General features: G+C 65.8%; 95 protein-coding genes (2 of these 95 only partly in view). 25 read left to right on the top strand and 70 right to left on the bottom strand.

Annotation, left to right across the window (positions count from 1 at the left end):
• The 4 genes from PVE73_RS06630 to PVE73_RS06615 form a co-directional block, all read right to left on the bottom strand.
• Positions 1-736: the 5' portion of an O-antigen ligase gene (locus PVE73_RS06630; RefSeq protein WP_277366195.1), read on the bottom strand. The gene continues 584 nt to the left of window position 1, outside the view; only the first 736 of its 1,320 coding nucleotides appear in the window; the start codon lies at positions 734-736; the stop codon falls past the left edge of the window.
• 16 nt (positions 737-752) lie between these two features.
• On the bottom strand, positions 753-2,159 hold the full coding sequence (locus PVE73_RS06625; protein WP_277366194.1) for a GumC family protein: 1,407 nt from the start codon (positions 2,157-2,159) through the stop codon (positions 753-755).
• A gap of 274 nt (positions 2,160-2,433) precedes the next feature.
• Entirely contained in the window at positions 2,434-3,597 is a 1,164-nt protein-coding gene (locus tag PVE73_RS06620; RefSeq protein WP_277367366.1) for a GNAT family N-acetyltransferase, read from the bottom strand.
• Positions 3,598-3,602: 5 nt separating this feature from the next.
• Positions 3,603-4,913: a lipopolysaccharide biosynthesis protein gene (locus PVE73_RS06615; protein ID WP_277366193.1), complete on the bottom strand. Its 1,311-nt coding sequence runs from the start codon at positions 4,911-4,913 to the stop codon at positions 3,603-3,605.
• A 223-nt stretch (positions 4,914-5,136) separates the two neighbouring features.
• Between PVE73_RS06615 and PVE73_RS06610 the strand changes: the two genes are divergently transcribed.
• Both PVE73_RS06610 and PVE73_RS06605 read left to right on the top strand, forming a co-directional pair.
• The gene (locus PVE73_RS06610; RefSeq protein ID WP_277366192.1) at positions 5,137-5,829 is read left to right on the top strand and encodes a HemK/PrmC family methyltransferase; all 693 of its coding nucleotides are present in this window, start codon (positions 5,137-5,139) and stop codon (positions 5,827-5,829) included.
• Complete coding sequence (locus tag PVE73_RS06605) at positions 5,826-6,941, top strand: hypothetical protein (RefSeq protein WP_277366191.1); 1,116 nt, start codon at positions 5,826-5,828, stop codon at positions 6,939-6,941. Before PVE73_RS06610 ends, PVE73_RS06605 begins: the two co-directional genes overlap by 4 nt.
• A gap of 749 nt (positions 6,942-7,690) precedes the next feature.
• Here PVE73_RS06605 and nadE read toward each other — a convergent pair.
• From nadE to asnB, 4 genes are read right to left on the bottom strand one after another with little or no spacing between them, the layout of a single operon-like run.
• Positions 7,691-8,683 carry an NAD(+) synthase gene (nadE, locus tag PVE73_RS06600; RefSeq protein ID WP_277366190.1) on the bottom strand — a complete coding sequence of 331 codons (993 nt, stop codon included), beginning with the start codon at positions 8,681-8,683 and terminating at the stop codon, positions 7,691-7,693.
• Complete coding sequence (locus PVE73_RS06595) at positions 8,680-10,224, bottom strand: class I adenylate-forming enzyme family protein (RefSeq protein WP_277366189.1); 1,545 nt, start codon at positions 10,222-10,224, stop codon at positions 8,680-8,682. Before PVE73_RS06595 ends, nadE begins: the two co-directional genes overlap by 4 nt.
• Before the next feature lie 20 nt (positions 10,225-10,244).
• A complete protein-coding gene (locus PVE73_RS06590; protein ID WP_277366188.1) occupies positions 10,245-10,514 on the bottom strand; it encodes an acyl carrier protein in 270 nt (89 codons plus the stop codon).
• Positions 10,515-10,526: 12 nt separating this feature from the next.
• Positions 10,527-12,467, bottom strand: coding sequence for an asparagine synthase (glutamine-hydrolyzing) (gene asnB, locus PVE73_RS06585; RefSeq protein WP_277366187.1), 1,941 nt, complete (start codon positions 12,465-12,467; stop codon positions 10,527-10,529).
• 324 nt (positions 12,468-12,791) lie between these two features.
• Between asnB and PVE73_RS06580 the strand changes: the two genes are divergently transcribed.
• The 7 genes from PVE73_RS06580 to PVE73_RS06550 all read left to right on the top strand — a co-directional run bounded on the left by PVE73_RS06580 (position 12,792) and on the right by PVE73_RS06550 (position 20,168).
• Positions 12,792-13,808, top strand: coding sequence for an ABC transporter substrate-binding protein (locus PVE73_RS06580; protein ID WP_277366186.1), 1,017 nt, complete (start codon positions 12,792-12,794; stop codon positions 13,806-13,808).
• A 107-nt stretch (positions 13,809-13,915) separates the two neighbouring features.
• Positions 13,916-14,743, top strand: coding sequence for an ABC transporter permease (locus PVE73_RS06575; RefSeq protein WP_277366185.1), 828 nt, complete (start codon positions 13,916-13,918; stop codon positions 14,741-14,743).
• Positions 14,740-15,531, top strand: coding sequence for an ABC transporter permease (locus tag PVE73_RS06570; protein WP_277367365.1), 792 nt, complete (start codon positions 14,740-14,742; stop codon positions 15,529-15,531). Before PVE73_RS06575 ends, PVE73_RS06570 begins: the two co-directional genes overlap by 4 nt.
• Positions 15,528-16,589, top strand: coding sequence for an ABC transporter ATP-binding protein (locus tag PVE73_RS06565; RefSeq protein WP_277367364.1), 1,062 nt, complete (start codon positions 15,528-15,530; stop codon positions 16,587-16,589). The genes PVE73_RS06570 and PVE73_RS06565 overlap by 4 nt, the downstream gene beginning before the upstream one ends.
• Entirely contained in the window at positions 16,586-17,905 is a 1,320-nt protein-coding gene (locus PVE73_RS06560; RefSeq protein WP_277366184.1) for an amidohydrolase, read from the top strand. The genes PVE73_RS06565 and PVE73_RS06560 overlap by 4 nt, the downstream gene beginning before the upstream one ends.
• Entirely contained in the window at positions 17,902-19,284 is a 1,383-nt protein-coding gene (locus PVE73_RS06555) for a dipeptidase (RefSeq protein ID WP_277366183.1), read from the top strand. Before PVE73_RS06560 ends, PVE73_RS06555 begins: the two co-directional genes overlap by 4 nt.
• Positions 19,281-20,168 (top strand): nucleoside hydrolase, encoded by an 888-nt coding sequence (locus PVE73_RS06550; RefSeq protein WP_277366182.1) that lies wholly within the window; start codon positions 19,281-19,283, stop codon positions 20,166-20,168. Before PVE73_RS06555 ends, PVE73_RS06550 begins: the two co-directional genes overlap by 4 nt.
• Before the next feature lie 74 nt (positions 20,169-20,242).
• On the opposite strand, the gene PVE73_RS06545 is transcribed toward PVE73_RS06550, so the two are convergent.
• The 5 genes from PVE73_RS06545 to PVE73_RS06525 all read right to left on the bottom strand — a co-directional run bounded on the left by PVE73_RS06545 (position 20,243) and on the right by PVE73_RS06525 (position 25,174).
• Positions 20,243-20,938 (bottom strand): ribulose-phosphate 3-epimerase, encoded by a 696-nt coding sequence (locus tag PVE73_RS06545; RefSeq protein ID WP_277366181.1) that lies wholly within the window; start codon positions 20,936-20,938, stop codon positions 20,243-20,245.
• A 70-nt stretch (positions 20,939-21,008) separates the two neighbouring features.
• The gene (locus PVE73_RS06540; protein ID WP_277366180.1) at positions 21,009-21,839 is read right to left on the bottom strand and encodes a sugar phosphate isomerase/epimerase; all 831 of its coding nucleotides are present in this window, start codon (positions 21,837-21,839) and stop codon (positions 21,009-21,011) included.
• Positions 21,839-22,915: a Gfo/Idh/MocA family oxidoreductase gene (locus PVE73_RS06535; protein ID WP_277366179.1), complete on the bottom strand. Its 1,077-nt coding sequence runs from the start codon at positions 22,913-22,915 to the stop codon at positions 21,839-21,841. Before PVE73_RS06535 ends, PVE73_RS06540 begins: the two co-directional genes overlap by 1 nt.
• Positions 22,916-22,934: 19 nt before the next feature.
• Positions 22,935-24,185: a class II D-tagatose-bisphosphate aldolase, non-catalytic subunit gene (locus tag PVE73_RS06530; RefSeq protein WP_277366178.1), complete on the bottom strand. Its 1,251-nt coding sequence runs from the start codon at positions 24,183-24,185 to the stop codon at positions 22,935-22,937.
• Positions 24,182-25,174: a sugar kinase gene (locus PVE73_RS06525; RefSeq protein WP_277366177.1), complete on the bottom strand. Its 993-nt coding sequence runs from the start codon at positions 25,172-25,174 to the stop codon at positions 24,182-24,184. Before PVE73_RS06525 ends, PVE73_RS06530 begins: the two co-directional genes overlap by 4 nt.
• 115 nt (positions 25,175-25,289) lie before the next feature.
• On the opposite strand from PVE73_RS06525, the gene PVE73_RS06520 reads away from it, so the two are divergent.
• On the top strand, positions 25,290-26,327 hold the full coding sequence (locus tag PVE73_RS06520) for a LacI family DNA-binding transcriptional regulator (RefSeq protein ID WP_277366176.1): 1,038 nt from the start codon (positions 25,290-25,292) through the stop codon (positions 26,325-26,327).
• A gap of 207 nt (positions 26,328-26,534) precedes the next feature.
• Here the strand turns inward: PVE73_RS06520 and PVE73_RS06515 are convergent, their stop codons facing one another.
• The 4 genes from PVE73_RS06515 to PVE73_RS06500 all read right to left on the bottom strand — a co-directional run bounded on the left by PVE73_RS06515 (position 26,535) and on the right by PVE73_RS06500 (position 30,662).
• Entirely contained in the window at positions 26,535-27,293 is a 759-nt protein-coding gene (locus PVE73_RS06515; protein ID WP_277366175.1) for an ATP-binding cassette domain-containing protein, read from the bottom strand.
• Complete coding sequence (locus PVE73_RS06510) at positions 27,286-28,371, bottom strand: ribose ABC transporter (protein ID WP_277366174.1); 1,086 nt, start codon at positions 28,369-28,371, stop codon at positions 27,286-27,288. The genes PVE73_RS06515 and PVE73_RS06510 overlap by 8 nt, the downstream gene beginning before the upstream one ends.
• Positions 28,372-28,464: 93 nt before the next feature.
• Positions 28,465-29,457, bottom strand: coding sequence for an ABC transporter substrate-binding protein (locus PVE73_RS06505; protein ID WP_277366173.1), 993 nt, complete (start codon positions 29,455-29,457; stop codon positions 28,465-28,467).
• A gap of 308 nt (positions 29,458-29,765) precedes the next feature.
• Complete coding sequence (locus PVE73_RS06500) at positions 29,766-30,662, bottom strand: sugar-binding domain-containing protein (RefSeq protein ID WP_277366172.1); 897 nt, start codon at positions 30,660-30,662, stop codon at positions 29,766-29,768.
• A 169-nt stretch (positions 30,663-30,831) separates the two neighbouring features.
• On the opposite strand from PVE73_RS06500, the gene PVE73_RS06495 reads away from it, so the two are divergent.
• Entirely contained in the window at positions 30,832-31,743 is a 912-nt protein-coding gene (locus PVE73_RS06495) for a tagatose-bisphosphate aldolase (RefSeq protein ID WP_277366171.1), read from the top strand.
• Between the two features lie 16 nt (positions 31,744-31,759).
• Positions 31,760-33,169, top strand: coding sequence for an ROK family protein (locus tag PVE73_RS06490; protein WP_277366170.1), 1,410 nt, complete (start codon positions 31,760-31,762; stop codon positions 33,167-33,169).
• Positions 33,170-33,203: 34 nt separating this feature from the next.
• Here PVE73_RS06490 and PVE73_RS06485 read toward each other — a convergent pair whose 3' ends face one another.
• The 7 genes from PVE73_RS06485 to PVE73_RS06455 form a co-directional block, all read right to left on the bottom strand.
• Positions 33,204-34,262, bottom strand: coding sequence for a Gfo/Idh/MocA family oxidoreductase (locus PVE73_RS06485; protein WP_277366169.1), 1,059 nt, complete (start codon positions 34,260-34,262; stop codon positions 33,204-33,206).
• Positions 34,263-34,273: 11 nt separating this feature from the next.
• A complete protein-coding gene (locus PVE73_RS06480; protein WP_277366168.1) occupies positions 34,274-35,125 on the bottom strand; it encodes a sugar phosphate isomerase/epimerase in 852 nt (283 codons plus the stop codon).
• 10 nt (positions 35,126-35,135) lie between these two features.
• Positions 35,136-36,533, bottom strand: coding sequence for a CehA/McbA family metallohydrolase (locus tag PVE73_RS06475; protein WP_277366167.1), 1,398 nt, complete (start codon positions 36,531-36,533; stop codon positions 35,136-35,138).
• A 1-nt stretch (position 36,534) separates the two neighbouring features.
• Entirely contained in the window at positions 36,535-37,644 is a 1,110-nt protein-coding gene (locus PVE73_RS06470; protein ID WP_277366166.1) for an ABC transporter ATP-binding protein, read from the bottom strand.
• Positions 37,645-37,650: 6 nt separating this feature from the next.
• Positions 37,651-38,481 (bottom strand): carbohydrate ABC transporter permease, encoded by an 831-nt coding sequence (locus tag PVE73_RS06465; RefSeq protein ID WP_277366165.1) that lies wholly within the window; start codon positions 38,479-38,481, stop codon positions 37,651-37,653.
• The gene (locus PVE73_RS06460; RefSeq protein WP_277366164.1) at positions 38,478-39,389 is read right to left on the bottom strand and encodes a sugar ABC transporter permease; all 912 of its coding nucleotides are present in this window, start codon (positions 39,387-39,389) and stop codon (positions 38,478-38,480) included. The genes PVE73_RS06465 and PVE73_RS06460 overlap by 4 nt, the downstream gene beginning before the upstream one ends.
• 263 nt (positions 39,390-39,652) lie before the next feature.
• Positions 39,653-41,014 carry an extracellular solute-binding protein gene (locus tag PVE73_RS06455; RefSeq protein WP_277366163.1) on the bottom strand — a complete coding sequence of 454 codons (1,362 nt, stop codon included), beginning with the start codon at positions 41,012-41,014 and terminating at the stop codon, positions 39,653-39,655.
• Positions 41,015-41,310: 296 nt separating this feature from the next.
• On the opposite strand from PVE73_RS06455, the gene PVE73_RS06450 reads away from it, so the two are divergent.
• Entirely contained in the window at positions 41,311-42,360 is a 1,050-nt protein-coding gene (locus PVE73_RS06450) for a LacI family DNA-binding transcriptional regulator (RefSeq protein WP_277366162.1), read from the top strand.
• Between the two features lie 246 nt (positions 42,361-42,606).
• A complete protein-coding gene (locus PVE73_RS06445; protein ID WP_277366161.1) occupies positions 42,607-44,544 on the top strand; it encodes a DUF5054 domain-containing protein in 1,938 nt (645 codons plus the stop codon).
• Between the two features lie 32 nt (positions 44,545-44,576).
• Here PVE73_RS06445 and ugpC read toward each other — a convergent pair whose 3' ends face one another.
• From ugpC to PVE73_RS06375, 14 genes are all read right to left on the bottom strand, one after another.
• On the bottom strand, positions 44,577-45,656 hold the full coding sequence (gene ugpC / locus PVE73_RS06440; RefSeq protein WP_277366160.1) for a sn-glycerol-3-phosphate ABC transporter ATP-binding protein UgpC: 1,080 nt from the start codon (positions 45,654-45,656) through the stop codon (positions 44,577-44,579).
• 10 nt (positions 45,657-45,666) lie between these two features.
• Positions 45,667-46,500: a carbohydrate ABC transporter permease gene (locus PVE73_RS06435; protein WP_277366159.1), complete on the bottom strand. Its 834-nt coding sequence runs from the start codon at positions 46,498-46,500 to the stop codon at positions 45,667-45,669.
• Positions 46,501-46,504: 4 nt separating this feature from the next.
• A complete protein-coding gene (locus PVE73_RS06430) occupies positions 46,505-47,440 on the bottom strand; it encodes a sugar ABC transporter permease (protein ID WP_277366158.1) in 936 nt (311 codons plus the stop codon).
• Between the two features lie 117 nt (positions 47,441-47,557).
• A complete protein-coding gene (locus PVE73_RS06425; protein WP_277366157.1) occupies positions 47,558-48,823 on the bottom strand; it encodes a sugar ABC transporter substrate-binding protein in 1,266 nt (421 codons plus the stop codon).
• 34 nt (positions 48,824-48,857) lie between these two features.
• Positions 48,858-50,030: a PLP-dependent transferase gene (locus PVE73_RS06420; RefSeq protein WP_277366156.1), complete on the bottom strand. Its 1,173-nt coding sequence runs from the start codon at positions 50,028-50,030 to the stop codon at positions 48,858-48,860.
• Positions 50,027-50,737 (bottom strand): FadR/GntR family transcriptional regulator, encoded by a 711-nt coding sequence (locus PVE73_RS06415; RefSeq protein ID WP_277366155.1) that lies wholly within the window; start codon positions 50,735-50,737, stop codon positions 50,027-50,029. The genes PVE73_RS06420 and PVE73_RS06415 overlap by 4 nt, the downstream gene beginning before the upstream one ends.
• Before the next feature lie 122 nt (positions 50,738-50,859).
• Entirely contained in the window at positions 50,860-51,609 is a 750-nt protein-coding gene (locus PVE73_RS06410) for an FAD-binding oxidoreductase (RefSeq protein ID WP_277366154.1), read from the bottom strand.
• A complete protein-coding gene (locus PVE73_RS06405) occupies positions 51,602-52,210 on the bottom strand; it encodes a sulfite oxidase-like oxidoreductase (protein ID WP_277366153.1) in 609 nt (202 codons plus the stop codon). The genes PVE73_RS06410 and PVE73_RS06405 overlap by 8 nt, the downstream gene beginning before the upstream one ends.
• Positions 52,211-52,308: 98 nt before the next feature.
• Entirely contained in the window at positions 52,309-52,539 is a 231-nt protein-coding gene (locus tag PVE73_RS06400) for a hypothetical protein (RefSeq protein WP_277366152.1), read from the bottom strand.
• 17 nt (positions 52,540-52,556) lie between these two features.
• Positions 52,557-52,754 (bottom strand): hypothetical protein, encoded by a 198-nt coding sequence (locus tag PVE73_RS06395; protein ID WP_277366151.1) that lies wholly within the window; start codon positions 52,752-52,754, stop codon positions 52,557-52,559.
• A gap of 75 nt (positions 52,755-52,829) precedes the next feature.
• Positions 52,830-53,681, bottom strand: coding sequence for a carboxylating nicotinate-nucleotide diphosphorylase (gene nadC, locus PVE73_RS06390; RefSeq protein ID WP_277367363.1), 852 nt, complete (start codon positions 53,679-53,681; stop codon positions 52,830-52,832).
• A 17-nt stretch (positions 53,682-53,698) separates the two neighbouring features.
• Positions 53,699-55,252 (bottom strand): L-aspartate oxidase, encoded by a 1,554-nt coding sequence (locus PVE73_RS06385; protein ID WP_277366150.1) that lies wholly within the window; start codon positions 55,250-55,252, stop codon positions 53,699-53,701.
• A complete protein-coding gene (nadA, locus tag PVE73_RS06380; RefSeq protein WP_277366149.1) occupies positions 55,249-56,226 on the bottom strand; it encodes a quinolinate synthase NadA in 978 nt (325 codons plus the stop codon). Before nadA ends, PVE73_RS06385 begins: the two co-directional genes overlap by 4 nt.
• 65 nt (positions 56,227-56,291) lie before the next feature.
• Positions 56,292-57,248 carry a hypothetical protein gene (locus PVE73_RS06375; RefSeq protein WP_277366148.1) on the bottom strand — a complete coding sequence of 319 codons (957 nt, stop codon included), beginning with the start codon at positions 57,246-57,248 and terminating at the stop codon, positions 56,292-56,294.
• Positions 57,249-57,417: 169 nt separating this feature from the next.
• On the opposite strand from PVE73_RS06375, the gene panB reads away from it, so the two are divergent.
• Together panB and panC are read left to right on the top strand one after the other, a co-directional pair.
• Positions 57,418-58,260 (top strand): 3-methyl-2-oxobutanoate hydroxymethyltransferase, encoded by an 843-nt coding sequence (gene panB / locus PVE73_RS06370; protein WP_277366147.1) that lies wholly within the window; start codon positions 57,418-57,420, stop codon positions 58,258-58,260.
• The gene (gene panC, locus PVE73_RS06365; protein ID WP_277366146.1) at positions 58,257-59,114 is read left to right on the top strand and encodes a pantoate--beta-alanine ligase; all 858 of its coding nucleotides are present in this window, start codon (positions 58,257-58,259) and stop codon (positions 59,112-59,114) included. The genes panB and panC overlap by 4 nt, the downstream gene beginning before the upstream one ends.
• Before the next feature lie 68 nt (positions 59,115-59,182).
• On the opposite strand, the gene PVE73_RS06360 is transcribed toward panC, so the two are convergent.
• Genes PVE73_RS06360 through PVE73_RS06350 form a run of 3 tightly spaced genes read right to left on the bottom strand, consistent with a single transcriptional unit; the run spans position 59,183 to position 77,954 of the window.
• Complete coding sequence (locus PVE73_RS06360) at positions 59,183-63,031, bottom strand: TonB-dependent receptor (protein ID WP_277366145.1); 3,849 nt, start codon at positions 63,029-63,031, stop codon at positions 59,183-59,185.
• Positions 63,028-66,396, bottom strand: coding sequence for a hypothetical protein (locus PVE73_RS06355; protein ID WP_277366144.1), 3,369 nt, complete (start codon positions 66,394-66,396; stop codon positions 63,028-63,030). Before PVE73_RS06355 ends, PVE73_RS06360 begins: the two co-directional genes overlap by 4 nt.
• Positions 66,378-77,954, bottom strand: coding sequence for a hypothetical protein (locus PVE73_RS06350; protein WP_277366143.1), 11,577 nt, complete (start codon positions 77,952-77,954; stop codon positions 66,378-66,380). Before PVE73_RS06350 ends, PVE73_RS06355 begins: the two co-directional genes overlap by 19 nt.
• Positions 77,955-78,798: 844 nt before the next feature.
• Here PVE73_RS06350 and PVE73_RS06345 point away from each other — a divergent pair.
• Complete coding sequence (locus PVE73_RS06345) at positions 78,799-79,170, top strand: sensory rhodopsin transducer (protein WP_277366142.1); 372 nt, start codon at positions 78,799-78,801, stop codon at positions 79,168-79,170.
• 64 nt (positions 79,171-79,234) lie between these two features.
• Here PVE73_RS06345 and PVE73_RS06340 read toward each other — a convergent pair whose 3' ends face one another.
• The 13 genes from PVE73_RS06340 to PVE73_RS06280 form a co-directional block, all read right to left on the bottom strand.
• Complete coding sequence (locus PVE73_RS06340) at positions 79,235-79,510, bottom strand: cytochrome C oxidase subunit IV family protein (RefSeq protein ID WP_277366141.1); 276 nt, start codon at positions 79,508-79,510, stop codon at positions 79,235-79,237.
• 4 nt (positions 79,511-79,514) lie between these two features.
• Positions 79,515-80,150 (bottom strand): cytochrome c oxidase subunit 3, encoded by a 636-nt coding sequence (locus PVE73_RS06335; RefSeq protein ID WP_277366140.1) that lies wholly within the window; start codon positions 80,148-80,150, stop codon positions 79,515-79,517.
• Complete coding sequence (locus PVE73_RS06330; protein ID WP_277366139.1) at positions 80,143-81,804, bottom strand: cbb3-type cytochrome c oxidase subunit I; 1,662 nt, start codon at positions 81,802-81,804, stop codon at positions 80,143-80,145. The genes PVE73_RS06335 and PVE73_RS06330 overlap by 8 nt, the downstream gene beginning before the upstream one ends.
• On the bottom strand, positions 81,801-82,751 hold the full coding sequence (coxB, locus tag PVE73_RS06325) for a cytochrome c oxidase subunit II (RefSeq protein ID WP_277366138.1): 951 nt from the start codon (positions 82,749-82,751) through the stop codon (positions 81,801-81,803). The genes PVE73_RS06330 and coxB overlap by 4 nt, the downstream gene beginning before the upstream one ends.
• The gene (locus PVE73_RS06320; RefSeq protein ID WP_277366137.1) at positions 82,748-83,527 is read right to left on the bottom strand and encodes an SCO family protein; all 780 of its coding nucleotides are present in this window, start codon (positions 83,525-83,527) and stop codon (positions 82,748-82,750) included. Before PVE73_RS06320 ends, coxB begins: the two co-directional genes overlap by 4 nt.
• Positions 83,524-83,853 (bottom strand): hypothetical protein, encoded by a 330-nt coding sequence (locus PVE73_RS06315; protein ID WP_277366136.1) that lies wholly within the window; start codon positions 83,851-83,853, stop codon positions 83,524-83,526. The genes PVE73_RS06320 and PVE73_RS06315 overlap by 4 nt, the downstream gene beginning before the upstream one ends.
• Positions 83,854-83,917: 64 nt before the next feature.
• A complete protein-coding gene (locus tag PVE73_RS06310) occupies positions 83,918-84,967 on the bottom strand; it encodes a hypothetical protein (RefSeq protein WP_277366135.1) in 1,050 nt (349 codons plus the stop codon).
• A complete protein-coding gene (locus tag PVE73_RS06305) occupies positions 84,964-85,494 on the bottom strand; it encodes a cytochrome c (protein WP_277366134.1) in 531 nt (176 codons plus the stop codon). Before PVE73_RS06305 ends, PVE73_RS06310 begins: the two co-directional genes overlap by 4 nt.
• Positions 85,491-86,054 (bottom strand): DUF3341 domain-containing protein, encoded by a 564-nt coding sequence (locus tag PVE73_RS06300; protein WP_277366133.1) that lies wholly within the window; start codon positions 86,052-86,054, stop codon positions 85,491-85,493. Before PVE73_RS06300 ends, PVE73_RS06305 begins: the two co-directional genes overlap by 4 nt.
• A complete protein-coding gene (gene nrfD, locus PVE73_RS06295; RefSeq protein ID WP_277366132.1) occupies positions 86,047-87,387 on the bottom strand; it encodes an NrfD/PsrC family molybdoenzyme membrane anchor subunit in 1,341 nt (446 codons plus the stop codon). Before nrfD ends, PVE73_RS06300 begins: the two co-directional genes overlap by 8 nt.
• Positions 87,384-88,697, bottom strand: coding sequence for a 4Fe-4S dicluster domain-containing protein (locus PVE73_RS06290; protein ID WP_277366131.1), 1,314 nt, complete (start codon positions 88,695-88,697; stop codon positions 87,384-87,386). The genes nrfD and PVE73_RS06290 overlap by 4 nt, the downstream gene beginning before the upstream one ends.
• A gap of 25 nt (positions 88,698-88,722) precedes the next feature.
• Positions 88,723-90,366, bottom strand: coding sequence for a TAT-variant-translocated molybdopterin oxidoreductase (locus PVE73_RS06285; RefSeq protein ID WP_277366130.1), 1,644 nt, complete (start codon positions 90,364-90,366; stop codon positions 88,723-88,725).
• A gap of 6 nt (positions 90,367-90,372) precedes the next feature.
• Positions 90,373-91,041 carry a cytochrome c3 family protein gene (locus tag PVE73_RS06280; protein ID WP_277366129.1) on the bottom strand — a complete coding sequence of 223 codons (669 nt, stop codon included), beginning with the start codon at positions 91,039-91,041 and terminating at the stop codon, positions 90,373-90,375.
• Between the two features lie 237 nt (positions 91,042-91,278).
• Between PVE73_RS06280 and PVE73_RS06275 the strand changes: the two genes are divergently transcribed.
• Positions 91,279-91,644, top strand: coding sequence for a hypothetical protein (locus PVE73_RS06275; RefSeq protein ID WP_277366128.1), 366 nt, complete (start codon positions 91,279-91,281; stop codon positions 91,642-91,644).
• 17 nt (positions 91,645-91,661) lie between these two features.
• Here PVE73_RS06275 and PVE73_RS06270 read toward each other — a convergent pair whose 3' ends face one another.
• Genes PVE73_RS06270 through PVE73_RS06260 form a run of 3 tightly spaced genes read right to left on the bottom strand, consistent with a single transcriptional unit; the run spans position 91,662 to position 93,308 of the window.
• Positions 91,662-92,411 (bottom strand): DUF4336 domain-containing protein, encoded by a 750-nt coding sequence (locus PVE73_RS06270; RefSeq protein WP_277366127.1) that lies wholly within the window; start codon positions 92,409-92,411, stop codon positions 91,662-91,664.
• Between the two features lie 58 nt (positions 92,412-92,469).
• A complete protein-coding gene (locus PVE73_RS06265; RefSeq protein WP_277367362.1) occupies positions 92,470-92,871 on the bottom strand; it encodes a YhjD/YihY/BrkB family envelope integrity protein in 402 nt (133 codons plus the stop codon).
• Positions 92,872-92,906: 35 nt separating this feature from the next.
• Positions 92,907-93,308: a YhjD/YihY/BrkB family envelope integrity protein gene (locus PVE73_RS06260; protein ID WP_277366126.1), complete on the bottom strand. Its 402-nt coding sequence runs from the start codon at positions 93,306-93,308 to the stop codon at positions 92,907-92,909.
• 161 nt (positions 93,309-93,469) lie between these two features.
• Here PVE73_RS06260 and PVE73_RS06255 point away from each other — a divergent pair, with 161 nt between their 5' ends.
• From PVE73_RS06255 to PVE73_RS06235, 5 genes are all read left to right on the top strand, one after another.
• Positions 93,470-93,937 (top strand): YbhB/YbcL family Raf kinase inhibitor-like protein, encoded by a 468-nt coding sequence (locus tag PVE73_RS06255; RefSeq protein ID WP_277366125.1) that lies wholly within the window; start codon positions 93,470-93,472, stop codon positions 93,935-93,937.
• Between the two features lie 4 nt (positions 93,938-93,941).
• Complete coding sequence (locus PVE73_RS06250) at positions 93,942-95,417, top strand: FAD-dependent oxidoreductase (RefSeq protein WP_277366124.1); 1,476 nt, start codon at positions 93,942-93,944, stop codon at positions 95,415-95,417.
• 146 nt (positions 95,418-95,563) lie between these two features.
• Positions 95,564-97,564, top strand: coding sequence for a BCCT family transporter (locus PVE73_RS06245; protein WP_277366123.1), 2,001 nt, complete (start codon positions 95,564-95,566; stop codon positions 97,562-97,564).
• 32 nt (positions 97,565-97,596) lie between these two features.
• Complete coding sequence (locus tag PVE73_RS06240; protein ID WP_277366122.1) at positions 97,597-98,223, top strand: hypothetical protein; 627 nt, start codon at positions 97,597-97,599, stop codon at positions 98,221-98,223.
• A 457-nt stretch (positions 98,224-98,680) separates the two neighbouring features.
• On the top strand, positions 98,681-99,685 hold the full coding sequence (locus PVE73_RS06235) for a 4-hydroxyproline epimerase (protein ID WP_277366121.1): 1,005 nt from the start codon (positions 98,681-98,683) through the stop codon (positions 99,683-99,685).
• A gap of 290 nt (positions 99,686-99,975) precedes the next feature.
• On the opposite strand, the gene PVE73_RS06230 is transcribed toward PVE73_RS06235, so the two are convergent.
• The 10 genes from PVE73_RS06230 to PVE73_RS06185 all read right to left on the bottom strand — a co-directional run bounded on the left by PVE73_RS06230 (position 99,976) and on the right by PVE73_RS06185 (position 109,034).
• Positions 99,976-100,329, bottom strand: coding sequence for a RidA family protein (locus PVE73_RS06230; RefSeq protein WP_277366120.1), 354 nt, complete (start codon positions 100,327-100,329; stop codon positions 99,976-99,978).
• Positions 100,330-100,464: 135 nt separating this feature from the next.
• Positions 100,465-101,379 carry a dihydrodipicolinate synthase family protein gene (locus PVE73_RS06225; protein ID WP_277366119.1) on the bottom strand — a complete coding sequence of 305 codons (915 nt, stop codon included), beginning with the start codon at positions 101,377-101,379 and terminating at the stop codon, positions 100,465-100,467.
• A gap of 196 nt (positions 101,380-101,575) precedes the next feature.
• The gene (locus tag PVE73_RS06220) at positions 101,576-102,883 is read right to left on the bottom strand and encodes an alpha/beta fold hydrolase (protein ID WP_277366118.1); all 1,308 of its coding nucleotides are present in this window, start codon (positions 102,881-102,883) and stop codon (positions 101,576-101,578) included.
• 95 nt (positions 102,884-102,978) lie between these two features.
• A complete protein-coding gene (locus tag PVE73_RS06215; protein WP_277366117.1) occupies positions 102,979-103,743 on the bottom strand; it encodes a GntR family transcriptional regulator in 765 nt (254 codons plus the stop codon).
• Positions 103,744-103,778: 35 nt separating this feature from the next.
• Positions 103,779-105,086: a TRAP transporter large permease gene (locus PVE73_RS06210; RefSeq protein WP_277366116.1), complete on the bottom strand. Its 1,308-nt coding sequence runs from the start codon at positions 105,084-105,086 to the stop codon at positions 103,779-103,781.
• The gene (locus tag PVE73_RS06205) at positions 105,083-105,622 is read right to left on the bottom strand and encodes a TRAP transporter small permease (RefSeq protein WP_277366115.1); all 540 of its coding nucleotides are present in this window, start codon (positions 105,620-105,622) and stop codon (positions 105,083-105,085) included. Before PVE73_RS06205 ends, PVE73_RS06210 begins: the two co-directional genes overlap by 4 nt.
• Before the next feature lie 58 nt (positions 105,623-105,680).
• On the bottom strand, positions 105,681-106,799 hold the full coding sequence (locus PVE73_RS06200) for a C4-dicarboxylate TRAP transporter substrate-binding protein (RefSeq protein ID WP_277366114.1): 1,119 nt from the start codon (positions 106,797-106,799) through the stop codon (positions 105,681-105,683).
• A gap of 69 nt (positions 106,800-106,868) precedes the next feature.
• Positions 106,869-107,738, bottom strand: coding sequence for an amidohydrolase family protein (locus tag PVE73_RS06195; protein WP_277366113.1), 870 nt, complete (start codon positions 107,736-107,738; stop codon positions 106,869-106,871).
• A 22-nt stretch (positions 107,739-107,760) separates the two neighbouring features.
• Entirely contained in the window at positions 107,761-108,249 is a 489-nt protein-coding gene (locus PVE73_RS06190; protein WP_277366112.1) for a MarR family transcriptional regulator, read from the bottom strand.
• On the bottom strand, positions 108,246-109,034 hold the full coding sequence (locus tag PVE73_RS06185) for a crotonase/enoyl-CoA hydratase family protein (RefSeq protein ID WP_346772401.1): 789 nt from the start codon (positions 109,032-109,034) through the stop codon (positions 108,246-108,248). Before PVE73_RS06185 ends, PVE73_RS06190 begins: the two co-directional genes overlap by 4 nt.
• A 135-nt stretch (positions 109,035-109,169) precedes the next feature.
• On the opposite strand from PVE73_RS06185, the gene PVE73_RS06180 reads away from it, so the two are divergent.
• Positions 109,170-111,029, top strand: a complete 1,860-nt coding sequence (locus PVE73_RS06180) for a feruloyl-CoA synthase (RefSeq protein WP_277366110.1) — start codon at positions 109,170-109,172, stop codon at positions 111,027-111,029.
• A gap of 208 nt (positions 111,030-111,237) precedes the next feature.
• Positions 111,238-111,999 (top strand): 3-hydroxyacyl-CoA dehydrogenase, encoded by a 762-nt coding sequence (locus PVE73_RS06175; RefSeq protein ID WP_277366109.1) that lies wholly within the window; start codon positions 111,238-111,240, stop codon positions 111,997-111,999.
• Positions 112,000-112,067: 68 nt separating this feature from the next.
• Here PVE73_RS06175 and PVE73_RS06170 read toward each other — a convergent pair whose 3' ends face one another.
• From PVE73_RS06170 to PVE73_RS06160, 3 genes are all read right to left on the bottom strand, one after another.
• Positions 112,068-113,789 (bottom strand): acyl-CoA dehydrogenase family protein, encoded by a 1,722-nt coding sequence (locus PVE73_RS06170; RefSeq protein WP_277366108.1) that lies wholly within the window; start codon positions 113,787-113,789, stop codon positions 112,068-112,070.
• Positions 113,790-113,866: 77 nt separating this feature from the next.
• Positions 113,867-115,117, bottom strand: a complete 1,251-nt coding sequence (locus tag PVE73_RS06165) for a LysR family transcriptional regulator (RefSeq protein WP_277366107.1) — start codon at positions 115,115-115,117, stop codon at positions 113,867-113,869.
• Positions 115,118-115,178: 61 nt separating this feature from the next.
• Positions 115,179-115,343, bottom strand: partial view of a 4-oxalomesaconate tautomerase gene (locus PVE73_RS06160; RefSeq protein ID WP_277366106.1) — the 3' end only. The gene runs 891 nt beyond the window's last position; the window shows 165 of its 1,056 coding nt (coding positions 892-1,056); its start codon lies off the right edge, out of view; its stop codon occupies positions 115,179-115,181.

Below are 115,343 nucleotides of genomic sequence, written 5' to 3'. Positions count from 1 at the left end.
ACGCCCATGCCACCAGGATGGTGGCGGGCAGCATGGCGCTGGATGTCTTGCCGCCGGTTTGGAGAAGGAAGAACGCCGCCAGTACCACAATGATCCCGCCGACGAAGCGCGACAACGCGCCCATGACGAAAAGGCCGAAGAAGGTGGCGACGACCATGGCCGCGGCGGCACTGTTCTTGTGCGGGAAATGTCCGCGCCACAGCCCGGCATTCATCGGTTCCCGCAGTTCCGCCGCCTGGTGGATGGCGACAGATGGTTTGAAGAGAACGCCGTAATAGGAAAGAACCAGCGCAGCCAGTGTCCCGAAGGCGAGCATCTTGGCGAAATGACGCTCGGAGACCGGGAGAAGCAGATAGATGCTGGCATTCATCGTCATGATGATCGCCAGCACCACGCCCTTGATGCCCAGCATCGGATGGTTCGACAGGATGGAAACGAACAGGAACCACGCGAAGAGCGGAATGAGCAGCAGGCGCGGCTGAAGGATCGCCTTGCGCAACGGATGGAACAGGCCGAAAAGCAGGATGCTTCCGGACAGTCCGAGGGAGACGATCTGGTTGAGCCGGTTGGAGTCGCCCGCCGACGGATCGAGAACGGCCTCGCCCGTCAAATCCACAAAGGGGTTGAGCGAAATCCAGAAGAAGAGGAACAGCGCCATGAACAGCACTGTCCTGACCGCCGTCTGAACCCCGTGTTCCGGCAGGCTGACGGCGGCCGTCGCTTGTGCCGTCGGCATGGGAAACGCTCCCCTCTCAGGCCGCGCGGGCCTGCGGCTCGCGCAGATATCTGAGCAAGCCGAGCGCCAGCGCCAGGCCCACGCCGATGAACAGCCCGGCGAAGGCACCGGCCGCGAGCAGGATCAGCGTGCGCGGCGGCCAGCTGCGCGATATCGGCGGGACGGCGCGCGATATCACCCGGATATTGCTGGTATCGATCTGCTGCCGTTCGGTGATCTCCTGGCTTCGCGAGAGAAAGGTTTCGTAGAGCGCGGCCTTCGCCCGTGCATCCCGTTCCAGCTCGCGCAGCCTCACCATCGAGCTGTTGTCCTCGAACACGGCGTTCTCTTCCGCCTGCGCCCTCTGGCGCAGTTCCTGCACCACCGATTGGGCCTGGTCGGCGTCGAGTTTCGCGGCGTTCACGATGCGCTGTGCCTCAGCGACCATCGCGCGCTCCACCGAGGCGATCTCGGTCCGGATCGCCTGCAGGCGCGGGTGCCTGTCGAGATAAGTCAGCGAAAGCGCCTGCAACTGCTGCTGAAGCTGGTTGTACTGGGCACGCAGCGAAACCAGCGCGTTCGACTGGAAGGCGGGCAGCGTGGCGGAGCTGCGCTCGTTCAGTGCCCGCTCCAGCTCGCGATAACGTGTGCCGAGCTGGATTTGCCGCTCCTGGGCCTGCAGGACCTGATCGTCGAGCTCGCTCGACCGGCGAGCGCTGACGAGTTGTTCGCCGTTCGACTGGAGGCCGTTCTGGCGCTTGAACGCCTCGACGCGAGCCTCGGCCTCGGTGACGTTAGCGCGCAGCTCGTCCAGCCGCTCGCTGATGGAGGACACCACGCGGCCTGCGCTCCCGGAGGCGGCTTCGAAAAGCTCCGTCTCGAACGCGTCCACGATGGCGTTGGAGAGCTCCACCGACTTGAACGGGTCCTCCGTCCACACACTCAGCACCACCACATAGGAGCGCTCCTCCCGGCTTGCTTCGACACGTTCGGAAAGGGCGCGCAGGACGGCGAGCTTACGGTCTCCGTCGGCACTTTTCCCGGAGAAGAGCTGCTTGATGGGATCGAGCCAGCCGGGTCTGAAGAATTCCGGATCCTCCGCCAGGTTCATCCTGTCGATCACGCGCTCCAGCACATTGCGCGACGTCAGGATCCGGAGCTTGCTTTCCACCTCCAGCAGCTGCGTGTCGCGCTGCTGGGTGTTGGCGAACACGTCGTCGTCGACCACCTGCAGATTGGACGGATCGACGACGAGGTCCGTGTAGACGGTGTAACGCGGCGTGGCGGTCTGGGCATAGATGAAGGCCGCGGCCACACAGGCCAGCACCGCCGCCGCAATCAGGTATTTGCCGCGGTTGAGCCAGGCGAGAATGTCGTCGGGCGACAGGTGGCGCAGCCGCTCCGTATAGTCATGGACGCTGCCGCGCTGGGAAACGGCAGGCACTGCCTCCGGCTCCGCAGGAACCATGTCGGGTTCGGCCGGCTCCGTGGCTCGCCCGCCTGCAAGCATGTTCAGAAGCGAACCTTGCGCATGCGGGTTTCCCGCCTGGGTTCGAGCCGGCCCCGGGAATCCGCGAGGCGGTTTTGCCATTTCATACATACCAGCCCCCGCAACTCGGATCAGCCAGAAGTCGCAGCCGCGTTACACCTGACGGCGTACTCTACGATCGTATGGTTTACTACGTCTTAAATGGTCTTTTTTAAGGTCACGCAACATTTCAGGACGAAACAACCAGATTGCTCCAGCTTTCCGATGCGAGGCCGCCGACATAAATGTCGTCGTGAAGTGCCGCGTGCACGATCTCGGGATGGCGGGTCGTCAGGCAGAAATAGCCCGAATGCTTGAAGGTGAGCTGCCGCTGCCGCATGATCGCCTTCATGAGAAAGGGTTGTGCCATGCCGCGTGCGTCGCAATATCCCTCGGCATTGAAGAAGGCGCAGATCTGCTCGATGAACTCGCGTTCCCTGCCCTTCTCGCAGATGATGTTGAGGACCCGGGCGATCCCCTTCGGCTGGCCGAAATAGAGCACGGCCCCGATCGTCTCTTCGTCCCGGTCGAGAACCTTGCGGCAGTTGAGCGTGCCGCACGAGGTGTTCTTCGCCGCGAGCCCCACGAGCCAGGAGAACTCCTCCTCCGACCAGACGGGCCGCACCGAGAACCGTTGCAGGAGCCTGTCGGCGTGCTGCCGGAACTCTTCGAGTTCCGCGGACTCGACGCGGTATCCCGGCTCCGCGGCCGGCGTGAACGAGGAGAAGAACCGCCGCGCCAACAGGTCGAAAGGGGCAGCGGCAAGGCGCAGGGGAAGCCGCCCGGCGGCGGGGATGACCCTGAAGAGCCGCTGAAGACCGCTTGCGAACGGGCGGAACACACGCCGCCATTCCATGCTCTGGATAGGCAGGATATGGCCGCCCCCCGCCTCCCAGTGGTCGGCGCTTACGGGGGAGGCGTTATCGGAGAAGCAGAAGTCCTGGCGCTTTGCCCTGAGGGTTCGTGCCAGATGTGCGGCCCCGAGCGCCCCGGACTTCCCCTTGGCCATGAACGCGCATAGAAGCCGCGCCGTGATCTTCCGGTCGCCGACCCGGAACTGCATGGGGATTGAGAGGACGGCGCTGTCGACCTCGCCCGCGGCATTCTCATGGATCATGCTGCCATATTCCGGCGCGTAGAGCGGGCTCGTGAAGAATGCCGTCTCCAGGTAGCGGTGGAGCTCGGCGTTCGCGTCCACGTCGTTCCGGCGGAAGATGCAGTTGAAGAGCTTGCCCACGGCGGGGATGTCGCTCATCTCCATCGGACGGACGCGCCCTTTCCGCTCCGTAAGGGGGGCCGGGGGCGCCGCATCGGACGCATTCGCGCTCACCTGGCCGGCGCTGCGCATTTCCATCGCATTCACGACCGGGCCTCCTTCAGAAGCGCGTCGGCGGAAGCACCCTTGCTCCTGCGCATCGCGTGGACCAGGACGAGCCAGGAGGCCACGACCATCGCAAACTCGATCACATAGAACGAGATGATCGTCCCCTCCGGCGGCGCGTACCATGTCGCCCAGGCGGTGAGGGCCGCGCCGAAGAGGCTGCCGAGCGACATGACGGTCCCCCGATGGGCGTGATTGCCGGCCGCGCCCAGCGCCTCCACGGCCACCGACCAGATGGCGAGGAAGACGACGACCCAGCAGAGCTGGCGCACGAAGGAGACGAGCGAGACGTAGTCGTGTCCGAAGAGGTAGGGGAGCAGCGGGGCGATGATGTAGACGGCGACGGCCGCGGCGATCGAAATCGCCGTCGCAGCGAAGAGGACCTTCTTCACCCGCTCCATGATGCGATGCAGGCCCTCCGCGCTCGCGCGCGCGGAGCCCGGATAGATCAACCGGTTGAGCGCCTCGACGGAAAGATAGCTGCTCTCGATCATGCGCCGCGCGACGCTGTAGCTCGAAACGATCTCGGCGGTCGAGACGAGGCTCAGCACCATGAGATCGACATTCTGGCGGGCGGCGCGCAGGATGAATGGAACGCAGAAATAGATCCCGTTCATGATCTCCTCCCGCACGATCCTGAACTCGGGCCGGCCGAGACGGAGAAGCGTGCGGAAGCAGACGAGCACGACGAGCACATGGCAGGCGAACTGCCAGACGGCCCATTCCGCAGTGGTCGAGACGCCGAACAGGATACAGGCAAGCACCGCGGTGGCCGTCCTGGCGAGCGCAAAGCCGACGACGACCTTGTTGGCGGTGCCGAATTCGCTGCGCCCGATGAATATCTGTTCGGTGAGCACGATGAGGCGGACGAGCACGATATTCGTGACGAGCATCGCCGTGATGAACAGCACGTTCAGCGCCGGCGTGGCGGAAAGCTCGAACAGGAAGGGCAGGATCACCGCACCCGCGGCGACCAGGATAACGCCGGTGATGCCCGTCAGGATGAGGTTATGGCCGAGCATGACAGGATAGACGGAAGAATCCCGCGCCACACGCCGCACGAGGCTTTCCATCGCACCAAGTCCGCACAGATGGAGCGCCACGCTGCAGATCGCGGTGATCGCGACGAAGAGGCTGAACTCATGCACGCCGAGCCATCGGGCGAGCACGGCGAAGGTCACGAGCTGGGCGGCCGAACTGACGATGAGGCTGCCGCCCGATGCCATATAGGCGACCGACGTCCTCAGGACGAACCCGAAATCGCCTATGATCCGCCTGCCACCAAACATCCGACCCCGCACCCAGGTACCTGTCCGGCCCGCTGTACACCTTGTCCGCTTAAGACGGAAGAACGGATCCGGACGACCCCACTGTATCCCGGTTCGGCCTCCAATACCCTATCGGAATGATCGTGGGGTTAACGCAAGCGCCGTTCTTCGCCCTGCCCGGCTTCAAGCTCCGTTTACCCTCTTCGCCCTATATGGCCTCAGTTCACCCTGGGGAGCGACCGGAATGGCAGAAGAAGAGACGAATTCCTCGGACCGTTCGGGGGCCGCGCGTTCCGTGCGCTTCATGGGACTGGAGCTTGAGATCGGTCCCGACGTGCTCGTGCCCCGCGAAGAGACCGAGCTTCTGGGCCGCAGCGCGATCGAGCTGCTGCGCGACATGCCCGGAGAGCCGGCGGTGATCGACATGTGCTGCGGCTCCGGCAATCTCGCGCTCGCCATTGCCCGGGCCGTTCCCGAAGCAAGGGTGTGGGCATCGGACCTTACCGACAGCACCGTGGCGTTGGCACGGCGGAATGCGGAGCGCCATGGCCTTTCCGATCGGGTGAAGGTGGCGCAGGGGGACCTGTTCTCCGGGCTGGCGGGCGAAGGTCTGGAAGGCGGCGTCGACATGATCGTCTCCAACCCGCCCTACATCTCCACCTCCCGTCTGGAAAGCGAAAGCGCCCATCTGCTCGAAAACGAGCCGCGGGAGGCTTTCGACGGCGGCCCCTACGGGCTTTCGATCCACCAGCGCCTCGTGCGCGAGGCCGCACCCTTCCTGAAGCCCGGAGGCTGGCTCGCCTTCGAGTTCGGCGAGGGACAGGACCGGCAGGTGGCGATCCTGCTGAAGCGCGCCGGCATCTACGAGGAGGCCCGCTTCGCTTCCGACGCGGCCGGCAAGCCGCGCGTTGCGATCGCCCGAAGGCGGGCGGCATGACGGCCATCCGGCCGCTGGAGGAAGCAGATATCCCGGCGGTGGCCGGCCTGTTCCAGCGCATCTTCCGCGATCCCCGCCGGCCGGCGCCCGAAGCGCTGTCCGCCTATCTGCGGCGCCTCTACCTGGACTTCCCCGGATACGACCCGGAGATCGGTCCCCTCGTGCATCTGAAGGACGACGGCAGCATCTCGGGCTTCATCGGCGTCAACGCCCTGCCCATGACCCTGGAGCAGAGGCCGCTGCGGGCGGCGGTCTGCGGCTCGCTGATGGTGGAGGATCGCGAAAGCGATCCGATGGCGGGCGCGCGGCTCATGAAAGCCTTCCTCGCCGGCCCGCAGGACCTCTCCTTCAGCGAGACGGCGAGCGAGGTCTCGGCCGCCATGTGGACCAGGCTGCGCGGCGTGCAGCTGCCGCAATACAGCCTCGACTGGGTTCGCGTGATCCGGCCCCTCTCCTTCGCCAACCAGCTTGCTTCGGCGAAGCTCGGCGCTATCAGGCTGTTCTCGCCGCTGGCCGGCCTGGCGGACGGTGCCCTGCGCGGGCGCATGGCGGCGGATGCCCTGCGCTGGTCCGGCATTCCCGAGAACTGGAAGGGCGCCGGCGCCTTCAAGGCCTCGGCGATTTCGCGGGACGAGTTCGCGGGGCTCGTGGCGCCCCTGACGGAGCAGTTCGCACTCCGCCCCGCCTGGGCCTCCGGCCAGTTGGAAGAGATCCTGCGCGACGCCGAGCGCAAGGAGGATTACGGGCCTGCCACCTTCTGCCGGGTGGATGCGAAGACCGGCAAGACAGTGGGTGCTTTCCTCTACCATGCCGCCTCCGGTGAGACGGGGCGCGTGCTGCAGGTGCTCGCGCTGCCCGGCCAGGCGGGCGCCGTGATCGACGCCATGTTCGCCCATGCCGCCGAAAGCGGGCTGTCCGGCCTGCGCGGACGCACGCAACCGGCCCTTCTGGAGGCCATGCTGGGACGACGCATCGCTTTCACCCACCTCGCCTCGACCGTGGTGCACGCGCGCGACCCGGGGATCGTGCGGGCCTGCCGGGAGGGAACCGCCTTCCTCAACGGCATCGCCGGCGAGCACTGGAGCCGCCTGATCGGCAGCCGGTTCGCGTGAGTTTCCATCCACCCCTCGCGGGAGAGTGACGCCCTCATCGTCATCCCGGAAGCGCGAAGGGCGTCGCCGTTTCCGTGATCCGAACATCAAGCCGTGCCTCACCGTCGCCACGCCCGCTTTCGCGTCTGGCCATTGATTGGTTTGGGAAGCGGGGCGCACCGTTCACGCCACAAAATTAAAAAAGGCGCTCCCTTTGGCCCTCCGCTTTCGCTCCGGGCGTTCGTCCGCTGCGCGGACCGCTCCTCACCCCCGCCGGAGTCTGTCCCGACCTCGGCCGATCACTCGGACCCTTCTCCTTCCCGGCTGCACCCAATGAAGGGGGTGGTCTCTGCCGGGCCGGAGGAGAGCCCTGGCGGCTTCTCCGCGGTTTCCGCGATGCCGTCTCTCACCCAGCATCCGTTTTTCCGGAAACGGCGTCTCACACCCACCGCCCCGGCACCGCCGGCCTGTCGCGGGCCCTCGGATCCCCGGGTTCCGATCCTGGGGAGGGAGGTTTCCGCCGCCCTCCCGAACACCCGGTGCGCATCCGGTTCCCGCGAGAGCGATGGAGCAAGAATAAACCGGCTGGAGGAAGTGGGGAGAAAAACAGTGCAACGAGCGAGTGGCGAAACAGAGAATAGCGAGTGGGAACAGAGGGTTGGCGGGCGAGAAAAATTCCGGAGGGGCGGATTCCATCCCCGTTTTGAGCGGGATGCAGGCTGAGTGCCGGTGCTCCTCATCCTCAATGCCTGCGATGCGGGAGAGGTTCTCTAACCCCCGACCTCCTCCACCTTCTCGACGAGGAGCGGGGGGAGGTGGAGGTAGCGTGTCGCCTTGCGCTTGGCGGCGATGTCGGCCCACACGCTCTGCAACTGCTCCTCGGTAAGTGAGGCGGCGGCGGCAACAGCGCCGGCCGGAAGGCCGTGGTTCAGCCCGTAGAGGCAGAGGTCCATCCGGTCGTAGGGCAGCGAGAAGTAGAACTCCTCCTGCGTCTGCGCCAGCGAATAGGTGTCGGTCGTCGGCGGGCGGCGGCGGATCTCCTCGGGCACGCCGAGATGTTCGGCGAGCTGGTAGACCTGTGACTTGTAGAGATGCGCGATGGGTTTCACGTCGGCCGCGCCGTCGCCGTTCTTGACGAAGAAGCCCTGGTCGTATTCCAGCCGGTTCGGCGTGCCGATCACAGCGAAGTTCAGCCGGTCGGCGTGGTAGTACTCGATCTGCTTGCGGGTGCGCTGCTTCATGTTGGTTGCGGCGACGATGCCGAGATAGACCTCCGGCCTCATACGGTGCCTGCTCTGGTTCCCTTCCGGGTCCTGCACCACGAGCCAGGAGATGTTGTAGGCCGCACCTTCGAGCGCGTTGGAGATGACGATCTTGGACGCCCAGCCGGGACCGTAATCCGGCACGAGCTTGCGGATGAAGCCGTCGCGCCGCTCGTAGCAGCCCATGGCCTTCAGGCTCGGGCCGATATCCTCCACGATGCCTTCGATGCCGAAAGTCTCGGTGACGAGCCGGCCGAGCTCGAGGCTCTCGGGGTCGGAATCACTCTCGGGCATGAAGAGACAGCAGACATTCTTCGCGCCCACCGCCCGCACCGCGAGCGCGGTGGAGACGCTGGAGTCGATGCCGCCGGAAACGCCCAGCACCAGCCCGCGCTTGCGCAGCGAGCGGAGCTGCTCGCGCAGGGCGGCCACGATCCGTTCCGCCTCGGCGGCGGGATCGATGGTGAGGGTGGCGGCGGAGAAGGACGCGGTGGAGTTCATTCGGCTGGCTCTATCGTTTCGGCGGCGAGCCTGCGGCTCACCTTGCCCGTGTCGGTCTTCGGCAGTTCGGCGACGAATTTCACGATCTTGGGCACCATGAAATCCTCCAGCTGCTGCGAGCAGTGGCGGATGACCTCGCGCTCGGTGAGCGCGGAATCCCTGGAGACGACCATGGCGGCGATGGCCTGGCCGAGCACCGGATCGGTGACGCCCGCCACCACGGCCTCGGCAATCGACGGATGGGTGTGGAGCACCGCCTCCACCTCCTTGGGCGCGACCTTCTCGCCGCGCGTCTTGATGATGTCGTCCTTGCGGCCGACGAAATAGAGGAAGCCTTCCGCATCCATGCGGAAGAGATCGCCCGTGTAGAGCACCTTCTCCCACGGATTGAGGCCGGGGCGCAGCATCCTGGCCGTCGCCTCGTCGTTGCGCCAGTAGCCCTGCATGACATGCGGGCCGCGGATGACGAGTTCGCCCACTTCGCCGGGCGGGACCGGCCGGCCGTCATCGTCCACCACGAAAGCTTCCGTGTTGGGGATGGCGATGCCGACCGAATCCGGCCGGCGGTCGAGCTCTTCCGGCGGCAGGTAGGTGCAGCGCTTGCACTCGGTGAGCCCGTACATGGAATAGAGCTCGATGCCGGGGCAGAGCGCGCGCAGCCGCGCGATATGCGAGGGCGGAAGTGCTGCGGCGGTGTTGCTGATGTAGCGCAGGCTGGGCAGGAAGCCCGGCTCCAGATCGCGCATCTGCAGGATCATCGCCGCCATGGTGGGTACCATGGGGAAGCCGGTCACCTTCTCCTTGCGGATGAGCTCGAAGATGGCGTGCGGGAAGGCGAAGGATTTTTCCAGCACCAGCGTGGCGCCCATCTTGACCGACATCAGGAGCTGATAGAGCCCGTAGTCGAAGGCGAGCGGCAGCACGTTGAGGATGATGTCGTCAGGCGTGTTGCGCAGATAGGTGGTGATGGAGGTGGCGGCCGCTTCGATGTTGCGATGCGTCATCATCACGCCCTTGGGCCGGCCGGTGGAGCCGGAGGTGTAGATGAGCATGGCGAGATCGAGATCGATGCCGCGATGGGTAACCGGCGCGGGGTCGGCCTTCAGGCACTGCGTGAAAGGTACCGTACCATCCGGTACGGTACCGCCCCGGCCTTCTGTGGAGATCAGCAGAAGAGGCTTGCCGTGGAGTGCGCGCGCCTCGGCCGCGACCGGCATCAGCTTGGCCTGCGTGAGGATCGCGGCGGCTTCGCAATTGCTGATGATGTAGGCAAGTTTCTCGGCCTTGGTGGAGGCGTTGATGGGGCTGAATGTGGCACCGGCCTTGAGAACGGCGAAGATGGAGACAGCCGCCTCCCACGAATTGTCCATGAAGACGAGAACGCGGTCGTTGCGGCGCACGCCGTTCGCCGCGAGAGCGGCCGCAAGGCGGTCTGTCAGCGCATCGAATTCGGCATAGGTGAGCCGCGTGGACCCGCTTACGAGGGCGGTCTTTTCCCCGTTGCGCGAGGCGCTGCCCCGCAGAAATTCCTCGACGCGCATGCCGGCCTCCAGCCTTCCGCTCAGGCGTTGAGCGATTCCTTGCCCGTCTTCGCGCTGACGAAGGCGGTGATGCGGTCAAGCGAATCGAGGTTCGCCGGGACGATCTCGGCGTCCGCCATCGTCACGCCGAAGCGCTCCTCGATGAAGGCGACGAGCTCCAGCACGCCCGTGGAATCGATGACGTCGTTCTCGATCAGCGAGGCGTCGTCGTCGATCTGGGCGGAGGTGTCGCCGAAGAGAAAATTCTCGACGATGAAGGCGCGGACCTGATCCTTGATGTTGTCTGCCATTCCAATCTCCAATTATGCGGCCTTAACGGCGCGAATGCGTGAACCGGTGAAGGTCTCCAGCCAGAGCTGCGACGAGAGGATGCCGACGAAGGCGGCGTTGTCGCGGAAGCCGGAAAGCGGCTGCTGACGGCTTTTGGCGAAGAGTTTCGACACGGATGCCGGGTTGAAGAGCCCGCCGGCGGCGAGCCTCTCCGCGCTCATCGCCTCGCGGACATAGTCTCTCTCGCCCGCTCCGCGGAAGGATGCGCTGTCTGGCGCGCGGTAGGGCTGCTTCGTGCGGCGCAGGATCGATTCCGGCAGGAGACCCTTGGTCGCCTCGCGCAGGATATGCTTCTCGACAAGGCTCTTCAGCTTCATCCCGGGCGGGAGCGTCGTGGCAAACTCCACCAGCCGGTGGTCGAGGAAGGGGAAGCGCCCCTCGATGCCGTGCGCCATGGCCATGCGGTCACCCTGGCTCGACAGGATGTAGCCGGGGAGCAGGAAACGCGATTCCAGATATTGCGCCTGGTGCAGCGGGTGCCAGCGGGAGAAGGCTTCCGGCAGGCGCGAGGCGAGCTCCTCCGCCGCATCGTAACCGGCCAATGTCTCGCGCAACTCGGCGGAGAAGAAGAGCTTGGCCGCACCCGTCGCCCGCATGCGCGGCCTGTGCGAGAAGAGCGGGTCGTCGGGCGAATCCGTGCCGGCGCCGAAGAAGGCGGCGAGATACTCGGCCGACTGCTGCTTGAGGCCGGGAAGATAGGGGTAGAGCTTGCGGAAGAGATGCGGGCGGATGCGGGAGCCCGGCTGGCGCGCGCAGAAGCGGCGCACCCGCGCCTCCTTGAAGATGTCGTAGCCGGCGAAGACCTCGTCGGCCCCCTCTCCCGTGAGCACGACCTTGAGCCCCTTTTCGCGCACCAGCGCGGAGAGCTTGAAGAGCGGCGCGGGCGCGGTGCGCAGGATAGGGCGCTCGGTGAAGCGGACGACGTCCGGGAAGACGGCGGCGATATCGCCCTCTCCGCAATTGACGGTGGCGTGCATGGTGCCAAGTGCTGCCGCCATTTCGTTCTGGAACGCGCTCTCGTCATGCTCGGCGCTGTCGAAGGCGACGGAGAAGGTGCGCAGCACCTCCGGCGTCATGCCGGCGGCGAGCGCCGAGATGACCGAGGAGTCGAGTCCGCCCGAGAGATAGGAGCCGACCGGCACGTCGGCGCGCATGCGCAGCCGCGTAGCATCGGTGAGCAGCGCGCACAGCTCTTCGGCCGCGGCGCGCTCGTCCGTATGGCGGTTCGGCGCGCCGTGTTCCGGGAAGGAGAGCGACCAGTAGGGCCGGATCGTCCGCCGCCCGTCCTCCGCCAGCATCATGTGTCCGGGCTCGAGTTCCTCGATGTTCTTGAAGGCGGTGCGCGGTGCGATCGGGGCCCAGAGCGTGAAGATCTCGTCGAGGGCGAAGGGGTCCATCTCCGCCGTCACGCCCGGCACCTGCAGGAGCGTCTTCACCTCCGAGGCGAAGAAGAGCCGGTCGCCCACGGTCGTATGGAAGAGCGGGCGCACGCCCATTCGGTCGCGCGCGAGGAACATGCGCCGGCGCGGCGCATCCCAGATGGCGAAGGCGAAATCGCCGTTCATATCGGCGAGGCAGTCCGGCCCCTTTTCGTCATAAAGATGGAGGATGACTTCCGTGTCGCTCGCGGTGCGGAAGGTGCGGCCGCGGGCGATCAGCGCCTCGCGCAATTCCACATAGTTGAAGATCTCGCCGTTGAAGGCGATCGTGAGGCGCCCGCCGTCGAGGGCCATGGGCTGCTGGCCGTCGGCGAGGCCGACGATGGAAAGGCGCGTGTGGCAGAGGCCTGCGCCGTCGAGCACGGCGGTTCCGCGCTCGTCCGGCCCGCGATGGGCGATGGCCGAGGCCATCCGCCGCAAAAGCGGCTCCGCCTCAGCGACGCCTGCGCCGATATATCCGCCGAACCCGCACACTTGGAAACGCCCCTTCTTCTCCGGCGCTATCGCATAACGCCGCGCATCTTAACAATTGGATATATCAGCGCGCTGCAAGTCCGACAGCAGGCATTTGCCGGCAACAGCGTAAAAATTCCCGTGGGAGATCGGCTAAAATGCCGCGCACCGGCAGCGGTTGCCCACAAAAAGTGCAAATGCCGGCCTTGCCTAGTTTGCGCGCAGAGACAATAGTTTGCGACCCGAGGCTGCTGTTGGAAGCCGGATTCCACCGCTTGCTTGTGCACGGATTTTGGCGGAGATACGGTCTTGGAAGACTCGCGGCTCCAACCATACGGATGGCACATGAAAAAGTCTCTCGTTCTCGGCGCCTTCGCGCTCGTTCTTTCCGCCGGCACCGCATCCGCTCAGACCTTCACCATCTCCTGGTGGGGCTATAACGGCGAGAAGCTGGATGCCAACATCATCCAGCCCTTCAAACAGATCTGCGGCTGCGAGATCGTCTTCGAGACCGGCAACAACGCCGACCGGCTGAACAAGCTCAAGGCACGCGGCGGCAGGGGCGTGGACGTCATCTTCCTGACCGACAGCTATTCGCAGATCGGCATCGAGGACGGCGTGTTCCAGAAAGTGGACCGCTCGAAGATCCCGAACATCGAGAAGCTCTACGACCTCGCCCAGGCGCCGCAGGGCGACTACGGCCCGGCCTACACGATCGGCCGCGTCGGTATCGTCTATGACAGCGCCAAGGTGGAGCCGCTCACCTCCTGGGACGATCTGTGGCGCGAGGACCTGGAGAGCCAGATCACGCTGCCCGGCATCACGACCACCGCCGGCCCGATGGTTGTCGTCCAGGCCGGCAAGCATGCCGGCGTGGATGCCTACGAGGATCCCGACGCCGCCTTCGCCGCGATCGAGGAACTGAAGCCGAACACGGTGAAGAACTACAACACCGGCTCGGAGATGGTGAACCTGGTCTCGACGGGCGAGGTGACCGTCGCCGTCGCGCAGGACTTCACGCTGGCCTCCCTCACGGAAGCCGTGCCCACCATGAACTGGGCCGCGCTCGAGGACGGCGACATCGCCACGCTCAACACGGTCAACATCCCGACCGGGGCCGAGAACGTCGACCTCGCGCACCAGTTCATCAACTTCCTGCTGTCCACGGAGGTGCAACAGGTGGAGGCGGAACAGGGCGTGGATGCCCCGGTGAACACCGAGGTGGAACTCACGCCCGAGCAGGCCGCGCTGTGGACCTATGGCGAGGAGGTGATTTCCTCGTTGAACCGCATGGACTACGAGAAGATGAACGCGGCCAAGACCGAATGGATCGACCGCTGGAACGAGATCTTCGGGATGTGATTGCCCTTCGTCCCTCACCCCCCTCTGGCCTGCCGGCCAGAGGGGGGTGAGGGACGAGTCATCTTCGCTCGGCGACTTCCAAGAACGGCATTAGGCAAAAAAACCGCATGACCCCACGAATGCTCGCCTGGGTCCTGGCCATCCCCGCGACGCTCTTCGTCGCGCTTTGCCTGGGCTTGCCGGTGCTGTCGACCTTCGCCACGACCTTCGGCGAGGCGGCCGGCCCGCTCGCACCCTACATCGAGTTCTTCACCTCTCGCTTCCGCCGCACGGTGCTCTGGCGCACGATGGAGGTGGCGCTGATCACGACGGCGATCTCGGTCGCCGTCGGCTTCGCCACCGCCTGGGTGGTGGCGCGCGCGCCGGGACGCATCAAGAGCATCCTCATTATCGCCGCGGTCTTCCCGCTGCTCACCTCGGTGGTGGTGCGCAGCTTCGCCTGGCTGGTGATCCTCGGCAAGAACGGCATCCTCAACAAGGCCCTGCTCGGCCTCGGACTGATCGGCGAGCCGCTGTCGATGCTCTATACCGAGGGCGCGGTGATCGTCGCCATGGTCTATCTCTTCGTGCCGCTGATGATCCTGACGCTTGTCGGCGTGCTGGAAGGCATCCCGCGTGATCTGACGGACGCCGCCACCTCGCTCGGCGCCACGCCGGCAGCGACCTTCCGGCAGGTGATCGTGCCCATGGCGGTGCCGGGCCTGATCGTCGGGTCGGTGCTCGTCTTCACCGGCTCCTTCACCTCCTACGCCACGCCGCAGCTCCTGGGCGGGGAGCGGCAGATGATGATGGGCACCTTCCTCTACCAGCGCGCCATGGTGACCTTCGACTGGGTCGGCGCCTCCACCATCGCTGCCGTGATGACGGCGGTGACGCTTGCAACGGTGCTCCTCATGTCCCGCCTCGCGCGCAGGCTGAACCCGGTGGCCGGCTGATGAACCAGCGCGTCAATCCTCTCCTGATCGCCTTCGCGGCGCTGACCTTCCTCTTCCTGATCGGTCCGCTGGTCATCATCATCGGCACGGCGCTGTCGGACACCAGCTTCCTCACCTTCCCGCCGCAGGGCCTGTCGCTGCGCTGGTTCGAGAACATCTTCGAGATCTCCGCCTTCCGCCGCACCATGGTGACGAGCTTCGTGCTGGCGGTCGGCGGCACGGCGCTTTCGCTGCTGATCGGCGTGCCGGCTGCCTATGCCATGGCGCGCTACCGGGTGGAGCTTCCCAAATTCCTGCCCAATGTCTTCGTGCTGCCGATCCTCGTGCCGGAAATCGTGCTCGGCTTCTCGCTCATGAAGTCCGTGGCGACGGGCCTCGGCCTGTCGATATCGCTCAGCCTGCTCATCGGCCACGCGCTGCTCGTCCTGCCTTACTGCGTGCGTGTCGTCGGCGCCTCGCTGAACAGCTTCGATTTCTCCATCGAGGAGGCGGCGGTGTCGCTCGGCTGCCCCCGCTGGAAAGCATTCTTTACGGTGGTCCTGCCCAATGTGCGGGCGGGCGTGATCGCCGCCTTCATCCTCGCCTTCATCACCTCCATCAACGATGTCTCGACCTCGATCTTCCTGACGGGGCCGGGCATCTCAACCCTGCCGATCCAGCTTCTCGCCCATATGGAGCAGTTCTTCGACCCGACGATCGCCGCCGTGTCGGTTCTGCTGATGGGCGTCACCGTCGCCGTCATGGCGGTGGTGGAATGGACGCTCGGCCTGACCTTCCTGACCAAATGACCGTATCGCTGACCCTCCAGAACGTTTCCGCCCATTACGGCCCGACCAAGGTGCTCGACGACCTTTCGCTCCATGTGGCCGAGGGAGAACTCGTCTCCCTGCTCGGCGCGTCGGGCTGCGGCAAGACCACGACACTGCGCCTTGTGGCGGGTTTCCTGCAGCCGTCCTCTGGCACGATTGGCCTCGGCGACCGCGACCTGACGCGTCTGCCCGCACACAGCCGCAATATCGGCCTGGTGTTCCAGACCTATGCGCTCTTCCCCCACCTCACAGTGCTCGACAATGTGGCCTTCGGCCTGAAGCAGCGCGGCATGGGAACCGCCGAGCGCCGCGCCAAGGCAGGCGAGATGATCGAGCGCGTCGGGCTTTCGGGCTTCGCCGACCGCTACCCCGCCAACCTCTCCGGCGGCCAGCGGCAGCGCGTGGCGCTCGCCCGTGCGCTGGTGATCGAGCCGCCCCTTTTGATGTTCGACGAGCCGCTCTCCAATCTCGACGCCAAGCTGCGCGTCGACATGCGCGTGGAGATCCGGCGGCTGCAGCGGGCCAACGGCACCACCGCGCTCTACGTGACGCACGACCAGGAGGAGGCCTTCTCCATCTCCGACCGCGTGGCGATCATGAATGCCGGCCGCATCGAGCAGCTCGATTCACCGGAGGTGCTCTATTCCCGCCCGGCCAACGCCTTTGTGGCCGATTTCGTGGGTTTCGAGAACATGATCCGCATGAAGGCGATTGCTGAAGCCGGCGACGGCGTGCGGGCGGAGATGGCCGGCGGCGCCACGCTCGACCTTTACAAGGCGGATTTCACCGTACCGGCGCGCGACTTCGTCTTCGCCGCAAGGGCCGAGGGGCTGACAGTGGCGCGCGAGGGCGCAGGCATCCCGGCGCGGATCGGCCTCAGGACGTATCTCGGCCGCGCCTATCAGTATCGCTGCGAGACGCCGGCAGGCGAGGTGGTGGCGAACGGGCCGCTCTCCGATCCTTTTGCGCCGGGTGACGCCGTCACGCTTCTCCCCAATCCCGACCAATGCTGCCTGTTGAACGCGGAAACCGCATGAGCCTGACCCTCGCCAGTTCCCGCATCCTGACCATGGATCAGGGCCTGACCGAATACGAAAAGGGCTGGGTGCGGATCGAGGGCGAGACGATCACCGCCCTCGGGCAGGGCACGCCGCCGGAAGGCGGCGACGTGGTCGACATGGGCGGCGACCTCCTCATGCCCGGCATGGTCAACAGCCACTGCCACATGACCATGACGCTCTTCCGCGGCTTGGGCGAGGACGTGGACGACCGCCTGTTCCGCTACGTGCTGCCGCTGGAGCGCGAATGCGTGACGCCGCGCACCGTAGCGATCGGCTCGCGGCTCGCCGCATTGGAGATGATCCGCGCCGGCGTGACCACAGTGGCGGACATGTACTATTTCGAGACCGAGGTGGGCCGCGTGATCGACGAGAGTGGCATGCGCGGCGTGGTCGGCCAGACGCTGGCCGATTTCAGCGCGCCCGACCACAAGAGCTTCGACGAAGGTTTTGCACTTACCGAGGAGCTGGCGGAGATGTTCGCCGGCCATCCGCGAGTGACCGCCTCGATCGCCCCGCACGCGCCCTACTCCACCGACATTCCGGTGATGCGGCGCGTGGCCGAATGGTCCGATGCCCATCCGGATGTGCCCGTGCAGCTGCACATGGCCGAGATGGTGAGCGAGAACGAGTGGGCGCAGAAGAACCATGGGATGCGCCCCGTCCAGGTGGTGGACAAGGCGGGGCTCCTGAAGCCCGGCCTCGTTGCCGCGCACTGCCTCTTCGTCACCGACGAGGACATGGATCGCATGGCCGAGCAGGATGTGCGCGTGGCCCACAACGCGCGCTCCAACGCCAAGGCCGGGCGCAGCATCGCCCCGGTGGAGGCGATGCGCAAGCGCGGCATTCCCGTCGGCATCGCCACGGACGGGCCGATGAGCGGCAACACGCTCGACCTCTTCTCGCAATTCGGCCCCGTCTCCATGTTCCAGAAGCTCTTGGGCCAGAGCCGCAAGCCCATGCCGGCGGTGGACGTGATCCGCATGGCGACGCTGGAGGCCGCGCGCGTGCTGGGCATGGACGGGAAGATCGGCTCGCTGGAGCCCGGCAAGCAGGCGGACCTGATCCGCATCAGGCTCGATGACCCGCGTGTGCTGCCAGTCTATGATGTCTACGCCACGCTGGTGTTCGCCGCCATGCCTTCGGATGTGCGGGACGTGATGGTGGCCGGGCGCTGGCTGATGCGCGACCGCGAGGTGCTTTCGCTGGAGGCACCGAAGGTGATCGCCGACGCGCTGCAGGTGGCCGGCGAGTTCAACGCCCGCATCGAAGAGATCGACAGGAGAAAAGCATGAGCACCGAAGACATCCTCGCCCATGTGGACGCGACGATCGAGACGCGCCTTCAGCGCCTGTTCCAGCTGATCCGCATCCCATCGATCTCCACCGATCCGGCGCACGCGGAGGACTGCCGCCGCGCGGCGGAGTGGCTCGCGGACGATCTGCAATCGCTCGGTGCCGATGCGAGCCCGCGTGCGACTGAGGGCCACCCGATGGTGGTGGGACATCTGCCCGCGCCGGAGGGCAAGCCGCGCGTGCTCTTCTACGGCCACTACGACGTGCAGCCCGCCGACCCGCTGGAGCTGTGGGAGACCGATCCCTTCGAGCCCACCCTGCGCCCGGCCCCCGATGGCGACACGCATATCGTGGCGCGCGGCGCATCCGACGACAAGGGCGCGCTGATGACCTTCGTGGAGGCTTGCCGGGCCTGGGTGGAGGTGCGCGGCGCGCTGCCCGTCGGCGTGAGCTTCCTGTTCGAGGGCGAGGAGGAGAGCGGCTCGCGCTCGCTCCTCCCCTTCCTGGACGAAACGGCGAAGGAACTCACCTGTGACGCGGTGCTCGTATGCGACACGGATATGTGGGACGCCAAGACCCCCGCCATCACCACCATGCTGCGCGGGCTCGTCGGCCAGGAGATGACCATCACCTGCGCCGACCGCGACCTGCATTCGGGCATGTTCGGCAACGCCGCGCGCAACGCGCTCACCCTGATGACGGAAATCCTCGCCAGCCTTCGGACTCCGGACGGCGGCGTCGCCATCGAGGGCTTCTATGACGGCGTCGAGGAACTGCCGGAGGAGGTGCGCAGGATGTGGTCGCGCCTGCCCTTCGACGAGGAGAAGTTCCTGGCCGATGTGGGCCTGTCGATCCCCGCTGGGGAAAAGGGCCGCTCCGTGCGGGAGCAGGTCTGGTCGCGGCCTTCCTGCGAGATCAACGGGCTGTGGGGCGGCTACACCGAGCCGGGCTTCAAGACCGTGATCCCCGCCAAGGCGCATGCGAAGGTCTCCTTCCGCCTCGTGGCGGGGCAGGACCCGCAGAAGATCCGCGATGCCTTCCGCGCCCATGTCGAGGCGCGCATGCCGGCGGACTGCACTGTGGAATTCAAAGACCACGGGCTGTCGCCGGCCGTCAGCATGCCGGCGGACGGGCCGTATCTCAAGGCCTCGCTCGCCGCACTGGCCGAGGAATGGGGCGATGCCGCGATCGGCGGCACGGGCGGCTCGATCCCGATCGTCGGCGCGCTGAAGAAATATCTGGGTGCGGACGCGCTGCTCGTCGGCTTCGCGCGCTTCGACAACCGCATCCATTCGCCCAACGAGAAATACGACCTGTCGAGCTACCACAAGGGCATCCGTAGCTGGGTGCGCATCCTCGAAAGGCTGGCGCAGGCATGAAGGTCCTGATCGATACCGATCCGGGCATCGACGACGCCATCGCCCTCCTCTTCGCGCTCGCCCATCCGAAGCTGGAGGTGGCGGGGATCACGACCGTGGCCGGCAATATCGGCATCGAAACGACGACCCGCAACGCGCTGCGCATCCTGGCGCTGGCCGGAGCGGACGTGCCGGTACACGCGGGAACGGAGAGACCGCTGGCCCGCGGCGGCGTTGATGAAATCCGGGTTCACGGGCAGGACGGGCTCGGAGGGGTGCGGTTCCCCGATCCTGCCGCCTCGCCCGCCGGGTCGGACGCTGTCGGTTTCCTGAGGGATACGCTCATGGCCGTACCGGACGGTACGGTCGATATTCTGGCGCTGGGCCCGCTGACGAACATCGCGCGGCTCGTCACGGATGCGCCGGAGGCGGCGCGCCGTGTGCGACAGCTGATCGCCATGGGCGGCGCGGTGCACGAGCGCGGCAATGTGGGCGCGCGCTCGGAGTTCAACATCGCGCATGATCCGGAAGCGGCCGAGATCGTCTTTTCCGCCGGCCTGCCGTTCACGTTGATCCCGCTCGACGTGACGCGCAAGGTGCGCGCCGACCGGGCCTATCTCGACCGGCTGGCCGCCCTCGGCACGCCGGCAGCATTTGCCGTGCGCGATCTCATCGCCGCCTATTTCGACGCGACGACAGGCGGCGAGAGCAGGCCGCTGCACGATCCCTGCGTGCCGATCCTGGCGCTCCATCCGGAGCTCTTCACGACCGGGCGCATGGCGCTTTCGGTCGATTGCAGCGCAGGCGAGTTCGCCGGCGCGCTCGGACCCGGCCGACACATGCTCGACGTGGCGATGAAGGTGGAGGCGGAGAAAGCGCTCGATCTTCTTGCGAGCGTACTTTAACGGGAGTCGAAACCGGAAGGCGCCGCAAAGACTTGCGCCGCCCTCCTGAATCATCTCGTCAATCCCGTGGCCGGCTACAACGCGTGCAGCCAGCGCATGCGCGCGGAAAGGTCCTCGGCACCGAAGGCGAGCGAGCCCATGACGACGGTCTCCGCGCCGGCGGCGCGAAGCTGCGGCACGGTGTGCTCGCGGATGCCGCCATCGGCGGCGAGAACGATGCGCCGGTCCTCCGCCGCGATGAGCCCGCCGGTCGCCTCCAACCGTGCGCAGGCCTGATGATCGAGCCCCTGACCCTTCACCCCGATCGCCGTGCCGAGCAAGGTGAGGAAATCGAGCCGCTTCAGCCAGGGCGCGGCCGCCTCGACCGGGGTTTCCACCCGCAGCACCATGCCCTTTGCGAGCCCGAGCGCCTCTAGCCGGTCGAGGGCCTCGGAGGCAACAGCGGCACTCTCCGCATGGATGCTGACGAGATCCGCGCCGGCTTCGGCGAACTGGTCGATCTGGGCGAGCAGGATCTCGTCGCGCACCATGAGGTGGATATGGATCGGCAGCGCCGTCAGCGCACGCATGCGGGCGACGAGATCGGGGAAGAAGAGCAGCGCCGGCGCGAAATGCCCGTCGGCGACGTCGACGTGAAGCATATCGGCGAAAGGCTCGATGCGCGCCGTTTCGTCCGCGAGACGCACGAGGTCGGCAGACCACATGGAGACTTCGGCGATCAGGCGGTCGGCAGGAAGGCGCGCGAGCCAGTCTGCGGGCGGTTGGGGCATGTCGGTGAGCCTCGATGAACGTGACGATATGGCGGTGGAACCCGGCCGCGCTGGAAAAGGAGCGGCAACGTCATGGCAGCTCCGCGAGCAGGCCGGAGAGGAAGGCGGCGACGGCGGGCGCTTCGGAGGCCGCAAGGCCGTGGGTGACGAGATCGCCGGAAAAGCCGGCCGCTTTCAGGCGGGCGAGATAGTGCTTGTAATCGAGCACGCCGCGCCCCGCCGTCACGAAGCGGCCGGCCGCGTCGCGGTCCTTTGCATGCGCCATGACGATGCGGCCGGCGAGCAGGCCGATCGCCTCGGAGACGATCTCCCGCTGCCGCGGCAGCAGCGCTTCCTCGAAAAGATTGGCCGGATCGAGCACGACGACGAGGCGCGGGCTTCCGATCTCGTCGATGAGCCGCCGGGCCTTCTCGGCGGAATCGACCACGTTGGCAAGCTCCGGCTCGACGCCGAGGCGAACATCGTGTCGCTCGGCGAGCAGCACCGCCTTTTCCATCTCGACGAGCAGGTCCCGCCAGGCTTCCGGCGTCCGGTTGTCGGGATGCGCGCGCCACTGGTCGGCCGGATCGCGCGTGCCGGTGCAGAGCGTGATCAGGTCGGTGCCGAGCGCTGAAGAGGCTTCGGCGAGGACGGCCAGCCGCCTGAGGCCGTCCGCGCGGACGGCTGGATCCGGATGGATCATGTTGTAGGTGCCCGAGACGGCGGCAATCGCGATGCCATTGGCGCGCGCGGCGCGGGCGACGGCCGCCGCCACCTCCGGCGCGACAGCCTCGGGCATCGAGGGCAGGCCCGAGCAGGCCATGTTGTACTGCACGGCCGCATAGCCGGCGCGGCGCGCGGCGGACATCACCGTGCCCGGATCATTCCCCGGAAAGGTCTTGGCGAAGATGCCGAGCCGCATCAGACCGGGCCCGTGACATCGGCCAGCCGCACCGGCCTGCCGCTTTCGGCCGAGCGGGCGATGGCGGCCATGGCGCGCACGGAGGCGATGCCGTCCTCGACATCGGCGCCGCGCATCGGCTTGCCGTGGAGGATCGTGTCCGCGAATCCCTCGAGCTGCCGGCGGTAGAAATGCCCGTCCGCGCCCAGAACGCGATGGGTCGCGCCGTCGCGTTCCTTAAAGATGTCGACTTCGCTCGTCTTGTAGTACCAGGGGTTGAAGGTCTTCGCGATGATGGAACCGTTCTCGCCGTAGACTTGGAAGCCCTCGTGCCAGTCCATGCGCACCGCGACGGTGAGATCCAGATGGCCGAGCACGCCGTTCGCGAACTCCACATTCACGAACCAGCAGCGCATGCCGGCCCGCCGCGAGAGCCGCGCCTCCACCGCCGCGATCTCCCCCACCAGATGGCGGGCAGTGTCGACCAGATGGCTGCCATGGGCGAGCATGTAATAGCGGTCGAGATCCGCCTTCGGATTCCCGGCGGGCTTGCGCGCCCGGGCGCTGGTGACTATGAGCGGCTGCACCGCATCCGTCATGGGATAGCGGTGCGTGCTGTCGCAGTACCAGCCCTTGAAGGCCGACATCTCTCCCATGCCGTCCTCGATGAACCCCTTTGCCGCCTCGATGCCCGCATCGAAGCGCTTCATGTGACCCACCTGCAGCACCCTGGCAGAGCGCGCCACGGCCTCGCGCAGGCTTTCGGCCTCCTCCACGCTCGCGGCGAGCGGCTTTTCCACGAGCACATGCTTGCCGGCTTCCAGCGCGCGCAGCGCCGCCGGCACGTGGAAGGCATCGGAGGTCGCGATGACGACGGCCTCCAGCGCCTGGTCGGCCAGCATGGCGTCATAATCGGAAAAGCTCTTCTCCGGCGCGTGGGTCGCCGCCATGCGCTCGCGCAGGTCGTCAGCCACGTCGCAGATCGCGTAGAGATCGGCGTTGCGCGCCTTGTTGCAGCTCTCGAAATGCGCCGCCTGGGCGATCGGCCCGCAGCCGAGCACACCCACTTTCAGGCGCCGGTCTTCCTTGGCAGGCATGGACTGAATCTCCCTTCCCCTACAGGCCCGAGGCCCGCCGGTACTTCGCCACGACGTCACCGACCATGAGCCGCATCGTCGCTTCCATGAGATCCGTGCCGGGCGCGAGCGTGCCCACCGGACGGCCAATGGCCTGCGCGACCAGTCCCGGCTCGGGCGGATGCGCGGCGAGATTGGCCCTCAGCCGGGCGAGCGCCTTCCGGATCGCCGGTCGCGGCCAGTAATAGCGGACGCGGTCGGAGAGGCCATAGAGCATCATCCGTGTTTCGCGCGGGCCGCGCGCCACATAGGACCGCCAATGTGTCGGCTCGGCCTCCATCTCCGCACGAACGGCTTCGATGAGCCGGGACGGCTCGGAGACATCCAGTTCCCTCTCGATGCCTGCAAGCGCGAAGACTGCCTGCCGATAGGCGAAAGTGAGCTCCGGCCCCACCTTGAGGATGGCGAAATGCGCGGCGGTGAGCGCGGACAGGGCTTCCTCGCTCTGGTAATCGGTCGAATGCGCCTCGAAGGCGATGCCGGGGAGAGTCGACGCCGATGCCGCAAGCGCCTCCGCCTCGGCGGGCTCGAAGGCGAAGACCTGCCCGTTGCCGAAATCGACCCCCGGCTGCACGACGAGGCCGACCACGCGCTCGAACGCACCGGCAAGGCCGCGCGCGGAAAAGGCCCGGCGGTGGAGTTCCACCGTGTGGCCTGCCGCCTCGGGCGCGGTCACCGCAAGACCGTCCAGCGCCTCGGTCTCGCCACCGGGGATGGGAACCTCCGTGCCGATGACATAAGAGAGCGGCTCGCCTTCCACCGCCGTTTCCGCGACCACGCAGAGTTCGGCCGCGCGGGCGGCCATCGTCTCTTCGTCGAGATCGGTGTCGTCGGCGCAGGCCATGGAAGCGTCGAGGTGGATCTTGGTGAAGCCCGCGCGCACATAGGCCTCCACCATGGCGCGGGCCTTCTCCATGGCGGTTTCGGCGGGTTCGTTCTTCCACGGATTGGGGCCGAGATGATCGCCGCCGAGAAGGACGCGGCCGGGATCGATGCCTTCACGGCAGGCGAGATCCTCGACGAACCCACGGAAATCAGCCGGCGTCATGCCCGTATAGCCGCCGACCTGATTGACCTGGTTGCAGGTCGCTTCGACCAGGATGGGCAGATCACCTTCACGGTAACACGCGAAGACGGCGCTCAGCGTCTCCGGATGGGCCGTGCACCAGGCCGGCAGGGCCACCCGCTCTCCAGCCCGGTTCGCCGCGACCACATCGGCTAGGATGCTCACGTGCTAGCCTCCAGCAGCGCCTGGATTTCGCCAAGGCTCGAATTGCCCTCCATGGGCCCGATTTTGCCGACGGCGAGCGCGCCTGCGGCGTTTGCATAGGCGAGCGCATCGCTGAGGCTCCGCCCGCCGGCAAAGTGTGTGACAAAGGTGGCGCAGAAGCAGTCGCCCGCTCCCGTCGGGTCGACCATCCGGACCCTGTGCGCGGGGATGGAGACCATCTCCCCGCCTCGCGCCACACCTATGCAGCCCTCCTCCCCGCGCTTCAGCACAACCGCATGCTTGCCGGCGGAAAGGAGCCGGTCCGCATAAGCGGCAAACGTCTCGCCGGGAAAGAGCACCTCCGCATCCGCGTCACTCGGCAGGACATAAGCCGCAAGCTCCATCAGCTCCCACAGCGCATCGAGATAGCCGCTTTCGCCGAGCAGTTCCTTGCGGATATTCGGGTCTAGCGAGATCGCAGCGCCGCGTTCCGCAAGCGCGCGGCAGACGGCAAGGGCCGTCGTCCGCATGGCGGGATCGGCAAGAGCCGAGCCGGAGATGTGGAAGACGTCGACGCCGAACGCTTCGAGCACGGCGACGCATTCCTCCGCCTCCGGCAGGCGGGCTGCCGCCGAATGGGCGATGTTGAAGACGAAATCGCGGCTGCCGTCGCTGTTGTAGGCGACGAAGGCCGACCCCGTGGGGATGCCTTCGGCGGTCCGGATGAGGCGATCGTCCACGCCTGCCGACGAGAGGCGCTCGCGGATAACGGCGCCGAAGGCGTCCGCGCCCACGGCGCCCGCGAATATGGCCTCTGCCCCGGCCCTGGCGGCCTGGTCTATGAAGATGCCCGGCGCGCCCGATGGGAACGGCCCCCGGTAATCCGCCGGGCGGAGATGCCGCGTGTCCTTCTGCGCGGCGACGAACTCGACCAGGAGTTCTCCGATCGCGCCCACGCGCACCGGGCGGCGACTATCCTTTCCGCTGTCAAAGGAAATTTCTTTTGGCACGTAAAATCACTTCTTTCATCGCGTTAAAATTGTTTTGACTTCACTGTCCTGCGATGGCATCGCCTTGGTAGCCGGACGGGCAGGAGCGCCTGCCTTTCCAAGGGGACGGGCAGAAATGCGCAAGCGCATCAGAACCATGGAGGAGTTCGCCGAAGCGATCGGCCTTTCGCGCCCGACCGTCTCCAAATATTTCCAGGATCCGGGTTCCGTCCGGGCGAAGGTGCGCGAGAAGATCGAGGCGGGCCTGAGCGAGACGGGCTTCCGCCCGAACCTCTTCGCCGTGAACCTGAACCGCCGTCGCGCCAAGATCATCGGCCTCGTCTTTCCGAGCTCGCTCGACCCCTTCTACATGGATCTGCGCCGCCGCATCGAGATGGAGGCCTCGCGCGCGGGCTATCTGAGCTTCGCCTTTTCCTCCGAGGGGCGCACGGAACTGGAGGCGGAGGCGATCGAGATGCTGACCTCGCTCAACGTCGCGGGCATCATCATGGCGCCGGTGGGCACCCGCGACCATCCGGGCAAGCTGAAGGCTCTGGCGCGCAATGTTCCGATCATCTTCATCGATGCGCCCTTCGATGGGGAGGAGCCCTTCGTGGGCACCAACAATGCCCAGTCCGTCGCCCTCATCACCGATTATCTGACGCGACTCGGCGACAGCCCCTGCTATTTCGACATGCCGGCGGTGAACGCGAACGCAGCCGCGCGCCGCAACGCCTATATCGCCACCATGGAGCGGCGCGGGCTCGAGCCCGTCATCGTTCCCACAGAGCCGTCGACCACCTGGGACTTCGAGCGCTTCGCCCATGAGCAGGCCGGCCGCGTGCTGCGCGAAGGCGGCTTTCCCACCCGCAGCGTTCTGTGCGGCAACGACCGGGTGGCCTTCGGCGTGTTGGCGGCGGTGCACCAGGCGGGGCTGAAGGTGGGGATTGAGCCCGGCTGCGACCTCAGGGTCGCCGGCCACGACAACCACTCCCTGAGCGAATATATCTGGCCGCCGCTCACCACCGTGTCGCAGAACACGGCGGAGATGGGGCGCATCGCCATCCGCCTTCTGCTTTCCAAGCTCGACCCGGCCAAGCCCGCCGACGCGCCGCGGACGGATGGCGACCAGGTTCTCGTCAACGCCGAACTCGTGTTGCGGGCCTCGGCGTAGGTCTGTCCGAACAGACAGGTGCATACCCCCTCTCTTGCGATTTCCAACACTTGGCCTCCGTTTCACTCCGGCCAAGATGCTGAAACTGCTTTCTCCCCCGCCAGGGGGGAGATATGAGCTTGCGCCGGCGATCCTGTCATTCGCCAAGGTCGACGATTGGCAGCGAGATAGATGCCGGGAAGAGAGGGGGCATGGAGCCATGGCGCATCACCCGCCACCGACCATGAGCTTCACCACCTCGTCATGGCTCGTCTCGGAGATGCGCCGTTCGCCCGCCATCACGCCGCGGCGGAGGACGACGATGCGGTCCGATACGGCGAAGATGTCCTGCAGATTGTGGGAGATGAAGATCACGCCGCGTCCCTGCGCCTTGAGCTGGTGGATGAGCGCGATCACCTTGCGCTGTTCCGGCACGCCGAGGGCGGCGGTCGGTTCGTCCATGATGAGGATCTGCGCGTCCCAGTAGACCGCGCGCCCGATCGCCACCGCCTGCCGCTGGCCGCCCGAGAAATTGGAGACGGGCGCATCCATGCGGTTCACGTGGAAATCGAGCAGGGCCATGGTGGAGCGTGCGGCCTCGGCCATCGCCCTGCGGTCGAGCACCGGCAACAGGCCGAAGAGTCGCGTCATGGGCTCGCGCCCCAGGAAGATGTTGGCGCCGATCGACAGGTTGTCCGCGAGCGCCAGGTCCTGGTAGATCGTCTCGATGCCCTTGTCGCGCGCCTCCTGAGGGGTGGCGAAGGTGACCGGCTGACCGTTGAGACGGATTTCGCCGGAGGTCGGCCGGAAGACGCCGGAGATCGTCTTGATGAGCGTCGTCTTGCCCGCGCCGTTGTCTCCGGCGAGCGCCACCACCTCGCCGCGATGCACCGACATGGAAAGGTCGTTCAAGGCCTGGATCGCGCCGAAATGCTTCGACAGGTTGCGCACCTCCAGGACGGGCGCGGCCTTCTCGAGGCTACTCATCGACCCGCCCTCCGCTGAAGCGCCGCTGCGCCTGGTCGATCAGCACCGAGATGATGATGACGACGCCGACGCTGATGAACTGCCAGAAGGGCTCCACATTGATGAACACGAGGCCGTACTGGATGACGGCGATGACGAGCGCGCCCGCCACCGTGCCGAAGATGGTGCCCGACCCGCCGAACAGGCTCGCCCCGCCGATCACCACCGCAGCGACGCTGTCGAGCAGAAGCGGCTCGCCCGCCTGGGCCGCGCCGGCATTGAAGCGGGCCGCGTAGAGCGCGCCCGCCAATCCTGCGCAGAGGCCGGAAAGCACATAGAGGCGCGTGAGATGCGACTTGATGTTGATGCCGGCGCGGCGCGCCGCCTGCACATTGGCGCCGATGGCGTAATTGTGCTGGCCGAACCGGGTCTGGCTCAGAAGGTAATGCATGACGAGCACGAAGACCGCGGTGACGATGACGATATAGGGAATGCCGTGGAAGCGGCCGTTGCCGAGCATGGAGAAGAAGGAATTGCCCTGCACCGGCACCACGGTGCCGCCGGCGAAGAGGAAGGCCACGCCGCGGGCCACGCCGAACATGCCGAGCGTGCCGATGAAAGGCGGGACCCGCAGCCTCGCCACGAGCAGCCCGTTGATGAGGCCGGGCACGCCGGCGATGGCGACACCGGCAAGCACGCCCGTGAGCACGGCGAAGGGCATGCCGAGCGAAGGCGTGGCCCAATTCACCACATGGGCGGTGACCACGGCCGCCAGCCCCATGATGAAGCCCAGCGAAAGGTCGATGCCGCCGGAGATGATGACGAAGGTCTGCCCGCTTGCCAGAAGCAGCGGCGCCACCGCGAAGATGGCGATCGACTGGAGGTTGTAGGGATTGAGAATGAACGTGCCGTCGAAATCGTAGCGCGCCCATGCCTCGAAGGCCAGGATCAGGGCTGCGAGGAACAGCCATGCCCTGAGGTCCGCGATGCGCTGCACCACGCTCGTCGCGCGCTCGGCGTGATCGGCCTGCGGCGCCACGGGATCGTGCGAAGCGGCGGCCTCATGACCGGTCTTCTGTAGTTCTTGCGTCGAGCTCATGCCCTTGTCCGGTTTTGCGCGGGGGATCCGCACGGGGACCAAGTCGAGTGGCAGAGCCCCCGGCGTCCGGCCGGGGGCCGCCTGTTCCAGCGATCAGTCGGAATAGACGTATTTGGCCACTTCCGGATCGGAGATGTTGGACTTGTCGATCACCGTGAAGCCGGTGCCGATCAGCGTCGGGATCGACTGGCCGGTGAGGTGGGCATAGGCCGAAACCACGCCGAAATAGCCGATCTCGGCGGGATGCTGCGCGATGGCGACGTCCACCAGGCCGGAATTGATGTTGTCGACGATGGAGGTGGGCGCGTCGAAGGCGACCACCTTGATGTTGCCGGTCTGCCCGGCCTGCTGCACGCCGTTGGCGGCACCCAGTGCCGAGAAGAGGTTGGCGCCGAACACGCCCTTGAGGTCCGAATTGCGGGCGAACATCGCCTGGAGCTGCGAGGCGGCGTTGTTGGCGTCGTTCTCGTTGAACTGGGTCTCCAGCACCTCGATGTTCGGGAAATTCTCCTCCATCTCCAGCTTGAAGCCTTCCTCGCGCTGGTCGGTGGTGGAGATGCCGGGCTTCACGTTCGAGACGTAGACCTTGCCCTCCCCGCCGATCGCCTCGCCCAGCGCGCGAGCCGCCATGCGGCCGCCGAGAATGTTGTCGGAGGCGATATAGGAGAGCGGGAAATCCGCCTCGCCGGAGCCCGTCTGGTACTGGCCGTTCCCGATGAAGGTGTCGACGGTGATGACCGGGATGCCCGCGTCATGCGCCTTGCGCAAGGGCTCGATGAGCTGCGTGGTGTCCGTCGGCGCGATCAGGATCGCGTCCGGCCCGCGCGCGATCACCGCATCGAGCACCGGTACCTGCAGCGTCGGGTTGAACTCGGGCGCGCCCTGGAACATCAGGTCGACGCCCAGCGCATCGGCAGCCGCCTGCGCGCCCTTGTGCATGGTGATGTAGAAGGCGTCCGTGGTGAGGCCCGGAATGAGCGCTATCGTGAACTTCTTGTCCTGCGCGCCCGCAGGAAGCGCCGAGAGACCGGCACCGAGCGCAACCGCCGCGACGGCGGCGGCTTTGAGAATGGAACGACGTTGCATGGAATTCTCCTCCCTCCATGACCCTGGTCCAAGCCTAAACTGCCCGGACCTCCCGCCCGGTCAGCTTCATCCATGATCGCTTTGGCGTGCGATGCACGTCAAGCAATTTTATTCAGAAAGATATTTCAGATCTTCGGCCCAGGTTCTGCAGGGCCTTCCGCACCTCCTCCTCCCCGGCGGCGGCATCGATCATGATCACCGCGCCCAGGATGAATTTAGTCGTCAGGGAAGGCAGGTCTGTCAACGACTTTATGCGCGAAAAGTCTATTTTTACGCGCAGAAAGTTTTGAAGGTGAGGTCCGGCAACGTCACAGCCGGTCGAGGATCGCTTCGGCGGCGCGCGTGTCGGTGACGAGCGCGCTGATAAGCCCGGCACGCGCGGCGCCCGTGATCGCAGCCGCCTTCTCCGCCCCCGCGGCGACACCGATCACCAGCCGCGCACGCCGCAACTGCTCTGGCGACACTGCGATCATGCGCCGCTCCCCGTCCCAGTCGATCAGCCGCCCATCGGCATCGAAATAATGGCGGACCACATCGCCCGCCGCATCGACGAGCGCCTGCTCGCCGGGCGTGGCAGCACTTGCCTCCGGCGAATTCATCGCATGCGGCAGGCCAACGCCCACCACCGCCACGTCGATCCGGTCCCAGAGGGCCACGCTGTCGCGGATGGCGGGGTCGGAGAGAAAGGCCTGCCGGGCCTCGTGTGCGGGCAGATAGGGCGCGTGGATGAAATGAGGGACACCGCCCAGTCTGTCGGCAGCGCTGCGCACGAACTCGTTCACCTGGAAATGCGCCTGATGCTGCTGCATGCCTCCCGTGGCCGGCACCACATGGACACCGGGGATGCGCGGCAAACCGACCTCGACCACGCTGCGGACCGCCCTGCCCCAGCCAATGGCGACGACCGAACCGGCACGAAGGCCTGAGTCAAGCAGCATTTGCGCGAGTGGATCGGTAAGCGCCGGCAGTGGGTCGTTGATCGGCGTCTCCACCACAGCCGTACGCGCGAGACCGAGCTTTTCGGCCAGCCGATCCGCAAGCGCACCGGGCGCGACGGGGTCGCGCACCTCGATGCGCACGATGCCTTCGGCGCGCGCCCGCTGCAGAAGACGCGAGATCGTCGCCGTGGAGACGTTGAGACGCCTGGCGATGTCCACCTGACTCATGTCGCTCTCGTAGTGGAGCTTCGCCACGGTGTAGAGCATCGCGCGCGTGGCTTCGGGACCGTTTTGGCCGGACAGCTTGAAAATCCTTTCAGCAATATGTTACAGACAAACCCATCAGGATTCATGACCCAACTCACCGGGCGATGCAATCGCCGGCTTATGCGAAAGGGCGGCCGGCGAGATCGCCGCCTTCAAGGAGGAGCATGCAATGAGCGCGATGACAACCGCCGAGCGCCGCGGTTATCAGCAGATCTGCGGCGCCGATGGGGCGATGATGGTCATCGCCTGCGACCAGCGCGGCGGCATGCGCAAGCTCCTCGCTGCCGACCCGCAGGCGCAGGCCGCGATCGGCAACGATGTCCTCGGCAGGACAAAGGCGGACATCACCCGTTTCCTGGCACTCCAGGCGGGCTGCGTGCTGGTCGACCCGGTCTGCGCGCTGCCCGGTCTGGTCGATGAAGGCATGCTCGATCGCGGCACAGGCCTGCTGATCGGGCTCGACGATTCGGGCTGGGACACTTCACCGGAGGGCTATCGGCTATCGAAGCTCGTGTCCGGCATCGGCGCGCGGCGCGTGCGCGCGCTGGGCGGCACGGGCGGCAAGATCATGATCTATCTGCGCTCCGACACGCCGGAGGCGAACACGGCCAATCTCCGCATCCTCGACAGCGTCATCGCCGACTTCGCGGCAGAGGACCTCCTTCTGGTCGTCGAGTTCCTCACCTATGCGCTTCCGGGCGAAACGCCGGAAGATTATGCCAGTCGTTTCCCGGATCTGATCCTGGGCGGTGTCAGGCTCTGCCTCGACGCGGGGGCGAAGGTGCTGAAGATCCCCTACCCCGGCTCGCCTGAAATCTGCCTGGAGGTGACGCGCCTTTGCCGGGATGTGCCATGGGCCGTCTTGTCGGCCGGGGTGGACCATGCAACCTTCCTCACCCAGGTGGAGGCGGCAATGGCCAACGGCGCTTCGGGCGTGATCGCCGGGCGCGCGCTGTGGAAAGACTGCATCTCGCTCGACCGCAGCGTGACGGAGAAGCGGCTGGTCACCGTCGCCGTGCCGCGCCTGAGGGAGATCCAGGCGATCATCGCCCGCCATCGTACGGCGGCCAGGGTCGCCTGAGCGGACGGGTATCCGGATGGGCGCGATCGGGATCGATATCGGCGGGACCAATATCAGGGCGGCGCTGGTGGATGTGGAAGGGCGCATCCTTGCGCACTGTTCCGCGCCCAGCAGTTCCGACCCCGCAACCGTGCTGGAGCGGACGGCAGAACTGGCCGAAGCGGTTGGAATGGCCGAGGCCGAAGCCGTCGGCATCGGCGTGCCCTGCCGTGTCGACGTCAAGGGGCGCAGGGTGTTCTCGGGCGGCTATATCGATTTTTCCGGGCACGATCCGTTCCAGGAACTGGAGGCGCGCCTGAACCGCCCCGTCACGATCGAGAACGACTGCAGCATGGCGCTTCTGGGCGAAGCCCATTGCGGCGCGGCGAAGGGCATGCGCGACGTGGTGATGCTCACCATCGGCACCGGCATCGGCGGCGCGGTCCTCGCAGGCGGCGAGCTGCTGCGCGGGCGCTTTGCGGCGGGCCAGCTCGGCCATCTTGTCGTGAAGCCCTCCGGCGCGCGATGCCTGTGCGGACGGCGCGGCTGCGTGGAAACGGTCAGTTCCGGCACGGCGCTCGGAAAGCTGATTGCCGGGGCGGGGCTTTCCGGCACGCGCGTCGGCGAGCTCCTCTCAAGGGCAAAGGGCGGCGAGACGGCCGCCGCCGCGCTGCTTGCGCGCTGGGCCACGCCGCTGTCGGCGGCGATCGGGTCGCTGCTCGCCACCCTGGACCCGGAACGGGTGGTGCTCGGCGGAGGCCTCGGCGCGGCGGCGGTCGAGGCGCTGGCGCTGCTGCCGGAAGAGACATCATGGTTCGGCGCGCCCGTCGTACCGGCCACTCTTGGCGACAATGCGGGCGTGATCGGCGCGGCGATGGCCGCGCTCCGCTCCAGGACCACGCGCGGCAAACGCGCCGTGCTCGTCAACGGCGTGCCGGCGAGTGGGAAGAGCCATGTGGCCAACCTGCTTTCGCGGGCCACCGGCTGGCCCGTTCTGCGGCTCGACAGCATCAAGAACCCGTTCCTTGCGGAGCTCGGCGGCGCGGACCGCGCCTTAAACCGCACGCTGGGCAGGGCGAGCTATGCGGCGATCTTCGAGACTCTTCGGGATGCCCCCGATGGCACGGTCGCGATCATCGACGCCTGGTTCGGCTTCCAGCCGGTGGACGTGCTCGAGTCCCATCTCAAGCACGCGGGCGTCACCACGTACACGGAAATCTGGTGCCATGCGCCCGCCCAGACCATCGCCGACCGTTACCGGGCGCGGCTCGGCGAGCGGCCGAAAGGTCATCCCGGTGCCGAATACGTGCCGGAACTCATCGCGCTTGCCGGAACGGCGGACGCCCTGCGGCTTTCCCCGGTTTTCGCGATCGATACGGCGCAAGCGGTCGACATCGAGCCGGTGCGGGACTGGCTCGATGCGCTCTGGAAAGGCCTGCCGCAGTAGAACGACCGCCTCCGGCGCGGCTCGCGGGAACGGCTCAGAAGTGCCGGCCCACCTCCGCGAAAAGCTCGAGATCGGCAAGCGAATCCTCGAGATCCGTTTTCGGGCGCACGCCCCCGGTCATGCAATCGTGGAAGGCGCCGAGTTCCACGCGGAAAGCATCCTCATAGAACGGGCCGACGATTTCCGTACCGGTCGCCGTGTCGGTCGAGCGCGTGATTTCCAGCCGCGTCGGCAAGTTGCGGACATAAGGCGTGTCGTAATTGATCCTGAAGTGCTGGTTCTGCGTGAGCACCTCGATGCCGGAATCGAAGCGCGCGACGTCGTGGATCACGGCCTCGTAGACGCAGGTGAAGTGGCCATAGTCGAAAAGGACGACGACCGACTCCCCGCCCGTCTGCCGTGCAGCCGTCACCCCTTTGGGTCGGCCAAGCAATTCGCGCATGGCCGAAAAGCTGTGCGAGGAGAGTCCGGTCAGCACCTGATACGCCCGCATGGCGTCGGCCGGCCGATCCCGCCCCATCACCTCGCGCAGCAGCGCCTGCGTGCGCATCCTGCCCTCCGCAACCACGGCGTCGGGAACATCCGTAGCGCGTAGGACGTGCCGCGTCTGATCCACGAAAAAGCGCGACTCGCGGATCAGGTCGCGGATGCGCACGTGGCGGATTTCCGTCATCGCCGGCATGCGCTCCTTGAGTGCCAGGAACGGCCGCGCGTAGCGGCGCATATAGCCGACGAAGACGGTCTTTGGATTGGACCGGTGGCGCTCGATCAGCGGCAGAAGCTCGCGCCGCGTGAGGCAGACCGGCTTTTCGATGAAGACATGCTTTCCAGCCTCGATCGCTTGGGCGAGAAGCTCCGAATGGAGATGGTCCGGCGCAAGGATGAAGACCGCATCGATGTCCTGCGCCGCAAAAATCTCTCCCGCGCGCGTGGTGCGGAGGCGAGCGCCGTAACGGTCTCCCATCGCCTCCACGAGCATGGGCGAGACGTCGCAGACGCCTGCGATCCTGAACTTCGGGTCGTCCGCCAGGAGAGGAAGATGCATGAGCTGGGCGACCTCGCCCAAGCCGATCAGGCCGACGGAAATGGGCATCGGCAGGGCTCCTAGAGAAGAGGTTTCAAGAACGCGGCGTTGCGCTTCGCGAGTGCTGCCGGGCTCTCGCCGGAGGCCTCGAAATAATCCTGCTCCACGACCACGGGCCCGGCAAAGCCGCGCTCCTTCAGCATCCGCATCACCGCCGCGATATCCACCACGCCGTCGGGCAGCGGGCACATGATGCCGGCCTCGAATGCCTCCCGCACGCCAAGCTGGCCGTCGAGCATGCGCTGGCGCACCGTCGCATCCACGTTTTTCAGATGCATGTAGCCGATGCGATCCCAGACCTTGTCCATGTAGGCGAGCGGGTCCTGGTTCCAGAAGGCATGGTGGCCCGTGTCGAAGCAGAGACCGATATCCGTGTCCTGCAGCAGCCGGTCGATTTGCGCCTCGAACTCCACCGCCGTCGCCACATGCGGGTGGAAAGCGAGCGAGACGCCGAATTTCTCCGCGAGCAGCTTTTGCGCATCGCGCAGCATGTCGGCCATCGCCCGCCACTGTGCATCGTCAAGCCGGCCCACCGCGTCTGGCGGATAGACGTTCCCCTCGTCCATCAGCACCAGTTGATCCGCCCCCAGCGCCCGGAGCAACCGGCCGGTCTCGTCCACGTCCGCAAGCAGCCGGGGACCGCTGCGGGGATCGGAAAAGACGTGCACATGCACTGCGCCGATAAGGCTCAGCCTTCGCCGGTCCAGCGCATCCTGCAAGGCGGAGGGATCCGTCGGCAGGAAGCCATAGGGGCCGAGCTCCGTGCCGCGGTAGCCGGCCGCCGCCACCTCGTCCAGATATCGCTCCGCGCTCACGCGCGGGGTGTCGGGATAGAACACGCCCCAGGAACAAGGGGCATTGGAGAGAACCATGTCGTGCCTCCTATGGCGCGATATAGACAGGGTTGGAGACCGCCCGTCGGAGCGGCTCGGCCACGAGCTCCGCTTCCGTAAGCCCCCAGGGGAAGGGCTCCTCCCCGACAGCCGCGCGAAACTCCTCGATGAGCATTGCATGGGAGGCGTCGGCCAGGATCTCGCAGCGAAGAAAGCCCCGCGGGCTCGCTTCGAGAGCAAGCACCTGGTCGTGCTGGTCGATGGGCATGCGCGCGATTTCGCCGGCGGCGTCGTACCAGGCGAGAAGGTCGCCGGCAGCCCCCTTTACATGCGCTTCCGCGTGGCCTGCGGCTACGGTCGAGCCCATCGGCGCGCCATCCAGAGTGAGCGCCAGATGCGGGCCGGCGGGGCTTTCGGTGACGTAGCCGCGACCGGCTTTCATGGCGTCGAGCACGGCATCCTCTGAAAGCTCCTCCAGCCATAGCACCGTGGTGGGACGGGCGAGCACGAACGGCCCCTCGGAGAGGAGACGGTCCGGCTGGTGGAAATCGCTGCCGCCGATGGCCGAGATCTTCAGCCCCGATGCAAGCCGTTCCTGATAGCGGCGAAGCGAAATCCAGTTGCGGGCGAGCCAGGCCTGCTGCCACACCTCCATGCAGTCGATCTGCGGCAGCTGGTAGTTCCAAGGGATGGTCGGCTTGTCATGATTGACCGAGAGAAGCCCGCTCCTCTCGTGCACAATACGCGCGAGCGTGTGCGCATCCTCCGGCCGGTTCATGCGGAAGTCGATCCAGTCGTCGATGCCGAACACGTTGGCGTGCCCCTCGTCGGTGGTCACCTCCATGGCGCGCACGAAGACGAGCTCCGGCGAAGAATGCGCGTGGAAGTAGCGGCGCTGCGTCGTGGTGTTGTGGTCGGCCACCGCAAGGAAATCGAGCCCGGCCTGTCTCGCCGCGGCATGCAGGAGTTCTGGGCTGCCCTTCGCGTCCGAGTGGAAGGTGTGGCAGTGCAGGTCGCCCCTGTACCAGCCGGCGCCTTTCCGCACGGGCCGGGTGCGCTCGGGCTGGGGCGCGAGCATGCGGGGCGTGTTGTCGAAGGCAAAGGTCAGTTCTATGTCGGCCCCGCGTGCTGGCACCTTGTGAAGCCCCAGGATCACCCGCCAGGTACCAGGAAGAATCTCGCCGTGAACATAGCCCGGCGTGGCATCGTCCGTGGCGATGAAGAAGCGGTCGCGTGCGCCGCCGCTCCAGCCGCGAAAGCCCGCTTCGCTCGGGAAATCGCCCAGGCGAGGATCGGCGCAGCCGAGATCGATGATGCGATCATCCGCTTTCTCGTAGCGCATCGTCGCGTCGATGCGGGTCGTGCCTTCCGGCACATCGAAGGGCACGTAGAAATAAGGCGAGCGCGCCTTGTCTGCGGGCGTGACGTGCAGGTTGAGCACGGTCATGTCAGGCCTGCTCGCCGTCCGTCGGGAGCCTCGCCCCGCCGGGATCGAAAAGATGGATGTGGTCGGAAGAAAAACCAAGCGTCACCATGCCTTCAAGCGTGATACTGTCGTCCGTGAAGATGCGCGCGGTGAACCGGGCGGCATCGTCGCGCTCGAGCGTCACCAGCGTCTCCGGCCCCATATTCTCATTGGCGAACAACTGACCTGAAATCTTGTTCTCCTCCCCGCCCTTGGCGATGGACAAGTGCTCCGGCCGGACGCCGAGCGTGAGCTTGCCGTTCCCCTCCAGCGCCTTTGCAGCCGCACGGGAGACGGGAAGTGGTGGCGCCATAAGCCCTTCGGCTTTCAGACGGATCTTTCCGTCCGCGATCATGGCTTCGACCGGCAGCAGGTTCATGGGCGGATTGCCGACGAAATTGGCGACGAAGGTGGTGGCCGGTCGGCGATAGACGTCCAGCGGCGGCGCATATTGCACCACTTTCCCCGCATCCATGACGGCAACGCGCGTGGCGAGCGCCATGGCCTCGGCCTGGTCGTGGGTCACGTAAACCGCTGTCATGCCCATGTCGCGCTGGAGATGATTGAGGAAACCCCGCGCCTCCAGCCGGAGCTTCGCGTCGAGATTGGAGAGCGGTTCGTCGAAGAGATAGACGTCCGAAGGATAGACGAGCGCGCGGGCGAGCGAGGTGCGCTGCTGCTGCCCGCCGGAGATCTGCGAGGGCATGCGGCCCATAAGGTGGCCGATCTTCAGGACATCCGCCACCTCGCGGGCGCGCGCATGGCGTTTGGCCTCCGCCTCGCCGCGCACCTTCAAGGGATAGGCGATGTTGTCGGCCAGGTTCATGTGCGGGTAGAGGGCGTAGTCCTGGAAGACCATGGAGATCTTCCGGTCCTTCGGATGCATGAAGGTGACGTCCCGCTCGCCGATCATGACGCTGCCTGCAGTGGGCGTTTCCAGCCCGGCAATCATGCGCAGCGTCGTGGTCTTGCCGCAGCCGGAGGGGCCGAGCAGGCAGATGAATTCGCCGTCGCCCATCTCGATGTCGAGATCGGAAACGGCGGTGAAATCGCCGAATTTCTTGGTGACGCCGTCGAAACGAACCGAAGCCATGGACCCTCAAGCCTTGATGCCGCCGAAGAACCGGAAGCCGAACTTCCAGCTCACGAAGAGGTAGAGAACGATCACGGGAAGCGAGTAGATGAGCGAATAGGCCGCAAGCAGCGTGACGATGGGCGTGCCCGCTTCCGAGTAGAAGGAATAGATGGCGACGGAGGCCGGCATCTTCTCGCTGGAGCGCAGCAGGATGAACGGGATGAGGAAGCTTCCCCAGATGTTCACGAAGGCCCACACCACCACCACGACGATGCCCGGCCGGATGACCGGCAGCGCCACGTCGAAGAAGGCCTGCACGGGCGTCGCGCCAGCCACCATGGCGCTCTCCTCATAGCTTCTCGGGATGCTGTCGATGAAGTCGCGCAGGATGAACATGGCGGTCGGCAAGAGCCCGCCGGCAAAGACCAGGATCACCGCGATCTGCGTGTCGATCAGCCCCATGCCGTTGACGATGAGGAAGATCGGCACCATCGCCGCCGAGCCCGACACGACCGAAGAGAAGAGAAGCAGGATATAGGTGATGATGTTCTTGCCCGGGATCGGCGAGCGCGACAGCGCGTAGGAGGCGAGCGTGGCGCCCGCGCCCACGAGGATCACCCCGCCCACGCTCTGGATGAGCGAGTTCCAGAGGCCGCGCAGTGCGAAACTGTTCTGGAACACCGTCTCGAAATTGGAGAAGGAGAAGGGTTCGGGAATGGCGAGGCCCAGCTCCGCCCGCGGATTGAAGGGGGCGAAGATGAACCAGACCAGTGGCAAGGCGAAGAGAACGCCGACGAGCGCGGTGGCCGCCGAGAAGCCGATGCGGCTGAAGTAGAGGCTCAGATAGCGCTTCATGCAGCCACTCCCCTGGCGCGCTTGCGCGTGACCCAGAGATAGAAGAGCGCGAAGGCGAGATTGATCAGCATGATCACAACGCCCACGGCCGCCCCCTTGCCGAACTCGAAATCGCGGAAGGCGACGCGGTAGGTGTAGATGGAAAGAATCTCCGTGCGATAGGACGGGCCGCCCTTGGTGAGCAGGAACGGCGTGAAGACGTTGAAGGTCCACATGGTGATGAGGATCAGGTCCGTCACCACATGGCCGCGGATGAGCGGCAGGCCGATGTCGCGGAACTTCTGCCAGCTCGACGCCCCCGCCACGTCCGCCGCCTGGAAATAGCTCGGCGGGATGGAGGAGAAGGCCGAGTTGAACAGCATCATGGAAAAGGCGGTGCCGCGCCAGGTGTTGAAGACGACGATCACCCAGAAGGGGAAGGAGAGCAGCCAATCGCCCCTCGGCAGGCCCAGCGCATCCATGATCATGTTGAGCGTGCCGTTGTCGTAGTCGAGGAAGGCGAACCAGGCGAAGGCGATCACCACTTCGGGCAGGATCCAGGCGGCGATCACCACCATCTCGGTGAGGCGCTTGAGCGTCTTCGGCACGGACTGCAGCATCCAGGCAAGCAGCATGCCGAGCGCCGCCTGCCCGGCGAGCGCCGAAAGCAGCACGAATTGGATCGTCAGGATGAGCGAGGTCCCGAACTCGCCGCGCGTGAGGAAGGAGCCCGCCTCGAAAAGCGAGATATAATTGGCAAAGCCGACGAACTCCGGATCGAGCGCCGTGCGGCCGAGCAGCGTGCGGTTCGTGAAGGAAACGTAGATGACCCAGAAGAACGGCGCGATGACGAAGGCGCCGATCAGAAGTCCCGCCGGCGTGAGAAAGGCGGCACCGGCTCTGCGCGACAGAAGGGAAAAGGATTTCATGGAACCCGCCATTTCCGTTAGACGCTCTCCCTCCGGCACCGTTCAGGCATGGATCCTCGGGTCAAGCCCCGGGGATGACGAGGAGGAGAGGTTTTCCGCCGATCGCCGACGCTGGCGATTGCCGCCCACATCCCTGCAGTCGTCATCCTCGGGCTTGACCCGAGGATCCATGCCCGACCATCGACGCGCTGCCAGCGATCGATCGTTGGTCGTTGGCTTGCAAGGGATGCGCGGCGGTCACACGCATCCCTCGCGCGAGCCCGTCAAAGCAGGCTCACCGTGTTCTCCTCGCCAACGATCTTGGTCACCGCCTCGCCATAACGCTTCATCGCATCCTCCGGGGAAAGCTCGCCCGAGACCACCGCCTCCGTCATGCGCTGGATCTCGGCCGAGACCGCGTTGTAGTTGGCGTCGTTCGGCCGTGCCGTGGTGAGCGGCAGGAGCACCTCGGACGTTTCCTTGAGGAACGGTGCCTCGGGAATGTCGACGTCGTCGCGGATGCGGATGCGCGGCTGGAACTTCTGGAACTCCGTGAGCTGCTCCTGGCCGTTCATGAAGGCAAGCAGCTCCCAGGCAAGCTCCGGCTCATCCGTGTTGGGATTGAGCACGAAACCCGTGCCGCCGGAGACGGTGACGAAATCCTGGCCGCGGATGCCCTTGCCGGGCTCCTTGGCCGGCATCTTGGCCCAGCTCATCACCTCGTCCCGGTTCTCGACGGCAAACTCGGAGCCGGGTGCCGTGACCGAGCGCCAGAACCAGTCGCCCTCGACAAGCATCGCCGTCGTGCCGTCGCGGAAATTGGCGAAGGTGCGGTTGCGCCCGTCGCCCAGGAGCTGGGCGCGCTGGTCGCCCAGCTTCTCGTCCACATAGATGGTCTTGTAGAGATTGAGTGTGTCGAGGATGCCCTGGCTCGCCACGATATAGCGGCCCTGGTCATCGGTCACCTCCTCGCCCATGCCGAGCAGCGCCATCCAGTAGCCCTGCATAGTGGTGGCCTCGCCCATCGGCACGCCGGCATTGAGCTGCAACGGGAAGGTGTCCGGGTTCTTCTCCTTCAGCGTCCGCGCGGTGTCGAGCAGCTCTTCCCAGGAGGCGGGTTGCCATGTCTCGGGATCGATGCCGGCGTCGCGCAGGAGGTCCGCGCGCACGAAGATCATGCGCACATCCGTACCGAGCGCGATGCCATAGGGCTTGCCCTGATAGGACATCAGCGCCTTCGCGCCATCGGAAATATGGCTCCAGCCGTCCCAGCCCGTGACCGCATCGCCTGCCAGATCCTCGAGCGGCTTCAAGAGCCCGCCTTCCACGAAGCTCGGGATCAGGAAGCCGTCGAAGCCTGCGATATCGGGCCCCGCGCCGGTGGAGAAGTCGAGCGCGAGCTGCTGCGTGAGCTGCTCATCGGAGCCGGCGAATTCGGTGAAGGTGACGTTCACCTCCTCACCCGCGTCCGCCTTCATCTTGGTGAAGGCAGGGATGACGCTCTCCTTGATCCATTTCGCCTGCTCGGAGTTCACACCATCCACCACGCAGCGGCAGGTGATGGTGAGATCGGCCGCCATGGCCGGCGTGGCGAGCGCGGTGGCCGCGGCAAGGCTCATCCATAATGCATGAGAACGAATGCGCATCGCGATTTTCCTCCCTTCGCGACAGAATCCGGCTGCTCGGGCGGCTTCGGCCGCTCCGATCCCGGTGTTTGGCGGAAGCCATCAACCAGTCGTTAAAAGTGAACACGTTTTCAATTTCTCGTCAATGCCGATCTGGAAACCATGACGACTGCATCTCCGCAGAGGTGCCGGAATGTGGAAAATGTCACGATACTGTCGCATTTCCCGGCCGATTTCCCGTATGGCGGCTTGACCGTCGAATGCCGTTGCGAAAGAATAAAAGTGAACACGCTTTCATTAATGCAGGACATGACCGGGTGACGAGCAGGCCCAACGGGAGTTCCCAGCGCGCCACGGCGGAGATGGTGGCCAAGGCGGCACAGGTGTCGCGCGCGGCCGTCTCCCGCGCCTTCAACCCGCAAGCGCCGCTGAAGCCCGAGAAGCGGGCCCGCATCCTGAAGATCGCCGAGGAGCTGAGCTACACGCCCGACCGCGCGGCGCGCGCGCTCGTCACCCGCCGCACGCACCTCGTCGGCATGATCGTGCCGGACGTCTGCAGCCCCTGGGAGGCTCAGGAGATCGATGCGCTCACCACCGCGCTGCAGGCCGAAGGCTTCGCCACCCTGCTTTTCAAGACGCGCACCGACCGCAGCATGGACGAGACGCTGCTTACCTATATGCGCGGCTTCAATCCGGATTCCGTCATCGCGTTTATCGAGAATGTGCGGCCGCACATCCTCTCCCGCTTTCTCGACCGCGCCGTGCCGATCTACGTGAACTATTTCATCGAGGACGGAGCCGACGGGCTGCAACCGGGGGAACCCCGGACCCTGTTCGACCGGCTCGATGTCGACCAATGGGAGGGGATGGAACAGGCGGTGGCGTTGCTCGCGGGCTATGGCTGCCGGCGCATCGCCTATCTCGCGGGCAAGCCGGACTCCTTCGCCGAGCAGGCACGGCGCCGGACGCTGGAGGCCCTGATGGCAAAGCGCGGCCTCGGCCACCCGATCGTCATTCCCGGCGACTTCAGCTATGACGCGGGCCATGCCGGCACGATCGACCTTTTCCGGGTGGGCGAAGGGGCCGATGCCATCTTCGCCGCCAATGACGAGAGCGCCTTCGGCGCGCTCGACGCGCTGCGCCACGAGCTAAGGCTGAGGGTGCCGGAGGATGTGAAGGTGATCGGCTTCGACGACATCGCCCAGTCCCACTGGAAGAGCTACAATCTCACCACGGTGAAGGTGGACCTGGAAGCCCGCGTGCGTGCGCTCGTGCGCCTCATCCTGCGCCGGCTGAAGGACCCGGAAGCCCCCGCCCTTTCCGAAACGGTGCGCACGCGCCTCGTGGTGCGCGGGACGGTGGGTTGAAGGCGAGAGGCGGTTTCCGGAGATGATGGCGCACCTTCGCACCCCCCTCTGGCCTGCCGGCCATCTCCCCCTCAAGGGGGGAGATCAGCTGTCGCGGTGCTTTTCCTCAATCGCCAACGGTGCAGAAGAGGCGCTGGAGCATGCAGCCGGCGCCATCTCCCCCCTTGAGAGGAAGATGGCCCGCAGGCCAGAGGGGGGCGCGGCGGGGCACATACCCGCGCGATTGTTCCCGCTATCGAGCAACCCATGACCACCTCCCGCATCCACCTCGTCTTCAAGACCCATCTGGACATCGGCTTCACCGATCACGCGGAAAAGGTGCGGCGGCTCTATCACGAACGCTTCATCCCGCAGGCGATCGCGACCGGCGAGCATTTCCATGCCGAGGACCCGGCGAACCCGAAATTCGTCTGGACGACCGGCGCCTGGCTGATCTGGGACCATCTGGAAACGCGCTCGCGCGAGGAGGCCGCGCGGCTGGAACGCGCAATCGAGAAGGGCGTGATCCGTTGGCACGGCCTGCCCTTCACCACCCATTCGGAGCTGATGAGCCCGGCGCTCTTCCGGGCGGGCCTGTCCTATGCGGCCGAGCTCGACCAGCGTTTCGGCAAGCGGACCATCGCCGCCAAGATGACCGACGTGCCCGGCCACACGCGGAGCATCGTGCCGCTGATGGCCGAAGCGGGGTTGAAGTTCCTGCATATCGGCGTGAACACGGCCTGCCCCCCGCCGGACGTGCCGGAAATCTTCCGCTGGCGCGCACCCGGCGGCGAGGAAATCGTCGTCATGTACCAGCGCTCCTACGGCGCCACGCACCTGCCGGAAGGTCTGGTCGATGGGCTGAGCTTCGCCCACACCAACGACAATATGGGCCCGCAGCAGATTCACCAGGTGGTGGAGATCCTGCGCGAGATGGGCCACCGCTACCCCGATGCCGAAATCCGCGCGGCGACGCTGGAGGATTATGGCGCGATCCTGTGGGAGAACCGCGCCCGCTTTCCGGTCGTGGAACTGGAGCTGGGTGACAGCTGGATTCATGGCAGCGCCAGCGACCCGGTGAAGATCGCCCGCTTCCGCACGCTTCAGCGGCTCTATGACGGCTTCGAGGCAGCGGAGCTCACAAGCCCCCGCATCGCCTTCGGGCGCCGGCTGGCTCTGGTGGCCGAGCACACCTGCGGCGTGGACGTCAAATCCTTCCTGCGCGACGAGACGGCATGGGACCGGCCCGATTTCGAGGCGATGCGCCAAGGGGATTTCCGCTTCCGCTACACCGAAGCCTCCTGGACCGAGCAGCGCTCCTATCTCGACGAGGCTGTGGCGGCGCTTGCGATCGAGGACCGCGGCCAAGCGGACGAGGCATTGAGGGCGACCGAGGTTCCCGAAGCGATGGAGCCGACCGAGGCGCCCGCGGGCAAGGCGGCGTTTGCGGGAGCGGATGTGGAGCTTGATCGCGAGACCGGCGACATCCTGGCGCTCCAGCTGGGCAGCATGCGGATCGAGGGTGACGGCCCGCTCTTCGGCTACCGCTACGAGAGCTACGACGCCGGCGACATGGCCGTGCATCTCGACAGCTATCTCACCGACCGGCCGGAGTGGGCGATCCTCGACCATGACAAGCCGGGGCTCGGCAAGGCGAAGACGGCCCGCTCGGCGGTGTTCCGTCCGCGCTTCAAGGGAATCGCACAGGAGGCTGGCCGGCTCGTGATCGTCACGGAATTTTCGGGTGAACCACATGAGGCTTTGGGTGCGCCGCGCCGAGTGGACTACCTTCTAGAGCCGCGCGACGAAGGTTTTCAAATCACGGTCGTCCTGCGTGGAAAACCGGCCAACCGCATGCCCGAGGCAGGTTTCGTGGAATTCGCCCCGACGGGTGCCGGCGGTTGGGAACTCCTGAAAACCGGACTGTGGCAGAAGGCGGGGCATGTCGCGCGGCTGGGCGGCGGCGCGCTTCAGGCGATCTTTTCCGCGCGCGCACCAATCGAAGGCGGCAGGATCGAGATCACGCCGTTCGACACGCCGCTCGTGGGACCGCGGGACCACCCGTTCATGGTTTTCCCGCAGGAACCGCCGGCCTATGACGCGGGGCTGCGCTTCAACCTCCACAACAACAAATGGGGAACCAATTTCCCCATGTGGTGGGAAGGCGACTTCGTCTCACGGTTCCTGATTTCCTTCCAGAGCTGAGCCAGCTCATCATCATGCCAAACGCGGCGCGACTACCGTGCGACCGCGCGCTTGCCGTCCCGGTCGAAGACGTGGAGATAACGGCTGGGGAAAGCGATCGACACCGCGCCGCCCGCATCGAGTGCCGCGCGATCGAGCGTGAAGATCTTGAGCGGCAGGCCGTGCAACGTCAGATGCAGGATGATGCCGAAGCCGGTCGGCTCGATGAGATCGACGGAAGCGGGGATACCGTCCGCGTCCTGCATCCCCATCACCACGTGCTCGGGGCGGATCCCAAGCGTCACCGCCGAACCCGGCTCCAGCACGAACGGATGCGGCAGCGGCACCGATACCCCGTCGGCGAGTTTCGCAGCCGGCCCGCTCTCACCTTCCTGATAGCGCGCTGAGAGAAAGTTCATCGCCGGCGAGCCGATGAAGCCCGCGACGAAGAGATTGGCCGGACGGTCGTAGAGTTCGAGCGGGCTCCCCACCTGCTGCACCACCCCGCCATGCATGGCGACGATGCGGTCGGCCAGCGTCATGGCCTCGATCTGGTCATGGGTGACGTAGATGGAGGTGGCACCGAGCTGCTGGTGGAGCTTCTTGATCTCCGCCCGCATCTGCTCGCGCAGGCGCGCGTCGAGGTTGGAGAGCGGCTCGTCGAAGAGGAATACCTTCGGGTGCCGCACGATCGCCCGCCCCATGGCCACGCGCTGGCGCTGACCGCCCGAGAGCGCCTTGGGCCGGCGTTCGAGCAGCGGCTCGAGCCCCAGCTTGCCCGCCGCGTCGGTGACGGCGGACGCGATCTTCTCGCGCGCCGCCCGCCGCAGCCGCAGACTGTAGCTCATATTGCCGGCCACGGTCATGTGCGGATAGAGCGCGTAGGACTGGAAGACCATGGCGATGTCGCGGTCCTTGGGCGCAAGCTCGTTCACGCGCGCGCCGCCGATGCGGATCTCGCCTTCGATCACCTCTTCGAGACCCGCGATCATCCTGAGAAGCGTGCTCTTGCCGCAGCCGGAGGGGCCGACCAGCACGACGAACTCCCCGTCGCCGATCGTAAGCTCCACGCCGTGGAGGACGGGCACCTTGCCATAGGCCTTGTGGAGATTGTCGATGTCGATGGTCGCCATGGAGATCCCCTCAGCCCTTTACGGCGCCGGCCGTCAGGCCCTGCACGAGATAGCGTTGGATGAACAGGAAGAAGAGGCAGGCCGGGATGAGCGCCAGCACGCCCGCCGCCATCATCTGCCCGAAATCGACGGAGAATTTGGAGACGAATGTGAGCAGCCCCACCGGGAAGGTGGCCGCGTCGTTGCCGGAGATCAGCATCAACGCGAAGAGGAGCTCGCTCCAGGCTGCCGTGAAGACGAAGCCGAGTGTGGCCGCGATGCCCGGCAGCGTGAGCGGCAGGATGATCTGGCGGAAGGCCATGAAGCGGCTGGCGCCGTCTATCATCGCCGCCTCCTCCAGGTCCTTCGGGATGCCGTCGAAGAAGGACTGCATGAGGAAGGTGGCGAAAGGCACGTTGAAGGCCGCGTAGACGATGATCAGCCCCGTCAGGCTGTTGGTGAGGCCGAGCGGCGAGAGCATCTTGAAGATCGGCGCCACCAGCATGACCAGCGGGAACATCTGCGTCACCAGCATCAGGGCGACGATCCAGTATTTCGCGCGGAAGGAGAAGCGCGAAAGCGCATAGCCCGAAAGCGCCGCCAGGATGGTGACCACCACCGCGGTGGAGCCGGCGACAATCACGCTGTTGCGGAAGAAAATCGGGAAGGCGCTGTGGGCCAGCACGAAACGGAAATGCTCCAGGCTCGCCCGCGACGGCCAGAGCCGCACGCCCTCCGAATAGAGGAGGTCGTTGGGCGTGACGGAGACCTTGAGCAGCCAGAACAGGGGAAAGAGCGCAAAGGCGACATAGACGAGGATCGCTGTCCGGTGGAGAATCGTGGGCAGAAGGGATTTCGAGCGCATCGTCTCAATCCCTCTCGAGCAGCGTCTGGCGCAGGAGCACGATCAGCAGCGAATAGGCGAGCAGCAGTCCGAGCAGCACGAGCGCGATGGCCGAGGCATAGCCGAAATCGAGTTTCCTGAAGGCCTGGGTGAAGATGTAGCTTGCCACGATCTGCGTGCGGTCGGCCGGCCCGCCCCCCGTCATGACGATGATCAGGTCCGCGAAATTGGAGATCCACACCGTACGCAGGAGTACGGTGATGGCGATGGTGGGCGCGAGGAAGGGCAGCGTGATGGAAAGGAAGCGCCGCGCCGGCCCCGCGCCGTCGATCGCCGCCGCCTCGTAGAGGTCACGCGGGATCGCCTGGAGCGCGGCCAGGAGCGTAATGGCAAAGAAGGGAATGCCCCACCAGACATTGGCGACGATCGGCCCCCACATGGCAAGCTGCGGGTCCGACAGGATGTTGGCGGGCTCGCTCATGATCCCCAGCGCATAGAGCCAGTGCGGCAGAGGTCCAATCACCGGATTGAAGAGCCAGGCCCAGTTGAGGCCTGCAAGGAAGCTCGGCACCGCCCAGGGCAGGAACACCAGCGCCTGGACGACCATGCGGCCGGGAAAGGGCCGGTCGAGCAGCAGCGCGAGGATCAGGCCGAAGGCGAATTGCAGGGCGACGGACGCCCCGGTCCACCAGAGCGTGTTCCTCAGCGCCCGGTAGAAGGCCTGGTCCTGTGAAAGCGCGCGGAAGTGTTCGAGCCCGATGAAGCCGCCCGAGAAAGGGTTCAGGATCTGGACGTCGCGGAAGGCATAGGAAATGCCGAGCACCAGCGGCACGAGCATGACGGTGGCGATGAGGATCAACGCCGGAGCGCTGTAGAGATAGGGCTCGGACGCATGCGCGATCCGCTTGCGAAGCGGGCGCCGGTCAGCCTGCCTTACGGGGCGCGGGGCGGTGATGTCCATTGGGCCGGAGTTGCTTCCTTACCGGTACGTTCGGAATGTGCCGACGGACGGGAGCACGACCGGACCATCTCCAAATTCGAAGATGGCCCGTGCCGTTTCCGTTACTGTCTCAGCGGACTACTGTTTCTGCTCCGCCAGATATTTCTGCTGCGCCTTCGTGAGATAGTCGGCCCATTGATTGGCGAGCTCTTCCGGCGTGATCTCGCCGAGCAGCGCCTGCTGCGAGGTGGTGATCACCAGCGCATCCTTGAAATAGGCGAACTCCTCCAGATAGGTGGGCATCACCGTGGGCACGACATCCATATCGGCCAGCTCCTCGAACCAGCCCTTGAACTGGTCCCCCGCATAGAACGGATCCTCCTCGGCCGACTTGTGCACCGGCAGCGCGCCGGTGCGCTTGTTCCACGCGATATTGCCTTCCGGCCCTTCGAGCGTGGCGATCAGCTTCCAGGCGAGGTCCTTGTTCTCGCTGGAGGCGAACATCGACCAGCCGGCGTAGCCGATGGTCGGGAAGGCCTTGCCGTCCGGCCCCTTGGGCATGGGGGCGACGCCGAAATCCTCGGGCTTCATGCGCTGCGCGATGGCGATCAGCGCATCGGGGTCCTGGTCGAGGAAAGCGCAGGTGCCGGTATAGAATCCGGCCACGATCTCGTTGAAGCCCCAGTTGACGCTGTCCTTCGGCGCAAGCCCGTTCTTGTAGAGGTCGATCACCCATGTGAGGCCCTTCACCCAGCCCTCCTCGTTGAGCTTGGAGGTACCGTCGGGGTTGAAGAACTCGTTCGAGCCCGCCATCGTGGCGCCGAACATCATCCAGCCGTTGAGGCCGCCCGGCCCGCCGCGCAGGCAATAGCCGTATTTGCCCGGAAGCTGGGAAACGGCCTCCGACGCCTTGACGAATTCATCCATCGTCTTCGGAGGCTCGGAGACGCCGGCCTCCTCGAGCAGTTTCTTGTTGTAGAACATGGCGCGGAGATAGAAGCCGTAGGGCAGCATATAGGCCGTGTTGTCGACATCCCGGCCGAGTTCCAGCGCACGGTCGGTGAGTCCATCCGTGTGCTCCCACTCCGCGAGGTAGGGCTCCAGGCTCTCCAGCATGCCGTTGTTGGCGTAGAGCGCCAGCCAGGTATCCGGCATCTCCATCACATCGGGCACATCGCCGGCCGAGACCATGGTGGCGAATTTCTGGAAGGCCTCGCCCCAGGGAAGCGAGACGATCTCGACCTTGGTGCCGGGATTGGCTTCCTCGAACTGGCCCACGATGGATTTGAGCGTCTCGGTCCGCTCGGGGCTCGTGATCACCTCGACGAGCTTCAAGGTGGTGTCGGCCATGGCCGTCCCCGTCATCAGGGAGGCGAAGGCCGTTGCGATCAGCAGTTTCCTCATTTTCGTTTCCCCTTTCTTCTTGTCGGTTTCTCACTCATGCGCTGGACGCCGCGGCGATGGCGGCCTCCAGGTCGCGCCAAAGTGCCTCGGCTCCCTCGAGCCCCACATGCAGGCGGACGGACCGCGGGCTGATGCCGAAGGCGACCGCGGAATTGGGCTCCGCCTTCTGCTGCAGCACGACCTCGCCGGGAACGACGAGGCTTTCGTGCCCGCCCCAGCTCACGCCGAGCTTGAAGAGGCGAAGGCGATCGACGAAGGCGCGGACATCCACGCCGTCGTGGAAGATGAAGGAGAAGAGCCCGGATGTGCCGGCAAGCCCCGCCGGCAGGCGGTTTCCGAGGCCGGGATGGCAGACCTCCTCCACCATGGGATGCGCCTGGAGACGGGTCGCGATCGCCATGCCCGCCTCCTGATGCGCACGCATGCGCACGGGCAGCGTGCGCATGCCGCGGATGAGCAGCCAGGCATCGAAGGGCGAAAGCTTGCCGCCGAGATAAGGATAGGTTTCCGCGCGGATACGGCCGATCAGCTCTTTTGAGCCGGCGACCACGCCCGCCACCACGTCGCTGTGGCCACCCAGATATTTCGAGGCGGAATGAACGACGAGGTCGACGCCGAGGAAAAGCGGGCGCTGGAAAACCGGACTGGCCCAGCTGTTGTCGATGATGCTCAGCACGCCCGCCCTCCTCGCAAGGGCAGCAAGCGCGCCGACGTCATGGGTTTCCATCACCCAACTCGTCGGACTTTCCATGTAGAACAGCTTCGCGCCGGGAAGCGCCCTGGTCACCGCCTCCTCGTCGCGGCCGTCCACATAGACGACCTCGACGCGCATGCGCTTCAGCACCGTGCCGAAGAGGCGGAAGGCGTCCGGATAGACGTGCCGCACGGCGACGATGCGGTCGCCCGGTTCCACGAAGCTAAGCACCGCCGAAGAGATGGCCGCCATGCCGCTCGCAAAGCCCAGCGCGTCTTCCGCGCCCTCCAGCTTCGCCAGCATCTCCTCGAACATGCGCACGGTGGGGTTCAGCCCGCGCGTATAGGTCGGCCGCACCTTCTCGCCGCGATAGGTGGCGAGCATCTCGTCATAGTCCGAGAACGTGAACAGCGAGGTCTGCACGATCGGCGGCACGACCGCCTCGAACGCATTGGCCGCGTCGTGGGCGACGGTGAGCGAGGCTTCGTCGAAACTGTCCTGCCCGTCGCTCATCGCGACATTTCCTCGATGTCCTCCTCGACGATGTCGAGGATCTTCAGTGTCTTCTCCCGCGCTCGCTCGGTGTCCTGCACCACGATGGCGTCGAAGAGCTCGCGGTGGAACGGGAAGGAGCGGCCGGCGAAATCCTGCCGCTCGAAGGGATGTTCCCAGAAGCGCTGGAAGGCACCACGCATCTGCTCCAGGATCTGCCGAAAAAGCGGGTTGTGCGCGGCATCGTAGATCGCGAGATGGAAAGCGAGATCCTCCGGGCCGGACGTGCCCTTGGCCAGATGCACGCGCTCCATCTCGTTGAGTTTCTCCTCCATGAGGGCGATGTCCTTGACCGTGCGGCGCCTCGCGGCGAGCACGCTCGCCTCCGCCTCGATGCAGCGGCGCACCTCCAGCGTCTGCAGGAGCGCGTCGCGCAAATGCACGGCATTGAGCGACAGCGGCATGTGGATCGTGCTCGCCGAGACCGGCTTGACAAGATAGGTGCCGCTGCCCCGCCGCGTCTGCAGAACGCCCAGCGCCTCGAAGCGGCGGATGACCTCGCGGATGGTCGAGCGCCCGACCTTCAGCGCCGCCATCAGTTCCCGCTCGGCCGGCAGCCGGTCGCCGCTCTTCAGCTTCGCCCTCTCGATATAGGCCGCAAGAGCATCCGTCACCTGCTGAATCCGGTCCTGAACCGGCAGCGATCCAATATCCAGCCGTTCACGCATGGAGACGTCTTCCCCTCGAGCCAGCCTTTAAATTGGTCTGACATCCGAGCGATTTTAAGTCGGAAAAAGCGGACGGGTCAACACACCGCCCCGCAGCCCTGTGCATATCACGGATTGGCGGCTCAGGCGCCGTAGCGTTCTGTACGGATGACCTCCGCGGGAATGCCTGCCGCGAGCGCTCCGTCTGCTGCCGAATTCACGAAGGCGTTGGAGCCGCAGACGAAGACGTGTTTCGGCGCGACGGGCATTCGTGCGACGACTTCCGACATCAATGCGGCATCGATCCGGCGCGGATAGTCGCCGTCGCGCCGCGGCGTGTCGCGCGTGAGCGACAGCACGAGCGTGAAGCCGTTGTCGAGGCGCGCCAGTTCCAGAAGTTCACCCCGATAGAGAACGTCGTCCCAGGTCCGTGCCGAAAGCAGGAGCAGGACAGGCACAACCGACCCCGTCGAATGCCGATGGCGGATCATCGCCATCAGCGGCACCAGGCCGGAGCCTCCTCCCACCAGGAGCAGCGGCCCGCCATCCTCCACGGACCAGACGAAATGGCCGCCGAGCGGGCCGCGCAATTCGATCTCGTCGCCCATCTCGGCCACATCATGGAAGAAGGGCGACACCTCGCCGTCGTCCAGCCGGTCGATGGCGAGTTCGATCTCGCCCGGATTGTCAGGCGCCGAGGCGATCGAATAGCTGCGGACGGCGCTGTAGCCGTCCGGCGCGGTCAGCCGCAGGTCGACATATTGCCCCGGACGGTGGGTGAAGGGCCTGGGCAAGGCGAAGAAGAAGCTCTTGATGCGCGCGGTGCGCGGGATGATCGCAGTGATCGTTGCGGCCTGCCACTGCGCCGCCGCCGGCGGAACGGCGTCAGTCATGCGTGTAACGCTGCTCGCGCCAGGGATCGCCGTAGATATGATAGCCGCGCAGCTCCCAGAAGCCCGGCTCATCCCGCTCGGTGAACTGCAGTCCGTTGATCCATTTCGCAGATTTCCAGAAATAGAGATGCGGTACGAGCAGCCTTGCCGGCCCGCCATGATCTGCCTCGATCGGCCGCCCTTCGTAACGAAACGCGATCATGGCCTTTCCGCCCGTCAGGTCCTTGAGCGGCACATTGGTCGAATAGCCGTCGAAGGAATGGGCGAGCATGAAGGGCGTCGGCGGCTCGCCGATGCCGGCCTCCGCCAGCACGTCGTCGATCAAGACGCCTTCCCACGCGGTGTCGAGCTTGGACCACGCGGTGACGCAGTGGATGTCGCGCGTCATCCTTGTCATCGGCAAACCGTTGAACTCGGCCCAGTTCCATGTCCTGACCGGCCTCGGACCGATCTTCAGCGTGAAGGACCATTTCTCCGGCGTGATCCTGGGTGTCGGCCCGGCCGAAAGCACCGGGAAATCCTGCACCAGATGTTGGCCGGGAGGAATGCGGTCTGCCTCGCCTTCTGCCCGGCCTCGGCCGGTGAACCCTCGCGTCACCATCGTCGTCTCCTCGCTATCGGGCGGACATGTCATTGATGGCACGAGGTTCGCTCCACCGCCAGCGCCCATGCGCGGCCGGGCGGGACAAAAGAGCAGCTTCAGCGCAGCCGCGCCGAGCGGACCGATATGACGAAGATCGGGCCGTCATCATCAGCCACTTCCATTTTCCAATCCGTCCCGATCGGTAATGTGCCGTCCAGATCCTTTATCATCTCGCCGCAGGTGGTGATTGCCTCACTCCACGCCGCGTTCGGGTCGGGAAGTTCGATATCGCTGTTTGCTGCAGTCCGCGCGCATTCGCCGGCGACGTGGAAGAAGTAGCGTGGCATGGTTTTCGCCCCACAAACTATGATTTTCTGGTTTTCGCGCGAGCAGGCATGGCAACCTTGCTCTCTTCCTCGAGCACCGTGCGAACCTCTTCGTGGGATGCGCCCGCTTCGGGATGGGCTTTCAGAAGCTCTTCCGCCTTGGCTTCGGTATCCAACGGAGCGTCGGCCTGCAAAACGGCGTCGGCAATATCGACGGCCAGCGGTAAGGTCGGCATCATCGTCTCCTCGCACCCCGCCGCGAGCCCGATCATCCCGGCCCAAACACCCAAGCCCGAAGGGTGTTCCCGCCGTCAGGGGCTGTAATCGAACCCTATGTCCAGTACGGGGGCACTGTGCGTGATCCAACCGACGGAGATGAGGTCCACCCCCGAAGCGGCGATCGCCGGCGCGGTCTCCCGCGTCACACGGCCCGAGGCCTCGGTGATCGCTCGCCCGGCAGTGATCTCCACTGCGCGGGCAAGTTGTGCAGGCGCCATATTGTCGAGCAGCACGGCATCCGCGCCGAGCGCAAGCACCTCCTCGAGCTGATCGAGCGTATCCACCTCCACCTCGACCTTGACCATGTGGCCCGCATGCGCCCGCGCCCGCTCGATCGCGGAGCGGACGCCGCCGGCGATCGCGATGTGGTTGTCCTTGATGAGAATGGCGTCGTCGAGACCGAAGCGATGGTTCGACCCGCCGCCGGCACGCACCGCGTATTTCTCGAGCGCGCGCAGGCCGGGCGTGGTCTTGCGCGTGCAGACGATCTGCGCCTTGTGCCCCTTCACCGCTTCCACGATGGAGGCAGTCGCCGTGGCAATGCCGCTCAGATGGCAAAGGAAATTGAGCGCCGTGCGCTCGGCGGTGAGAAGGCCGCGTGCGGGGCCGCTGACGCTGGCGATGACGTCGCCCGCGCCGACCACGCTGCCGTCCGGCCGCTCGACCTGCATCGATATCGCAGGATCGACGAGGCGGAAGGCGAGTGCGGCAACATCGAGTCCGGCGACCACGCCCTGCTGCCGGGCGGTAAGCGTCAGTTCGGCAGGGAAGCCGACCGGCACGACGGCATCCGTGGTGAGATCGCCCGCGCGGCCGAGATCCTCGACGAGGGCCGCCCGGACCAGGGGCTCGAACATGACCGTGGGAAGCGGCGGAAGCTCCATCTCAAGCATACTCCATCTCATGCACTCCGAGCCAACGACGCGGCCGGTTCCAAAGCAAGGTTGCGCGCCGCCGCCAACGCCTGTTCCAGCGTGAGGCGGGTATGCACCGCGCGACTGTTCCGATCGGGGAAATCGGAGCGGAAATGCGCGCCACGGCTCTCCTCCCGCGCGAGAGCCGAGACGGCCATCATCAACGCGATCGCCGCGGGATCGGAAGCAGGGCCGGGGCACTCGATGAAAGGCAGGAGCGCAGCGACCGCGTCGCGTAAGGTCTCGCCGTCGCGCGAAACGCCCAAGGCGCGGGAGACGATCGGGCGCACGGCCGAAGCATCGACCCGGGCGGCCGTGGGAAGGGAGACCGGCCGCGGCCGCAGGCGATCGGCCGTGCCGGCGATGCTTTCCGCCACACAGCGGCCAAACACGGCGGCCTCGATGAGCGAATTGCTGGCGAGCCGGTTGGCGCCGTGCAGACCGGTGGAGGCCGCCTCGCCGCAGGCCCAGAGGCCGGAAACGGAACTGCGCCCCTCGCCGTCCACGGCGATGCCGCCCATGTGGTAGTGCACGGCAGGGCGGATCGGGATCGGCTGCCGCGACGGGTCGATGCCCGCAGCCTTGCAGGAGGCGTCGATGCCGGGAAAACGCCGGGCGAAGCGGCCCCCGAGCGCCCCTCGTGCATCGAGGTAGACGCGATGACCCTGGGCGAGATGAGCAGCCACCGCGCGGGCCACGACATCGCGCGGCGCAAGCTCCGCTCCGGGCACACCTGCGAGGAATCGGCGGTCCGTCTCGTCGATGAGAATGGCCCCTTCCCCACGCACGGCCTCGCTGACGAGACGCATCGGCCGGTTCGCCCCGTCGAGCGCAGTGGGATGGAACTGCACGAATTCGAGATCGCGAAGCGCCGCGCCCGCGCGGGCGGCGAGCGCCAGGCCCTGGCCGATCGAGCCCAAGGGGGTCGTGGCATCGTCGTATAGCCCGCCGATGCTGCCGGTGGCGACCACCACGCGACCGGCGGCAAGCAGCACAGGCCCTGACGGGCCGGAGGCGACGACCCCGGAGACGGCGCCGTCATCCGTGACGAGCCGCCGCGCCTCGAAGCCTTCCAGCACGGTGATGGAGGGGGTCCGGCGCACGGCGGCAACGAGCGCGCGCATGATCTCGCGGCCCGTGGCATCGCCTTCCGCATGGACGATGCGGCGGCGGCTGTGCGCCGCCTCCAGCCCGAGGAGCAGCGCACCGTCGGGACCCCGGTCGAAGCGGACGCCGAAACGTGCCAAGTCTTCGACGGCGCGAGGTGCCGCGCTGACCACCTTGCCCACGATCTCCGGGTCGCAGAGCCCGTCGCCTGCCGCGAGCGTGTCGGCCCGATGCAGCTCGGGATCGTCGTCCGCCCCCATGGCCGCCGCGAGACCGCCCTGCGCCCAGCCGCTCGACGCTTCCTGCCCGAGAGGCGCTTTCGACAGAACGACCACGGGCGCGGGCGAAAGATGAAGTGCGGTGGCGAGCCCGGCGAGACCAGCGCCGACGATCACCGGCCGGCCACCGAGGTCACGAAGATCGATGCCGTTCATCTGACCGCGAGCATCCGCTCGACGGCGTGCCGCGCGCGCTCGGCTATCTCCGCACCGACCGTCACCTCGTGCCGGTTTTCCTCCAGCGCCCGGCGAATATTGCCCAGCGTGATGCGCTTCATGTGCGGGCAGAGATTGCAGGGGCGCACGAACTCGACGTCCGGATGGGCCACGGCGACATTGTCGCTCATGGAGCACTCCGTCATCAGCACCACGCGCCGCGGCTTCTCCTTCCCCACATAGGCCGACATGGCGGCCGTGGAGCCGGAGAAATCCGCCTCCGCCACCACCTCCGGCGGGCACTCGGGATGGGCGAGCACGACGACGCCGGGGTTCCCCTCCCGCAATTCGCGGATATCGGCGGCCGTGAAGCGCTCGTGCACCTCGCAATGGCCCTTCCAGGCGATGATCTCGACCTCCGTTTCGGCCGCGATGTTCCGTGCGAGATACTCGTCGGGGATCATGATCACGCGGGGAACGCCGAGCGACTCCACCACTGCACGGGCGTTTCCGGACGTGCAGCAGATATCGGATTCGGCCTTTACCGCCGCCGATGTGTTGACATAGGTGACGACGGGAACGCCCGGATAATGACGGCGCATCAGCCGCACATCTTCCGCGGTGATGGAGTCGGCCAGCGAGCATCCTGCCCCCATGTCCGGGATGAGCACGGTCTTTTCCGGATTGAGCAGCTTCGCCGTCTCGGCCATGAAGTGGACGCCGGCGAGCACGATGACATCGGCGTCGGTGTCCACCGCCTCACGCGCAAGCGCCAGGCTGTCCCCCACGATATCAGCCACGCAGTGGAAGATCTCCGGCGTCTGGTAATTGTGCGCCAGGATCACGGCGTTGCGCCGCCGTTTAAGGTCGAGGATGGCCTCGATATCGCCAACGAAAGCCGGCCATTCGACCGGCGGGATCACGCGCCTCACCTTCTCATAAAGCGCGTCGGTTCGCCTGGGGGTGTCGAGCACGGGCGGCCTCCATTATGCTCAATCAGAGTATATCTTAGATATGCTTACTTTGAGCATAAGCAATGTCAAGCCCTCATGACGGGTAATTTTGTCCCTGCGACCGTTCGCTCCATCAGAACGCCGGGACGGAAACGGAAGAGCTTCGCCGGGCGCCCGCCCGTCTCGGAGGTGGTCTCTCCGGTCTCCTCCACCAGTTCCTGCTGCTCGATGAGCCGCCGGAAATTCTGCTTGTGGACGAGGCGGCCCGCGAGCGCCTCCACCGCTCGCTGCAACTGCAGAAGCGTGAAGACGGGCGGCATCAGCTCGAACACCACGGGGCGGTATTTGATCTTGGTGCGCAGCCGCGCGATTCCCGTGGCGAGGATGCGCCGGTGGTCGGCGATCATCGCGCGGCCGGAAGCGGGCGGCGCATCGCCTCCCTCCCTGCCCCGAAGCGCCTCCTCGACAAGGCCGGCTTCGTAAAGAAGCTCATAGCGCTGCAGCACGAGTTCTTCGTTCCACGGCCGGTCATCGAGACCGAAGGCAATCGCGGCGCGGTGCCGCCGCTCCTCGAGTGATTGTCCGCGCTCTTCCGTCCAGGCCTCGAGCCGCGGCAGGATGACCTCGGGGAGGATGGCCGGCGGGCCTTCGCGGTGGTCCTCCCACGGGAAATAGTCGTACCAGCTCCGCCAGTCGCGCGGCCGGTCGTTTTCCGTCCGCTCGTCGCGCGTAAGGCCCAGATAACTGATCGAGATCGCCCGCTGCGTCAGCTCGTCCGCGATGCGGTCGCGGTCAGCGAAGGTGTAGAGCTGCTCGATATAGCCGAGCGGATGCCCGGTCTGCTGCTCCACCCAGTCGCGAAGGCCCGCCTGCAATGAGCGATGGCCGAGCTCGAACGGCCCGGAGGGCAGAGCGCTTCCCTGCCGGATCGCCAGCACACGGGGATTGCCGTCGATGACCGCCGCCACGACGGCGATCAGATCGACCTTGACCTCGCGGCGCTGATGGGGATCTTCCGTCACGTCTGTCTTGCCCTGGCTCATCCTGCTCCGTTCTATGAGGGTCGGATGAAGAGCATGTATCAGCAGCGGCGGCCCGGCGAAACACCGCGTGGAGCGGAGGGCCGTTGCCATAGGAAGCGAATTTCCTCTTCGCAACTGCACAATTCTATGCGAAACGCACGCACCAGCAGTTGCCTCTGGAGGACCTGTCATGAGCGCAACAGGAGGAGCGAAAGCGATCGTTCCGCCGGATATAGCAGCGGCCAAGGGCGGGCAGCCGCTCGTCTGCCTGACGGCCTATACCACGCCCGTCGCCAGGCTCGTCGATCCCCATTGCGATATCGTGCTGGTGGGCGACAGCGTCGGCATGGTGCTGCACGGCCTGCCTTCGACGCTGGGCGTGACGCTGGACATGATGATCATGCATGGCAAGGCCGTGCGGCGCGGCATGGAGCAGGCGCTAATGGTGGTCGACCTGCCTTTCGGCTCCTATGAGGAAAGCCCGGAGCAGGCCTTCCGCAGCGCCGCCCGCGTGATGGCCGAGACCGGTTGTGCGGCCGTCAAGCTCGAGGGCGGCGAAAGCATGGCCGCGACCATCCGCTTCCTCGTGGCGCGCGGCGTGCCGGTGATGGCCCATGTGGGCCTGACGCCGCAGGCGGTGAACGCCTTCGGCGGCTACCGCGTCCAGGGCAAGGGCGCCGACGGCGACCGCGTGCTGCGTGACGCGCTCGCGACAGCCGAGGCCGGCGCCTTTTCCGTCGTGCTGGAGAAAGTGCCAGAACAGCTCGCCCGCCGGATCACGGAGGAGGTCTCCATTCCGACCATAGGCATCGGCGCCTCGCCGGCCTGTGACGGACAGATCCTGGTGGTGGACGACATGCTGGGCATGTTCACCTCCTTCCGGCCGAAATTCGTCAAGCGCTATGCGGAACTGGCGGAGAACGCCGAGGCCGCGGTCGCCGCCTATGCCGAGGACGTGCGCACGCGCCGGTTTCCCGCGCCCGAGCACGTCTTCGGCGATGTGCCGGGGCCGAAGGGAGAAGACAAAGGATGAGTGTTCCGATCGTCCGCACCGTCAGGGAGCTGCGTGCTGCGGTGGCGGAGTGGCGACGGGAGGGTTCCCGCGTCGCCGTCGTCCCCACCATGGGCGCGCTGCACGAGGGGCATCTGAGCCTCGTGCGCGCGGCGCTTGGCCGGACGGAGCGGGTGATCGTCACGCTCTTCGTGAACCCGAAGCAGTTCAACAACGCCGCCGACCTCGCCGCCTATCCACGCACCGAACATGAGGACGCCGCCAAGCTTGCTCCGCTCGGCGTCCAGATGCTCTACGCGCCGGACGCGTCGGAAATCTATCCGGAGGGCTTCTCGACCACGGTCTCGGTGAGCGGCGTGAGCGAGGGCCTGTGCGGCGCATTCCGTCCCGGCCATTTCGACGGCGTGGCGACAGTGGTCACGAAGCTCTTCCTGCAGACCGGCGCCGACTTTGCCTTCTTCGGCGAGAAGGATTTCCAGCAGCTCCATGTGGTGCGCCGCCTCGCGCGCGATCTCGACATCCCGATCGTGATCGTCGCCTGCCCCACGGTGCGCGAGGAGGACGGGCTCGCCCTGTCTTCCCGCAATGTCCGCCTTTCGCCCGAAGAGCGCCGGGCAGCGCCTGAACTGGCAAGGATCCTCTTTGCGACCGCCGGGCGGCTGACCGGGGGCACCCCCATCGGGGAGACCCTCGCGCAGGCGCGGCGCGCGATACTCGCGGCGGGCTTTACCGAAGTGGAGTATCTCGAATTGCGGGCGGAAAAGGACCTTGCGTCAATGGAGGCGCTCGACCGCCCGGCGCGCCTGCTTGCCGCCGCCTGGCTGGGCGCGACACGCCTCATCGACAATGTGGCCGTTGCGCCACCCCGCGACTGAGAAGCAGCGCATCATCTTTTCCGAAAAAAGCGCCCCCGCCTGTTGGTCTGGCGGGAGCGAGGCTGCGGTCAGAATTTGCCGACGACGTTGAGGAAGACGCCCTGGTCGTCGAGGGTGAGGTCGCGGAGATCGTCGGAGAAGCGCCCGAAATTGTATCCGACACCGACCTTGAAGTTGTTTCCGACATGGCGGTAGAGGGCGGCGAGCGCGCCCCAATCCGTGGTGTCGGCCTCGGGCATGTGGAGCGCGCGGCCCTCGATGAGCACGTCCCAGCTCTTGATCAAATGCAGGTCGGCGCGCAGCACGCCGAGATGGGCGGACGAGGCCTGCCACTCCTCCTCGAAGGTGGAGCCGCCGCCGGTGCGGTATTTGACCTCGCTGTAGCGGAAGCCGTATTTGCCGCCGACCGACAACCACGGGGTGAGATCGTAGATGAGGTCGGCCGAGACGATGTGGCTGCGCTGGGCGGGAGCGAAACTGTCACCCGTGGCGCCGCTGATGAGCTGGTTGTTGCCCGGCAGGTCGTAAAGCCAGGTGTATTTGAACAGCGCGTTGAGCTTCTCGTTGTCGACCGGCCGGTAGGCATAGCCGACGGAAGCCTCCACATAGTCGGTGTTGGCGAAGGAGGTCGAGGAGGACTGGGTGTCGGAGACGACCGCGTCGATATGGGCGAGGAGCCGCCAGTCGGGACTGGTCTTCCAGCTCAGGCCCGCGGCGAGGAGATAGGTGTTCTGGTCCCGCGTGCCGTCGTCGGAGCGCTCGATGCGCACCTCGCCGCGCACACGGGCCTTGATGCCTGCCTCCTCGTCCTTGTAGCCGATGGCGAGCGAAGGGGCGTAGCGGTCGAAGTCCTCCTGCTGGACGCCTTCGCTCACGGTATTGTCGCGCACGCGGCCGATCTCGAGGCCGGCATCGACCGTCCACATGGCGTCGGGCGTGTAGATCACGCCGTAGGTCTGGGTCAGCGAATGGCGCTCGCCGAACATGTCGTAGGTCGATTCCGAATAGGCGGACGTCGTCTCGCCCATGGTGCGCTTCATGCCGGCGACGATCGCGCCCTTGTCGTAGCCGAAGGGCTCGTAGTCGCGGTCGAGGTCGAAGGCGCGGTCGGGATCGAGCTTGTAGCCGACATAGTAGTGGTCGTTGGCCGTCGGATCGTAGGTGATGCCGGCGAGCGCGCCGAGCCCGTGCGTGCCGTAGGAGACCTCGCCGGAAAGCGCGATCTTGTCGGTGAGCCTGAACTCGGTGCCGATGCCGGCACGGTCGTTGCGGTCGATGTCGTCGGCGCGGTCCAGCGTGCCCTGCGCGAAGGCATAGACCAGCCGGTCCTCGTCGATACGGTAGTCGACGCGCACGCCCGCGTCGACGCGCGAGCCGTCATAGCCCGACTTGCCGGCATCGATCGCCCTGGGCGACATCAGCTCCGTGTAGGAGACGCCGAAGGAGACCTTCCAGTGCCGGTCGAACTCCCAGGAGACCGTGCCTTCGCCGTTGCGCTGCGACTGGCCGTCGTCGTCACTCAAGTCGTCATAGGAGAAGCCGAGAGTGAGGTTCTCCGTCACGTCGACTTTGCCATCCACGCCCCAGATGCGCCGGTTGACGGCCGCATAGTCGTAAAGGGTTGAGAAGCCCCTCTCCTTCTCCTCGTAATAGGCCCCGATGCGGCCTTTCACGGGCGCGCCGAGCTCTTGGAGATCCGCTTCGCCTTCAACGCGCCAAGCCGTGCCCTCGTCGTCTTCCGGGTCGTAGGCCTCCCCGTCATTGCCCCAGGTGAGTCCGCCGTCGGAGGATTGCGACAGGTCGAAGCCGCGGCCCTTGGAATGGGCGATCTCGGCCTTGAGCCACGTCTTTTCGGACCGGCGCAGCGTGATATCGGCCCCATAGGCCTTCTGGTCGGCCATGTCGGTCGAATCGTCCATGCCGGTGACGCCGACGCGCACATGATCGTTGAACCAGTGCTGCGCCCGCCCGCCATAGACATAGCCGTCGACGTCCGATGCCACCGGCTCGTACTCGTAATTGACGGTCAGGTAGAGCTTGCCGCCCCCGAGTGCCGTCTCGCGCACGGGGCTTGCCGTTCCGGTCATGGAGGTGAGCGGGCGGCGCAGGATGATCACGCCCTGCATGTAATCAAAGGAGTAGTCGTCGCCATAGACGAGCACCTGGCGCGAGAGCACCCGGCCGGTGACCGGATCGCGCGTCTCCACCGCCACGGTCTCGGAGCCTTCGACGATGTCCTGGCGCTGCAGGAAATAGGCCGAGCCGCCGGTACCCAGGAATTCCTCGCGCGAGGGCAGCGTGTCGGGCTGGGCGGCATAGGCTTCCACTTCCGTGCGCCGCTCGCCGAAGGAGGTGGTCTCTTCGGACCTGTAGACGGCGGAAGCGCCGTAGAGCGCCCGGTCGGAGCGCAGGAACTCCGTGCCGGAAACCTCGGTCTTGTAATTGCCCCACCTGACATGGCTGTCGCCGCGCTCCAGCCGCACGTAGAACTTGCCCTTGGTGGGCGCATCCTCGACGAAGGTCGAATCGTCGCCATAGACGGGATAGTAGTCGTCCGGATCGAGTCGGCGCAGGATCTGGCGCGGGTCCTGGCTGTCCAGGTTGCGGAAGAGCTCGTCGAGTTCGTCCTCGCCCGTGTCGGCCGCGGCCGTAAGCAGGTATTTGCCCTTGATCTTACCCTTCAGGTAGAAGGCGAGCCGTCCCTTGGAATAGACCTCGTCATATTCGCCCGGCCGCACGTCCTCGACATGGTCGTCGCCCGTGCGCTTGCCGATGGTGAGATCGGCCAGCGCCACATAGAACCAGTCGTTGTCGGGGATGTTGATGTCGCGGGTAAATTTCAGCCCGCCCGATTTCGAAGGGCCGCTGACGCCCACCTTCACCGCATGATCGCCGGGCGGCAGGATACGCTGCACGACGAAGGACTGGTTCGGGTCGAGGGGAATCTCCTCGCCCAGCACGGAAACGGCAAAGCCGGGCGGCACATGGCGGCCGTAGACCGTCACCGCCCCGCCATGGATGGGAATGTTGCGCCGCGCCGTGCGGTCCTCGCCCATGCCCGGCGCGGTCGCCTCCGCCTTTTCGTGCCGCGGCAGGTCCTTGGCCGAGCGGGCGACGGTGAGCGGCTCGGTCTCGTCGAATCGGCCCTTGGCATCGTAGACGCGCAGCACGTAGAGGAAGTCGCCCTCCTCTTCCCGGGCCGCATCCGGCATCACCCAATCCGCTGTGGCGTTGACCGCCACAGGAATGATGGCCACCGGCCCGTCCTTCTCCCGGCCCTCCCGCAGGATGCGGATCTCCGCCTTCTCGATGAAGGCGGGATAGTTCGCGGTGGCGAGGAACGTCACCGTCTCGCCGGCCTTGTAGGTGCGCTCCACCGGCATGGTGGAGACGTTGAGCATGGGCTCGGCCTCCAACCCGTCGAACTTCACCTGGATGTCGACGGCGGCAAGCGAGACGTCCGTCCGGCGCTGCCGGTCCACCGGCCGTGCGGGCGGTCCCGAACTTGCCGAGGGAGTCTCGCCGGGCGCCAGGCGCCCGGTCTTCACGGCCGGTCCCCCGGCCCCTGCCGCAGGTGTTCCTTCGGCCTCGCCCTCAGTGGGATCGGCGCTCTTGTCGATCGTCTCCCCGTCAACACTGATCATGAAGGGGATGGCAGGCTTGTCGGCAGGGCTTTCGGCTTCCGTGTTCTCGCCCACCGGCAGCGGTCGCACTGCGCTGTTGGCCACCACCTTGCCGTCTTTTCCCGGCTCCTCAGCCGCCGCCAACGACGGAGCCGCGATCAGCCCGGCCAAAGCCGTGCCGGCAAGCAGGAGCAATCTCAGGTCGGGTCCTCCCCTCGCGTGGGCATGCCTCGCCCCCACCCCAGGCTTCTCGAAGTGGCCGAAGCGGACCATGCTCGTGACAAGGATCTTCATTGCCCCGCCTCCACGCGCGTCTCGATATCCAGCGGATAGGCCCGCCCGCGCCGTCGCCATCTGTCCGCGATCAGCTCCTTCATTCGTTTCACCCGCGCTTCGGCCAGGGTCTCGTCGCCGGCCGCATCGACATAGGAGAGCCTCAGGACAGACTGTTCCGCCGAAAGCACCTCGATCAGCTGGTCGATGCCCGCGGCCCATTCGGCAGAAAGCTCCGCCTCGCCAGGCACGAAGGCCTCCGCCGCGAGATCGAGCCGCACCACCCGGCCGATGGAGGCGCCGAAGTTCAGCTCCGTCATCTTGCCCGCCGTCAGACGCACCACGCGCGGATTCTCCGTCGTCAGCCGGTAGCCCGTGGGCAGCGTCCGCGGGTCGAGCTTCATGATGAAGTTCGAGCCGATGCGCGCTTCAGGAAGATCGGCGCAGGCCACATGGAAGCGGCCATGCTCGTCCGTGGTGATGAGCCAGCCCTTCACCGTGGCGACGCGGACCCCCGGCAGACCCGGCTCGCCCGGGTCCTGGTAGCCGTTGCGGTTGATGTCATCGAACACCTTGCCGATGATGTCGCCGCAATCGAACACCGGCTCGACGATGATCTCCACCACCGCACGCGCCGTCGCCGTGAGCTTGTTGCCGGAAGAATCCTGTGCATGGGCGAGGTTCACATGCTCGCCCGGACCGGCCGTCGAAAGCGCCAGGAGCCGCAGGCGGATTTCGATCTCCCCGTTGCCGGGCACCGCGACATCGGCGAAGCGGATTTGCCGTCCGGCGATCTCCGGCGTCACCTCGGCGCCACCCACCGTGGCCGAGCCTTCCACATAGCGGAAGCCCGCCGGCATGGTGTCGATCACCGTGATGCCGGTCGCCTGCGACGGGCCGCTGTTCGTCACGCGGATGGTGAACGGCGCCTGCTCGCCGCGGCGGATGAAGCGCAGATTGGCGATCTTCGTCACCGTCAGGTCGCTCACTGCGGCTGGCAGCGCCAGAACGGCCACGTCCTCATTCGATTCCACAGGCATGCCGCCGGTGACCGCCGTGCCGAAGGCGTAGCCGAGCGCCGTCGCCGTGTTCTCCACGCCGTTCTCGATGCCCGCGCCATTGTCGATATCGACCTGGGTCAGCGTGTAGCTTGCCGTGAACTCCCGCGTCGAACCGTCCTCGCCCTGCGGCGCCAGCGTCACGGGCGAGGGACCGGAGACCGGCTTGATCTCGGAGAAGGCGCCCATTGCCCTTGCCTTGTTGAAGGTCGGGCCGGCATCCCTCGGCATCACGTCGTCGAGCGGCACATTGCCCTCGTTCGCCACCGTGAAGGTGTAGACGATCGTCTCGCCCGCGTCCGCCACGCCGTTCTGGTTCTCGTCGGCGAACCGGCCCGTCTTCTCAAGCGTGACCGCCGGCGCCGGCGCCGGCACCTTCACACAGGCCTCCGGCATCGGATCGGCGTCGCAGTCGGGTTCGGGATCGCCCTCGCGATAGGCCAGGTTGACGATCTCCGTCACCGTCGGATCGAGCGGATCGTCGACCGTCACCTGGTACTCGACCGCCAGGGTCCCGCCGGCCGGCACCACCAGGTCCGCCCACACGAGCGGATCGCTGCCGGTGGGCTCCACCGCCGCGCCGTCCACCGTCGCCGTGCCGGCCACATAGGCGGTGTTGTCGTCGATATTGTCGGCCAAGTCGTAGAGCGCTGCCGCCGTGCCGGCATTCGTCAGCGTCACGGTATAGGTCAGCACCTCGCCCGGCTCGGCAATTCCATCCGTCTGGCCGTCCTCCTCCGTCAGGCTCTTGGACGGAACCGCAGTTCCCGGAGTGGGCACCACCACGCAGCCCGCCGGCAGAGGGTCCACGGTGCAGTCAGGCTCGGGGTCCCCGTCGCGATAGGCCACATTGCCGATCTCGGTCACGTCGGCCGGGATCGTATCGACGACCTTGACCGAATAGACCACGTCCACCGTGTCGTTCGCCGGCACCACGATGTCGGCCCAGGTGAGTGGATCGCTGCCGACCGGTTCGCGCACTGCGCCGCCCACCCTCGCCGTACCGGCCACATAGGTGGTGTTGTCGTCGATATTGTCCTTGAGGTCGTAGAGCGCCGCCGCGGACCCCGCATTCGTCAGCGTCACCGTGTAGGTGAGCGTCTCGCCGGGCTCGGCCGTATCGGCCACGAGCCCGTCCTCGGCCGTCAGGTCCTTCTCCGGCGTGGCCGTGCCGGGCGTCGGCACCGTCACGCAGCCGTCCGGCATCGGTGTTGTCGAACAGTCGGGCTCGGGATCGCCGTCCTTGTAGGCCACGTTACTGATCTCCGTCACGCCTGACGGGATCTCGTCCGCCACCGTCACCGAATAGACCACCGTCACGTTGCCGTTCGCCGGCACCACGATGTCCGCCCACAGCAGCGTGTCGCCATCGCTCGCATCCGGCTCGCCGGCATTCGCCGTGCCCGAAGTGGAACCAGCCAGATAGCTCGTCAGGGCGTCGATATTGTCCCTGAGGTCATAGAGTGCAGCGACCGGACCGGCATTCGTCAGCGTCACCGTATAGGTGAGCGTCTCGCCGGGCTCGGCAACGCCCGACACCAGTCCGTCCTCATCCGTCAGGTTCTTCTCCGGCGTGGCCGTGCCCGGTGTCGGGACCGTCTCGCAGCCGTCCGGCGGCGGATTGACGGAACAGTCGGGCTCCGGATCGCCGTCCTTGTAGGCCACATTGCTGATCTCCGTCACACCGGACGGGATCTCGTCCGCCACCGTCACCGAATAGATCACGGTCACGCTGCCGTTCGCCGGCACCACGATGTCGGCCCACAGCAGCGTGTCGCCATCGCTCGCATCCGGCTCGCCGGCATTCGCCGTGCCCGAGGTCGAACCAGCCAGATAGCTCGTCAGCGCATCGATATTGTCCCTGAGATCGTAGAGCGCCGCCGAGGAATCGTTATTCGTGAGCGTCACCGTATAGGTGAGCGTCTCGCCGGGCTCCGCCACGTCGGGCACGAGCCCGTCTTCGTCCGTCAGGTCCTTCGACGGGACCGCGGTTCCGGGTGTCGGCACCGTCACGCAGCCGTCCGGCTTTGGCGTTACCGTGCAGTCGGGCTCGGGATCGCCGTCCTTGTAGGCCACGTTGGCGATCTCCGTCACACCGTCCGGGATCGTGTCCGCCACCCTCACAGAATAGACCACGTCCACCGTGCTGCCCCGCGGCACCAGGATGTCCGCCCAGGTGAGCGGATCGGCGCCCGCCGGCTCCCGCGCCGCGCCGTCCACCATCGCCGTGCCAGGCACATAGGTGGTGAGGTCGTCGATGTTGTCCGCAAGGTCGTAATGCGCCGCCGCTGCGCCCGAATTCGTCAGCGTCACCGTGTAGGTGAGCACCTCGCCCGGCTCGGCGACGCCAGGTATCCCCCCCCGTCCTCGCCCGTCAGCAGCTTGGCCGGCGTGACCTTGCCCGGCACATTCGTGTTCGTGCAGGAGGCGTCCGGATTGGTGTCGCAATTGGGGTCCGTGCCGTCCTCATAGGCGATGTTGCCGATCGTCTCCGTGTCCTCGGGGATCGTGTCGGCCACACGCACCCGGTAGATCACCGTCACATTGCCGTTTCCGGCAACCTCGATGTCGGGCCAGGAGAGCGGATCGGTGCCCGTCGGCTCGACCGCCACACCATCGATCGTCGCCGAGTTCGGCACATAGCTGGTGAGTGCGTCGATGTCGTCGTTGAGGTCGTAGAACGTGGCACCCGCGCCGGCATTGGACAGCACCACCGTATAGGTGAGCACCTCGCCCGGCTCGGCGACGTCCGCAATCGAACCGCCGTCCTCGCCTGTCAGCTGCTTGTCCGGCGTGACCTTGCCCGGCACATTCGTGTTCGTGCAGGAGGCATCCGGATTGGTGTCGCAATTGGGGTCCGTGCCGTCCTCATAGGCGATGTTGCCGATCGTCTCCGTGTCCTCGGGGATCGTGTCGGCCACACGCACCCGGTAGATCACCGTCACATTGCCGCCGCCTGCAACCTCGATGTCGGGCCAGGAGAGCGGATCGGTGCCCGTCGGCTCCACCGCCACTCCGTCGATCGTCGCCGAGTTCGGCACGTAGCTGGTGAGCGCGTCGATGTCGTCGTTCAGGTCGTAACGCGTGGCGCCCGCGCCGGCGTTCGTCAGCACCACCGTATAGGTGAGCACCTCGCCCGGTTCGGCGACGTCCGGTACCGAACCGCCGTCCTCACCCGTCAGTTGCTTGTCCGGCGTGACCTTGCCCGGCACATTCGTGTTCGTGCAGGAGGCGTCCGGATTGGTGTCGCAATTGGGGTCCGTACCGTCCTCATAGGCGATGTTGCCGATCGTCTCCGTGTCCTCGGGGATCGTGTCAGCCACACGCAGCCGGTAGATCACCGTCGCCGTGCCGTTCCCCGGAACCGGGACATCGGCCCAGGAGAGCGGATCAGTGCCCGTCGGCTCGACCGCCACGCCATCGATCGTCGCAGAGTTCGGCACGTAGCTGGTGAGCGCGTCGATGTCGTCGTTGAGGTCGTAGAGCGCGGCACCCGCGCCGGCATTGGTCAGCACCACAGTATAGGTGAGCACCTCGCCCGGCTCGGCGACGTCCGGTACCGAACCGCCGTCCTCACCCGTCAGTTGCTTGTCCGGCGTGACCTTGCCCGGCACATTCGTGTTCGTGCAGGAGGCATCCGGATTGGTGTCGCAATTGGGGTCCGTGCCGTCCTCATAGGCGATGTTGCCGATCGTCTCCGTGTCCTCGGGGATCGTGTCGGCCACACGCAGCCGGTAGATCACCGTCACATTGCCATTTCCGGCAACCTCGATGTCGGGCCAGGAGAGCGGATCGGTGCCCGTCGGCTCGACCGCCACACCATCGATCGTCGCCGAGTTCGGCACATAGCTGGTGAGTGCGTCGATGTCGTCGTTGAGGTCGTAGAACGTGGCACCCGCGCCGGCATTGGACAGCACCACCGTATAGGTGAGCACCTCGCCCGGCTCGGCGACGTCCGCAATCGAACCGCCGTCCTCGCCTGTCAGCTGCTTGTCAGGCGTGACCTTGCCTGGGGTCGGCGTCACCGTGCACGCCTGCGGCGCGGCCGCACAGTCTTCCGTCGCCGCGTTGCGGATCTCCGTCACCCCGTCGGGAATCGGTGTATCCACAAGCACCTGGTAAACGACGGAGACGGACGTGTTCGCCGGGATGGCGATGTCGCTCCAGACGAGCGGATCGGGCCCGGCGGGTTCTATCGCCACCCCGTCCACTCTCGCAGAGTTGGCCACATACTCGGTGCTGTCGTCGATATTGTCCGTGAGGTCGTATTCTATGTCGAAGGGCTCGGTGTTGTTGAGCGTCACCGTATAGGTGAGCGTCTCGCCCGCCTCCGCGACATTGGGGATCTCGCCGCTTTCGGCGGTGAGATTCTTCACGGTCTCGACCAGCGGATAGACGTCGCGGTCTCTCGCCGTATTGTCGTCGGGGTTGGTGTCGGGCGAGCCCGAAGGCGTCGTGACGGTGACCGTGTTGATGATCTCTCCGGTCTTGTCCGACGGCACAGACATGGTGAGCGTGAAGGTGACGGAGTCCCCGACCGGCAGGTTCACCGGCACATCCACGATGCTCCCGCTGCCGCTCGCAACACCGCAGGACGCGGCGCCCGTGGGAGATCCGCAGGTCCAGGTCGCTGTGGTGACGAAGCTCGGAAGAGCATCGTTCACCAGCGCGTTCTGCACGCCGAAGGGCCCGTTGTTGGTGACCACCATCGTGTAGACGATGTCGCCACCCGGCGCGTAGGTCTGGCTGCCGTCATCCTTGGTGACCGCGATGTCTACGGGGAAGTCCAGCGGAGTGGTGGCGCACTTTGCGCCGTCATTGTTGCTCGTCGTGGCCGGTGAACTGGAGATCAGCGTCGCCTGCCCGGTGGCAAGGTCAAACTTGTAGAAGCCGCCGGAATTCAGAGCTCCGAAAACACCGTTGCTGGCACCGATCATAGCCCCGAAACCACCGGCGGTAACGCCCGACTGCCCGATCGGGTTCACCGCCCCGGAGGGACTTATCGAATAAACCATTCCCGTATTCGGGTCGTGGGCATAGAGCAGGCCATTGGACCAGGCCATATCTGCCGTTGCGACCGGTTGGGACAACGTGATGAGCGTCGCAGTCCGAGTGGACAGGTCGATTCGCCACATCTGGCTGGTGCTGCTGTTGTGCTTGACGTAGTAAGAGCCGTCGGCCGCGATATCGCCTGCCGCTATCCCCGCGCCGCTTATCAGACCGCCGCCTACATTGATCCCGCCACCGGAAACCACCCCGAGATCAATCGCAAGACCGTCGCTGCCGACACGCAGCAGGCGATAGTTGTCCGCACTTTGATCCAGTCTGAGCGCATAGATATAGTTGTCGACAGGATTGTACCCGGCGGCGTTATACGGGACCGATGCGGTACCTACGGCTGGATAGCTGAAGGGGTTGGAGGAGGTGCTGACTGAGTAAAGCGTGGTCGGGTCACCCTGAGCCAAATACATGGTGGAGGTGCACATGCCGAAGTCCGGCTGCGCGGTGTCCGTATCCGTCGCCGTGTTGTTGCTGGTGTCGGTGTCCGGAGAGTCGGACGGACTCGTCACTGTCGCCGTGTTGACGAGGTCGCCGGTGAAGCTCATCGGCACCGTCATGGTCAGCTCGAAGGTGACGGAGGCGCCGACCGGCAGGTTCACGCGCGCATCGGTGATTGCGCCCGTGCCGCTCGGCACCCCGCAGCTTCCGCCGTTCACAGGAGTGCCGCAGGTCCATTCGGCATCGGTGATGCCCACGGGCAGCGCGTCGTTGACGAGCGCGTTCTGCACGCCGAAGGGGCCGTTGTTCGACACCGTGATGGTGTAGGTCGTCTCCCCGGGCGCGTAGATGTCACGGCCATTGTCCTTGGCGATCTCCAGATCGACCGGGAAATCCAGCGGCGTATTCACGCATTTCGCGCCGTCATTGTTGCTGGAACCCTGCAGATTCGAGATCAGCGTCGCCTGACCCGTCGCCAGGTCGAACCGGTAGAAGCCGCCATCGTTGTTGCTGCCAAAGACGCCGTTGGGGGCGCCGAACAGGCCGCCGAAGGTGCCGGACACGCCGGTGGTACCGGTCGAGGTCGAAACCTGGCCGTTCGACGGATTGATCATGTAAAGCGGGCCATTATTCGGCGCGGCTATGTAAAGCAGCCCGTTGTGCCATGCGAGGTCATGGCCGTTGACGGCTTGACTCAACGGGACGGAATCCGCCGACATGGTGGGGATATCGATGCTGTAGAGCCTGCCGCCGGCCACCACGTAATAGGTGCCATCCGGGCCGATCTCGCCGGCAATGGCATTGACGCCCAGGCCGTCAACCGGCCCAAGCACGGCCAGGCTGCCGTCGCTGCCGATGCGCCCCAATGTTCCGGCCGTCCCGGCCGTGGAGACGAGCGCATAGATGTAGTTGTCGACCGGGTTCATCGCGACGGCGTTGTAGTTGTGCGACGATGGCGTGCCCACGGGTGCAACGACGAAGGGATTTGAGGAGGTGTCGAACCGGAAAAGCTGTGTCGGCTGGTTCTGCCCCAGATACATGGTCGCGTCGCAGGTGCCGAAGTCGGGCTGCGGCTCGTCCGTGTCGGTCGCCGTGTTGTTGCTCTCGTCGATGTCCGCGGCCCCGTTGGGAAGGGTCACCGTGGCGGTATTCGTGATATCGCCGATGATCCCCGAGGGTACTGTCATCGTCAGGCTATAGGTCACGGAACTGCCGGCCGGCAGGTCGGCAGTGGTGTCGATCGCGCCCGTGCCGCTCCCCGCGCCGCAGATGGCGCCGCCGGTCACGTTGCCGCAGGTCCATGTCGCCTGGGTGATGCCCACAGGCAGCGGATCGCTGATCTCGGCCGCCGCGACGCCATTTGGGCCGTTGTTCGTGACGACGATCGTATAGGTGGACTCGCCCGGGAAATGCATATCCCGGCCGTTGTCCTTGGTGATCGAGAGATCCGTTTCCTGAAGCGCGGGGACTTCCACGCAGGCGTCGGGATTCGCCGTGCAATCGTCGGTGGCTGCATTGCGGATGGTGGTTACCCCGGCGGGGATCGGGGTGACCACCGTCACCTGGTAGATCACCTCGGCGGTGCCGTTCGCCGGCACGACGATGTCCGCCCAGGTCAGCGGATCGGTGCCCGAAGGCTCCCGTGCCACGCCGTCGACGGTGGCGGACGTCGCCACATAGGTCGTGTTGTCGTCGATGTTGTCGACGAGGTCGTGGAGGGCGCCGACCGTGCCGCCGTTCGTCAGCGTCACCGTATAGGTCAGCGTCTCGCCGGGTTCGGCAACGTCGGTTACCGAACCGCTCTCGCCCGTCAGTTGCTTCGAGGGCACCGCCGTCCCGGGCGTCGGTGTGGTGACGCAGGCGTCCGGATTGGCCGTGCAGTCATCCGTCGCCGCGTTGCGGATCTCCGTCACCCCGTCGGGGATCGGGTTAGCAACCGTCACCTGGTAGATCACCTCGACCGTCCCGTTCGCCGGCACGACGATATCGGCCCAGGTCAGCGGACCGCTGCCCGAGGGCTCCTGTGCCACACCGCCGACGGTGGCGGAGGCCGCCACATAGCCGGTGTTGCCGTCGATATGGTCGACCAGGTCATGGACCGCAGGCTGGGCAGTGCTGTTCGTCAGCGTCACCGTGTAGGTGAGCGTCTCGCCGGGCTCGGCCACATCGGGGATGGAGCCGCTCTCGCCGGTCAGGTTCTTCGACGGGGTGGCCGCGCCCGATGCGGGCACCTTGACGCAGTTGGGTGGCGTCGGCGTGACGTCGCAATCAGGCTGCGGATCGCCGGTCCTGTAGGCCACGTTGCCGATCTCCGTCACCCCGGCGGGGATCGTGTCGGCCACCGTGACCTGGTACTCCACCGTCACCGAACTGTTGGCCGGGATGGTGATGCCGGCCCAGGTGAGCGGGTCGGTGCCCGTCGGCTCCGCGGCCCCGGCGGTTCCCGCCGTCGAGCCGCCCACATAGGTGGTCAGGTCGTCGATATTGTCGGTGAGATCGTAGAACGCGTCGCTGTCGCCGTCGTTGGTGAGCGTCACCGTATAGGTGAGCGTCTCGCCGGGCTCGGCCACGTCGGGGATCGAGCCGCTTTCGTCCGTCAGCGCCTTCACCGGCACGAAGTCGTCATTGGTGATCGTGCAGATGGCGTTCTGGCCGTTGGCGAGCGTCAGCTGGTTGTCGGCCACGGGCGCGGTCGCACCGCCGTCGACGGCGCAGGAGTAAAGACTCGGCGCGTAGCCGGGCAAGCTGTCCTCGGCCAGCGTGTAGGTGCCCGCCGGGATCGAGACATTGGTGACGGCCGCATCACCCGTCGGGCCTTCGATCACATCGGCGGGCGTGGCGTTGTTGGTGGCGCGCAGCGTGAAGTCGGTGGCGGCATTCGTCCCGCCGTCGTCGTTCGTCACCACCTTGCGCAGCGTGACCTTCGGCTGGCAGATCGCCTCCGAATTGATCTGCGCCATGAAGGCCTGGGCACCCGGGCCCGATTTCACGTGGACGATGATCTCGTTGAAGCCCGTCTGCCAGGCACCGTTCATGGAGCCGATAGCGACACCGCCGGCGCCGAATCCGCCGTAGAAGTAGGGGTCTGCCCCGCCGAAGCCCGACTGGATGTTCTGCGCCACCCCGTTCACCCAGACCTGGTAGACCGAGTTGTCGGCATAGAAGCTCATGTCCAGGTCGAGGCTTGCCGGATCGACCGCCGGATCGAGATTGAACTGATAACGGTAGAAGATGTCGTAGTTGACGGTGGGGTTGGGGTGCATTGCTGTCGAACTGTTGGAGATCCAGTTCGCATTGCCGAAGGGCGACGTGATATAGACAGCCGGCGGGTTGCTGACGACCGTCGCGGCGCCCCAGGTGAGCCCTGCCGGAGGTGCGCCGGTTACTGGCGTCGGCGTCAGCGCCACCTGCCAGTAATTGTCGAAGCCGCTCGTCTTCATGCCGCCGGCGCCGTCATAGGCCGTGTTGAAATAGGCACCGGAGGTCGAACAGGACATCGTGTCCGGCGGGTTCGGCGTATAGGGCGGCGTGGGCGTCGTCACCGAGCACTGCGTGCAGTCTTCCGGCACGTCGCCGCCGCTGATGCGATTGGTGATATCCGTGGTGCCGAGCGGAATGGGCGCAGCCACCGTCAGGTCGATCTCGACCACGGCCTCGCCGCCCACCGGCACTTCGGCCACGGTGAGAAGGATGGTGGACGACCCCGTAACCGGGTCCGTGAAGCCGCTCGCGCCGTCGACGCGGGTCATGGTCGCGCCGTTCGGGATGTTCTCGATGAACTCGAAATCCCCGAAGGCCGAGCCGCCCTCATGGGTGATCGTCACCTGATAGGTGAGCACCTCGCCGGGCTCGGCGAGATCGTTCGTCGTGATGCTTTCGCCGATGAGTTCCTTGCGCACGCTCACGACCGGATCGGCCGGGGTGTCGGTATCGGTGGCGGCGTTGTTCTCGGGAGTGGCGTCGATCACGCCGGCGGGCGCCGTGACGGTCGCCGTGTTCACGAGATCGCCCGTGAAATCGGTCGGCACGCTCATGGTGAGCGTGTAGGTGACGGACGCGCCTGAAGGCAGGTCGGCCGTGGTCGCGATCGCACCGGTGCCGTTCGCCGCATCGCACACGGCGCCGTTGGTCTCGCCGCCGCAGGTCCAATTCGCCGTCGTGATGCCGGCCGGCAGCGGATCGTCGATCGCCGCATCGGTCACGTCGTCCGGGCCGTTGTTCGTGGCCACGATCGTGTAGACGACATCCGTTCCCGGCGCATAGGTGGTGGCGCCGTCATCCTTGGTGATCGCAAGGTCCGCCGTGCGCTGCTCGTTGGTGAAGACGCACTGGATGTCCGCCTCCGGCCTCACATTGGCGGCCGGGATGGTCATCGCCGGCGCGGCGAAACTGCCGATCGTCGTCGGATTGCCGGTATTGGCGGAATTCTGGTCGGTGCAGACGGCGGTCTGGAGCGCCCAATCGGCCGGCACGACCTCGCTGAGCGTGATATCCGTCCGCGTGTCCCGCCCGAAATACATGGGCGAGGAGACGGCGGTGCCCGCTTCGGCCGTCGTCAGCGTCGTCGCGGGAACGGCGGTGCCGTTCGCCTGAACGATATTCGTCATGTCGATCTGGAAGCTGCCCGTGCCGCCTTCGCTCACCTTCGAGACCGTCAGGCAGGGCGGGCGGACGAAAAGCGAGTTGGCAATGTTGTCGCCACTGCTGACGTTGCTGGATGTAATGCTGATAGAGGTGATCGTGTCGGCGCTGGTTCCGTGCACGAAGCCCGACTGCCGGTAAGGCCCGCCCGGACTGAAGCGAACGGCACCGCCCGAATAGGTCAGATCCCCTCGAGCGAGCGAGAAATCGGCTGTCGTAGCCGTGCTCCCTGCACCCAGCCCGACGGTGAAGACCGGCGGGACCGCATCGTAATCGGCTGTGCCGGTTTCGTTGACATCGATGACTGCGAACTGGATCCAGTTCGCCGGAATCGGCTGCGAGAAGGTCCACCGGATCGTGTAGTCATCGCCGCCTTGCGTCGCCCAGGGTTGATCGGTCTGCCACGCGCCAGCGGTTTTCTGGACGGTGCCGGTGATCGGGAAAGGCGACAGCGTGAAGGTATTGCCCGCGGTCACAAGGCGCGGCGAGCAGGCGCCCGAACTGGGCGGGATCTCCATCGTGTCCGTATCGCTGGCCGTGTTGTTGCTCGTGTCGGCTTCCGTCATCCCGTCCGGCACGCTCACCGTTGCGGTGTTGGTGAGACTGCCGCTGAAGCTTGCGGGCACGCTCATGCTGAGCGTGTAGGTGACGGAAGCGCCGGCGGGCAGATCCGCGGTCGTGTCGATCGCGCCCGTACCGCTCGGTACGGCGCAGACGGCGCCGCCGGTCTCGCCGCCGCAGGTCCAGGTCGCATCGGTGATGCCCGCCGGCAGCGGGTCGCTCACCTGCGCGCCCGCGACGCCGTCCGGGCCGTTGTTGGTGACGACGATCGCATAGGTGGCGTCGAAGCCGGGCCTGTAGGTGGCCGAGCCGTCATCCTTGGTGATGGCGAGATCGACCTGGCTCTGCTCGTTTGTGAACAGGCACTGGATATCGGACTGCGGCCGCACATTGGCTGCCGGAATGGTGAGCGTGGGCGACGTGAAGCTGCCGATCACGGTCGGGTTGCCGGTGGAGCCCGCGTTCTGGTCGGTACAGACAGCCGAGGCGAGGTTCCAGCCCGCCGGCACGACCTCGCTGAGCGTCAGGTCCGTGCCCGGAACAGAGTTGTAGGCGGGCGAGGAGACGGCGGTGCCCGCCTCCGTGGTGGTCAGCGTGGTCGAGGGTACGGCGGTGCCGTTCGCCTGCACCACATTCGTCTGGTCGATCTGGAAGCTGCCCGTGCCGTCCTGGCTCACCTTCGCGACGGTCAGGCAGGCCGGAGCGACAAAGAGCCGGTGGGCGATATGGTCACCGATCTCGATATTGTTGGCGGTGATGGTGATGGAGGTGACGGTATCCGCCGAATTTCCCCGCAGCGTGGCGATCGCCTTCCTGCCATCGCTCGAAGTGACGTAACCCAGCGCGCCCGTGGAGGCGTTGTAGGTCATGTCGTTCATGATGGGCTGGGAGTCCGGAACGATGGAAAAGTCCGCCGGGGTTGCCGTGCCGCCCGCCAGCGAGACACTGATCGAGGGCGGCGTGGTCGGATAGGCCGTCCCGCCGCCGACATCGTAAACGGCAAACTGGATCCAGTTTGCCGGTACCGGCTGGTTGAAGGTCCACCGGAAGACATAATTCCCGCCAAAGGTCGACCACGGATTGTCGGGATTCCACCCGTTGGGGGCGCCCGACCTCTGCACCGTGCCGGAGACACTGAATGGCGCGAGCGTGTAGGACAAGGCTGGGGTCAGCAGACGCGGCGAGCACGCGCCGGAGACAGGCGGCGGCGCCATCGTGTCGGTGTCGCTGTCGGTGTTGTTGGCTGTGTTGGTATCGGTTACGCCATCCGGCGTGGTCACCGTCGCCGTGTTGGTGAAGCTGCCGGTCTGGCCCGACGGAACGCCCATCGAGAGCGTGTAGGTGACGGAGGACCCCGCCGGCAGGTTGGCCGTTGTGTCGATCGCGCCCGTGCCGTTCGCCGCGCCGCAAACGGCGCCGCCGGTGGCATTGCCGCAGGTCCAGTTGGCAATGGTGACGCCGGCGGGAAGCGGATCGCTGATCTGGGCATTCTGCACGCCGAAGGGGCCGTTATTGGTGACGGTGATGGTGTAGCTTGCGTCCAGCCCCGGCGTGTAGGTCGTCACGCCGTTGTCCTTGGTGATCGCGAGGTCGGCAGGCAGCTCAACCGGCGAGTTGACGCACTTGGCACCGTCGTTGTTGGACGAACCCGGCAGGTCCGAGATCAGCGTCGCGGCACCCGTCGTCAGGTCGAACTGGTAGAAGCCGCCATTGTTGTTGCCGCCATAGACGCCGTTGGTGGCACCGTACAAGGCGCCGAAAGCCCCAGCCACACCCGTGGGGCCAATCTCGCTGACGAACCCGCTCGTCGGGTTGATGGAATAGAGCGAGCCGCCGGCTTCGCTCGCGTACAGCAGCCCGTCATGCCAAGCCAGATCGTGCACGCTGATCGACTGCGACATGGTGATGGGAGTGGCCGTCCGCGTTGCGATATCCACGCGATAGAGCACACCGTTGTTTCCCGCCGCCTTGGTGTAATAGCTCCCGTCGGGTGCGATCTCGCCGATGCCGTAGCCACCGCCGTCCGGCAGACCTGCAATGGGTCCCATTTCCGCCACGATGCCGTCACTGCCGATCCTGAGCAGGACGTTCGTCGGGGAAGGCGGCGTATAGCGTATCGCGTAAATGTAATTGTCAGCCGGATTGTAGGCCGTGCCATTATACAGCACATCCGAAATAGGGCCGACCGGATTGACGGGGAAGGGATTCGACGAGGTGTCGAAGCTGTAGAGCCCCGTTGGGTCGCCCTGAGACAGATACATGGTCCCGTCGCACGAACCGAATGTCGGCTGCGCGTTGACCGTCAGCGTTGTGCTGCCGGTCGGAACGAGGTTGCCGACGCTGGACGACATATTGCTGGTGTCGTTCGTGTAGCTGCCCGCCGCCGTTGCCGTCACATCGACGGTGACCGTACAGGTGGCGCCGGGAGCGACACTGATGTTGGTTGCCCGCACGGAGGTCGCGCCCACGGCAAGAGCCCCTCCGGACGCGTCAGTGACCGAAGGCGTGCCGCAGCTTCCGTTGTTCGTCGCCGTGGCCGAAGCGAGCGTCACGCCCGCCGGCAGGTTGTCGGTGAAGTCCAGCGGCGTGAGCGTGACCGAGGCCGACTGGTTGGGATTGGCGATCGAGAAGGTGAGTTGGCTCGTCTCTCCCGCCATGATCGTGGCGGGGCTGAACTGCTTCGTCAGCGGGGCGGTGGGGAAGGAGAGCGTCCATGCGTTGCCGTCATTGAAACCGACGGGGTTACTCACGGGAGGCGTCGCATTGTGATTTAAGGTCAGAGATTGGATGAGGCCGGAGGACGCAGTCACACGGAAGGAGCCGCAGGCACCGTTGATGGTATCGGCGGTGGTGTTGTTGTTGCAGCCGTTTGTGGTCGCCGGCTGAACGGTGTTGTTCAGCGTCGTGCCGCTGACATCCATCAGGTTGTTCCTGACGATCGCCTGCAGGCCTATCGCGGCACCCGTGGTGCTCGTGCCGGTGATTGCGAGGCGCGATGCATCCAGATTGTAGAGATGGAAGATCGGGGCGATCAGCGGCTTGCTGAGGACGAAGCTGGAGACGTAGCCGTTGCTCCCCTCGATACAGCTGTTCGCCACCAGCCCGTAATTGGTAAAGTCCGGCTCGATGAAGGTAGCGACGTTCGAAAAGCTGTTCAGGCTTGAGGCCGTTCCGGATCCTCCCATGAAGAGGCAGCCGGCGGCAGATGGCGCGGCCACCCGCGATGTGATGGTTTGGGTCGCGGTAACGTTTGGGCTGCCATAAGGGAGGGGCCTTCCCCACGTGAAGGTTCGCGTGGCGCCAACAGTGGCACCAGTTCCCGAGATCGCGGACGGCCACGCCTGCGAGGGCGCCTCCACCGCTTGGCTGTTACCGCTCCAAAGCACCGCGGTGGCAGCAACGGAAATAGCCAAACCAGCCATCCCGGAGCGCACGCGACAAGGCAACGTCACCCTTGTGATGGATTCGGAAATCACCGCCGTCGGAAGCGGGTCGATGAGTGGAGGCCTCGCTGCGCGAGCAAAGTAGTCGACCAGACGGCGCGCGACAGCGCGCAGCGAAAATGCATTCCGCATGCAATTGCCCCCTCGAAACGAGTCGTCCGAAAGAGGGCTTCTTCAGCTGTTGCTTGCCGCCACCTGTCTCGGCCCGCGCCTGTTGCCTGACGCGAATCACCCAGCCTCGACAAAAACCCCCGTACGGACAACTCCGCACGGGGAGGAAGGCATACTCGGCGGAAGATGTATTTCAGAATACTTCGCCGGTTTCACAAAAGTCATGTGAAGGTCGGAAAAAATCGTCCGAGCGGGCAGCGCATGCTTAACAGCGGCTTAGCGGCTACACCCTGGCGCCGCTTATCCGGCGCCTTCTTCCCGGCAAAATTGTGGCGCGTGCCGCTTCTGCTGCGTTTCCCCTGATTCGCAACGCCTTGTCTCCGGCGCTGCCGGAAAAGCCCGGAAAGGAAGCCGGAACAAGGTGGCGCGGAGGAACGTTCCGGGTGCGACCGAGATGCTTTCGAAGAGGGACGTCATGGCTATCGGACGCACGCAGTGGGCGATCGCGGAAGGCTACATTCCCGGCACGAGCCATGGGCCGGCGCCGGCCATGACCAGCCATGAGGCCGCCTGCCTGCTGAACGCGGGCGAGCGCGACGCCCATGTGGAGATCATGGTGTATTTCACCGACCGCGACCCCGTGGGCCCCTATCGCGCCCTCGTGCCGGCGCGGCGCACGGTGCACCTGCGCTTCAACGAGTTGAAGGACCCGGAGGAGATCCCGCGCGACACGCCCTATGCCAGCATCATCACCTCGGACGAGCCCATCGTGGTGCAGCATACGCGGCTCGACAGCCGGCAGGCGGAAAACGCGCTCCTGTCCACCATCGCCTATTCGGAAGCCTGACGGCCGCTTGTCGCGCTCAAATGGACCGGGCGCATGGAAGCGGCTCCGCCCTGGGCGGACCGCATCAGCCGGAAAGATGGCGGGTGGCGTAATCGGCCGAGGTCAGCAGCGCCAGGATCACCAGCCACGCGGCGGCGGCGATGGCGAAGAGCCGCACGAGGCCCGTCTCCTCGCGAAGATGCATGAAGAACCAGAGGATCAGCGCCGCTTTGGCGAGCGCGATGGCCATGCCGGCCAGAAGGCTCGGCGGGCCGCTGAGCAGGAAGCTTGCCGAGACCGTGAGGGCTAGGAGCGCAAGGAGGCCCGCCCAGGTGAGGACATATGGCCGGATGCCGCCCATGCCCTCACCGTGCGAGATAGAGCGCGGGGTAGAGGAACACCCAGACGATATCGACCAGGTGCCAGTAGAGGCCGGAGGTCTCGACCGTCACGGCCCGGTTCGGCAGGGGGAGAGAGCCCCGCCGGATCCGCCAGGCGAGGAAGAGGAGGAGGCATATCCCGACGGTGAGATGGAAGGCATGGAGCCCCGTCGCGATGAGGTAGAGGTTCATGAAGAGCTCCTCCACCGGCCCGGAGAACCGGGTGGGCCAGCTCAGAGCGGGAAGAAGTCCGTCGCGGTATTCGAGCCAGTATTCCAGCCCCTTGAAGCCGAGGAAGAGGATGCCGAGGCCAGCAGCAGCCGAAAGCAGGCCGGCGGTCCAGCGCACCCTGCCCGCGCGGGAGGCCGCGACGGCCAACGCCACGCAAAGGCTCGAAGTCAGGAGCACGAGCGTATTCCCCGCGCCGATCCACAGATGCATCTTCTTCGACGCGGCGACGAACGCTTCCGGGTGCAGGCCGCGGATCACGAAGATGGCCGCGAAGACGCCGCCGAAGAGCATGATCTCCGTGGCGAGGAAGACATACATGCCGAGCATGTCAGCCTCGTGCTGCTGCCCCGGCCGGCGATAGGGCTCGTGCACCTCCACGCGCTCAGGCATCCTTGTACTCCATCTCGTAATCGTAGGGCGGACCCGTGATCACTGGCTGCTCCTCGAAATTGTGCTTGGGCGGCGGAGAGGGGACCGTCCATTCGAGGCCCGCCGCGTTCCACGGATTGGCCGGCGCCGGCGGCCCGTAGCGCAGCGAATAGAAAAGGTAGGTGAAGGGCAGGAGATAGGCGATGCCGAGCACGCCCGCGCCGGCCGAGGACAGCACGTGCAGCACCTGAAAGTCGTCGGGATAGACGTGGTAGCGCCGGGGCATGCCCAGGTAGCCGAGGATGAACTGCGGGAAGAAGGTGAGATTGAAGCCGAGGAAGATGAAGATGGCCGAAAGCCGCCCCCAGACATGGGAGTAGTTGCGGCCGAACATCTTCGGCCACCAGTAGTGCAGCGCGCCGAAATAGGCCGACACCGTGCCGCCCACCATGATGTAGTGGAAATGGGCGATGACGAAATAGGTGTCGTGCACATGCACGTCGATCGCCAGCATGGCGACGATCAGCCCGGTCAGGCCGCCGACGACAAAGAGCCCGATGAAGGCCGCCGCATAGAGGAAGGGCGTGTCGAGCGATATGTGGCCTTTGTAGAGGGTGGCAGTCCAGTTGTAGACCTTGATGCCGGACGGCACGGCGACGGCGAGGCTCAGGAAGGAGAAGACGGCGCTCGCATACATGGACTGGCCGGCCACGAACATGTGGTGCCCCCAGACGAGGAAGCCGATAACGGCGATGGCGATGGACGAGCCGGCCACGAACCAGTAGCCGAAGACCGGCTTGTGCGCGGCCGCCGAGACGAGCTCGCTGACGACGCCCATGGCCGGCAGCACCATGATGTAGACGGCGGGGTGGCTGTAGAACCAGAAGAGATGCTGGAAGAGCAGCGGATCGCCGCCCAGCGCCGGATCGAAGACGCCGAGGCCGAAGAGCCGCTCGGCGGCGATCAGCGCCAGCGTGATCGAGAGCACCGGCGTGGCGAGCACCAGGATGACCGAGGTCGCGTAATGCGACCAGACGAAGAGCCGGAGCCTGCCCCAGGTGAGGCCCGGCGCGCGCAGCTTGTGCACGGTGACGATGAAGTTGAGCCCGGTCAGGATGGAGGAGAAGCCGACGACGAAGACCGCCGCCGCCACCAGCACCACATGGCCGTTGGCGAACATGGAGGAGAAGGGTGCGTAGAACGTCCAGCCCGTATCCACGCCGCCTGCGATCAGCGCATAGAGCGTGAAGAGCCCGCCCAGCATGTAGATGTACCAGGACAGGAGGTTGAGGCGGGGGAAGGCGAGGTCGCGCGCGCCGATCATCAGCGGGATCAGGAAGTTGCCGAAGGTATTCGGGATCGACGGGATCAGGAAGAACCAGACCATGATCACGCCATGGATGGTGAAGGCGCGGTTGTAGCCCTCGTTGGTGAGCAGGTCCCCCTGCGGCGTGAGCAGGTCCGCCCGCACCAGCCCGGCCGCCATCCCTCCGACGAAGAAGAAGAAGGTGATAGAGAAGAGATAGAGAATGGCGATGCGCTTGTGGTCGGTGGTGAGCAGCCAGGATTTGAGCGTGTGCCCCGCGCGCAGGTAGCTCTCGCGCTCGGCCTCGGTCTCGTAAAGCCCGCGGCGCTCGAAATCCTTGTCGTGCCTGACGTCGCTCGTGTGGCTCATGGCTGCCCCTCCCCTCGTGCCGAGGCGAGCGACTTGATGTAGGCGACGAGCTTGAGCACCTCGTCCTCCGAAAGGACGTTCTGGAATGTCGGCATGATCCGCGGATAGCCGGCGGCGATCTGCGACTGCGGAAGCAGGATGCTGTCGCGGATATATTGCTCGTCCGCGGTGACGATCTCGCCGCCTTCGAGCGGCACGGGGCCGCCGTAGAGCCCTTCGAGCGGGGGCGCGTGGACGGTGGCGGCGGGCCCGTGACAGCCGCTGCAGCCGCGGCTGCGGAAGATGGCCGCACCGGCTTCTGCGAGCGGCTGGTCGACATCGGATTCCTCGAGCCAGCGTTCGTAGTCGCGCGCGTCCATGACCACGAAGCGGCCGCCCATGACGGAATGGTCCGTGCCGCAATATTCCGCGCAGGTGAGCCGGTAGATTCCGGGCTTGTCGGCGGTGAACCACATATGCGTGTAGCGGCCGGGCACGACGTCCTGCTTCAGGCGCAGCGCCGGGATATAGAGGCTGTGGATCACGTCCTGCGAGGCCATGGTGAGCCGCACCGGCTGGCCGACGGGCACGTGCAGCTCGTTGATCTCGCGCTGGCCGCCGGGATGCTGGAACTTCCACATCCACTGCTTGGCCACGACGTCGATTTCCAGTGCGCCGGCGGGCGGACGCTGGAGGTCGAAGAAGGACCAGGTCGACCAGGTGTAGAAGACGAGAAGAAGCACGAACGGGATGGCCGCCCAGGAGGTCTCGAGCCACACGTTCCGGTCGACCGGATGGCGCCGGTCCGCATCCTTGCCTCGTCGGTATTTGACCGCGAAGACGACGAGCAGGACGAAGACGGGCGCGGAAAGAAGCAGGCTCAGCGCCGATATGCCCATGACGAGCAGGTCGACATTGCCGCTGTGGGCGGAAGCTTCGGCGGGCCATAACCGGAGGAAACCGTTCATCGCCGGCCTCCCGCCTGCCGCTCGCGCAGGATGGAAGAACCGATGAAGGAGAGCCCCGCCGCCACGGTGAGCCCGCCGCCGACCCGCAGCAGCATCCAGACGAGCGAGCCGTAACGGCCCGTCTCCGGGTCGTAGTGATAGCACAGCAGGAGAAGCTGGTCGCGCCAGTTGCCCACCTGCCCCTCCCCCGCTTCGGTGAGTGCCAGGCGCAGGTCCGTGGGCTCCGGCGCAAGGCCATAGAGCCAGCGCGCAAGTTTCCCGTCGGGCGTGAGCACCGCCGTGGCCGCCACATGGGCGTACTGCCCGATCCGGTCGTCCCAGGCATAGCGATAGCCCAGCGCGTCCGTGACGGCCCGGATCGCCTCCGCGCGGCCCGTCACCGCGTGGGCCTTCCCCCCGAATTCGGGAAAGGCTTGGCTGAGCTCTGCAAGCGAGGCCTGCGCTTCCGCCGGCCCCTCCTTCGGGTCGATGCCGAAGGTCACGATGATGAAATCCTCGCCCGGCTCGAAGGGTTGCGCCCGCGCCGCCTGCGCAAGCCCGGAAAGCGTGACTCCGCAGATGTTCGGGCAGTTGTGCAGCACCGGGACCAGCAGCATGGGCTTGCCGCCAGCGAGTTCGGCAAGCGTTACGGACTTGCCTGCCTCATCCACGAAGGCCCCGTCGAGCGGCACTTGCGCGCCGGGGCGCTGGTCGATCCCCGCCTCGTTGAACGGATCGAAGGCGAATGCCGAACTGCAGGCGAATACCAGGGCGACGAGGATGAGAAAACGCTTCATCGGCGGCCTCCCTCCCCGTCCGGCCAGTCCTCCTTGGCCACAAGTTCCATCGCCCGCTCGATCGGAATGCGCGCCGTGCCGGCGCTGCGATCGGCCCAGGCATAGCCTTCGAGCCTGCTCTTCGCCTCCCGCTCGATCGCGATCCGGTCTCCCTCCGGTGCGGTTTCGAGGCGCGGCGCAGGCGGCACCTGCTCGACCGTCTCGAGTGGCATGACATCTGCCGGCTGTCGGAGATGGAAGAAAAGCGCCAGCAGGCCGGCAACCGCCAGGCCGGAAAGGATGATGACGGCGAAGAGCCCTCCGCCGAGCCAGGCGACGAGCCGCACCGGGACATCCCGGGGCTCATAGCCGTCTTCGACAACGTCTTCGGTGGAGCGTCGTGCCGCGTGCTCATGGCGTGAATTCCCGTTCCGCGGCAGAGACCATCGCGTGATTGCGCCAACGCCTGGCCCGGGGGACGGCCGCCGCCGTGAGCGCGCCCAATCCCCCGAGCGAGAGCAGCGCGACGGCGACGGAGGGGAAGCCGGCGTAGATGTTCGGCAGGACGAGCCATGAGACCTCCAGCGCCTTTCCCACCAGGATGGCGGCGGCAAACCCCATCAACCATGCCCTGCCGCGCCGGAAGGGGCTGAAGAGCAGCAGGAAGGCGGGCAGGAAATGCAGCGCGGCGACAACCCACATGATCCCCGTCCACGCCCCGCCGCTGCGGTGCTGATACCAGAGCACCCCATGCGGCAGGTTCGTCGACCAGATGATGAAGAACTGCATGAAGGCAAAATAGGCCCAGAGCAGAAGCGCACTGAGCAGAACGGCACCCGGGATACCCGATAGCCCAGCCCGGGGGCCGGCAGACAGATAGGCCAGGATGAGCAGGCAAACCGCGATCACCACCTGAATGGACAGGATGTAGAGGCCGAAACCCGACGAATGGAATTTGGGATCGAGCGACATCAGCCAGTCGAATGCGATCGCCGTGTCGAAGGGCACGAAGAGGATGAGGCCCGCCACGGAGACGGGCATGGACCAGCGGGGACGTCCCATGAGCAGAACTGCCAGGGCCACAGATAGGGCGAAGAAGAGAACGGTGCGCAGCACGAAAGACCACGGCATCAGATAAGCGCCCCGAAAGCCACCCTCGCCCGACGTATCGGCCCAGGGATAAAGTGCGCCGAGCCCGGCAAACACCGGCAGGACGGCCAGAAGTGCCAGGGGCGACAGCAGGATCGCGACTTCCGCTGCGCCACCGAGTTCCCTGCGCCATTTTCCGGGGATGATGCGGATCATCATGAGGAGGACGAGCGCGCCGAGCGGCAGGCTGCTCCAGAAGACGAACGCCATGAGCCAGCCTCCGAGCGCCTTCGGCACGACAAGGCACACGGCAAGCGCCGCCACGGCGCAGCCGACGCCGACGAGCCAGAGCTGGACGGAGCGATCGCTCATGGCTGCGCCTCCAGTCTCCTGCGCTCCTGCGCATCGAGCATCGCCACGGGTGCGTTCTGGCTCAGTTGCAATGCGCGGATATAGGCGGCGATCGCCCAGCGGTCGGCCGGTAAGACCCGATTGGCGTAGGAATACATCACGCCGTGGCCATGGGTGATGACGTCCACGAAATAGCGCGAACCTGCCTCGCGCAGGCGCGGATCGTGGAAGCTCGGCGGCTGCGGAAAGCCGCGATTGGGCACCGTGCCGTGCCCGTAGCCCGCATAGCCGTGGCAGGGCGTGCAGTAGATGCCGAAGCGTTCCCGGCCGCGCGTCAGGAGGGCGAGGCTCATGGGCGGACGCTCTTCCAGCGCCGCCTGCCAGGCGGGATCGTCGCGCGCCACCGTTCCTGCCGGCGGAGCCTGCAGCGCCTTGCCGTCGGCGAAGAGGCTGCTCTCCTCGTAGGAATCGTAGCGCGGCTGATGGCTCATCTCGTCACAGGCAGACAGCAGCAGAGCAATCGCCGGAAAGATGGCAAGACGCCTCATACCGGCTCCTCCGTGTGCTCGATCAGCTCGATACGAACCGGCTTGAGCGAAGCGAGGAACGCGCGCGTACGGTCCCGCTCGAACCGCTCGTCGTTGGAAAGGATGAGGAGGAAGAACTTGTCGTTGCTGGCAAGATGGAATTCTTCGAGGTCGAAAAGCGGATGGTGCAGCCGCGGCAGACGGTTGAGCGCCAGCATGCCGCCAATAGAGAAGAGGACGGCGAAAAGCACCATCAGTTCGAAGGTGATGAGCATGAAGGCCGGCGCCGCGATCAGCGGCCGGCCGCCGACGATGATCGGATAGTCGAGATTGGTGTAGGCCTGCATGCCGTAGCCCAGTGCCGCACCGAAGATGCCGCCGAAAAGAGTCAGCCACGGCACGCGCATATCCCGGTGACCCAACGCCTCGGCCAAACCCTCGATGGGAAAAGGCGAAAAGGCGTCCATCCGGCGGAAACCTTCGTCATGCGCCTTGCGCACGCCGCTCATAAGGTCATCGGCGCCATCGAACTCGGCGAGCAGCCCGAAAACGGGCTCCGTCCGCGGCAAAGGTTCATGCATGGTGCTCCTCCGTGAACAGCGCTTCCTTGACCTCGAAGGCGGAGATCACCGGCAGGAAGCGGACGAAGAGCAGGAAAGGCACCAGGAAGACGCCGAGCATGCCGGTATAGAGCGCCCATTCCCAGAAGCTCGCATGGTACTCGCCCCAGGAGGAGACGAGGTAGTCGCGATAGAGCGCCGTCACCAGCAGCATGTAGCGCTCGAACCACATGCCGATCGAAACGGAAAGGCCGATCAGGAACAAGAGCACCGGATTTCGGCGGACACGCCGCCACCAGAGAAGCTGAAGCGGAACGAAATTGGCAAACGCGGCGCCCCAGTAGCTCCAGGCATACTGCCCCGAAAGCCGGTCGAGAAGCGTTCCCTTCTCGTAGATCCCGCCGGCATAGAGCGCGGTGAAGACCTCCGCGAAATAGCCGTAGCCGGTCATCAGCCCGGTCGCGAGCAGGAATTTCCCCAGGAGGTCGAGATGGCGCGGGGTGACGAGATCGCCGAGCCCCAGTGCATGGCGCAGGACGACCGCGATCATGGCGACGACGGCAAAGCCGGAAAAGGCCGCTCCCAGCACGAAATAGGGTGGGAAGACCGTGGAATCCCAGCCGGGAATGGGCCCGGCGGCGAACAGCAGCGAGATCTCCGAATGCACGGAGACGACCAGCGGCACGGCGATCGCCGCCGTCAGCCGGTAGGATTGCCGCCAGCGCGCCCAGTGCCGCGCCGAGCCGCGCCAGCCGAGGGCGGCAAGCCCGTAGAAGATCTGCGCGCCGCGCCGCTTCGCCCGGTCGCGAACGGCCGCGAGGTCCGGCACGATGCCGATATACCAGAAGAGCACGGAAACGGTGAGATAGGTCAGCACCGCGAAGAAGTCCCAGGTGAGCGGGCTCTTGAACTGCGGCCAGACCGTCATGGTGTTCGGATAGGGCGCCATCCAGTAGAAGAGCCACGGCCGGCCGAGATGCAGGATCGGATAGAGCCCGGCGCAGACGACGGCAAACAGCGTCATTGCCTCGGCGAAACGGTTGAGCGAGTTGCGCCAATGGGCGCCGACGAGAAGCAGCATCGCCGAGATCAGCGTGCCGGCATGGCCGATGCCGAGGAACCAGATGTAGTTGGCGATGGCCAATCCCCAATTAACGGGGATGTTGTTGCCCCACACGCCGACGCCGTACCGGAAGAGCACCGTCACCGAGACGAAGAACAGGAGAAGCAGCAGGAGCGCGAAGCCGAAGCAGATCCACCAGCCGAGCCGCGCGGGATAATGCAGCGGGATTCGCGTGATCTCTTCGGTGATCCCGGCATAGCGGTCGCGTTCGCTGGTGGAGAGATGGCTCATCCGCTCTCTCCCTCCCCGCCGGTCTTCTTCTCGATACGGGCGAGATAGGTCGTGCGCGGCCAGGTGTTGACCTCTTCCAGCAGGCTGTAGTCGCGCGGGCCGGCCTTGAGCCTGCTCACCTCCGTATAGGGATCCTTCACGTCGCCGAAGACGATCGCCTGCGTCGGGCAGGCCTGCTGGCAGGCCGTCTTCACCTCGCCGTCGCGGATCGCGCGGCCCTCCTTCTTGGCCGTGATCCGCGCGTCGCTGATGCGCTGCAGGCAATAGGTGCATTTCTCCATCACGCCGCGATCACGCACCGTCACGTCCGGATTGCGCATGGCGCGGATCTCTTCCGCGTCATCGCCGGTGTAGTCGAACCAGTTGAAGCGGCGCACCTTGTAGGGGCAGAAGGAGGAGCAAGTGCGGGTGCCGATGCAGCGGTTGTAGACTTGGAGATTGAGCCCGTCCTGGCTGTGCACGGCGGCATTGACCGGGCAGCCCATCTCGCAGGGTGCCTGTTCGCAATGCATGCAGGGCACCGGCTGGAAATAGCTCTTCGGGTCCTCCTTCGGGCCCTCGTGATAATGGTCGACGCGCAGCCAATGCATCTCGCGACCCTCGGCCACCAGCTCCTTGCCGACGACGGGTACGTTGTTTTCCGCCACGCAGGCCACCACGCAGGCATTGCAGCCGATGCAGGTGTCTAGGTCGATCGACATGCCCCAGGACGGGCTTGTCCACTCGTGCACCGGATAGAAGGTTGGCGCGCGCGCACCCGCTTCTTCGGCAGCCTCCGGGCCGGGCGGCGGGTTGGGCTTCTCCGCATTCAGGTCGGCCGGATCGACCGTGCGCACGAAATCATAGCCGTCCATCGCCTGGTGGAACTGCGTTGAGGCGATGGTCAGCGTCTCGCCGGTCCTGGCGACCGCCACGCCGCCGATATGCCATGGCCCTCCTGCGGGTAGGAGACGGTAGGCGTCATAGCCCAGCCCTTCCGCCGGGCCGCCCGCGCGCTCGCGCCCGTATCCGAGCGTGACGGCGATGGTGTTCGCCTCCTGCCCGGGCATGATCCAGGCCGGGCCCGTAACGGCACGTCCGTCGACGCTCAGGCGCAGTTCGTCGCCATTTCCGATTTCGCGTTCGGCGGCGAGTTGCGGGCTGACCAGGATGACATTGCCCCAGGTCACCTTGGTGAAGGGCTTCGGCGTCTCCTGCAGCCAGGCATTGGTAGCGAAGCGCCCATCCCAGATCGTCGGGTCGGGCCCTACGACAAGGTTCAGATCTTTCGTTTGCCGCGCCGCAGGTAGAGGAACATCCCGCGATATCACGTTGGGAGCGACGAAAGGGGGCGCACTATCCGCAACGAAGCCCTGGAAAAGCGCCTCGCGCCAGCGCTCGTCGAACCGGTCCCCCCCATTCCGCGCGCCAGGTCTCCCGCACCGCGTCCGAACCAGCCCCCGGTCGCCCCGCGAGGTTTTCGAGGATCGCGTGCTGCGAGCGCACGGAATGGAACGGGCGCACCAGCGGCTGCAGGACGCTGACGGTGCCGTCCACCGCGCGCGCGTCGCTCCAGGTCTCAAGTTCGTGCTCCACCGGCACATGCCAGTGGCTGCGCGCCGCCGTCTCGTCATAGTGGAGCCCTGCATGGATGCGGAGTTCCACCTTCTCCAGCGCCTCGCGGAAGCCGAGCCCGGAGGGCGTGGCATAGGCGGGATTGACGCCGAGCATGGCGAGCGTGGAGATATCTCCCGCATTCATTGCCTCCACGAGGGCCTCCATCGAGCGCATCCCGTCCGGCGGCTCTACCGTGATCGGATCGGTGAAGCGCAGCGTCGCACCGAGAGCGCCGATGCGCTCATTGATCAGGAATCCGAGCGCCTGCACCTCCGGCGCATGCCGCGCGCCGACGCTGATGAGTGCACGCCCGGGATGCGCCCGCAGCGTCGCCGTGGCGGCATCGACCCACTGCCGCTCCCGTTCGGTAAGCGCGGGCTCCGTACCGCCCGGTACGCCGAAGCCTCGCGCCAGGGCTTGCGCCAGCACCACCGTCCGCGCCGGCGCAATGATCAGCCGGTCCTCCGCCATCGCCCCGGTGATCGTGGGAACGGGTTCGGCAACGAGAAGCCGGCTCTCACCCTCCCCGCGTTGGAAGGCGTGGCGACGCAGCGACCATCGATGTGCGCGTACCGCCTGGTACGGGCCTGGCCCCAGGAGGTCGTCGTCGAGGCTCACCACCGCCTCGGCCCTGTCGAGCATCGGATGCGGCTGCAACGCACGCCCGAAGACGCGCCGGACAGCCTCCCGGCGCAGGCCGTCGTCCACCGGCTCCAGCACATGCCAGCGCGCTTGCGGCCAGCGCTGCATCATCGCCGCGATCTGCCGCGCCAGCGTTGGCGAGGTCACGGCTCCGGTCAGGAGCCGAAACCCCGCGCCCCGCCGTGCATCCAGTTCCCGCGCCCGCGCCACCATCGCGCCATCGAAGGCCTCCCAGCTTGCAGGCCGCCCGGCCCGCCGCGGCGACTGCGACCGGTCGGGGTCGTAAAGCCCGAGAAGCGCAGCTTGCAGGAAGGGATCGGTTGCACCTTTGGTGCCGGGATGGCCGGGATTGCCCTCCAGCTTTACCGGCCGGCCGACATGGGTCTTGCCGGTCACCGGCTGGGCGTAACCCGCCATGGTGACGGCGGTCGCGTAATATTTCGGATTGCCCGGCACGACGAATTCCGGCGACTGGACATAAGGGAGCGCCCGATCGTCGGCCTGGCCCGAACAGCCGCTGAGGCCTGCCAGCGCCAACGAGGCGCCCATCACCTTCAAGAGCCCGCGCCGATCGACTTCCGCCGCCGTTGGGGCAAGCGACGGAAACTCGGCTTCCAGAAACGCCTGAAAGTCGACCGTGCGCGAAAGCTCGTCCAGACTGCGCCAGAAGGCACGGCCCGTCTTGCCGCGCAACCGCGATCGGATCATCGCAGCGCTATCGGCAGGTGCGGTGCGTCCCATTCCTTCTCACCTGTGGCACATGCTGCAGTCGTCCAGAGTAGACGGTTCGATGCCGTAGGCCTTCATCATCAACGCGCCGTAGAGCCGGTGCGCCTCCGGGTCCTTCTCCCACTCCGTCCAGTCCATCCGCGTGATCTGCTCCGGAGGCTTCAGATGCGGCGCCGGATTGCGGTGGCAGTCGAGGCACCAGCCCATCTGAAAAGGCTCGGCACGTTTCATGAGCGGCATCTGGTCGACGCGCCCGTGACATTCCACACAGGGCACGCCGCGCGCGATGTGGATCGAGTGATCGAAATAGACATAGTCGGGCAGCCGCGCGACGCGCTGCCAACGGATCGGCTCGCCCGTCGCAAGGCTCCGCCTGATCGGCGCCAGCATGGGCGCGCCGGTCCAGAGCTGCGAATGGCAGGTCATGCAGACTTCCGTCGCCGGAAGGCCGGCATGCTCGCTCACCTCCACCGTCGAATGGCAATAGCGGCAGTCGATGCCGAGCCCACCGACATGATGCTGATGGCTGAAGGGAACAGGCTGGTCCTGCACCCATCCCACCAGCGTGGCATAGCTCGATTGCATGTATCCCCCCGCAAACAGGACGGCCGCAACAAGCAACAGGGCAAGCAGCAGCAGCACGGCGCGCAGCCGCGTGTCCGCCGTTGCCGTGAAGATTTGCGGCATACGGATGAACTCCCTCTCGTGCACTGGCGGCTGTCATTTTGAACGGTTGCGATGCGAGGATGTTCCACTCTGCAATGAATCGGGAGGAACGTCGCTGAGGGGCGGCTGGACGGTGCGCGCGGAGGTTCCGATTTTTCCGGAAGGCCCCCGCGAACACGGAACCGTGTGCATGCTCACCCGTTGACGAAAGACCGCTTGCAGCGCAGCCAAGGGCCGACGGCAGAGAGGAGGAAGGAAATGAGCAGTCCGCTTATGGATATCCGGGAAGGCATGCGTGTGACCGACGTCTCCGGCAAGGAGATCGGCACCGTGGAGTGGGTGCACTTTTCCGACGAGGATCCCGAAACCCCGCAGGCCGAGACGGTCACCCCCGGCACCGTCGACAGGACGGGAAAGACCCTTCTCGAGCAATTCGCCGACGTGTTCAGGATCGACAACGTCCCCGAGGTGCTGCACGAGCGGATGATGCGGGAGGGCTTCGTGCGCCTCGATGCGGACGGCCTCTTCGCCGCGGACCGCTACATCCTGCCGGACCAGATCCGCTCCGTCTCCGGCGACGGTGTCGTGCTCAACGTCGCGAGGGACGAGCTGATCAAGAGCTGACCGGCGACACGCCCTCCCTATTTCATCAGCCAGGCGAATGCGCGCTGCAGCTCCGCGGCGCCGTTGCGCATGTACCATCGTCCATGCGCCAGGATGATCCGCTCGGGATTCCAGGCGATCATTTTTTCCACCGCGGCCTTCAGCCCTTCCCGGTTCCGGGAGAAGGTCATCCTCATGTCGCGCGGCATCCCGCCATGGGGGTCCTGCACCCCTCCTAGCCATGTGAGCCAGCGCATGATGAAGCCGTCGAGCCGGGCGGGCTCGAAATTCTCGATCAGATCCGTCAGCACCAGCGTCCGGCTGGCATGGTGGAAGAACTCCACCTCGGTCATGTAGCGGCCCGAAACGGGAAGCGTGGCAAGCGCGCCGTCCCAGGGATAGCCGTCCTCCGCCGAAAGTTCGTGCGCGGGGAAATCGATGCGCCCCTTGGCCTGCTCGCGGATTCCGGGCGCGAGATGGATTTCCGCCTCGGGGTAAGCATTCCGCCATTCGGGTATCCACCAGTAGTGGATGCGATTGGGACCGATGATCCAGCGCGGAGCGCCCAAATCCTCGAGTTGCCCTTTAAGCTCCGGCACCAGCGGCGTGGGGGAATGGATGAAGAGCCCGCCACCGGAGAGCCGGATTACCGTCATGCGGGTCGGGAACGGCATTTTCGGCCAGGGCATGCCGAAGCGTATGAGCGGGCCGTCGACGATCCAGACATCCTTCGCAACGGGCTTGAGCGTATTGAGCGGCGGATAGGCACCGTGCGGCTTCTGGGGCATGAAGGACGAGGCTCCCGGTGTTCGATTCGGGGTGGAGATGCGGAAGGAAAGCATCGTCTCATCTGTTCCGCCAGCGCTGATATGCCCGGCCGAACTCCGCTCCGAACAGCAGGATTTGCGAGGAGTAGTAAACCCACAGCATGATGGTCATGATGCTGGCGGAGGCGCCGTAAGCCGAGGTCGCACCGCTTCTGGCGATCGCGATCCCGATCACGAACTTCCCGACGGTGAAGAGAATGCCGCTGACCAGCGCATCGATGATGACCTCCGCCCGGGTCGGCTCCGCATTCGGCAGTATCGCGAAGATCAGCCCGAACAGGAGGACTGCGAAAAACAAGCCAAGGGCGAAGTTTATCGCAATCCAGAGCAGGCGCGCGCCGGGGAAGGCGCCGAGCAGATAGTCCGAGGCAGCCGCCAGCCCCGCGTCCACGATCAGCGAAACGAGGAGAAGGAAGCCGATGCTTGCGATGAGAGCAAGGCTCAGGAGCCGGCTTCTCAGGAAGCCCCAGATCCGCCAAGCGTCTCGGGTTGCCGCGCCTTCCAGATGATGTTCAGCGCGTTCTGGATCTCGACCAGCGCGCCGGTGGCGATCGCCAGGAAAGTCACGAGGCCGATGAAGGTCCCCACGATTCCGGATCCGAAGTCGCCTGCACCGGAGATCATGGCTTCGAGCTGGCGCGCGCCCTCTCTTCCGAACAGCCCTGCCAGTTCGTCCACGATCGCGCCCTGCGCCGCCTCGCGCCCGAATACCAGCCCGGCGACGGCTATCACCATCAGGAGCATCGGCGCCAGTGAAAACGCCGCGTAGAAGGCAATCGCGGCGCCGAGGCTCAAAGCCCGGTCCGTCCACCAGCCGGCGACGGCATCCCTGGTGATTTCGCGGACCTGCTCCAGCATCTGGAAACCCTTTGAGCGCCACCGCGCGTCCGGGCAAACCATACCGGCCGCCGCATGGTTCCAGCCCCACCGCCCCTGGCGCCGGTCCGGCACGGCTTCGGAACCGTTGAGGCAGTCCCGGGTTCGGGCGGCAGGACGCGATCAGAATCAAGGAGGAACCGATGGCATTCACGCTCGAAAGCCCAGCCTTCCGCGACGGAGAGCGGATTCCGGACAGATTCGTCCGCGACGGAGAGAACGTCTCGCCGCCGCTGGTCTGGCGGGATGCGCCGGCCGGAGCCAAGAGCTTCATGCTGGTGGTGGAGGATCCCGACGCACCCTCCGGCACATTCCGCCACTGGGGCGTCTACGACATAGACGCAAACCGCGACCGGCTTCCCGAGAGCACGACTGCGGGCGCCAAGACGGAAAGCCTCGGCCATGGGGTCAACGATTTCGGCAACCCGCATTATGACGGTCCCCAGCCGCCCAAGGGTCACGGCGTTCACCACTACCATTTCCGTCTCGCCGCGCTCGACGTGGAGACGCTCCACTGTGACGGCAAGGCGAGGATCGAGGACATGCTCGATCAGGCAAAGCCGCATGTGATCGCCGAAGCCGAGTTCGTCGGCACCTACGAGAAGGTGTGAGCCGATGAGCGCGCTCTCGGGAAAACCAGGCTGCTGCTGGACGGAAAACGCGCAAGCGGCCGAATACCCATCCCTGGACGGCTCCATTCATGCCGAGACGGTGGTGGTGGGGGCGGGCATTGTCGGCCTGACCACAGCCTTGCGGCTCCTCGAAGCGGGCCGCTCCGTCATCGTTGTCGAGGGACTGCGGGTCGGCCGCCAGGTCACGGGCCGCTCGACGGCCAAGATCACGACGCAGCACCGGCTCATCTATCGGGACCTGATCGACGCGATCGGGCTGGACCGCGCCCGCGACTACGCCGAGGCGAACAGCGCCGGCGCCGGGCAGATCAGAAGCTGGGTCGCCGAGCATGGCATTTCCTGCGGCCTGGAGGAAAGATCCGCCTATGCCTACACGCGGGATCCTGCGATCCGCCCCAGGATCGAGGCGGAGGCAGAGGCCGCGCGCAGCCTTGGGCTCGAAGCGGAGGTTCTCGACCGCGCTCCCCTTCCCTTCGAGACGGCCGGCGCCCTTCGCTTTCCTGATCAGGCGCAGTTCAACCCGGCGCGATATCTGATCGGCCTCGCCGCCATGGTGAAGACCCGTGGCGGACAGATCTTCGAGAACAGCCGTGCACGCCTGATCGAGGACGCGAGCCGCTGGCGCGTGGTCACCGACGGCGGCACCGTACACGCGGAAAACGTGGTGGTGGCGACCAATATGACCGTGAAGAGCCCGGTCGGCATGTCGCACCGCACACAGCCGAGGAGCCATGTCGCCATAGCCTTCCGCATCGATGACCCTGCGATCATCGACGGCATGTTCATCACCGTGGAAGAGCCTTCGCGCTCGCTGCGCACCGGCCGTGATGCCGCGGGCCCTGTGCTGGTCGCGCTCGGTCCGCATTTCCGGACCGGCCAGGACGGCAATGTGGCGGCCCGTTTCGTGGAGCTCGAACAATGGGCGCGCGCACACCTGCCGGTTGGCGAAGCGCTGTGGCGCTGGTGCAACGAGGACTATGATACAGCCGACCGCGTGCCCTATGCCGGGGAGCCGGATCCGGAAGAGGCCGCGGGATTCCATATCGCCACGGGCTTCAACGCCTGGGGCATCAGCAACGGCACGGCAGTGGGCATGATGATCGCCGATCGGATCGCCGGACGCCCGAATCCGTGGCTAGCGCTGTACGATCCGACGCGGCCCTATCCGGAGGATTTCCACAAGAGCGGCGACAGCCAGTCCATTGTGCGCAGCCTCGATGAGATCGAGCCCGGCCAGGGAGGCGTGCTCGTGCGCGGCGAGGAGAAGATCGCCGCCTGGCGGGACGAGAACGGCGGCCTCCACACGCTTTCCGCAAGCTGCACCCACAAAGGCTGCACCGTCACCTGGAACAATGCGGACCGGACCTGGGACTGCCCCTGTCACGGCTCGATCTTCACCGCGGACGGATCGGTTATCCACGGGCCGGCCCGAAAACCGCTGCCGGTGGTTGAGCGATAGATGTTTGTTGTTAGAATGCGGGCCGAGATCACCAAACGCATTTGGCCGCCCAATTATCGAGAAACATCAGTTTTGTTCGACCTCTTCTTGCTCATTGGGTATCGAATCTGTTTTCCCGGTTGCGTTCTAATCTTCGAGGTGCGCCCATGTTCGGCTTTGTTATCAATCCGCCGGTGTTTTTCGGCTCCGTCGCCATTACGGCTATATTCCTGGCCATCGGCGTCTTCTTTCCGGGCCAGTCAGAGGCGATCTTCGCCGCGGCACAAAGCTGGATTCTCGGCACCTTCGGCTGGCTCTATCTGCTGTCGGTGGGGATCTTCATCGGTTCTGTCATCCTCTTTGCCGCGAGCCGTTTCGGCGACCTGAAGCTCGGTCCGGACGATTCGACGCCTGACTTCCGCTATGTGTCCTGGGTGGCCATGCTCTTCGCGGCCGGCATGGGGATCGGGCTCATGTATTTCGCGGTGGGCGAACCGATGACCCATTTCTCGGCGCCGCCGGAAGCCGAGCCCGGAACCATCGCGGCGCAGCGCGAGGCCATGAGCGTCACTTTTTTCCACTGGGGTTTCCATGCCTGGGCGATCTACGCCGTGGTGGGCCTGTCGCTGGCTTATTTCGGCTACCGCTACAATCTTCCGCTCACCGTCCGCTCCGGCCTCTACCCGCTTCTCAAGCATCGGATCGACGGTCCGATCGGGCACGCGGTCGATATCTTCGCCATCTGCGGAACGCTGTTCGGCATAGCCACCTCGCTGGGCTTCGGTGTCCTGCAGATCAATGCCGGCCTTAGTTATCTTCTCGGCCTGCCGATCGGCGCGCCGGTCCAGCTCGTCCTCATCGCCGCCATCACGACGGTCGCCACGGTCTCGGTGATCACCGGCGTCGACAAGGGCATCCGCCGCTTGAGCGAGTTCAACCTGGTCCTTGCCCTGCTCCTCATGCTCTTCGTCCTGTCGGTCGGCCCGACGGCCCAGCTCCTGCGGGACTTCGTTCAGAACATCGGTTTCTATCTCGACACGATCGTGCTGCGCACCTTCAACATCTATGCCTACGAGCCGCGCCCGTGGATCGACGCCTGGACGCTCTTCTACTGGGCATGGTGGATCTCCTGGTCGCCCTTCGTCGGCATGTTCATCGCCCGGATTTCCCGCGGCCGGACGGTCCGTGAATTCGTGATCGCGGTTCTCTTCATCCCCGCGGGTTTCACCTTCCTCTGGATGACCGTCTTCGGCAACACCGCCCTGTTTATCGACACCACCGTCGCCGGCGGGGCCCTGGCCTCCGCGGTATCCGAGGATTTGTCCGTGGCCTTGTTCCAGTTCTTCCAGTACCTGCCGCTTCCAGCGGTGACCTCCTCGCTGGCTGTCCTGCTGGTGGCGGTGTTCTTCATCACCTCCTCCGACTCAGGTTCCCTCGTGGTGGACACGATCGCGGCAGGCGGCGAGACGCACACGACCACGCGCCAGCGCGTCTTCTGGTGCGTACTCGAAGGCATGATCGCGGCTGTCCTCCTGCTGGCCGGCGGCCTTGCGGCTCTCCAGTCGGCCACCATCGCCACCGCGCTTCCTTTCTCCCTGATCATGCTCGCCCTGGTCTGGGCGCTGTTCAAGGGCATGAAGTCGGACGTCGCGCAGACACAGGTTGGCTCCACCGTGAGCGTGCCCCAGGCTCATCCTGCCGCAGGGCTCACCTGGCAACGCCGCCTTGGCCTGATCCTCAATGCGCCCACCGAGGCGGAGGTGACCAGTCATATCGCCAAGGTTGTCGCGCCCGCCCTGGAAAACGTGGCACAGGAGATCGAGAAGCGCGGTCGCCCGGCCAACGTTACGCGCGAGAACGGCGAATATTCCGTCTCGCTCACCGTTCCCGCAAGCGGCATGCGCGATTTCGTCTATGGCGTCCAGCCGACCGCCTATCGTCTACCGGCCTTCTCCGCGCTCGAAGCGGCCCAAGGGAATCTGCGCTACGAAGCACGGACCTACTTCAGCGACGGCAGCCGCGGCTACGATCTCATGGGCATGGCGCAGCAGCAGATCATCGACGACGTGCTCGTACAGTTCGATCGTTACCTGCAGCTCGTCCAGTCGCCGGAAGCCTCCTTGGTTGTCGGCGCCCCCGAACATGCGCCGGATGTTCCCCAGTCCTGAATTGACGCCGGCGGCCCAACCAGGGGATTCGATTGCAGTGGATCGAACAGAACCATGACCTGATCACCGCACTGACGGGGGCCGGAACGCTGCTGGTTTGGGTGATCTATCTGCAGGTCTTCGTCAGCAGTTACCGCCGGCAGCTGCGCGCGACGCTTCTCATAACGCGCGGTGCCGGCGAAGACCTGGAAGGACGCTGTTTTGTCAGCAATATGAGTTCCGGGCCGGTCTACGTGCAAAGCGTCATCGTGACGCTGGACACCCCCGATGCGACGCTGATCTGCCCCGTGACCGACGTGCTGGAGCTGGAGGGTGACGGCGTTCCAAACGATCCGCGGCTGCGCACCCGGCAGGGTCCTTTATCGACCGGCGAGATCAGGGATATCGGAACCTTCGGCAGCCTTGTGCGCCATGTTCTGAAAACCCAGACCGGGGGCTCCGTCGCCTCCCGCGCGGAGCAGGCGGCGGTGACCGCCGTCACGATCGAGGTCCTGGGAATATATGGCCAGGAAGATCTCCCCATCGGCGCCCGAAGACGATTCGTCCTGCACGACGAGGAAGGCCGGATCCACATCGAAGGCGAAGACATCGCAACCAAGCAGATCAGAGGAAGGCGAGAGAGAAGAAGACTGGTTTCCGATCTCCAAAGAGACACCTGAAGCGACATAGCCCGGCATCGCGCCGGTACCACGGCTGAACGCCCCCGGCCTGGGATGAAAATCCTGCTGGAGTTCGGCACGATTTCTGTGTTGTCGACAATTTGGATACGATATGGAATGCGAGGAGCAGAGGACAACGAAGCTCCTGGGGAACGGAAACCGTCATGAAACCACGTAGCGCCATACTCCTAGCCATTCTTACCAGCAGCATGCTGGAAAACGATGCCGATAACGGGCAATGGCGGGAGCGACTACGGAGTGATGCTTGATGGCCGCGGCCGGGAGGATGACGGACGCAGCGCCGGCAAGGGGTGGGCGGGCGACAGGGCATGCGCACCGTCCATGATACGCTGCCCCGGTCCATCCTCGTTTCTCGCCGGCGCCCGCCGGCGTGCTCGACGAGGCGACGCTGTCCAACTTGCTTCCTACAGCATCAACAGCCTTCAATAGGTTCACCATGGCCAGGAAAAGCTTCTTCTGCATCGACGCCCACACCTGCGGCAACCCCGTGCGCGTGATCGCAGGCGGCGGCCCCGATCTCAAAGGCGACACGATGAACGCGAGGCGCGAGCATTTCGTCGCCGAATATGACTGGATCCGCACCGGCCTGATGTTCGAGCCGCGCGGGCACGACGTGATGAGCGGCTCGATCCTCTATCCCGCCCTCCGCGACGACGTGGACGGCTCGATCCTCTTCATCGAGACTTCGGGCTGCCTGCCCATGTGCGGCCATGGCACGATCGGCACCGTGACCGTGATGATCGAGGAAGGACTCGTGACGCCCAGCGTGCCCGGCAGGCTCAGGCTCGAAGTGCCGGCCGGCATCATCGAGGCCGAATACGAGATGGACGATGCCGGGCACGTGACCAGGGTGAAGATCACCAACGTGCCCTCCTTCCTTTACGCGAGAAATCTGGAGATCGATCTTCCCGGCGTCGGCCCGTTGAAATTCGACGTCGCCTATGGCGGCAATTTCTACGCGATCTTCGAGCCGCAGCCCGGCTTCGAGGATATGAGCCAGTTCTCGGCCTTCGACATTCAGCAGCTATCGCCGGTGGCCCGCCATCTGATCAACGAGAAGTACACCTTCCAGCACCCGGAATTTCAGACCATCAAGGGCCTCCGCCACGTGATGTGGACCGGTACGCCGAAGCATCCGGAGGCCGACGCCCGCAACGCGGTCTTCTATGGCGAGAAGGCCATCGACCGCTCGCCCTGCGGCACCGGCACCTCCGCCCGCATGGCACAGAAGGCGGGCAAGGGCGAGCTCACGGTGGGCGACAGCTTCGTCCACGAGAGCATCATCGGCAGCCTGTTCTGGGGCAAGGTGGAGGCGGCAGCCAAGGTCGGCGAATACGACGCCATCGTGCCCTCCGTCGCCGGCCAAGCCTGGATCACAGGCTACAACACCATCTTCCTCGACGACCGCGACCCCTTTGTGAAGGGGTTCACGGTGGAGTGAAGGGGCGGGGCAAAGGAAGGGCAGTTACGGAACCGCAACTGCCCCGATCAACAGCCCTTGTTTTGGTCGTGGGCGATACGGCAGCGTTCAGGCATGGATCCTCGGGTCAAGCCCGAGGATGACGACTGCAAGAACGCAAGCGGCAAACCACCGGCGTCGATGGTTGCCCCAGCATCGGTGATTGGCTGAAGCCTCTCCTCCTCGTCATCCTCGGGCTTGACCCGACGATCCATGCCTGAACATCAATGGCTCGCCAGCGATCGAGGAAGAGAACCGCCCTTATGGCGGACTCAGCCCTTGACCGCCGTCACCTGGATTTCCACCAGGACGTCCGGGGCGGCCATGCGGGATTCCACGCAGGCACGGGCGGGAGCGTTGCCGGGCGAGACCCACTTGTCCCAGACGGTGTTCATCTCGTCGAAGCTTGCGATGTCGCGCAGCCAGATCGTCGCCTTGAGGATCTTGGTCTTGTCCGTGCCCGCTTTCGCCAGCAGTTCGTCGATGCGCCGGAGCACCTGCGTGGTCTGATCCGCCACGGATGTACCGGCACGCTTGTCGGCAACGACGCCGGCGAGATAGACGGTGTCGCCGTGCACGACGACCTGGCTCATGCGGGGACCAACTTCGATTCGCTCAATGGACATTTCCGCTCCGTACTCCTGATCCTTGTTCATGAAGAAGGCGGGCGACCTCTCCGGTCCCCCGCCGCCTAGTGCCTGCGATCGCGTTCCTGCGCAAGTGGCAAGGCCGGATGCAGCAAGCTCGTGCTCAGGCGCCGCTTAAAATCCGTACTTGCTGAGATCGGGACGATTCTTGAGCCCCGTTTCCACGACGGCGCGAACCTCCGCCTCTTCTTGGCCGACGAGTTGCAGGCGCGGCTGGCGCACGGCGGGCGAGGTGCCGCGCACGATGTGTTCGCAGAGCTTGATCTTCTGGACGAATTTCGGTCCGATATCGAGGTGGAGCAGCGGCAGGAACCAGCGATAGATCTCCAGCGCCTCCTTGATGCGGCCTTGCGCGGCCAGCCTGTAGATCGCCACCGTCTCCTTCGGGAAAGCCACGACGAGGCCGGCGATCCAGCCGGAGCAGCCCAGGATCAGACTTTCGAGCGCCAGATCGTCCACGCCGGTCAGGAGCTGATAGCGGTCGCCGAGCGCGTCGATGGTCTCGTTGATGCGGCGGGTGTCGCCCGTCGATTCCTTGATGGCCACGAATTTGGGCTCGTCGGCCATCTCCTTCAGCATCTCGGTGGTGATGTTGATGCCGTAGGCGAGCGGGTTGTTGTAGATGATGATGGGGAGCTTCGAAGCCGCCGCGACGGCACGGTAATGGACCACCACTTCGCGGTCATCGGCCAGATACCGCATGGCTGGCAGCACCATCAGGCCATCGACGCCGATCTTTTCGGCTTCCGCGGCAAGCGAGGCGCCGGCGGCGGTGGAATCCTCGGCGATCGTGAGTACGATCGGCAGACGTCCCTTCGCCTCTTCCTTCGCGGCCTTGGCTATGGCGATCTTCTCATCCCGCGTCAGGCTGGAAGCCTCGCCCAGCGAGCCGCAGAGCACGATCGCATCCACCCCGCCCTCGATCTGGAAGGCAATGTCTGCCCGGACGCCAGCGAGATCGACTTCCTGGTCAGCCGTCATCTTCGTGGTGATTGCGGGCAACACGCCGCGGAAGTCGCTCTTCTGCATTCCATTCCTCTGCGAAGGTGAACTGTAGATCGCTTGAACTTTAAAGTGTTGTATTTAGTTTGTCGACAGAAAGTTGCGGGAATCGTGATCGGGCAGGTGCCCGGATTCCGTCGTCAAGTCGAGCAGTGCGATAGCGAAGAGCGAGTGGAATTCTGTTTTGCGGGAACCTCTTCTAGGTGCGGAAATGGGGCGGAATTTACCCCCGCGCCTCCCCCTTCAGGGGGCCACCGTTCTCCTTCACAAGCTTCGTCAGCCGCTTGAAGACCTCGCCCGACTGACGTACGCCGTCATGCTCGTACTCGTTGGTGATCCAGTACTGAAGATTGCCGACATGGGCGGCCGTCTCGAGTGACAAGCCGGCATCCACATACATGTCGTCGTGATAGATCACGGCCGCGACCGGCACCTCGTTCGAAGCAAGCCGCTCAGCATCGTAGAGGCGGCTGTAGCCCGGCCGTTTCGCCAACGCTTCCGCGCCCGCCCGGAAAGGCCTGAGCGAGCGGATTTCCTCGAACATCCAGGGAAAGAACATCTCGCCAGTGAAGAGGAGCGGCCGCCGCTCGGGCACGAACTCCGGAAAATCACCACGCACGCGTTCCGCCGCCCAGTCCGTCGCGCCCTCCCCTTCGCCATAGATGCTTTCCTGGAGAACGGCGAAAAGCGGGTTGGAATCGTAGGAGGTCAACGACATCACCGCCCAAAGGAAGTGATCGGAAAGGCGTTCCGGGCCGGAGAATGCCTCGTCGACGAGCCAATGGATGTTTTCGAAACCCGGAGCCATGCCGAAATCGTTGCCGACGGTCTGCAGGCGCCGCACCGTCAAGCGGTCGCCATCGGGCAGGCGCACGTCATGGGCGTCGATGAAGTCGGCCAACGCGCCCACGCGCTCCACATCGCCGGGGTAGCGCTTGTAATAGCGCGCGGTCTTCGCGGCCACGCGCGGATAGGTGCGCCGGTAGACCTCCTCCGCCGAAGGACGGATGCTCGCAAGCCCGCCCGTGACATAGCAGGCGGAAAGGCCCTCCGGCGCCTGCGAAAGGTAGGTGAGCGTGAGGAACCCGCCATAGCTCTGTCCCAGCGTCTCCCATCTGCCGCCGCCGAACACCTGCTTCCGCAGGTGCTCGCAATCGGCGACGATGGAATCCGCGCGGAAGCAGGCCAGATAGTCCGCGGCCGCATCGGCCGTGGAAAAGCGCTCCATCACCCGGCGTTCGATGGGCGAGCTGCGTCCCGTGCCGCGCTGGTCCACGAGGATGACGCGGTGCGTCTCGAGCGCCTCCGCAAGCCAGGGCGGACTGCCGGGAACCGGGCGGGGCGACTTGCCGCCGGGTCCGCCCTGCAGAAAGGCAAGCTTCGGCAGATCCTCGTCCCTGCGCGTCGGATCCACCACCTCGCGCGCGAAGACCTCGATCGACGCGCCGTCGGGCTTCGACCAGTCGAGCGGCACCGGCACCACATGATCGCGCACATGCATGCCGGGGATCGTGTATTCGCCTACAAGCATCGTTCCTCGCCTCTCTGACATGCGGATTGGTCGCATATAAAGCAGGTCGCGGCAATTCGGTCGACAAACTGCCTACATAAATGAACCGGTTGTTCTCAGGATCCGGCGTCCAGGCTTACCTGAGCGGCCGTGTCACGCACGAGATAGCTCTGGATCTGCCTTACGATCTGCGCGGCATGGTCCGTGGCGAGCCGTTCGCAGAGCTCCGCGTCACCCGACTCGACGGCCGCAATGATCCGCTCGTGCTCCTCGACATATTGCCTGGGCAGGCGGTCGTCGAAGGAGGAATAATAGAGCCTGAGAATGCGCCGCCCTTCATCGAGCAGCCGCGTGAAGAGACCGGTGAAATAATGGTTTCCCGCCGTCTCGGCGATCGCCACATGGAAATCGCGGTTGGCCTCGATCATGGCAAGCGCGTCGCGCTGGCGCACGGATTCGGCGAACAGCGCCTGATAGCTGCGGATCTTGGCGAGGTGCTCCGGCTTGCGGTGGACGGCGGCCGACCGCGTGGTGACGCGGTACATGAGCGTCAGCGCCTCGAAATAGACGGGCAGCCGCACGAAATCGATCGGCGCGACGATGGTGTTGCGGTTGGGCAGCGTGTTGACGAGCCCCTCGGCGGCGAGCCGCACCAGCGCCTCGCGGATGGGCGTGCGCGACATCCGGAACTGCTCCGAGAGCCGCACCTCGTCGAGGCCGCTGCCGGGGGCGAGCTCGAGCTCCAGGATGGCCTTGCGCAACGCATGATAGACCGTCTGCGAACCCGCGCCACGCACCCGCTCGCCGTTCGGCTTGGCAGCCGAAGCGGAAGCCTCCTTCTTCCTCTTCTCGCCGGTGTTGCGCAAGTTGGGCCTCTGCATTGTCACCTGCATTCAAGCACGCCGGGACGGCAAGCTCAATGCGCGCGCAGATCGGCAATGGCAAGGACGAGGCCGGGAAAGGCGATGAGAAGCGCGATGATTACGATGTCGGTGACGATGAAGAGAGACACGCCGCGGAAGACATCGTTGAGGCTGGCATATTGGCCGGCGACATTGCGGATGACGAAGACGTTCATGCCGAGCGGCGGCGTGATCATGCCCACTTCGAGAAGCTTGACGAGCAGCACGCCGAACCAGACGAGGCTGATGGAGGCGGTATTGAGCAGCGGCAGGAGCACCGGAAGCGTGACCAGCATGGCCCCGAAAGGCTCCATGAACATTCCGAGGATCAGATAGAGCACCACGATCAGGATCATGAGCTCGACATAGTTCAGGTCCCAGGCGGTGACCGCGGAGCTTATGAAGCCCGCAGTACCGCTCAACCCCAGGAATCGCGTGAACATGACCGCGCCCACGCCGATGATGAAAAGAGAAACCGAGGTGCCGACGGTTTCCAGCAGTGCCATCCGGAAGCGCTTCCAGTTGAGCTCCCGGGTGACGAGTGCGATGACGATCGCGCCGGCCGCACCGATCGCCCCCGCCTCGGTGGCGGTGAAGAGGCCGCTGAAGAGGCCGCCGAAGACGAGGGCGATGAGCGCCAGAAGCGGCCAGATGGCCCGCCAGACCCCGACCTCCTGGATTGCCGCGCCATCCTTTTCCGGCAGCGGGACGACATCGGGACGCAGCTTGGCGACGACATAGATCAGCAGGCAGTACGAGGCGGCGGTGAGCACGCCCACCGAGATGCCGCCGAGGAACACCTTGGTCACCGAGGTCTCGGCGAAGACGCCATAAATGATCATGAGGATGGATGGCGGGATCAGCGCGCCGATCGTGCCGCCGGCGGCGAGCGTGCCCGTGGCGAAGCTCGGCCGGTAGCCGGCCCTGATCATCTCGGGGATGGCGATTCGCCCCATCGCGGCCGCGCAGGCGAGGCTCGATCCGCAGACGGAGGCAAAGCCCGTGCAGGCAAGCACGGCCGCCATGCCGAGACCGCCCGGCATGCGGCGGAGCGCCCGGTTGGCGGCGCCGAAGAGGCTCGTGGTCAGCCCCGCGTGATAGGCGACGAAACCCATGAGCAGGAACATGGGCACGGCCGACAGTGTCCAGCTCGCCACGAAATCGTAAGGCGTCGTCGTCAGGATGCCGACGGCCGGCGTGAAGCCCAGCATCAGCCAGATCCCGCCAAAGGAGACGAGGATGAGCGCCACCGCGACCGGCACGCGCAACGCCAGAAGGACAAGAAGGACGGCGATTCCGGCAAGCCCGGTGGTGACGCTCACGGTTGGGTTCCCCTTTCGCCCGTTTCCGTGAATGCCTCTGCATCTTCCTGTCCCGTCAGGCAGAGATAGAGCCTGAGCGCGGTGACGACGCTTGCGAGCGCAAAGGCGACCGGCAGGATGAAGAAGCCCGGCCAGACCGGCACCGCCACGCTGAGCGAGAGCACGAAGCTCTTGGCCCCGAATTCGCGCATGGCCGCGAACCAGGTGGTGTAAGCCAGCAACAGGAAGGCCGCGAGGCTGAGGAGATGGACGAAGGCCATGTTGATCCGGTCGAGGGGCCCTCGGAAGAGGCCGGAGAAGAGATCGACGCTGATCATCTCTCCGCGCCGCTCGGTCCAGCCGAGCGGCAGGAAGGCGATGAGCAGCATGTAGTAGCGAGACACGATCTCCACCGTGGCCGGGATGGAGCGGGTAAGAACCTGCCGCGCGACGACATCCGCAGTGACATGGAGGAGCATCGCCAGCACGCCGACAGCCCCGACGAGGGCGAGCAGGCTCGTGAGTTGCCGGACCAAGGCAAGGATGCGGGAGCGCATCGCTATCCCTTTCGAAGGAGGGAGGCGGCGCGGCGGAACGGCTGCGCCGCCGGTGACGTCACATGCCGTATGTCTCGTAGTCGACCTTGTCCCAGACCTCCGCCTGGATCGCCTCGGCGATCTTCTGCGGGTCGTGCCCGGCTTCCTCGACGAGACCGGTCCATTTGGTGACCAGTTCCCGGAAGCGGGCGACCTTGGCCGCAGCGTCGGAAATCCCGTACTGGCTCTCCGCGATGCCGGCCGCCTTCTGCAGGTCCTCTTCGGTGAAGGCGGCGGTGGCGTCCACCAGTTCCTGCTCCGGCTCGATGAATTCGAGCCCGGCGTCGGCCGCGGCCTTGCGCGCGATGTCCGGCCGCTCGAAACCCCAGTTCTCCGTGAAGGCGACATTGCCCTTGTTGGCAGCGCGGACGAAACCGCGGCGCTCCTCCGCGCTGAGCGACTTCCAGGCGTCGGAATTCACCGTGAAATTGGAGGTCGCGTGATAGGTGCCCAGCGGCAGCTCGATCACGTAGCGGGCGAGGTCCACCAGCCGGTAGGACATGAGGTCGGAGATGGAGCCCATCGTGCCGTCGATCACACCCTGCGACATGCTCTCGAACGTGTCGGAGACCGGCACATTGACGGGCGACGCGCCGACATATTCGGCCCAGCGGGCGAAGGGCGCTCCGCCGCTCCTGAGGCGCAGGGCCTGCAGATCGGCCTTCGTGCGCACGGGCTTGGTGGTGAGAAGAACGTAGACATCAGACGAGCCGGCGCCCAGGAAGACGGCGCCGAGCTTGGCGAACTCGGCCTGGCAGTCCTCGCAGGTGACGACATATTCGGTCATCGCCGCACCCATGACATGCGGATCGCGGCCGAGGAAGGCGAGGTCGCCGATGAGCGCCGAGTTCGGCAGGTCTCCGGGGAAGTAGAGCGGCAAGAGATTGCCCACCTCGGCGATGCCGGACTGCAGGGCGCCCTTCATGCCGCCGATATTCACCACCTCGGTGCCGAGCACCGTGCCGGTGAGCGCGCCATCGGTCTCCTTCGGCAGTTCCTCCACCAGCGTGGAGTAGAGCGGATCATAGGCGGGATGCGCCGGCGGCGCGCCGGGCGCGAGCCGAAGGTCGCGGGCCTCGGCCGCGACCATGGACGAGCAGAGGCCCAAGGCCAATGCAGCGGTGACTAAGGCTTTCATGTCTTCCTCCTCCTCATCGCGCGGTTCCAGGCCGCGCTTTCAAATCAGGGCCGTTCTCCTCAAGCCCTTTCAGATTCCCAGCAGCCGCCTGGCATTCTCCTTCAGGATCAGGGGCCGCACATCCGGCTTGATGTCGAGCTTCTCGAAATCGGCGAGCCACCGGTCGGGCAGGATCGCCGGCCAGTCGGAGCCGAAGAGAACCCGGTCCTTGAGCAGCGAATTCGCGTATTTCACCAGGATCGGCGGGAAATATTTCGGCGACCAGCCGGACAGGTCGATCCACACATTCGGCTTGTGGGTGGCGACCGCCAGCGCCTCCTCCTGCCAGGGGAAGGAGGGGTGGGCCATGATGATCTGCATGTCCGGGAAGTCGGCCGCGACATCGTCGAGATAGATCGGGTTCGAGTATTTGAGGCGCATATTGTTGCCGCCCCGCATGCCCGCGCCGACGCCCGTCTGCCCCGTGTGGAAGAGCGCCGGCACGCCCGCTTCCGCGATCGCCTCGTAGAGCACATAGGCGCTGCGGTCGTTCGGATAGAAGCCCTGGAAGGTCGGATGGAACTTGAAGCCGCGGATGCCGAAATGCTCGACCAGCCGCCGCGCCTCGCGCGCACCCATCTTGCCCTTGGCCGGATCGATCGAGGCGAAGGGGATGAGCACATCGCTGTGTTCGGCCGCCAGCGCCGCCATCTCCTCGTTGTTGTAGCGGCGATAGCCGGACTCCCGCTCCGCGTCGACCGGGAAGATCACCGCGCCGATCCGGCGCTCGCGATAGTAGGCGGCAGTCTCCGGAATGGTGGGCGGATGGGGAAAGGGTGATTTGAAATAGGCCGCCATGCCGGCCTGGAAATCGTCATAGCCGTCGTCGTGATGCGTTCCGCAGGGCTCCTCGGCGTGGGTGTGGAAATCGATGGCGACGAGTGCGTCCGGATCGAACATCAGACCCTCCCTCCAGGCAGTTTCACAGTGGCGGCCATCCCGATACCTTCCTGAGCAGCGTCAGGAGCTGGGCGCGCTCCGCCTCCGACAGCATGGAAAGCGACCGACGGTCCGCCTCCTGCATGAGCGGCGCGCCGGCTTCGACGAGGCCGCGGCCGGCCCTCGTCAGGCGAAGTTCCACGGAGCGTCGGTCATGCGGCGGCACGAAGCGCTCCACCAGCCCGCGCTCCTCGAGGGAGCGGACGAGCTTGGTCATGTTCGACCACTTGATCTTGAGCACGTCCGCGATCACCCCCTGGCGCACGCCGGGATTTTCGTGAATGGCGAGCAGGATGGTGAATTCCCCGAACCTGACATCGCGGCGCTGGAGCTCCGCGAAAGTCCGCTCGAAGATGGTGAGCTGCGCGATGCGCAGCAGGAAGCCGATGGAATGCTCGATCGGTCCGAAGGAAAGCCTCGCCTTCGGATCCCGCTGATCGGGATCGGCGCGAATGGGCTCCACCGCGCTCATCCGCCTGCCTCCTCTCCGTTGGGAATCGCAAGGCGCGCGGCCTTCTTGTCGAGAAAGGCGCGCAACCTCTCATGCGCTTCCGGCGTACCCTGGGTGAGCGACGCGATCATCGATTCGAAGAACAGCCCCTCGTCATGGCCGCTGTCATGGATCCGCTGCAGGGCATTGATGATGAGATAGTTGGAAAGCGGTGCGTTGCCCGCGGCTCTACGCGCAAGCTCCATGGCCTTGGCGAAGGCCCCGCCCGGCTCGGCGAGGTAACTCACGGCACCGTAGCGCTCCGCCTCCTCCACCGAGAGGACGCGGCCCGTGAGCATCATGTCCATCATGCGGGAAACGCCGATCAGGCGCGCGACATTGACCGAACCGCCGCCACCGACGAAGATGCCTCTTTGCCCTTCCGGGAGAGCAAAATAGGTGTTGGGCTCCGCGACGCGAACATGCCCGACGGCCGCCAGCTCCAGGCCGCCGCCGACAACCGCCCCGTGCAGCGCCACGAAATACGGGATGGTGCCGCGCTGTATGCGGTTGAAGACGGCATGCCAGCCGCGCGAGCCGGCGATGCCCTCCATCAGCGACTTGTCCACATGCTCCGCGAGGTCGAGCCCGGCGCAGAAGTGCTGCCCCTCGCCCCGCAGCACCCCGGCTTTCGCCTCGCGCGCCGCCCGGTCGACAGCATCACCGAGGTCGCCCAGCATCGCATCGCTCATCGCATTGCGCTTTTCCGGGCGGGAGAGCGTGAGCACCGCGACATCGTCGGCAAGTTCGTATGTGACCAGCGGCATCATTTCCCCGTTCGGAGCGCCAATCATCGAAATTGACACTGTCCACTATTGAACTATTAATTATTGAACGAACTCGTTCGCAGGTGTCAAGGCGCTTCCGCGGGAGGAACATGCGGAAGCCCAAGGGAGGAGCCGATGAACCAAGCCGTGCTGGGAGCCGCCACCCCGAAGGCGCGGGCGCCATACAGGCCCGTGCGATGCTGGACACCAAGGATCAACATCCGCCGGGGCGAAGGCGGCACCATCTACCTGGAACAGGTGGAACCACTGCCTGCCTATCCCGAGCGCATCGCGGACATGCTGGTGCATTGGGCGGAGCGGGTGCCCGAACGGACGCTTTACGCCGACCGCGGCCCCGACGGCGAATGGCGTCGGTTGAGCTATGCAGACGCGCTTGCGAAGGCCCGCCGGCTCGGACAATTCCTGATCGATCGCGGACTTTCAGCGTCCTCGCCGCTCGCCATCCTTTCCGGCAACGATCTCGAACACGCGCTGCTCAGCCTCGCGGCCGCCTATGCCGGCATTCCCTATGCGGCGATCTCGCCCGCCTACTCGCTGGTCTCGACGGATTATGCGCGGCTGCGCGAGACCTTCGAGGCGATCCGCCCCGGCCTTATCTTCGCCAATGACGCGGAACGCTTCGGGCCGGCGATCGAGGCTGTGGCTCCGAAGACGAAGCGGCTCCACACCAGAGGCGCGCGCGGGCCGGAGGAGGATTTCGCCCGCGCGCTGGCCACGGACCCCCGCCCCGCCGTCGACGACGCCTACCGCGCGGTGACGGGCGACACGATCGCGAAGTTCCTCTTCACCTCCGGCTCGACCGGCTCGCCCAAGGCGGTGATCAACACCAACCGCATGATCTCGTCCAACCAGGTCATGAGCCGGGAGACCTTCGCCTACTTCAAGGACGAGCCGCCGGTGCTGCTCGACTGGGCGCCCTGGCACCACACTGCCGGCGGCAACAAGGTCTTCTACATTGCCCTCTTCAACGGCGGCACGCTCTATGTCGACGACGGCAGGCCGACCAGGGACGACATCGGCAGGACCGTGCGCAATCTGCGCGAGATATCGCCCACTTGGTATTTCAATGTGCCGAAGGGCTTCGAGGCACTGATCCCCCATCTGGAAGCGGACGGCGCCTTGCGGGAGACCTTTTTCAAGGACCTGAAGCTCCTCTGGTATGCGGGCGCCGGCATGGCCCAGCACACCTGGGATGCACTGGAACGGCTTTCCATCGAAACGACGGGCGAATGCGTTCTGCTTGCGACAGGGCTCGGCGCGACGGAGACCGCGCCCGCCTGCCTGATGTGCACCTGGCCGCAGGAGAAGGCGGGCAATGTGGGCCTGCCCTGCCACGGGGTTTCGCTGAAGCTGGTGCCCATGGACGGCAAGCTCGACGCACGCGTGAAGGGTCCCAACATCACGCCCGGCTATTGGAACGCGCCGGCGCTGACGGCGGAAGCCTTCGACGAGGAGGGCTATTACCGCTTCGGCGACGCGCTCCGCTTCGCCGACCCCGAAGACCTGACGGCGGGCTTCTTCTTCGATGGGCGCACGGCGGAGAATTTCAAGCTCGACACCGGCACCTGGGTGAGCACCGGTGCGCTTCGCACCCAGTTCATCAACCATTTCGGCGAGGTGGTGCGCGACGTGGCGATCGCCGGCCCCGACCGGCCCTGTATCGGTGCGCTCGTCTTCCCCGACCTGAAGCTCTTGGCCGGGATCGCCGGGCAGAATGCGCCCGCCGAACCACTGGCTCTGTTCGCACACCCCGCCGTGCGCGCGCATCTGAAGGAAAAGTTGCAGTCGCTTGCCGCCGGCAACACCGGCTCTTCCACACTCGTGCGGCGCATGGTGCTGGTCGACCCGCCACCCTCCATGGACAAGGGCGAGACAACCGACAAGGGCTCGATCAACCAGCGGGCCATCCTGCGCAACCGCGGCGAATGGGTCGAGGAACTCTATTCGGATTCGGACCGCGTGATCGAGATCTGATAACTGGAGAGGTTGCATTCTTCTCACCCCCCTCTGGCCTGCCGGCCATCTCCCCCTCAAGGGGGGAGATCAGACGCCACCTTTGCTTTCGCCAATTGCTGGTGTTGCAGACAGGCTCGGAACATGTGGCCGGCGTAATCTCCCCCCTTGAGGGGGAGATGGCCGGCAGGCCAGAGGGGGTTAGAGGAACGCGAATCTAGGAGGCTAGATGAAACCGAAAGGTATGGTGGCGGTGGTGACGGGTGGCGGCTCCGGGCTCGGCGAGGCAACGGCGCGCGCCCTTGCCACACGCGGCGCACGCGTCGCGGTGGTCGATCTCAATGCCGGCCGGGCGCAGGATGTGGCAGACAGCATCGGCGGGCTGGCAATCGCCTGCGACGTGGCCAGCGCCGAGCAGGGCGAAGCCGCGTTCACCGGCGTTTCCGCCGAGCTCGGCGCGCCGCGCATCCTCGTCAACTGCGCCGGCATTGCGACGGCGGGCCGCACTGTCGGCAAAAACGGCCCACATCCGCTCGACCTCTTCCGAAAGACCCTCGAGGTGAACCTGGTCGGGACCTTCAACATGATCCGGCTTTTCGCCTCGATTGCCCAAGAGGTCGAGCCATTGGATGGCGGCGAGCGTGGTGTGATCGTTAATACGGCGTCCGTGGCGGCCTTCGACGGCCAGATCGGCCAAGCCGCCTATTCGGCCAGCAAGGGCGGGATCGCCGCGATGACGCTTCCCATCGCGCGCGACCTCGCGCGCTCCGGCATTCGGGTGGTGAGCATCGCCCCCGGCATCTTCCGCACGCCCATGCTCGCGAGCCTGCCGGAGGAAGCGCAGCAGTCGCTTGCTGCGCAAGTGCCCTTCCCGCCGCGTCTCGGGGAGCCGGAGGAATATGCCGCGCTCGCCTGCCACATCATCGAGAACCAGATGCTGAACGGCGAGATCATCCGCCTCGACGGCGCCATCAGGATGGCTCCGAAATAGGAAGCGCCGGCGAATGGATGCCGGAAGAGAGACCGTTCCTCCGCCCCTCTATCCTGCCGGGCAGTAAATCAGTCCTCGGCCGCCAAATACCGCCACGGCGCACAGACCAGATCGGCGGGGATGCGGGATCGCGCCTCGGCTGCATGCATCTCCGCCTCGGCCTCGCATAGGCCATACCGGCCGAGGGCACCCAGATGGCGGTCGAGATCGTCACGCGGGGAATCGAGAAGCGAGACGAGGCGCAGCGACATCCAGGCGAAGGTGGCCGCCCAGGCTGCGCGGAAGAATGCATCGGCTCCTGTTTCAGCGGTGCGTCGGTCGGTCTTGAGCTCCGAAAAATGCTCCGCCAGCGCTTCGAGCCGCTCCAGGATACCGACCGCCATGCCCGCCGCCTTCCGGTCCCCTGCTTGTGCCACCTCGTGACGTATGCGCTCGGCGAGGATGCGAAGGCCCCTGCCCTCATCTTTCCACAGCCTGCGGTGCAGCAGGTCGAGCGCCTGCATGCCGGTCGTGCCCTCGAAAATGGAGAGGATGCGCGAATCCCTGAGCAGCCGCTCGGCCGGCCATTCCTTCGTGTACCCGGCACCGCCCAGTACCTGGATCGCCGCACTCGCGGCATCGAAACCGGTCTCAGCGCCGAAATTCTTCGCGATGGGCATGAGCCAGGCCGCGAGCGCCCGCTGATCTTCCGCCCCGGTTTCCGCAAGGTCGAGAACGGCGGCGAGCTCGAGCACGAAGGCATGGAGGGCGTAGGTGCGCGCGGCCATGCCAGCGAGCTGCCTTTGCACGTCCGCGTGCGCGATGATCGGTACCGGCGGCGCCTCCGGGGCGCCACCTTGCCGGCGCTCCTGCGCATAACGCTCGGCGATATCCACCGCGGCGATCGCGGTGGCCGCGCCCTGCCCGGCAGTGAGCAGCCGCATGCGTTCGATCATCAGGAAGAGCTGCGGCAGGCCGCGGTGGACCTCGCCAAGGAGAATGCCTTCAGCGCCATTGAAGCGCAGCACGCAGGTTGGCGAGCCGTGCAATCCCAGCTTCTCCTCGATGCGCTCGACGGTGATGCCGTTGCGACGAAAGCCGCCACTCCCGACCACGACCTGGTCCGGCACGAGGAAAAGGCTCAAGCCCCGCGTTCCCTCTTCCGCCTCGCCGGTGCGCGCGAGCAGGAGATGGCCAATGCGGGCGGTAAGGTCATGATCACCGAAGGAGATCCAGCACTTCTGGCCGGAGATGCGCCAGAGACCGTCCCCGCCTTCTTCTGCGCGGGTGCGGATGCGGCCAACATCGGAGCCAGCGTCGGGCTCGGAGATGCAGATGGTCGCGCTCCATTCGCCCGAGACGAGGCGCGGCAGCCATTCCCGCCGGGCTTCTTCGTCTCCGAAGGCATTCACCACGAAGGCCGCCGAGCGGGTCGCCCCCGCCACCATCACGAAGGCGGGGCTTGCCCGATCGAAGAGCATCTGCGCGGCGGTGTGGAGCGTGAGCGGGAGCCCCGGCCCGCCCGCATGCGCAGGCAGGTCGAGCCCGAGCCAGCCGGTTTCGCAGAGCGCCTGCCACGTCTCCCTGTAGCCGGGTGGGGTGATGACCCGTCCTTCCCGCAGGCCGCAGCCTTCACGATCCGCGACCGCAGCGAGCGGCTCGATCCGGGACTCGGCGAACTGCGCCGCACCGCCCAGGATCATGCGGGCGAGATCCGCGTCGATTTCCTCCCTGCCCGCGCGCACCTCCGCCCAGGCGGAAGAGATTTCCAGCAATCGGGATGAGATTTCGGCCTGTCTGCTGAAGCCCACGCGGCACCTCCTCCGAGCCTCACGGTCATTGCCTCCCGGCATCGTCGAAGGAAACAGATAGTTTCCTTTTGAACAATCTATTTTTCAATTGGTCGCGGAGGCATTCCCCCTGCCGCAGCCTCCGCCACCGCCTCGCGCAGGGCGGCGATGAAATCGCGCTGGAGTGCCGTCGGCTCCCAGTTGCTGCGTAAAGTCATGCCGATCGGCCGCTCGGATTGGGGCAGGCCGAAGGGAACGACGCCCAGCAGCCCCGCCTTCTCATCATACTCGATCTGCTGGCGCGAGAGGATCGTGAGCCGATCCGTCTGCAGGAGGATGCCGCGCACGGCGACCAGCGATCCGGTGACGATGTTGCCGCTCGGCGTCGCGCCCGGCGGAAATCGCTCCGCGAGCACTTCGAAGATGGCGCGGGTGGGCGTGCCGCGGCGCGGCAGCACCCAGGGATAGCGCGCGAGGTCCTCGTGGGTGATTTCCCGCTTCTGCCGCAGCGGGTGGTCCGCCCGCGCGATGATGGAGAGGCCGTCGCTGAACAGCGTCTCCTCCACCAGCCGCTTGTCTAATGTGCTGCGGCGGAGGGCGCCGATGAGGAGATCGATCTTGCCGGTCATGAGGGCGGCGATCAGGCTGTCATAATCGCCGTCGAGGATTTCGATGCTCGCCTCGGGACGGAGTGCGGAGAGTTTCGCGATCGCCGCCGGGATGATCTTCGTTCGCACCAGCGGCAGGGTGCCGACGACGATGCGCCCGTCGAACCTGCCGTCGATCTCACGCACCTCCTCGCCGGCGCTGTCGAGTTCCCGCAGGATGAGATGCGCGTGGCTGGCGAGCATGGCGCCGGCAGGCGTGAGGCGCAGTGAGCGGTACGCCCCGTCGAAGAGCGGCACGCGGACGATACGCTCGAGTTGGCGTGCCGCGCGCTGGACCGAGGGCTCCGCCTGGCCGAGCAGCCGGGCGGCCCCCAGGAATGTCCCCGTATCAGCAAAAGCGGCGATCGCGCGAAGCTGCGTGATGGTGGCGTGCACTTCGAGCAAGTCCATCGCCAGCCCCTTGCCGATACGGGACTGGCGCGCGAGATTGGCGCTGGCCGAGCGCAGGAGTTCGAGGCTGCGGCGCGCCCGGCGCGCAACGACCGTGCCGCGTTCCGTGGGAGAAACGCGCGCGCCCTGCCGGTGCAGGAGCAGACCGCCGAAATATACCTCCAACCTGGAGATCGCCTGCGAGGCGGCAGGTTGCGAGATGTGGACGGCCTCGGCGGCACGCGACAGTGAGGCGAGGTCGACGGCCGCTTCGAAAAGCCGGATATGGCGCAGATTCGGATAAGGCTGCATGCCGCTATCTAGAACGGCAGACGGCAAATCCGGAAGCGCCCCGCTCATTACGCTGCTCTTGTTATGGAAAAACGAGGCCGTCCGCGAGCTTGCGCGCGGTCCTCAGCACGCCGGCGGATTGAATTTGGCCCTTCTCGTCTAGATTGGCGATAACGGTGAACTCGCCGGTCGGATGTTCGACGGACATGGATTTGGAATGCCCGCCCGGAATTTCGGCATATGCCGC

The organism is Chelativorans sp. AA-79 (assembly GCF_029457495.1).
GTDB lineage: Bacteria > Pseudomonadota > Alphaproteobacteria > Rhizobiales > Rhizobiaceae > Chelativorans.
Note: the sequence above shows the minus strand (reverse complement) of the source record. Positions and strands in the feature narration are given on the sequence as shown.

Coding starts and splice junctions, on each gene's coding strand:
- PVE73_RS06620 (WP_277367366.1), bottom strand. CDS start 3,597: ATGGAAATGCGCAGCGCCGGCCAGGTGAGCGCGAATGCGTCCGATGCG.
- PVE73_RS06615 (WP_277366193.1), bottom strand. CDS start 4,913: ATGTTTGGTGGCAGGCGGATCATAGGCGATTTCGGGTTCGTCCTGAGG.
- PVE73_RS06610 (WP_277366192.1), top strand. CDS start 5,137: ATGGCAGAAGAAGAGACGAATTCCTCGGACCGTTCGGGGGCCGCGCGT.
- PVE73_RS06605 (WP_277366191.1), top strand. CDS start 5,826: ATGACGGCCATCCGGCCGCTGGAGGAAGCAGATATCCCGGCGGTGGCC.
- nadE (WP_277366190.1), bottom strand. CDS start 8,683: ATGAACTCCACCGCGTCCTTCTCCGCCGCCACCCTCACCATCGATCCC.
- PVE73_RS06595 (WP_277366189.1), bottom strand. CDS start 10,224: ATGCGCGTCGAGGAATTTCTGCGGGGCAGCGCCTCGCGCAACGGGGAA.
- PVE73_RS06590 (WP_277366188.1), bottom strand. CDS start 10,514: ATGGCAGACAACATCAAGGATCAGGTCCGCGCCTTCATCGTCGAGAAT.
- PVE73_RS06580 (WP_277366186.1), top strand. CDS start 12,792: ATGAAAAAGTCTCTCGTTCTCGGCGCCTTCGCGCTCGTTCTTTCCGCC.
- PVE73_RS06575 (WP_277366185.1), top strand. CDS start 13,916: ATGACCCCACGAATGCTCGCCTGGGTCCTGGCCATCCCCGCGACGCTC.
- PVE73_RS06565 (WP_277367364.1), top strand. CDS start 15,528: ATGACCGTATCGCTGACCCTCCAGAACGTTTCCGCCCATTACGGCCCG.
- PVE73_RS06560 (WP_277366184.1), top strand. CDS start 16,586: ATGAGCCTGACCCTCGCCAGTTCCCGCATCCTGACCATGGATCAGGGC.
- PVE73_RS06555 (WP_277366183.1), top strand. CDS start 17,902: ATGAGCACCGAAGACATCCTCGCCCATGTGGACGCGACGATCGAGACG.
- PVE73_RS06550 (WP_277366182.1), top strand. CDS start 19,281: ATGAAGGTCCTGATCGATACCGATCCGGGCATCGACGACGCCATCGCC.
- PVE73_RS06545 (WP_277366181.1), bottom strand. CDS start 20,938: ATGCCCCAACCGCCCGCAGACTGGCTCGCGCGCCTTCCTGCCGACCGC.
- PVE73_RS06540 (WP_277366180.1), bottom strand. CDS start 21,839: ATGCGGCTCGGCATCTTCGCCAAGACCTTTCCGGGGAATGATCCGGGC.
- PVE73_RS06535 (WP_277366179.1), bottom strand. CDS start 22,915: ATGCCTGCCAAGGAAGACCGGCGCCTGAAAGTGGGTGTGCTCGGCTGC.
- PVE73_RS06520 (WP_277366176.1), top strand. CDS start 25,290: ATGCGCAAGCGCATCAGAACCATGGAGGAGTTCGCCGAAGCGATCGGC.
- PVE73_RS06515 (WP_277366175.1), bottom strand. CDS start 27,293: ATGAGTAGCCTCGAGAAGGCCGCGCCCGTCCTGGAGGTGCGCAACCTG.
- PVE73_RS06510 (WP_277366174.1), bottom strand. CDS start 28,371: ATGAGCTCGACGCAAGAACTACAGAAGACCGGTCATGAGGCCGCCGCT.
- PVE73_RS06505 (WP_277366173.1), bottom strand. CDS start 29,457: ATGCAACGTCGTTCCATTCTCAAAGCCGCCGCCGTCGCGGCGGTTGCG.
- PVE73_RS06500 (WP_277366172.1), bottom strand. CDS start 30,662: ATGCTCTACACCGTGGCGAAGCTCCACTACGAGAGCGACATGAGTCAG.
- PVE73_RS06495 (WP_277366171.1), top strand. CDS start 30,832: ATGAGCGCGATGACAACCGCCGAGCGCCGCGGTTATCAGCAGATCTGC.
- PVE73_RS06490 (WP_277366170.1), top strand. CDS start 31,760: ATGGGCGCGATCGGGATCGATATCGGCGGGACCAATATCAGGGCGGCG.
- PVE73_RS06485 (WP_277366169.1), bottom strand. CDS start 34,262: ATGCCCATTTCCGTCGGCCTGATCGGCTTGGGCGAGGTCGCCCAGCTC.
- PVE73_RS06480 (WP_277366168.1), bottom strand. CDS start 35,125: ATGGTTCTCTCCAATGCCCCTTGTTCCTGGGGCGTGTTCTATCCCGAC.
- PVE73_RS06475 (WP_277366167.1), bottom strand. CDS start 36,533: ATGACCGTGCTCAACCTGCACGTCACGCCCGCAGACAAGGCGCGCTCG.
- PVE73_RS06470 (WP_277366166.1), bottom strand. CDS start 37,644: ATGGCTTCGGTTCGTTTCGACGGCGTCACCAAGAAATTCGGCGATTTC.
- PVE73_RS06465 (WP_277366165.1), bottom strand. CDS start 38,481: ATGAAGCGCTATCTGAGCCTCTACTTCAGCCGCATCGGCTTCTCGGCG.
- PVE73_RS06460 (WP_277366164.1), bottom strand. CDS start 39,389: ATGAAATCCTTTTCCCTTCTGTCGCGCAGAGCCGGTGCCGCCTTTCTC.
- PVE73_RS06455 (WP_277366163.1), bottom strand. CDS start 41,014: ATGCGCATTCGTTCTCATGCATTATGGATGAGCCTTGCCGCGGCCACC.
- PVE73_RS06445 (WP_277366161.1), top strand. CDS start 42,607: ATGACCACCTCCCGCATCCACCTCGTCTTCAAGACCCATCTGGACATC.
- ugpC (WP_277366160.1), bottom strand. CDS start 45,656: ATGGCGACCATCGACATCGACAATCTCCACAAGGCCTATGGCAAGGTG.
- PVE73_RS06435 (WP_277366159.1), bottom strand. CDS start 46,500: ATGCGCTCGAAATCCCTTCTGCCCACGATTCTCCACCGGACAGCGATC.
- PVE73_RS06430 (WP_277366158.1), bottom strand. CDS start 47,440: ATGGACATCACCGCCCCGCGCCCCGTAAGGCAGGCTGACCGGCGCCCG.
- PVE73_RS06425 (WP_277366157.1), bottom strand. CDS start 48,823: ATGAGGAAACTGCTGATCGCAACGGCCTTCGCCTCCCTGATGACGGGG.
- PVE73_RS06420 (WP_277366156.1), bottom strand. CDS start 50,030: ATGAGCGACGGGCAGGACAGTTTCGACGAAGCCTCGCTCACCGTCGCC.
- PVE73_RS06415 (WP_277366155.1), bottom strand. CDS start 50,737: ATGCGTGAACGGCTGGATATTGGATCGCTGCCGGTTCAGGACCGGATT.
- PVE73_RS06410 (WP_277366154.1), bottom strand. CDS start 51,609: ATGACTGACGCCGTTCCGCCGGCGGCGGCGCAGTGGCAGGCCGCAACG.
- PVE73_RS06405 (WP_277366153.1), bottom strand. CDS start 52,210: ATGGTGACGCGAGGGTTCACCGGCCGAGGCCGGGCAGAAGGCGAGGCA.
- PVE73_RS06400 (WP_277366152.1), bottom strand. CDS start 52,539: ATGCCACGCTACTTCTTCCACGTCGCCGGCGAATGCGCGCGGACTGCA.
- PVE73_RS06395 (WP_277366151.1), bottom strand. CDS start 52,754: ATGCCGACCTTACCGCTGGCCGTCGATATTGCCGACGCCGTTTTGCAG.
- nadC (WP_277367363.1), bottom strand. CDS start 53,681: ATGGAGCTTCCGCCGCTTCCCACGGTCATGTTCGAGCCCCTGGTCCGG.
- PVE73_RS06385 (WP_277366150.1), bottom strand. CDS start 55,252: ATGAACGGCATCGATCTTCGTGACCTCGGTGGCCGGCCGGTGATCGTC.
- PVE73_RS06375 (WP_277366148.1), bottom strand. CDS start 57,248: ATGAGCCAGGGCAAGACAGACGTGACGGAAGATCCCCATCAGCGCCGC.
- panB (WP_277366147.1), top strand. CDS start 57,418: ATGAGCGCAACAGGAGGAGCGAAAGCGATCGTTCCGCCGGATATAGCA.
- panC (WP_277366146.1), top strand. CDS start 58,257: ATGAGTGTTCCGATCGTCCGCACCGTCAGGGAGCTGCGTGCTGCGGTG.
- PVE73_RS06360 (WP_277366145.1), bottom strand. CDS start 63,031: ATGAAGATCCTTGTCACGAGCATGGTCCGCTTCGGCCACTTCGAGAAG.
- PVE73_RS06350 (WP_277366143.1), bottom strand. CDS start 77,954: ATGGGAGGATCCGGAACGGCCTCAAGCCTGAACAGCTTTTCGAACGTC.
- PVE73_RS06345 (WP_277366142.1), top strand. CDS start 78,799: ATGGCTATCGGACGCACGCAGTGGGCGATCGCGGAAGGCTACATTCCC.
- PVE73_RS06340 (WP_277366141.1), bottom strand. CDS start 79,510: ATGGGCGGCATCCGGCCATATGTCCTCACCTGGGCGGGCCTCCTTGCG.
- PVE73_RS06335 (WP_277366140.1), bottom strand. CDS start 80,150: ATGCCTGAGCGCGTGGAGGTGCACGAGCCCTATCGCCGGCCGGGGCAG.
- PVE73_RS06330 (WP_277366139.1), bottom strand. CDS start 81,804: ATGAGCCACACGAGCGACGTCAGGCACGACAAGGATTTCGAGCGCCGC.
- coxB (WP_277366138.1), bottom strand. CDS start 82,751: ATGAACGGTTTCCTCCGGTTATGGCCCGCCGAAGCTTCCGCCCACAGC.
- PVE73_RS06320 (WP_277366137.1), bottom strand. CDS start 83,527: ATGAAGCGTTTTCTCATCCTCGTCGCCCTGGTATTCGCCTGCAGTTCG.
- PVE73_RS06310 (WP_277366135.1), bottom strand. CDS start 84,967: ATGAGCGATCGCTCCGTCCAGCTCTGGCTCGTCGGCGTCGGCTGCGCC.
- PVE73_RS06305 (WP_277366134.1), bottom strand. CDS start 85,494: ATGAGGCGTCTTGCCATCTTTCCGGCGATTGCTCTGCTGCTGTCTGCC.
- PVE73_RS06300 (WP_277366133.1), bottom strand. CDS start 86,054: ATGCATGAACCTTTGCCGCGGACGGAGCCCGTTTTCGGGCTGCTCGCC.
- nrfD (WP_277366132.1), bottom strand. CDS start 87,387: ATGAGCCATCTCTCCACCAGCGAACGCGACCGCTATGCCGGGATCACC.
- PVE73_RS06285 (WP_277366130.1), bottom strand. CDS start 90,366: ATGGGACGCACCGCACCTGCCGATAGCGCTGCGATGATCCGATCGCGG.
- PVE73_RS06280 (WP_277366129.1), bottom strand. CDS start 91,041: ATGCCGCAAATCTTCACGGCAACGGCGGACACGCGGCTGCGCGCCGTG.
- PVE73_RS06275 (WP_277366128.1), top strand. CDS start 91,279: ATGAGCAGTCCGCTTATGGATATCCGGGAAGGCATGCGTGTGACCGAC.
- PVE73_RS06270 (WP_277366127.1), bottom strand. CDS start 92,411: ATGCCCCAGAAGCCGCACGGTGCCTATCCGCCGCTCAATACGCTCAAG.
- PVE73_RS06260 (WP_277366126.1), bottom strand. CDS start 93,308: ATGCTGGAGCAGGTCCGCGAAATCACCAGGGATGCCGTCGCCGGCTGG.
- PVE73_RS06255 (WP_277366125.1), top strand. CDS start 93,470: ATGGCATTCACGCTCGAAAGCCCAGCCTTCCGCGACGGAGAGCGGATT.
- PVE73_RS06250 (WP_277366124.1), top strand. CDS start 93,942: ATGAGCGCGCTCTCGGGAAAACCAGGCTGCTGCTGGACGGAAAACGCG.
- PVE73_RS06245 (WP_277366123.1), top strand. CDS start 95,564: ATGTTCGGCTTTGTTATCAATCCGCCGGTGTTTTTCGGCTCCGTCGCC.
- PVE73_RS06235 (WP_277366121.1), top strand. CDS start 98,681: ATGGCCAGGAAAAGCTTCTTCTGCATCGACGCCCACACCTGCGGCAAC.
- PVE73_RS06230 (WP_277366120.1), bottom strand. CDS start 100,329: ATGTCCATTGAGCGAATCGAAGTTGGTCCCCGCATGAGCCAGGTCGTC.
- PVE73_RS06225 (WP_277366119.1), bottom strand. CDS start 101,379: ATGCAGAAGAGCGACTTCCGCGGCGTGTTGCCCGCAATCACCACGAAG.
- PVE73_RS06220 (WP_277366118.1), bottom strand. CDS start 102,883: ATGCTTGTAGGCGAATACACGATCCCCGGCATGCATGTGCGCGATCAT.
- PVE73_RS06215 (WP_277366117.1), bottom strand. CDS start 103,743: ATGCAGAGGCCCAACTTGCGCAACACCGGCGAGAAGAGGAAGAAGGAG.
- PVE73_RS06205 (WP_277366115.1), bottom strand. CDS start 105,622: ATGCGCTCCCGCATCCTTGCCTTGGTCCGGCAACTCACGAGCCTGCTC.
- PVE73_RS06200 (WP_277366114.1), bottom strand. CDS start 106,799: ATGAAAGCCTTAGTCACCGCTGCATTGGCCTTGGGCCTCTGCTCGTCC.
- PVE73_RS06195 (WP_277366113.1), bottom strand. CDS start 107,738: ATGTTCGATCCGGACGCACTCGTCGCCATCGATTTCCACACCCACGCC.
- PVE73_RS06190 (WP_277366112.1), bottom strand. CDS start 108,249: ATGAGCGCGGTGGAGCCCATTCGCGCCGATCCCGATCAGCGGGATCCG.
- PVE73_RS06185 (WP_346772401.1), bottom strand. CDS start 109,034: ATGCCGCTGGTCACATACGAACTTGCCGACGATGTCGCGGTGCTCACG.
- PVE73_RS06180 (WP_277366110.1), top strand. CDS start 109,170: ATGAACCAAGCCGTGCTGGGAGCCGCCACCCCGAAGGCGCGGGCGCCA.
- PVE73_RS06175 (WP_277366109.1), top strand. CDS start 111,238: ATGAAACCGAAAGGTATGGTGGCGGTGGTGACGGGTGGCGGCTCCGGG.
- PVE73_RS06165 (WP_277366107.1), bottom strand. CDS start 115,117: ATGCAGCCTTATCCGAATCTGCGCCATATCCGGCTTTTCGAAGCGGCC.